The 108002-nt window shown below is 69.1% G+C and carries 127 protein-coding genes and 3 pseudogenes (1 of these 130 running past the window's edge); 48 read left to right on the plus strand and 82 right to left on the minus strand.

The annotated features are described in order from the left end of the window. A partial coding sequence (locus tag ACIBO2_RS56400; RefSeq protein WP_397305134.1) for an STAS domain-containing protein occupies positions 1–596 on the plus strand: 596 nt, incomplete at its 5' end. Positions 597–897: 301 nt separating this feature from the next. On the opposite strand, the gene ACIBO2_RS56405 is transcribed toward ACIBO2_RS56400, so the two are convergent. From ACIBO2_RS56405 to ACIBO2_RS56420, 4 genes are all read right to left on the minus strand, one after another. Then, positions 898–1068, minus strand: coding sequence for a Tn3 family transposase (locus ACIBO2_RS56405; RefSeq protein WP_397305135.1), 171 nt, complete (start codon positions 1066–1068; stop codon positions 898–900). A 541-nt stretch (positions 1069–1609) separates the two neighbouring features. Next, a complete protein-coding gene (locus ACIBO2_RS56410) occupies positions 1610–2902 on the minus strand; it encodes a DUF1996 domain-containing protein (RefSeq protein WP_397305136.1) in 1293 nt (430 codons plus the stop codon). Positions 2903–3260: 358 nt separating this feature from the next. Then, positions 3261–3566 (minus strand): class I SAM-dependent methyltransferase, encoded by a 306-nt coding sequence (locus ACIBO2_RS56415; RefSeq protein ID WP_397305137.1) that lies wholly within the window; start codon positions 3564–3566, stop codon positions 3261–3263. Further along, positions 3481–3831, minus strand: coding sequence for a class I SAM-dependent methyltransferase (locus tag ACIBO2_RS56420; protein ID WP_397305210.1), 351 nt, complete (start codon positions 3829–3831; stop codon positions 3481–3483). Before ACIBO2_RS56420 ends, ACIBO2_RS56415 begins: the two co-directional genes overlap by 86 nt. A 345-nt stretch (positions 3832–4176) precedes the next feature. Between ACIBO2_RS56420 and ACIBO2_RS56425 the strand changes: the two genes are divergently transcribed. Beyond that, on the plus strand, positions 4177–5340 hold the full coding sequence (locus ACIBO2_RS56425; protein ID WP_397305138.1) for an FAD-dependent oxidoreductase: 1164 nt from the start codon (positions 4177–4179) through the stop codon (positions 5338–5340). Between the two features lie 220 nt (positions 5341–5560). Here the strand turns inward: ACIBO2_RS56425 and ACIBO2_RS56430 are convergent, their stop codons facing one another. After that, on the minus strand, positions 5561–6601 hold the full coding sequence (locus ACIBO2_RS56430) for a PP2C family protein-serine/threonine phosphatase (RefSeq protein WP_397305139.1): 1041 nt from the start codon (positions 6599–6601) through the stop codon (positions 5561–5563). A gap of 303 nt (positions 6602–6904) precedes the next feature. Then, positions 6905–7393, minus strand: a complete 489-nt coding sequence (locus ACIBO2_RS56435; protein WP_397305140.1) for a MarR family winged helix-turn-helix transcriptional regulator — start codon at positions 7391–7393, stop codon at positions 6905–6907. A 231-nt stretch (positions 7394–7624) separates the two neighbouring features. Between ACIBO2_RS56435 and ACIBO2_RS56440 the strand changes: the two genes are divergently transcribed. Further along, entirely contained in the window at positions 7625–7993 is a 369-nt protein-coding gene (locus ACIBO2_RS56440) for a hypothetical protein (protein WP_397305142.1), read from the plus strand. 742 nt (positions 7994–8735) lie between these two features. Here the strand turns inward: ACIBO2_RS56440 and ACIBO2_RS56445 are convergent. From ACIBO2_RS56445 to ACIBO2_RS56500, 12 genes are all read right to left on the minus strand, one after another. Further along, positions 8736–9014, minus strand: a complete 279-nt coding sequence (locus tag ACIBO2_RS56445; protein WP_397305206.1) for a helix-turn-helix domain-containing protein — start codon at positions 9012–9014, stop codon at positions 8736–8738. 96 nt (positions 9015–9110) lie between these two features. Continuing rightward, on the minus strand, positions 9111–9554 hold the full coding sequence (locus tag ACIBO2_RS56450; protein WP_397305143.1) for an ATP-binding cassette domain-containing protein: 444 nt from the start codon (positions 9552–9554) through the stop codon (positions 9111–9113). A 151-nt stretch (positions 9555–9705) separates the two neighbouring features. Beyond that, on the minus strand, positions 9706–10047 hold the full coding sequence (locus ACIBO2_RS56455) for a nitroreductase family deazaflavin-dependent oxidoreductase (protein WP_397305144.1): 342 nt from the start codon (positions 10045–10047) through the stop codon (positions 9706–9708). 31 nt (positions 10048–10078) lie between these two features. Beyond that, positions 10079–11332, minus strand: a complete 1254-nt coding sequence (locus tag ACIBO2_RS56460; RefSeq protein WP_397305145.1) for an NAD(P)/FAD-dependent oxidoreductase — start codon at positions 11330–11332, stop codon at positions 10079–10081. Continuing rightward, positions 11329–11640, minus strand: a complete 312-nt coding sequence (locus tag ACIBO2_RS56465; protein WP_397305207.1) for a 2Fe-2S iron-sulfur cluster-binding protein — start codon at positions 11638–11640, stop codon at positions 11329–11331. Before ACIBO2_RS56465 ends, ACIBO2_RS56460 begins: the two co-directional genes overlap by 4 nt. Positions 11641–11666: 26 nt before the next feature. Next, a complete protein-coding gene (locus tag ACIBO2_RS56470) occupies positions 11667–12884 on the minus strand; it encodes a cytochrome P450 (protein WP_397305146.1) in 1218 nt (405 codons plus the stop codon). 14 nt (positions 12885–12898) lie between these two features. Beyond that, positions 12899–13804 carry an SDR family NAD(P)-dependent oxidoreductase gene (locus tag ACIBO2_RS56475; RefSeq protein ID WP_397305147.1) on the minus strand — a complete coding sequence of 302 codons (906 nt, stop codon included), beginning with the start codon at positions 13802–13804 and terminating at the stop codon, positions 12899–12901. A gap of 29 nt (positions 13805–13833) precedes the next feature. Continuing rightward, positions 13834–14745 carry an SMP-30/gluconolactonase/LRE family protein gene (locus tag ACIBO2_RS56480; protein ID WP_397305148.1) on the minus strand — a complete coding sequence of 304 codons (912 nt, stop codon included), beginning with the start codon at positions 14743–14745 and terminating at the stop codon, positions 13834–13836. Positions 14746–14760: 15 nt separating this feature from the next. After that, positions 14761–15708: an alpha/beta hydrolase gene (locus ACIBO2_RS56485; protein ID WP_397305149.1), complete on the minus strand. Its 948-nt coding sequence runs from the start codon at positions 15706–15708 to the stop codon at positions 14761–14763. A gap of 20 nt (positions 15709–15728) precedes the next feature. Beyond that, complete coding sequence (locus tag ACIBO2_RS56490) at positions 15729–16592, minus strand: SDR family NAD(P)-dependent oxidoreductase (protein WP_397305150.1); 864 nt, start codon at positions 16590–16592, stop codon at positions 15729–15731. After that, positions 16589–17746, minus strand: a complete 1158-nt coding sequence (locus ACIBO2_RS56495; RefSeq protein WP_397305151.1) for a serine hydrolase domain-containing protein — start codon at positions 17744–17746, stop codon at positions 16589–16591. The genes ACIBO2_RS56490 and ACIBO2_RS56495 overlap by 4 nt, the downstream gene beginning before the upstream one ends. Positions 17747–17879: 133 nt before the next feature. Continuing rightward, positions 17880–18281 (minus strand): nuclear transport factor 2 family protein, encoded by a 402-nt coding sequence (locus ACIBO2_RS56500; protein WP_397305152.1) that lies wholly within the window; start codon positions 18279–18281, stop codon positions 17880–17882. A 189-nt stretch (positions 18282–18470) separates the two neighbouring features. Between ACIBO2_RS56500 and ACIBO2_RS56505 the strand changes: the two genes are divergently transcribed. Continuing rightward, the gene (locus tag ACIBO2_RS56505; RefSeq protein ID WP_397305153.1) at positions 18471–19265 is read left to right on the plus strand and encodes an enoyl-CoA hydratase/isomerase family protein; all 795 of its coding nucleotides are present in this window, start codon (positions 18471–18473) and stop codon (positions 19263–19265) included. Positions 19266–19319: 54 nt separating this feature from the next. Here the strand turns inward: ACIBO2_RS56505 and ACIBO2_RS56510 are convergent, their stop codons facing one another. Both ACIBO2_RS56510 and ACIBO2_RS56515 read right to left on the minus strand, forming a co-directional pair. Continuing rightward, complete coding sequence (locus ACIBO2_RS56510; RefSeq protein WP_397305154.1) at positions 19320–21272, minus strand: flavin-containing monooxygenase; 1953 nt, start codon at positions 21270–21272, stop codon at positions 19320–19322. A 98-nt stretch (positions 21273–21370) separates the two neighbouring features. Continuing rightward, entirely contained in the window at positions 21371–22201 is an 831-nt protein-coding gene (locus ACIBO2_RS56515; protein ID WP_397305155.1) for an IclR family transcriptional regulator, read from the minus strand. Positions 22202–22382: 181 nt separating this feature from the next. Here ACIBO2_RS56515 and ACIBO2_RS56520 point away from each other — a divergent pair, with 181 nt between their 5' ends. After that, the gene (locus ACIBO2_RS56520; protein WP_397305156.1) at positions 22383–22988 is read left to right on the plus strand and encodes a TetR/AcrR family transcriptional regulator; all 606 of its coding nucleotides are present in this window, start codon (positions 22383–22385) and stop codon (positions 22986–22988) included. On the opposite strand, the gene ACIBO2_RS56525 is transcribed toward ACIBO2_RS56520, so the two are convergent. The 11 genes and pseudogenes from ACIBO2_RS56525 to ACIBO2_RS56575 all read right to left on the minus strand — a co-directional run bounded on the left by ACIBO2_RS56525 (position 22980) and on the right by ACIBO2_RS56575 (position 33961). After that, positions 22980–24179, minus strand: coding sequence for a CaiB/BaiF CoA transferase family protein (locus tag ACIBO2_RS56525; protein ID WP_397305157.1), 1200 nt, complete (start codon positions 24177–24179; stop codon positions 22980–22982). The two genes, ACIBO2_RS56520 and ACIBO2_RS56525, sit on opposite strands and share 9 nt — an antisense overlap. After that, positions 24176–24298 (minus strand): hypothetical protein, encoded by a 123-nt coding sequence (locus tag ACIBO2_RS56530; RefSeq protein ID WP_397305158.1) that lies wholly within the window; start codon positions 24296–24298, stop codon positions 24176–24178. Before ACIBO2_RS56530 ends, ACIBO2_RS56525 begins: the two co-directional genes overlap by 4 nt. After that, a complete protein-coding gene (locus ACIBO2_RS56535; protein ID WP_397305159.1) occupies positions 24295–24984 on the minus strand; it encodes an acyl-CoA dehydrogenase family protein in 690 nt (229 codons plus the stop codon). Before ACIBO2_RS56535 ends, ACIBO2_RS56530 begins: the two co-directional genes overlap by 4 nt. Further along, entirely contained in the window at positions 24981–26135 is a 1155-nt protein-coding gene (locus ACIBO2_RS56540) for an acyl-CoA dehydrogenase family protein (RefSeq protein WP_397305160.1), read from the minus strand. Before ACIBO2_RS56540 ends, ACIBO2_RS56535 begins: the two co-directional genes overlap by 4 nt. A gap of 91 nt (positions 26136–26226) precedes the next feature. Further along, positions 26227–26928, minus strand: coding sequence for a GntR family transcriptional regulator (locus ACIBO2_RS56545; RefSeq protein WP_397305161.1), 702 nt, complete (start codon positions 26926–26928; stop codon positions 26227–26229). 77 nt (positions 26929–27005) lie between these two features. Next, entirely contained in the window at positions 27006–27752 is a 747-nt protein-coding gene (locus ACIBO2_RS56550; protein WP_358554234.1) for an SDR family NAD(P)-dependent oxidoreductase, read from the minus strand. 47 nt (positions 27753–27799) lie between these two features. Beyond that, positions 27800–28186 (minus strand): VOC family protein, encoded by a 387-nt coding sequence (locus tag ACIBO2_RS56555; protein ID WP_358554237.1) that lies wholly within the window; start codon positions 28184–28186, stop codon positions 27800–27802. A 221-nt stretch (positions 28187–28407) separates the two neighbouring features. Then, a pseudogene (locus ACIBO2_RS56560) lies at positions 28408–28776 on the minus strand (fibronectin type III-like domain-contianing protein); the annotation flags it as partial. Positions 28777–28821: 45 nt separating this feature from the next. Beyond that, positions 28822–29724 carry a glycoside hydrolase family 3 C-terminal domain-containing protein gene (locus ACIBO2_RS56565; RefSeq protein ID WP_358554240.1) on the minus strand — a complete coding sequence of 301 codons (903 nt, stop codon included), beginning with the start codon at positions 29722–29724 and terminating at the stop codon, positions 28822–28824. A 655-nt stretch (positions 29725–30379) separates the two neighbouring features. Then, positions 30380–30574: a hypothetical protein gene (locus ACIBO2_RS56570; protein WP_397305162.1), complete on the minus strand. Its 195-nt coding sequence runs from the start codon at positions 30572–30574 to the stop codon at positions 30380–30382. A gap of 150 nt (positions 30575–30724) precedes the next feature. Next, entirely contained in the window at positions 30725–33961 is a 3237-nt protein-coding gene (locus tag ACIBO2_RS56575) for a BTAD domain-containing putative transcriptional regulator (protein WP_397305163.1), read from the minus strand. Between the two features lie 101 nt (positions 33962–34062). Here ACIBO2_RS56575 and ACIBO2_RS56580 point away from each other — a divergent pair, with 101 nt between their 5' ends. The 3 genes from ACIBO2_RS56580 (at position 34063) to ACIBO2_RS56590 (ending at position 36555) form a co-directional block, all read left to right on the plus strand. Then, positions 34063–34701 (plus strand): hemerythrin domain-containing protein, encoded by a 639-nt coding sequence (locus ACIBO2_RS56580; protein WP_358554248.1) that lies wholly within the window; start codon positions 34063–34065, stop codon positions 34699–34701. A gap of 50 nt (positions 34702–34751) precedes the next feature. Then, entirely contained in the window at positions 34752–35180 is a 429-nt protein-coding gene (locus ACIBO2_RS56585) for a DUF4267 domain-containing protein (RefSeq protein WP_358554251.1), read from the plus strand. A gap of 64 nt (positions 35181–35244) precedes the next feature. Continuing rightward, positions 35245–36555: an FAD-binding oxidoreductase gene (locus ACIBO2_RS56590; protein ID WP_397305164.1), complete on the plus strand. Its 1311-nt coding sequence runs from the start codon at positions 35245–35247 to the stop codon at positions 36553–36555. A 206-nt stretch (positions 36556–36761) separates the two neighbouring features. On the opposite strand, the gene ACIBO2_RS56595 is transcribed toward ACIBO2_RS56590, so the two are convergent. Then, on the minus strand, positions 36762–37022 hold the full coding sequence (locus ACIBO2_RS56595) for a hypothetical protein (RefSeq protein WP_397305165.1): 261 nt from the start codon (positions 37020–37022) through the stop codon (positions 36762–36764). Between the two features lie 136 nt (positions 37023–37158). Between ACIBO2_RS56595 and ACIBO2_RS56600 the strand changes: the two are divergent. Further along, positions 37159–37277 (plus strand): annotated as a pseudogene (locus ACIBO2_RS56600) (Tn3 family transposase); the annotation flags it as partial. Between the two features lie 315 nt (positions 37278–37592). On the opposite strand, the gene ACIBO2_RS56605 reads toward ACIBO2_RS56600, so the two are convergent. Then, positions 37593–38339, minus strand: a complete 747-nt coding sequence (locus tag ACIBO2_RS56605) for a TetR/AcrR family transcriptional regulator (RefSeq protein ID WP_358554260.1) — start codon at positions 38337–38339, stop codon at positions 37593–37595. 133 nt (positions 38340–38472) lie between these two features. Between ACIBO2_RS56605 and ACIBO2_RS56610 the strand changes: the two genes are divergently transcribed. Then, on the plus strand, positions 38473–39036 hold the full coding sequence (locus ACIBO2_RS56610) for a dihydrofolate reductase family protein (RefSeq protein ID WP_397305166.1): 564 nt from the start codon (positions 38473–38475) through the stop codon (positions 39034–39036). A gap of 415 nt (positions 39037–39451) precedes the next feature. On the opposite strand, the gene ACIBO2_RS56615 is transcribed toward ACIBO2_RS56610, so the two are convergent. Both ACIBO2_RS56615 and ACIBO2_RS56620 read right to left on the minus strand, forming a co-directional pair. After that, positions 39452–39667 (minus strand): helix-turn-helix domain-containing protein, encoded by a 216-nt coding sequence (locus tag ACIBO2_RS56615; RefSeq protein WP_397305167.1) that lies wholly within the window; start codon positions 39665–39667, stop codon positions 39452–39454. A gap of 748 nt (positions 39668–40415) precedes the next feature. Continuing rightward, the gene (locus ACIBO2_RS56620; protein ID WP_397305168.1) at positions 40416–40727 is read right to left on the minus strand and encodes a hypothetical protein; all 312 of its coding nucleotides are present in this window, start codon (positions 40725–40727) and stop codon (positions 40416–40418) included. 152 nt (positions 40728–40879) lie between these two features. Between ACIBO2_RS56620 and ACIBO2_RS56625 the strand changes: the two genes are divergently transcribed. Then, positions 40880–41647: an enoyl-CoA hydratase/isomerase family protein gene (locus ACIBO2_RS56625; protein WP_397305169.1), complete on the plus strand. Its 768-nt coding sequence runs from the start codon at positions 40880–40882 to the stop codon at positions 41645–41647. 97 nt (positions 41648–41744) lie between these two features. Here the strand turns inward: ACIBO2_RS56625 and ACIBO2_RS56630 are convergent, their stop codons facing one another. Then, complete coding sequence (locus ACIBO2_RS56630; RefSeq protein ID WP_358554272.1) at positions 41745–42347, minus strand: TetR/AcrR family transcriptional regulator; 603 nt, start codon at positions 42345–42347, stop codon at positions 41745–41747. 148 nt (positions 42348–42495) lie between these two features. Between ACIBO2_RS56630 and ACIBO2_RS56635 the strand changes: the two genes are divergently transcribed. From ACIBO2_RS56635 to ACIBO2_RS56665, 7 genes are all read left to right on the plus strand, one after another. Continuing rightward, positions 42496–43575: an alkene reductase gene (locus ACIBO2_RS56635; RefSeq protein WP_397305170.1), complete on the plus strand. Its 1080-nt coding sequence runs from the start codon at positions 42496–42498 to the stop codon at positions 43573–43575. A 154-nt stretch (positions 43576–43729) separates the two neighbouring features. Then, positions 43730–44344, plus strand: coding sequence for an SDR family oxidoreductase (locus tag ACIBO2_RS56640; RefSeq protein ID WP_397305171.1), 615 nt, complete (start codon positions 43730–43732; stop codon positions 44342–44344). A gap of 113 nt (positions 44345–44457) precedes the next feature. Next, entirely contained in the window at positions 44458–45273 is an 816-nt protein-coding gene (locus ACIBO2_RS56645; RefSeq protein WP_397305172.1) for an alpha/beta fold hydrolase, read from the plus strand. A 32-nt stretch (positions 45274–45305) separates the two neighbouring features. Beyond that, positions 45306–46307 carry an NADP-dependent oxidoreductase gene (locus tag ACIBO2_RS56650; RefSeq protein ID WP_358554283.1) on the plus strand — a complete coding sequence of 334 codons (1002 nt, stop codon included), beginning with the start codon at positions 45306–45308 and terminating at the stop codon, positions 46305–46307. A gap of 213 nt (positions 46308–46520) precedes the next feature. Beyond that, positions 46521–46781, plus strand: coding sequence for a hypothetical protein (locus ACIBO2_RS56655; RefSeq protein WP_397305173.1), 261 nt, complete (start codon positions 46521–46523; stop codon positions 46779–46781). After that, on the plus strand, positions 46754–46909 hold the full coding sequence (locus tag ACIBO2_RS56660) for a hypothetical protein (protein ID WP_397305174.1): 156 nt from the start codon (positions 46754–46756) through the stop codon (positions 46907–46909). The genes ACIBO2_RS56655 and ACIBO2_RS56660 overlap by 28 nt, the downstream gene beginning before the upstream one ends. Positions 46910–47254: 345 nt before the next feature. Continuing rightward, a complete protein-coding gene (locus tag ACIBO2_RS56665; RefSeq protein WP_397305175.1) occupies positions 47255–47734 on the plus strand; it encodes an RICIN domain-containing protein in 480 nt (159 codons plus the stop codon). Between the two features lie 402 nt (positions 47735–48136). Here the strand turns inward: ACIBO2_RS56665 and ACIBO2_RS56670 are convergent, their stop codons facing one another. Continuing rightward, on the minus strand, positions 48137–48349 hold the full coding sequence (locus ACIBO2_RS56670) for a hypothetical protein (RefSeq protein WP_358554295.1): 213 nt from the start codon (positions 48347–48349) through the stop codon (positions 48137–48139). 47 nt (positions 48350–48396) lie between these two features. Here ACIBO2_RS56670 and ACIBO2_RS56675 point away from each other — a divergent pair, with 47 nt between their 5' ends. The 5 genes from ACIBO2_RS56675 (at position 48397) to ACIBO2_RS56695 (ending at position 52244) form a co-directional block, all read left to right on the plus strand. Continuing rightward, positions 48397–49002: a PadR family transcriptional regulator gene (locus ACIBO2_RS56675; RefSeq protein WP_358554298.1), complete on the plus strand. Its 606-nt coding sequence runs from the start codon at positions 48397–48399 to the stop codon at positions 49000–49002. A gap of 3 nt (positions 49003–49005) precedes the next feature. Next, complete coding sequence (locus tag ACIBO2_RS56680) at positions 49006–50355, plus strand: FAD-dependent oxidoreductase (RefSeq protein WP_397305176.1); 1350 nt, start codon at positions 49006–49008, stop codon at positions 50353–50355. A 64-nt stretch (positions 50356–50419) separates the two neighbouring features. Further along, positions 50420–50683 (plus strand): hypothetical protein, encoded by a 264-nt coding sequence (locus tag ACIBO2_RS56685; protein ID WP_397305177.1) that lies wholly within the window; start codon positions 50420–50422, stop codon positions 50681–50683. Positions 50684–50904: 221 nt separating this feature from the next. Next, on the plus strand, positions 50905–51087 hold the full coding sequence (locus tag ACIBO2_RS56690; protein ID WP_397305178.1) for a hypothetical protein: 183 nt from the start codon (positions 50905–50907) through the stop codon (positions 51085–51087). 164 nt (positions 51088–51251) lie between these two features. Continuing rightward, a complete protein-coding gene (locus tag ACIBO2_RS56695) occupies positions 51252–52244 on the plus strand; it encodes a recombinase family protein (RefSeq protein ID WP_358554307.1) in 993 nt (330 codons plus the stop codon). 495 nt (positions 52245–52739) lie between these two features. On the opposite strand, the gene ACIBO2_RS56700 is transcribed toward ACIBO2_RS56695, so the two are convergent. From ACIBO2_RS56700 to ACIBO2_RS56710, 3 genes and pseudogenes are all read right to left on the minus strand, one after another. Further along, positions 52740–52931, minus strand: a complete 192-nt coding sequence (locus ACIBO2_RS56700; protein WP_358554313.1) for a TniQ family protein — start codon at positions 52929–52931, stop codon at positions 52740–52742. Beyond that, positions 52928–53845, minus strand: coding sequence for a TniB family NTP-binding protein (locus ACIBO2_RS56705; RefSeq protein ID WP_397305208.1), 918 nt, complete (start codon positions 53843–53845; stop codon positions 52928–52930). Before ACIBO2_RS56705 ends, ACIBO2_RS56700 begins: the two co-directional genes overlap by 4 nt. 123 nt (positions 53846–53968) lie before the next feature. Further along, positions 53969–54202, minus strand: a pseudogene (locus tag ACIBO2_RS56710) (Mu transposase C-terminal domain-containing protein); the annotation flags it as partial. 11 nt (positions 54203–54213) lie between these two features. Between ACIBO2_RS56710 and ACIBO2_RS56715 the strand changes: the two are divergent. Beyond that, positions 54214–54606 (plus strand): hypothetical protein, encoded by a 393-nt coding sequence (locus tag ACIBO2_RS56715; RefSeq protein WP_397305179.1) that lies wholly within the window; start codon positions 54214–54216, stop codon positions 54604–54606. A 47-nt stretch (positions 54607–54653) separates the two neighbouring features. On the opposite strand, the gene ACIBO2_RS56720 is transcribed toward ACIBO2_RS56715, so the two are convergent. Beyond that, positions 54654–54788 carry a hypothetical protein gene (locus tag ACIBO2_RS56720; RefSeq protein ID WP_358554319.1) on the minus strand — a complete coding sequence of 45 codons (135 nt, stop codon included), beginning with the start codon at positions 54786–54788 and terminating at the stop codon, positions 54654–54656. Between the two features lie 663 nt (positions 54789–55451). Between ACIBO2_RS56720 and ACIBO2_RS56725 the strand changes: the two genes are divergently transcribed. Both ACIBO2_RS56725 and ACIBO2_RS56730 read left to right on the plus strand, forming a co-directional pair. After that, positions 55452–55730, plus strand: coding sequence for a hypothetical protein (locus tag ACIBO2_RS56725; RefSeq protein ID WP_358554322.1), 279 nt, complete (start codon positions 55452–55454; stop codon positions 55728–55730). Between the two features lie 387 nt (positions 55731–56117). Continuing rightward, on the plus strand, positions 56118–56264 hold the full coding sequence (locus tag ACIBO2_RS56730) for a hypothetical protein (protein WP_358554325.1): 147 nt from the start codon (positions 56118–56120) through the stop codon (positions 56262–56264). Positions 56265–56334: 70 nt separating this feature from the next. On the opposite strand, the gene ACIBO2_RS56735 is transcribed toward ACIBO2_RS56730, so the two are convergent. The 3 genes from ACIBO2_RS56735 to ACIBO2_RS56745 form a co-directional block, all read right to left on the minus strand. Next, complete coding sequence (locus ACIBO2_RS56735; protein ID WP_397305209.1) at positions 56335–56832, minus strand: universal stress protein; 498 nt, start codon at positions 56830–56832, stop codon at positions 56335–56337. A 128-nt stretch (positions 56833–56960) separates the two neighbouring features. Then, positions 56961–59468: a cation-transporting P-type ATPase gene (locus ACIBO2_RS56740; protein WP_358554328.1), complete on the minus strand. Its 2508-nt coding sequence runs from the start codon at positions 59466–59468 to the stop codon at positions 56961–56963. Positions 59469–59877: 409 nt separating this feature from the next. Further along, the gene (locus ACIBO2_RS56745) at positions 59878–60222 is read right to left on the minus strand and encodes an Hsp20/alpha crystallin family protein (RefSeq protein ID WP_358554331.1); all 345 of its coding nucleotides are present in this window, start codon (positions 60220–60222) and stop codon (positions 59878–59880) included. Positions 60223–60632: 410 nt separating this feature from the next. Here ACIBO2_RS56745 and ACIBO2_RS56750 point away from each other — a divergent pair, with 410 nt between their 5' ends. The 4 genes from ACIBO2_RS56750 to ACIBO2_RS56765 all read left to right on the plus strand — a co-directional run bounded on the left by ACIBO2_RS56750 (position 60633) and on the right by ACIBO2_RS56765 (position 62710). Further along, positions 60633–61259 carry a DUF4158 domain-containing protein gene (locus ACIBO2_RS56750; protein ID WP_358554334.1) on the plus strand — a complete coding sequence of 209 codons (627 nt, stop codon included), beginning with the start codon at positions 60633–60635 and terminating at the stop codon, positions 61257–61259. Then, positions 61256–61627, plus strand: coding sequence for a hypothetical protein (locus ACIBO2_RS56755; protein ID WP_397305180.1), 372 nt, complete (start codon positions 61256–61258; stop codon positions 61625–61627). The genes ACIBO2_RS56750 and ACIBO2_RS56755 overlap by 4 nt, the downstream gene beginning before the upstream one ends. A 76-nt stretch (positions 61628–61703) precedes the next feature. Next, positions 61704–62042 (plus strand): Tn3 family transposase, encoded by a 339-nt coding sequence (locus ACIBO2_RS56760; RefSeq protein ID WP_358554340.1) that lies wholly within the window; start codon positions 61704–61706, stop codon positions 62040–62042. Beyond that, positions 61994–62710, plus strand: coding sequence for a Tn3 family transposase (locus ACIBO2_RS56765; protein WP_358554343.1), 717 nt, complete (start codon positions 61994–61996; stop codon positions 62708–62710). The genes ACIBO2_RS56760 and ACIBO2_RS56765 overlap by 49 nt, the downstream gene beginning before the upstream one ends. Before the next feature lie 34 nt (positions 62711–62744). On the opposite strand, the gene ACIBO2_RS56770 is transcribed toward ACIBO2_RS56765, so the two are convergent. Beyond that, positions 62745–65156 carry a UvrD-helicase domain-containing protein gene (locus ACIBO2_RS56770; RefSeq protein ID WP_358554346.1) on the minus strand — a complete coding sequence of 804 codons (2412 nt, stop codon included), beginning with the start codon at positions 65154–65156 and terminating at the stop codon, positions 62745–62747. A 239-nt stretch (positions 65157–65395) separates the two neighbouring features. Further along, positions 65396–65833: a hypothetical protein gene (locus ACIBO2_RS56775; RefSeq protein WP_397305181.1), complete on the minus strand. Its 438-nt coding sequence runs from the start codon at positions 65831–65833 to the stop codon at positions 65396–65398. 208 nt (positions 65834–66041) lie between these two features. Between ACIBO2_RS56775 and ACIBO2_RS56780 the strand changes: the two genes are divergently transcribed. After that, a complete protein-coding gene (locus tag ACIBO2_RS56780) occupies positions 66042–66674 on the plus strand; it encodes a hypothetical protein (RefSeq protein WP_358554352.1) in 633 nt (210 codons plus the stop codon). A 353-nt stretch (positions 66675–67027) separates the two neighbouring features. On the opposite strand, the gene ACIBO2_RS56785 is transcribed toward ACIBO2_RS56780, so the two are convergent. The 4 genes from ACIBO2_RS56785 to ACIBO2_RS56800 form a co-directional block, all read right to left on the minus strand. Then, the gene (locus tag ACIBO2_RS56785) at positions 67028–67714 is read right to left on the minus strand and encodes a TetR/AcrR family transcriptional regulator (RefSeq protein ID WP_358554355.1); all 687 of its coding nucleotides are present in this window, start codon (positions 67712–67714) and stop codon (positions 67028–67030) included. Positions 67715–67754: 40 nt separating this feature from the next. Further along, entirely contained in the window at positions 67755–68510 is a 756-nt protein-coding gene (locus ACIBO2_RS56790; protein ID WP_358554358.1) for an SDR family oxidoreductase, read from the minus strand. Positions 68511–68889: 379 nt separating this feature from the next. Next, on the minus strand, positions 68890–69258 hold the full coding sequence (locus ACIBO2_RS56795; protein WP_358554360.1) for an MmcQ/YjbR family DNA-binding protein: 369 nt from the start codon (positions 69256–69258) through the stop codon (positions 68890–68892). Further along, a complete protein-coding gene (locus ACIBO2_RS56800) occupies positions 69255–69650 on the minus strand; it encodes an MmcQ/YjbR family DNA-binding protein (RefSeq protein WP_358554363.1) in 396 nt (131 codons plus the stop codon). The genes ACIBO2_RS56795 and ACIBO2_RS56800 overlap by 4 nt, the downstream gene beginning before the upstream one ends. A 234-nt stretch (positions 69651–69884) precedes the next feature. Here ACIBO2_RS56800 and ACIBO2_RS56805 point away from each other — a divergent pair, with 234 nt between their 5' ends. Further along, positions 69885–70730, plus strand: coding sequence for an AraC family transcriptional regulator (locus ACIBO2_RS56805; RefSeq protein WP_358554366.1), 846 nt, complete (start codon positions 69885–69887; stop codon positions 70728–70730). A 113-nt stretch (positions 70731–70843) separates the two neighbouring features. On the opposite strand, the gene ACIBO2_RS56810 is transcribed toward ACIBO2_RS56805, so the two are convergent. From ACIBO2_RS56810 to ACIBO2_RS56825, 4 genes are all read right to left on the minus strand, one after another. Continuing rightward, positions 70844–70981 (minus strand): hypothetical protein, encoded by a 138-nt coding sequence (locus tag ACIBO2_RS56810; RefSeq protein WP_358554369.1) that lies wholly within the window; start codon positions 70979–70981, stop codon positions 70844–70846. A 132-nt stretch (positions 70982–71113) separates the two neighbouring features. Continuing rightward, on the minus strand, positions 71114–72139 hold the full coding sequence (locus ACIBO2_RS56815) for an alcohol dehydrogenase catalytic domain-containing protein (RefSeq protein WP_358554372.1): 1026 nt from the start codon (positions 72137–72139) through the stop codon (positions 71114–71116). A 288-nt stretch (positions 72140–72427) separates the two neighbouring features. Further along, positions 72428–72670, minus strand: coding sequence for a hypothetical protein (locus tag ACIBO2_RS56820; RefSeq protein ID WP_358554374.1), 243 nt, complete (start codon positions 72668–72670; stop codon positions 72428–72430). Between the two features lie 19 nt (positions 72671–72689). Continuing rightward, positions 72690–72848, minus strand: a complete 159-nt coding sequence (locus ACIBO2_RS56825) for a hypothetical protein (RefSeq protein WP_397305182.1) — start codon at positions 72846–72848, stop codon at positions 72690–72692. A 334-nt stretch (positions 72849–73182) separates the two neighbouring features. Between ACIBO2_RS56825 and ACIBO2_RS56830 the strand changes: the two genes are divergently transcribed. Next, a complete protein-coding gene (locus ACIBO2_RS56830) occupies positions 73183–73362 on the plus strand; it encodes a hypothetical protein (protein WP_358554380.1) in 180 nt (59 codons plus the stop codon). A gap of 388 nt (positions 73363–73750) precedes the next feature. Here ACIBO2_RS56830 and ACIBO2_RS56835 read toward each other — a convergent pair whose 3' ends face one another. The 10 genes from ACIBO2_RS56835 to ACIBO2_RS56880 form a co-directional block, all read right to left on the minus strand. Further along, positions 73751–73969 carry a PLD nuclease N-terminal domain-containing protein gene (locus ACIBO2_RS56835; protein WP_358554383.1) on the minus strand — a complete coding sequence of 73 codons (219 nt, stop codon included), beginning with the start codon at positions 73967–73969 and terminating at the stop codon, positions 73751–73753. 500 nt (positions 73970–74469) lie between these two features. Then, positions 74470–75402 (minus strand): RNA polymerase sigma factor RpoD/SigA, encoded by a 933-nt coding sequence (locus ACIBO2_RS56840; protein WP_397305183.1) that lies wholly within the window; start codon positions 75400–75402, stop codon positions 74470–74472. Between the two features lie 9 nt (positions 75403–75411). Then, entirely contained in the window at positions 75412–76068 is a 657-nt protein-coding gene (locus ACIBO2_RS56845; protein ID WP_358554389.1) for a CBS domain-containing protein, read from the minus strand. 147 nt (positions 76069–76215) lie between these two features. Then, positions 76216–77055, minus strand: a complete 840-nt coding sequence (locus tag ACIBO2_RS56850) for a universal stress protein (protein WP_358554392.1) — start codon at positions 77053–77055, stop codon at positions 76216–76218. Then, positions 77052–77366, minus strand: coding sequence for a hypothetical protein (locus ACIBO2_RS56855; RefSeq protein ID WP_397305184.1), 315 nt, complete (start codon positions 77364–77366; stop codon positions 77052–77054). Before ACIBO2_RS56855 ends, ACIBO2_RS56850 begins: the two co-directional genes overlap by 4 nt. A gap of 24 nt (positions 77367–77390) precedes the next feature. Continuing rightward, positions 77391–78407 carry a carbamate kinase gene (locus tag ACIBO2_RS56860; RefSeq protein WP_358554398.1) on the minus strand — a complete coding sequence of 339 codons (1017 nt, stop codon included), beginning with the start codon at positions 78405–78407 and terminating at the stop codon, positions 77391–77393. Then, positions 78404–79333, minus strand: a complete 930-nt coding sequence (gene argF, locus ACIBO2_RS56865) for an ornithine carbamoyltransferase (RefSeq protein ID WP_358554401.1) — start codon at positions 79331–79333, stop codon at positions 78404–78406. The genes ACIBO2_RS56860 and argF overlap by 4 nt, the downstream gene beginning before the upstream one ends. Continuing rightward, complete coding sequence (locus ACIBO2_RS56870; RefSeq protein ID WP_358554404.1) at positions 79330–80505, minus strand: arginine deiminase; 1176 nt, start codon at positions 80503–80505, stop codon at positions 79330–79332. Before ACIBO2_RS56870 ends, argF begins: the two co-directional genes overlap by 4 nt. Then, on the minus strand, positions 80502–81851 hold the full coding sequence (locus ACIBO2_RS56875) for an amino acid permease (RefSeq protein ID WP_358554407.1): 1350 nt from the start codon (positions 81849–81851) through the stop codon (positions 80502–80504). The genes ACIBO2_RS56870 and ACIBO2_RS56875 overlap by 4 nt, the downstream gene beginning before the upstream one ends. Positions 81852–81914: 63 nt before the next feature. Then, on the minus strand, positions 81915–83300 hold the full coding sequence (locus tag ACIBO2_RS56880) for a wax ester/triacylglycerol synthase domain-containing protein (RefSeq protein ID WP_358554410.1): 1386 nt from the start codon (positions 83298–83300) through the stop codon (positions 81915–81917). A gap of 348 nt (positions 83301–83648) precedes the next feature. Between ACIBO2_RS56880 and ACIBO2_RS56885 the strand changes: the two genes are divergently transcribed. Beyond that, a complete protein-coding gene (locus ACIBO2_RS56885) occupies positions 83649–84365 on the plus strand; it encodes a CBS domain-containing protein (protein ID WP_397305185.1) in 717 nt (238 codons plus the stop codon). Here the strand turns inward: ACIBO2_RS56885 and ACIBO2_RS56890 are convergent. Together ACIBO2_RS56890 and ACIBO2_RS56895 are read right to left on the minus strand one after the other, a co-directional pair. Then, positions 84346–84684 carry a pyridoxamine 5'-phosphate oxidase family protein gene (locus ACIBO2_RS56890; RefSeq protein WP_358554416.1) on the minus strand — a complete coding sequence of 113 codons (339 nt, stop codon included), beginning with the start codon at positions 84682–84684 and terminating at the stop codon, positions 84346–84348. The genes ACIBO2_RS56885 and ACIBO2_RS56890 overlap by 20 nt on opposite strands. Continuing rightward, a complete protein-coding gene (locus tag ACIBO2_RS56895; protein WP_397305186.1) occupies positions 84626–85540 on the minus strand; it encodes a universal stress protein in 915 nt (304 codons plus the stop codon). The genes ACIBO2_RS56890 and ACIBO2_RS56895 overlap by 59 nt, the downstream gene beginning before the upstream one ends. A gap of 627 nt (positions 85541–86167) precedes the next feature. Between ACIBO2_RS56895 and dacB the strand changes: the two genes are divergently transcribed. The 3 genes from dacB to ACIBO2_RS56910 all read left to right on the plus strand — a co-directional run bounded on the left by dacB (position 86168) and on the right by ACIBO2_RS56910 (position 90139). Beyond that, entirely contained in the window at positions 86168–87751 is a 1584-nt protein-coding gene (gene dacB / locus ACIBO2_RS56900) for a D-alanyl-D-alanine carboxypeptidase/D-alanyl-D-alanine-endopeptidase (RefSeq protein ID WP_397305187.1), read from the plus strand. Next, a complete protein-coding gene (locus ACIBO2_RS56905) occupies positions 87748–88935 on the plus strand; it encodes a serine hydrolase domain-containing protein (protein WP_397305188.1) in 1188 nt (395 codons plus the stop codon). Before dacB ends, ACIBO2_RS56905 begins: the two co-directional genes overlap by 4 nt. A 61-nt stretch (positions 88936–88996) precedes the next feature. Beyond that, on the plus strand, positions 88997–90139 hold the full coding sequence (locus ACIBO2_RS56910; RefSeq protein WP_358554426.1) for a serine hydrolase domain-containing protein: 1143 nt from the start codon (positions 88997–88999) through the stop codon (positions 90137–90139). Between the two features lie 24 nt (positions 90140–90163). Here ACIBO2_RS56910 and ACIBO2_RS56915 read toward each other — a convergent pair whose 3' ends face one another. Together ACIBO2_RS56915 and ACIBO2_RS56920 are read right to left on the minus strand one after the other, a co-directional pair. Beyond that, complete coding sequence (locus tag ACIBO2_RS56915; protein WP_397305189.1) at positions 90164–90850, minus strand: hypothetical protein; 687 nt, start codon at positions 90848–90850, stop codon at positions 90164–90166. A gap of 71 nt (positions 90851–90921) precedes the next feature. Beyond that, positions 90922–91191: a hypothetical protein gene (locus ACIBO2_RS56920; protein ID WP_397305190.1), complete on the minus strand. Its 270-nt coding sequence runs from the start codon at positions 91189–91191 to the stop codon at positions 90922–90924. Positions 91192–91434: 243 nt separating this feature from the next. Here ACIBO2_RS56920 and ACIBO2_RS56925 point away from each other — a divergent pair, with 243 nt between their 5' ends. Then, positions 91435–91773, plus strand: a complete 339-nt coding sequence (locus ACIBO2_RS56925) for a hypothetical protein (RefSeq protein WP_397305191.1) — start codon at positions 91435–91437, stop codon at positions 91771–91773. Then, positions 91728–93182, plus strand: coding sequence for a Tn3 family transposase (locus tag ACIBO2_RS56930; RefSeq protein WP_397305192.1), 1455 nt, complete (start codon positions 91728–91730; stop codon positions 93180–93182). The genes ACIBO2_RS56925 and ACIBO2_RS56930 overlap by 46 nt, the downstream gene beginning before the upstream one ends. A gap of 133 nt (positions 93183–93315) precedes the next feature. On the opposite strand, the gene ACIBO2_RS56935 is transcribed toward ACIBO2_RS56930, so the two are convergent. Continuing rightward, positions 93316–93666: a metalloregulator ArsR/SmtB family transcription factor gene (locus ACIBO2_RS56935; RefSeq protein ID WP_358554435.1), complete on the minus strand. Its 351-nt coding sequence runs from the start codon at positions 93664–93666 to the stop codon at positions 93316–93318. Positions 93667–93745: 79 nt separating this feature from the next. Between ACIBO2_RS56935 and ACIBO2_RS56940 the strand changes: the two genes are divergently transcribed. From ACIBO2_RS56940 to ACIBO2_RS56955, 4 genes are all read left to right on the plus strand, one after another. Further along, positions 93746–94831 (plus strand): flavin-containing monooxygenase, encoded by a 1086-nt coding sequence (locus ACIBO2_RS56940; protein ID WP_397305193.1) that lies wholly within the window; start codon positions 93746–93748, stop codon positions 94829–94831. 150 nt (positions 94832–94981) lie between these two features. Then, on the plus strand, positions 94982–96379 hold the full coding sequence (locus ACIBO2_RS56945) for an FAD-dependent oxidoreductase (protein WP_397305194.1): 1398 nt from the start codon (positions 94982–94984) through the stop codon (positions 96377–96379). A gap of 151 nt (positions 96380–96530) precedes the next feature. Then, on the plus strand, positions 96531–96719 hold the full coding sequence (locus tag ACIBO2_RS56950; protein ID WP_358554442.1) for a hypothetical protein: 189 nt from the start codon (positions 96531–96533) through the stop codon (positions 96717–96719). 109 nt (positions 96720–96828) lie between these two features. Continuing rightward, a complete protein-coding gene (locus ACIBO2_RS56955) occupies positions 96829–97209 on the plus strand; it encodes a metalloregulator ArsR/SmtB family transcription factor (protein ID WP_358554445.1) in 381 nt (126 codons plus the stop codon). Positions 97210–97415: 206 nt separating this feature from the next. Here the strand turns inward: ACIBO2_RS56955 and ACIBO2_RS56960 are convergent, their stop codons facing one another. From ACIBO2_RS56960 to ACIBO2_RS56990, 7 genes are all read right to left on the minus strand, one after another. Then, positions 97416–97805, minus strand: a complete 390-nt coding sequence (locus tag ACIBO2_RS56960) for a hypothetical protein (protein WP_397305195.1) — start codon at positions 97803–97805, stop codon at positions 97416–97418. A gap of 37 nt (positions 97806–97842) precedes the next feature. Beyond that, positions 97843–98433, minus strand: coding sequence for a hypothetical protein (locus ACIBO2_RS56965; RefSeq protein WP_397305196.1), 591 nt, complete (start codon positions 98431–98433; stop codon positions 97843–97845). Between the two features lie 60 nt (positions 98434–98493). Next, a complete protein-coding gene (locus tag ACIBO2_RS56970) occupies positions 98494–99303 on the minus strand; it encodes a hypothetical protein (RefSeq protein WP_397305197.1) in 810 nt (269 codons plus the stop codon). A 65-nt stretch (positions 99304–99368) separates the two neighbouring features. Beyond that, positions 99369–99773, minus strand: a complete 405-nt coding sequence (locus ACIBO2_RS56975; protein ID WP_358554454.1) for an arsenate reductase ArsC — start codon at positions 99771–99773, stop codon at positions 99369–99371. Between the two features lie 31 nt (positions 99774–99804). Continuing rightward, positions 99805–100191, minus strand: coding sequence for a phosphotyrosine protein phosphatase (locus tag ACIBO2_RS56980; RefSeq protein WP_358554457.1), 387 nt, complete (start codon positions 100189–100191; stop codon positions 99805–99807). A gap of 47 nt (positions 100192–100238) precedes the next feature. Continuing rightward, positions 100239–100961, minus strand: coding sequence for an MIP/aquaporin family protein (locus tag ACIBO2_RS56985; protein WP_358554460.1), 723 nt, complete (start codon positions 100959–100961; stop codon positions 100239–100241). Next, positions 100958–101305 (minus strand): metalloregulator ArsR/SmtB family transcription factor, encoded by a 348-nt coding sequence (locus ACIBO2_RS56990; protein ID WP_358554463.1) that lies wholly within the window; start codon positions 101303–101305, stop codon positions 100958–100960. Before ACIBO2_RS56990 ends, ACIBO2_RS56985 begins: the two co-directional genes overlap by 4 nt. Before the next feature lie 484 nt (positions 101306–101789). On the opposite strand from ACIBO2_RS56990, the gene ACIBO2_RS56995 reads away from it, so the two are divergent. After that, positions 101790–102347: a DUF305 domain-containing protein gene (locus ACIBO2_RS56995; RefSeq protein WP_397305198.1), complete on the plus strand. Its 558-nt coding sequence runs from the start codon at positions 101790–101792 to the stop codon at positions 102345–102347. 30 nt (positions 102348–102377) lie between these two features. Here ACIBO2_RS56995 and ACIBO2_RS57000 read toward each other — a convergent pair whose 3' ends face one another. Together ACIBO2_RS57000 and ACIBO2_RS57005 are read right to left on the minus strand one after the other, a co-directional pair. Then, the gene (locus ACIBO2_RS57000) at positions 102378–102959 is read right to left on the minus strand and encodes a permease prefix domain 1-containing protein (RefSeq protein WP_397305199.1); all 582 of its coding nucleotides are present in this window, start codon (positions 102957–102959) and stop codon (positions 102378–102380) included. Then, the gene (locus ACIBO2_RS57005) at positions 102941–103279 is read right to left on the minus strand and encodes a helix-turn-helix transcriptional regulator (RefSeq protein ID WP_358554472.1); all 339 of its coding nucleotides are present in this window, start codon (positions 103277–103279) and stop codon (positions 102941–102943) included. Before ACIBO2_RS57005 ends, ACIBO2_RS57000 begins: the two co-directional genes overlap by 19 nt. Before the next feature lie 88 nt (positions 103280–103367). On the opposite strand from ACIBO2_RS57005, the gene ACIBO2_RS57010 reads away from it, so the two are divergent. Genes ACIBO2_RS57010 through ACIBO2_RS57020 form a run of 3 tightly spaced genes read left to right on the plus strand, consistent with a single transcriptional unit; the run spans position 103368 to position 104581 of the window. Next, positions 103368–103856, plus strand: coding sequence for a hypothetical protein (locus ACIBO2_RS57010; RefSeq protein WP_358554475.1), 489 nt, complete (start codon positions 103368–103370; stop codon positions 103854–103856). Beyond that, positions 103853–104428: a PEP/pyruvate-binding domain-containing protein gene (locus ACIBO2_RS57015; RefSeq protein WP_358554478.1), complete on the plus strand. Its 576-nt coding sequence runs from the start codon at positions 103853–103855 to the stop codon at positions 104426–104428. Before ACIBO2_RS57010 ends, ACIBO2_RS57015 begins: the two co-directional genes overlap by 4 nt. 15 nt (positions 104429–104443) lie before the next feature. Next, positions 104444–104581, plus strand: a complete 138-nt coding sequence (locus ACIBO2_RS57020; RefSeq protein ID WP_358554481.1) for a PEP-utilizing enzyme — start codon at positions 104444–104446, stop codon at positions 104579–104581. Here the strand turns inward: ACIBO2_RS57020 and ACIBO2_RS57025 are convergent. From ACIBO2_RS57025 to ACIBO2_RS57040, 4 genes are all read right to left on the minus strand, one after another. Continuing rightward, the gene (locus tag ACIBO2_RS57025) at positions 104574–105818 is read right to left on the minus strand and encodes a GNAT family N-acetyltransferase (RefSeq protein WP_358554484.1); all 1245 of its coding nucleotides are present in this window, start codon (positions 105816–105818) and stop codon (positions 104574–104576) included. The genes ACIBO2_RS57020 and ACIBO2_RS57025 overlap by 8 nt on opposite strands. 13 nt (positions 105819–105831) lie before the next feature. Next, positions 105832–106167, minus strand: a complete 336-nt coding sequence (locus ACIBO2_RS57030) for a metalloregulator ArsR/SmtB family transcription factor (protein ID WP_358554487.1) — start codon at positions 106165–106167, stop codon at positions 105832–105834. Positions 106168–106479: 312 nt separating this feature from the next. After that, positions 106480–107421 carry a substrate-binding domain-containing protein gene (locus ACIBO2_RS57035; protein ID WP_358554490.1) on the minus strand — a complete coding sequence of 314 codons (942 nt, stop codon included), beginning with the start codon at positions 107419–107421 and terminating at the stop codon, positions 106480–106482. Continuing rightward, positions 107418–107804, minus strand: a complete 387-nt coding sequence (locus ACIBO2_RS57040; RefSeq protein WP_358554493.1) for a PadR family transcriptional regulator — start codon at positions 107802–107804, stop codon at positions 107418–107420. Before ACIBO2_RS57040 ends, ACIBO2_RS57035 begins: the two co-directional genes overlap by 4 nt. A 165-nt stretch (positions 107805–107969) precedes the next feature. Between ACIBO2_RS57040 and ACIBO2_RS57045 the strand changes: the two genes are divergently transcribed. Further along, positions 107970–108002, plus strand: partial view of a hypothetical protein gene (locus ACIBO2_RS57045; protein ID WP_397305200.1) — the beginning only. It continues 384 nt past the right edge of the window; the window shows 33 of its 417 coding nt (coding positions 1–33); it begins with the start codon at positions 107970–107972; its stop codon lies beyond the right edge, outside the window.

Raw genomic sequence — 108002 nt, forward strand, 5'->3', positions numbered from 1 at the left:
CCCGGCTGTCCACCTTCACCGCCGGCGTCCTGCTCATGGTCTTGTGCATCGTCTTCGGCCCCTGGGTGTCGCAGATCCCCATGGCCGCCCTGGTCGCCGTCATGATCCTGGTCTCCTTCGGCACCTTCGACTGGCACTCCATCGCCCCTGCCACGCTCAAGCGCATGCCCGCCGGCGAGATCACCGTCATGGTCGTCACCGTCGCCGTCGTGGTCGCCACCCACAACCTGGCCATCGGCGTCGTCGTCGGCTCGCTCACCGGCCTGGTCATCTTCGCCCGCCGAGTGGCGCATCTGGCCGAGGTCTCCGCCGTCATCGACCCGGACGGCGGCCAGGTCGTCTACGCCGTCACCGGCGAGTTGTTCTTCGCCTCCTCAAACGACCTCGTCTCCCAGTTCAACTACGCCGACGACCCCGACGACGTCGTCATCGACCTGACCGACGCCCACATCTGGGACGCCTCCTCCGTCGCCGCCCTGGACGCCGTCCAGGCCAAGTACGCCGCCCGCAGCAAAACCGTGCAGATCATCGGCCTGAACCAGGCCAGCGCCAAAATGCACGCCACCCTGTCCGGCGAACTGTCCGGCAGCCACTGACGCCGCCACCACACCCTTTGCGACCGGGCCCGCTTTCCTGCGCGAGGAGAGCGGCCCAGCCGCAACGCCCGCTTCTGGCGCGGCCTCTACCAGGACGCGGACAGAAAGGCGGCCATGCGTTCAGGGCGGCAGCCGTCTCGGCCCGGTGCGATGATCACGCCCCGCCAGGACCAGGGTCAGCGCCGCCGAGGGCCAGTCACTTGGCCACGTCCAACCGCACCTCCCCGTACGGCAGCACGTGCTGCCAAAACAGCGGTGTCAGAGCGCGCCGGTCGGCTGGCGTGAGCAGATCAGACCATTTCTAATCAGCGAAAACGTCTTGAATCATAAGGGTATTAATGTAGACCAACGCCGCCTGCAAGATCCGAAGACATAGCACGGTCATCTCCATCTCCTCGCGGCGATTGGTGGCGATGTCGCCGCCCTTGCCGTAAAAGATGATCGAATTTGCGCCATTGGAGGACTCCCCCACATTCAGGCCCCCTGAATCTCCCGCTGCAGATCACGCCGTGGGCCGGAAGCACCATGAACGTGCGGAACTGGGACAGCGTCACCTTGTCCTGCACGCCGACCGGGGAACGCGCCGCGATGGCAACCAGCAGGCGGGAGCCGGTGACGACGGCGGAGCTCACGGCGTCGAGTTCGTCACCGTCCAGCTGGGTCGGGGGCGCTGTTCCATCCCTCGGTGTACACGGCCCGCTGCGCGGCCCTGACCGCGGTGGCGTCCTCCGCGACCAGGCATCGCGAACACCTCCAGCGCTACCTTCATGGAGGGGGACAAGATCGGCTCTGGGGTGTCGGGCGCGGTCCCCCAACGGGTGACGACGATCATCCGTCCGCCTGCCTCGTCAGCGCGCCTGCACACGTCGGCGAGCATCTCGAACGCTTCGGGGGCGACCGCCCCGCGGCGCGAAGGTGAACGACGGGACGGAGCGGTGGGGGCGGCTGCCGGTCGTGACGCCGACCGGACATCACATTACGAGGGATGTCCGGCCGGTGCGTGGGCTGGGTCGTCAGCACCTCCTGCCGCTGTTGATGCATCGGACGACGTTGTTCATGAGCTGCTCGGACATCACGTTGATGGTGCCGGCGTGGTCGGTGTTGGGGTTGTGGCGTTCGGTGGCGAATCCGTCGACCGCGAAGGGGACGTTCGTTCCGTTGGGCCGGGTGTTGGGGACGTTGTTGTAGACCAGGGTCATGCGCAGTTGTGGTACGGCCTGGGTGCCGCTCGGGCAGGCTCCGCTGTCGTCGGGGAAGGTCAGGTGCGTGCGGTGGTTGGCGCTGTCGATGTTCTGGCCGTCCCAGCAGCTGGGCTGGTCGAAGATGCGGGTCAACCGGCTGCCGGAGGGGCAGATCGGGTACTTGTCGGTGATGCGGTCGGTGAAGCCGGTGCAGGTCCACGCCGGTCGGGCGTTGGCCCCGCCGTTGCTGGCCGCCTTGGCATCGCCGGAGAACAGCCTCAGGAAGCGCGGTGCCGCCGTGACCTGCGAGGTGGGATTGCCGCGGTACTCCAGTCGCACCACCGAGGGCAGTACGGGCGTGCCGACGTTGTTCTTGTTCACCTCGGGGGCGCCGGGCTTGTCGTTGGCGCTGCGTACGCGCAGCACCGGCCAGAAGTAGGTGGACTGGTCGGCCCGGTTGCGGCAGGTGGTGCCGGCGGCGGCGAGGCTCTCGTTGGTGGAGAAGGCGTCGGTGGACACGTTGCCGACGTAGTCGTGCAGGTGCTGGGCGCCGTTGGTCACGCCGGGGGCGATGATGAGGTTGTCGGTGTTGAAATGGCCCTCACGGTTCGTGCCGCACTGGGAGACGAACGTGCCCCTGGAGCCGTTCCCGGCCCCTCGCGGCTGCTGCTGGCGAGGGACCTGCCGGATGTCGATGAAGTCCGCGGCCGACGGCCCGATGGCCGCCGCGACGTCGTCCTCATCCTGGCCATCGCCTGGATCAGGGGCGGGCGAGCCGGTGCCGTCGCCCGGATCCGGGTTTCCGTTGCCGGGTGTCGGTGTGTCGGTGTTGCTGAGTTGGCAGGGTGCGAGTCTGTCCAGGCCGGTGGGGCGTTCGGCGACGCGTCCGATGGCGATGGCGATGCGGTCGAGGGTGGCGGCTCGTTTGGAGGAGAGGGGGCCGAGGATCGCGTTGCGGACGAAGTTGGGGCCGCCTTCGCCTGCTGAGCGGGCCAGTCGGTTGTTCGCTTCCTCGATCTGTTTGTCGAGCAGGGCGAGGTTACGGTCGACCTCGGCTTTGGCGGCGGCTGGAATCTGGGGCAGCCTGCCGGCCACACTCGGGCAGATGATCCTCTGCGCCGCCACTGTGGTTCCTGCCTGCGCGGAAAGCGGGGAACCCGCCAGAACAAGTGCGATGCTTCCGGCTAAGAAAATGGCTCCTCGCCACGGTCTGAATCGTCTTCCCCCAAGCGGATTCCGCATCCGTTACTCCTTCCGGTCTCCTGACCTTGGGCGGGAAAGTCCCGTCCCCGGAAGGTACGGAGCCACTTGGGCCGTAGTTCGCTTGCCTGCTGCAATATTTGCTTACCGATGTATTACAGGGCCGCCCCAACGCGTCGCTGAGGAGCTGGCCAGCCGCGAGAACATCGTGCTGATCGCGCGGGCGGTCCAGGCCCTGTCGATCAGCGGCCCAGGACAGAGCCGACGGCCGAGCCGGGCGAGCTCAACACTCTTCCTTGGCGGCCAGCACGGTCCCGTAGCGGCCGAATGGGGTGATCTTCCATTCGGCCGAGACGACGGCCAGACCGGCGCTCGTCAGGCAGGTGAAGGGCCTGACCTCGAACAGGAAGCGGCGCATCGGGCCGTCGCCGAGGAAGTCGGCGACCACAGTCCGTCCGCCGGGCCGCAGGACACGCACCATCTCGCGCAGCGCTGCCGCAGGGTCATCGAAGTGACGCAACGCAGACGTGCACAGCAGGCAGCTGAAGGATCCGGATGCGAAAGGCAGCCAGGCGGCGTCCGAGCACATGAACGCTCTCCTGTCCTGCCCCGAGGCGCGCCGCCTGGATGACCATGGGCATCGACAGGTCGACACCCACCGCCGAGACCGCGCCGCGTGCGGCCTGTCGTACGGCGCCTCCGGTGGCGCAGCCGACGTCAAGGAAACGATCCTTGTCGGTAACGCCGAGTCGGACGTAGCCGTCGGCACGCAACGCTGACAGCATCGGGGCCAGGCCGTCGCGCTCATACCCCATGGCCCAGCGCGCGAACCGGTTGATGTTCGACGCGGTCATGGCAGCTCCACAACACCAATGTGAACACTTGCATTATGCAATGGATCGCATTCTGATGGCAAATGGGACAAGGTCGGCCGACTTGGTGGGCGCGGTCGAACCGTGAACGCCCACGCCACTCGTGTCGCTAGCGCTGCGCACATTCGCTCTGGTCGTTGAGGCGAGCCTTTCGTACGCCTGTCAGGGCAGCCGCCTGGCGGCGGTTCGACCTTACCAATTACTATTGCACAAGGCAACGATCGGACCTACGCTTTGGGCAAACGTCCAAGGCGATCGCACGAAAGGGAAGGCGTAAGGGACATCGGAGACCTGCTATCGGGCGGAACCGTGAAGGGGAGTGGAGCCATGAGGGCTCTCATCTGTGGTGCCGGGATCGCGGGGCTGACGCTGGCCTGGCATCTGGAGCGCGCGGGCTGGCACGTCGAGATGGTCGAACGCGCCCCGGAGTTCCGCACCGGCGGCTACATGATCGACTTCTACGGTGCGGGCTATGAGGTGGCCGAGCGCATGGGCCTGGCCGCACGCCTGCACGAACGGCGCTACCCCTTCACGGAGCTCGACTACGTCAACCGTGACGGCCTACGGACCAGCGGTTTCGTCCTGCCGCCGAGCTTCCGTGAGGTGGTCAGCCTGCTGCGCGGCGATCTGGCTCGTACCGTCGCCGAGGAGGTCAGGGCACCCGTCCGCTATGCCTGCACCGTCGAGGCCGTTCACCAGGATGGCCAGGACGTCACGGTCACCCTGACCGGCGGCCTCCGCCGGACGGTGGATCTGCTGGTCGGCGCGGACGGTGCTCATTCGCGGGTACGCGAGCTGGTGTTCGGGCCCGAGGATGGCTATGTCCGCTATCTCGGCCACCACGTCGCCGCCTGCATCCTCACCGATCGCGAGCTGAACGCCCAGGTTGGCCAGCGCTACCAGATGCTGACCGTGCCGGGCCTGATGGCCGGCGCCTACGCGTTGCGGCAAGACCGGCTGGCGCTGCTGTTCCTACGCCGCGAGGCCGATCCCAGCCTGCCCGCCGACCCGGCCGCCACGCTCCGCGATCACTTTGGCGAGCTGGGCTGGATCCTGCCCGCGGCCCTGCCCCGGCTCCCCGCAGACCTGTACTACGACCAGGTCACCCAAGTGCGGATGGAGTCCTGGAGCCGAGGCCGGGTGGTGCTGCTGGGCGATGCCTGTCAGGCGGTGTCGCTGTTCGCCGCGCACGGCGCCTCCATGGCCATGGCCGCCGCCTGGATACTGGCCGACGAGCTCCGTGGCGGAGACCTTGCGGTCGCCCTGGCCCGCTACGAAGAACGCATGCGCCCCACCATCGCCGAGGTGCAGGAGCTCGGCCGCCGCTTCATCGAGTGGATGGCCCCGTCCAGCCGGCTGCGCATCACCGTCCGCGACTGGACATTCCGCCTGGCCACCCTCCCCGGAGCCGATCGCCTGTTCCTGAACTTCCTCACCCCTGGAGGCCACAACCTCATCAGACGCCGCGTCGACCAGCTCGCCGGTGGCTGAGGCGGGCAGAGGGCGTGGTTCCTAGGGACCCTCTGCCCTTGCTGCGGAGCTCAGGGACGAGTTATGCGTGGCTTGAATCGTATGAAAGGGGATGCTTCGGCCGGCCGGAGGATGACGTCGGGGGGCCATGACGTTGCTGCGGTACCAGTCGCGAACGTCTCGCGCATGATCAGCCGGTTGGTGATGCTCTGGATCGTCAGACCGGCATCTGGTTCGCCGGTCAGTTGCCGCTTCGGTGCAGGAGAAGCATCGCGGCGTCGTCGTCGAGCGGGCCGCCGACGTGTTCGACCAGGTCGGCTCTCAGCGTGTCGAGCGCGGCTTGCGGGTCTTCCTGTCTCAGCAGGTCGATGCGGTCGGTCAGTGGGTAGAACCGGCCGTCGGAGGTTCTGGCCTCGATGACCCCGTCGGTGAAGAACAGGATGCGGTCTCCTTCGCCGAACGGCACCCGGTGCGGTTTCCGTGGTAGGACATCGAGTGCGCCCAGGCCGAGTGGCAGCCCCTCCTCGGGTGGCTCCAACGCCAGGGTCTGCCCGCTCGCGCGGATCAGGATCGGGGCGGGATGGCCGAAGTTCACCAAGGAAATCTCCTTGTCGTGGACCTCGGCGACGATCGCGGTGACGAACTGTTCCGCGCTCAGATGCCTGGTGAGGCTGGCCTCGAGTCGGCCGCCGATCTCGCTCAGGTCGGCCTGGTCGTAGGCGGCTTCCCGGAAGGCGCCCAGCACCCAGGCCGCGGTCTCGACCGCGGCCAGTCCTTTGCCCTGAACATCCCCGATGAGCAGCCGTACGCCGTGCGGGGTGATGACGATCTCGTACAGGTCGCCGCCGATCTGGGCCTCGGCCGCCGCGGAGGTGTAGGACAGCGCCACCCGGAGATCGCCGGCTCGGCGTGGAACCGGCCGCAGCAGCACACGCTGGGCGGCCTCGGCGACCTGCCGTACGTTGGCCAGCTCACGCTCGCGCTCCAGACGTAGGTCGCCGGCCAGCATACTGGCGGCGGTGACCCCGAGAATGGTGACGATGGTGAGGTTGTTCTGCCACTTGAGCAGCAGGCCGTTGTAGTAGGCCAAGGGCAGGCAGATGGCCAGCGCGATCACGCCCACCACTGCGGTGCGGCGAACGCTGCCTGACACCGACGCGAAGGTCGGACCCAACGTGAGAAGAGGCAGAAACCCCAGCTCGGGACCGGCAAGCAGGTCGATCAAGGCCACGCTGAACATGGCGACGAAGGGCAGCCATCGAAGGGCCTGATGAGATCTCACGTGACTCCCCGTACCGCTGCCTGGCCGTACACGCTGTCCTCTCGGCTCGCCGATCGCGCATGACTGCTGACATACAAGGATTGCTCAACGCCAGTGCCTGCTCAAGCGCAGCTTTCATCCCTCATGACATCTTCACCCGCCTTGCACCGCGCACCCGAACGGTTGGGCGCGACGCCCTCATGACATTGCTCCCGGATCTCTGAGCCATAACAGGAGCGCTTCGGTCGGACATCTTAATCATTGCATAGTGCAATAGAACGCGGAAGCCGATCTTAGGGTGCACGATGCGAGGTCGTTGGACGGCTAGCCGAGTGGATAGGGCAGGCCGACCGGTGGTTCGCCGCCCGCTTGGTTGAAGGCGGTCATGGCGGAGATGAGGGCCTGGCACTGCACAGGTGTCATGCGGGAGACGATGGCGGCGATCTCCTCACGGCGGCGCGCGGTCACCTCGTCCACCAGGCGCTGTCCCTCGGGCCTGAGCCGCATGAGGCTCTCGCGGCGATTGTGCGGATTGACCTCGCGGACGATCAAACCCGCGGCGACCAGGCGGTCGGCCATGCGCATCGCTGTGGAGCTGTTGACGTTGAGCAGCTCGGCCATGGTGACGAGTTTGGTCTCGCCCTGCGCGGACAGCACGACCAGCATGCGAAACTGAGGGAGCGTCACCCGGTCCTGCGCGGCGGCCAGAGAGCGTGCCGCGATCGCCACGAGCAGCCGTGACCCAGTGAGAACCGCCGAGATGACCGCGTCGAGATCCTCGGCGTGCACCTGGCCTGAAGCGCGAACTTCCATGGTGACTGTTGTACACGCTCGCGGTTAGGGTGGCGCACGCGAGAAGCCTCGTGAGCCGTCTGCGGGGATCGTGCCGTCGTGCTGGGCATGCCAGGCATTGCGGCGGCCAACTCGCGGCGGGGCGGGAGGTAGTGATCTCGGTGGGGCCGCCCGTTCAGCGTGGAGGGCGGCCAAGATGACTGGGTGTCACATGAGGTAACGCAGCCAAGGTAGGGCACGCACAACACGATCGTGACCACGGTCACTATCAGGCCGTACTTGGTGAACTGCCAGAAGCTGATCGGCGTGCCGTCGCGGGCGGCCGGCCTCGCCGCCGAATACGGCCGCCCGGCGCCGCGCGTCACGATTGGCCTCAGCGTCGGTCTCGGCAACCTGCCCGCGTCAGTGATCGACGCTCAGGCCCGGTCGCTGATGGAGTACAGGATGACCGAGGAGGAGGCCCGTGGCGGCCCGTTCTCCGGCCCACCCGCCGCGGCCGCCGAACGGCTGGCCGCACTCGCCGAGGTCGGCGTGCACCGCGTCATCACGATGCCGTTCCCCGCCGACCGCCTCCGCCAGAGCGAGTTGCTGGCCGAGACGAACCGCCTCCTCAACCCCTAAGATCTGGGCCTGCCGCTCGGGTCCGTGCCGCCAGCCTCAAGGTTGAGCGTTTCCGCAGGCCACAGCGAGCGACGGCTGCGGTGCCCGATGTCCGCCTGGGCGTTCGGGGACAAGTCCGGCGCTCTCCGCCTCGACTACGACGGTGGGACGTCCTCGCAAGTCGCCCTGTTTGCGGACGGCTCATGTCGAGCCGTCCGCAAACTCCGGTTACCCACAGCTACGTTGCGTCTGTGACACAGACCCGAGCGGAGGGCCCTTATGAAGTCATCGTGACCGTTTGGCTTTGACCTGCAGGTGCTCACATGACTGCGCTGTGGAACGTCATCGAGACTGCAGCAGCACAAGACACGCACCGCAGATGACGGTGAAGAGCTGACCGGCCAGCGACGCAGCCCCCGCCGGGTGGAATGGCTGGAGCGAGCCCTGCGAACCGCTCCGCGGCACCCTGAGCGAGGAGTCGTTTCAGCGCCTGATCTCGGCCCTGAGCGTCGTGGTGGGCTGGGAGGCGCAGATCGCCCTGCGTGACGTCCGCGGCCTGGACTCCCAGGCCGAACAGGAGGCCATCATCTGGGGCCGCACGCAGCCTGGTCACAGCAGCGATCAAGGACCACGAAGCGACGCTGCTGTCAGGGTGAACCGCGGAGATCGAGCGGAAGAGCCGGGAGTTCTGGTTGGTGGGCATGGGGTTGATGAGGGCCGGGGTGGGAGGGGCGTTCCGAAGCGGGAGCTTTGCGCGTGTGGCTCATCGCAGGAAGGCGTGGCTTGCGCCGGCGGGCGATGAAGCCGGCCATGCGACGTCGTCGACCGCGAGCCACGGCGCGACCGCCAGGGCCGTGGGCGTGAGCCCGGCGAACATCGCGACCTCGCGGTGAAGGTGGGACTGGTCGACGTAGCCGTTCTCGGCGGCTACGCGGGAGGCGGCGTGACCCGCCGCGAGAAGGTGGGCGGTGTGGTCGAAGCGCACCAGCCGGGCGGCGCGTTTGGGGGCGATGCCGAGCTGGGACCGGAAGCGGGACCACAGGCGCGCCGTTGACCGGGTCCAGCGCCGAGGTCACCTCGTCCAGCAGCACGATGGGCGCGTTCTTCAGCAGCGCCCGCGATCGAGACACGCTGGCGCTCACCACCTGACAGCAGTGAGATAGACATCCTGGAAGACGATGGCGATCCGCGCCATCAACGCCTCGGTGCTGATCGCGCGCACGTCCACGCCTCCCACGCGCACCGCGCCGGCGTCCACGTCGTAGAAGCGCGCCAGCAGCTGCAGCAGAGTGCTCTTGCCCGCGCCGGACGGTCCGACGACCGCGGGCCGCTGTCCTTCAGGGACGGTGAGCGACACCTCGTCGAAGACCGTGAGCGCTCCGTGCCGGAAGGCGACGGCGTCGAACTCCAGGCCGTGGTGCGCCGGCTGGATCGGCTCGCGGGGTTCTCGCAGCGGCTCGGTGCGCAGCACCGTCTCTAGTCTGGCCAGCTCCGAACGCGCGCCGCGCAGTTTGCCGCCCATGTCCGACAGCGACAGCAGCGGGTCGGCGCAGCGGGCGGTCAGCACCAGGATCGCCCTCATTCTGTAGAGACCTCTGGTCATGCTGCACCGCGTCATGGGTGACCTGCGCCGCACCCACCCGGTCAGACCTCTTCCGGTCGTTTCCTCCTGGGCCTCGACCGGCGGATCGGCACGTTCCACCGCCAGGAGTCTTCAGTGGACCCGTCCGCCGTCAGGAGAGGGGCTCGAGAACGAGGACTGGGATGTCGCGGTCGGTCCGCTTTCGGTACTCCTCGTAGTCGGGCCATGTCTCCACCGCCATGGACCACCACTTCTCACGCTCCAGGCCTTCCACACGGCGCGCGATGTAGTCACGGACGACCGCGCCGTCCTGCAAGGAGATATGCGGGTCGGCCATGATGTTGTGGAACCAGAAGGGGTTCGTGGGCGCTCCGCCCTGGGAGGCGACGATGGCGTAGCGAGTGCCGTCGGTGATGCGCATCAGCGGTGTCTTGCGGATCTTCCCGGACTTCGCGCCTGTGGTCGTGAGGATGATGACGGGGCGGCCCTGCAAGGTTCCGCCTGCTCGAATGAGCAGATCGTTGTCACAAAGGCATCCGTACAGTGGTGAAATGCTCTTTCAGCGACAGGCCGGTGTCCGTGGCCGTCGTTCGTGGCAGAGAGATGCCCTGGCCGAGAGCCCGGCGTACCGCGAGGAAATCTGCCGAGGCGTTGAGACATTCGGCGGCGACCAGCCGTGGCCCCCGATAGCGAAGCGTCGTGTGCTGCCCGGGGCGTCGGCCGGTGCGGGGCACGACCTCGTCATCCGGGCGTGCCAGTCCGGCGATCTGCAGCTTCAGATCTCCTTGGTCGGACCAGAACCAGGGCACGCTGCGGTACGGGCGGTGCAGGCCGACGAGTGTGCCCGCGGCCGAGGTGGCCTGTTCGACGGCGTTGTCGACGCTTTCCAGCCGCAGCCGTGGAGCGTCGTCCGGCGCGGGGGAAGGATCGGGAAGGTTCGCGCAATCCCCTACCGCGATGGTGTGGCCGTCGGAGGCCAGGGACCGGGCGTCGACGACGATGCCGTTGTCGCAGTGCAGGCCGGCGGCGCGGGCGAGTTCGTCGCGGGGTTGGGCGCCCACGCCGACGACGACGAGGTCGGCGGGCAGTTCGTCGCCGTTGTTCAGTTCGACCGCGACGACCGCGCCGTCCACACCGCGGAGGCGGACAGGGCGCAGTCCGGTGTGGATCCGTACGCCGGCGGCGCGGTGCGCGGTGGCGACGAGCTCCGCCGTGGCCGTGCTCACGACGCGGTTCATCAGCGCCGGCGCGGCTTCGACCACGGTCGTCGGCACGCCGGCCGCCGCGGCGGTGGCGGCCACCTCCAAGCCGATGAAGCCGCCGCCGATGACGACCAGGGCGGTGGCAGTGGCCATGCGCCCGGCGAGGATGCGCGCGTCGTGGGCGTCGCGTAGCGTCAGCACGCCGTCGAGGTCGGCGCCCTCGATCGGGAGGCGGCGGGGGCGCGCGCCGGTGGCCAGCACGAGACGGTCGAACCGCCAACGGCGGCCGGTGGTAGAGGTGGCCGTGCCCGTGCCGTCGCCGCTGAGGTCGAACCGGTCGATGTGCTGCTCGGTCACCAGATCGATGCGGTGCTCCGAGTAGAAGGCAGCGCTGCGCAGCGCGAGTGACGAGAGTGAGGCCTCGCCCTTGAGGAACGCCTTCGACAGTGGAGGCCGGGCGTAGGGGGCGTGCGGTTCCTGCCCGATGAGGGTGATGGGGCCTTCCCAGCCCAGGTCCCGGGCGCTGCTCGCGATCTGCACACCGGCCTGACCCGCGCCCACGATGAGCAGGTTCACAGCTGGGCTTCCGGGACGGTCACGTGAACCTCCTGGTGCTCGCGCAGGATGAGCTGGCATGACAGGCGGGAGTTGTCCTGGCGTTCGGTGGCGGCGCAGTCGAGCATCTCGTCCTCGTCGTCGCCGACGGGGGCGAAGTCGCCCGCGTTCTCCTCGGCCAGGAACACGTGGCAGGTCGCGCACGACAGTGAGCCGCCGCACTGTCCGACGATGCCGGAGACGCCGTTGCGGACCGCGGTCTGCATGACGGAGTCTCCGGTGGCCGCTTCGATCACGTCCTGGCGGCCGTCGGGCTGGGTGTAGAACACTTTCGGCAATGCGCTGTTCCTTGCGTTCACCAGGTGACGGGCAGGTCGGTCATCGGCTGGGTCAGCACGTCGTGGCGGACCACGGGTTCGCCCGCCAGCCGTAGCTGTGGGAGCCGCTTGAAGATCTCGGCCATGCCGACCTGGAGTTCCATGCGGGCCAGCGGCGCGCCGAGGCAGTGGTGCACGCCGTAGCTGAGCATGAGGTGCGGGTTGTCGGTCCTGGTGATGTCGAAGCGGCCCGGGTCCGGTACGACGTCGGGGTCATGATTGGCGGCGCCCGGGTCCATACTGACGGCTTCGCCGGCGGCGATCAGCTGCCCGTCGATGACCACATCCTCCGTCGCGACGAACGGCACCAGGCCGCCCCCTCCCCCGACCGGGCCGCCCATCATGAAGTCGCCGTGGCGCAGCACCTCTTCGGCGGCCGTGGGGGCCAGGGCGTCGGGGTCGGTCAGAAACAGCTCCCGCTGCTCGTCGGAACGCAGCAGCGACAGCACGCCGGTGGTCAGGAAGTTGGCGGTGTTGTCGAAGCCGCCGACGATGAGCAGGAACGCGATGGGCAGGATCTCGGCGTCTGTGAGCGTCTCGTCGCGTTCGTGGGCGTGGGCCAGGGAGCTGAGCAGGTCGTCCCGGGGTTCGGCCCGTCGCTTGGCGATCAGGTCGGTCATGTACGCGGCCAGCTCGCCCATGTCGGCGGCGATCTCCTCCTCCGATTTCCCGGCCACCGACAGGGTGGAGGAGCTCCACCGCTCGAACTTCTCCCGGTCCGACGAGAGCACGCCGAGCAGCGAGCTGAGCATTTCGATGGGCAGCGGCACCGCGTACTCGGCGACGAGGTTGCGCACGCCGCCGCGGGCGATCATGCCGTCGATCAGCTGGTTGGCGAAGGCGGCCGCCGAGTCGCGCATGTCGCGTACGCGCCGTGGCGAGATCGCCTTCTGCACCAGCTTGCGCAGCCTGGTGTGCTGGGGCGGGTCCTCGAACTGCAGGGTCGTGCGCAGGAAATCCGGGAAGGGCACGAAGAACGGCACCTCCCGCTCTCCGGTGCGGAAGGGTTCGCGGACGAAGCGCCGGTCGCTGAGGATCTGCCGGGCGGCCTGGTTGCGGTGCACGATCCAGACGTCGCCGCCGTAGGGCATGGTGACCTTGGTCATGGGGCGGTCGGCCATGAGGCGCCGCAGGTGCTCCACGGCCTCGGCCGGGGGCTGGGGCGCGAAGGGGAACTCGATATCGGTGGTCATCATCTCTCCGTTGATATTCAGGCGGAATGGGGCTGTGGTGCGGTGATGGTTTCTGGCCGCGCCTCGGGGGTGAGGGCCACGATGTCGTCGAACCGTTCGGCCACCGTCTCGATGGTCAGGCCGGGCTCATGGATGCCCTGGGTGGTGACGACGGCGAGCCGGTTGACCGTGCCTCCGGCGGCGTTGAAGACCTCGCCGCTCACCCGGCAGGAGGGATGGGTGAGGTAGGCGGCCACTGGGGCCACGTGCTCGGGCAGCAGCTGGGTGCGCAGGTATTCCATCACGTCGGGGGACAGCGACTCGGCCGAGTTCTCGGCCATGCGCGTACCTGCTCCGGGCGCCAGGGCGTTGACGAGCACGCCGTGCTGGGCGCCTTCGATGGCGAGATTGCGGGTGAGGGCGAAGACCGCTCCCTTGGAGCTGCCGTAGTGCGTCATCAGCGGATTGCCGAGCATCGCGGCGGAGACCGTGTTGACCACCCGGCCGCTGCCGGAGGCGATCAGGTGCGGCCAGGCCGCGCGGCAGAGGTACAAGGAGCCGAAGAAGTGCACGTCGAGGTGGCGTCGGTACTCCTCGATCGGGATCTCGTCGAAGTGCCCGGTGCGGACGATGCCGGCGTTGTTCACCACCGCGTCCAGCCGGCCGAACTCGGCCACGGCGACCTCGACCACCTCGGCGGCGCCGCTTTCGGTGGCGACGTCGGCGCGGCAGGCGACGGCTCGCCCACCGGCGGCACGGATTTCGGCGGCGACGCCGGCGGCGGGGTCGTCGCCCTCGACGCCGGAGCCGTCCACACGGGCGCCGAGGTCGGCGACGACGACGCCGGCGCCGCGGGCGGCCAGCAGCAGGGCGTGTGCCCGGCCGATGCCGCGTCCGGCGCCGGTCACGATCACGACGCGGTCGTGGAAGGAAAGCAGGTCCACAGCGGATCCCCTCTGGTCGGGCCGGCGGGTCACGGACGGCACGCTCCACCGCTCACCTGGACCGGGACTTGCCAGACGGTCCCGCGGCGATTGCGGCGGGACTCCGCCCAGTCCATGACATCCAGCCCGGCGCAGATGTACAGGGTGCGCCGGTCGGCGCCGCCGAGTACGCAGGCGGGCGGCAGTGCCTCGGTGGCGTCGAAGGGCACCGCGTCGGTGATGGCGCCGCCTTCGACGAAGCGAGCTACGGCCAGGCCGGGCATTCCCACCCAGACACCGCCGTCGTCGTCCAAGCAGATGCCGTCCGGCAGGGAGGGAGTGACGGCGAAAACCCGCCGCCCATCGAGGCAGCCGTGTTCGTCGCGGTCCAGCACGGTGATGCGGTTGGCGAACGCCTCTGCGGTCAGCACGCGGCGTCCGTCTGCGGTGATCGCGATGCCGTTGGCGCCGGACATGCCGCCCAGGTCGGTCAGAGCATGTGCGGTGCCGTCGGGGTCCACCGCCAGCAGGGGCGAATCGCGTGGCTCCTCCCCCTGGAACAGCTCGAAGCCGAGTTGGGTGACGTAGGCGCGGCCGTCGGCGTCCACGACCATGTCGTTGATCGGTCCGCTCGCCAGGTGCCGCAGGTCGGCGTGCTCGGTGAGCCGCTCACCGTCGTAGGCCAGGACAAGCCGCTCGTGCATCGAGGTGACGATCAGCCTGCCGTCGGGCAGCCAGCCGAACCCGCCGGGGATGACCTCGGTGCCGTTGACGGACGTCCGCTGCGACAGGTCGACCATGGTGTGCGGGGTGCCGTCGTCGTCCAGGCGCACGAGGCGGTGGGCGTACATGTCGCTGAACCACAGCGCCCCGTCGTGCCAGCGGGGGCACTCGGCCCAGGTGTACCCGCTCGACAGTTGCTTGGCGGCCAGGACGCGGGCGTCGGCGAACGGATCGGCCACAGGTTCTCCTACAGGTCAGAAGGGCAGCGGGTGGGCGAATTTGGCGCGCAGCAGCGCGCCTATCTCGGCGACGGCCAGGCGGCCCCGCGCGAGGTGGTCGGACTGCGCGAGGAAGCCGTGGTAGGTGCCGGGGTAGCGGGTGTGGGTGGTCTGGACGCCGGCCTCGCGCAGCCGGTGGGCGTAGCGCTCGCCCCAGTCCCTGATCGGGTCGCATTCGGCCGTCACCACGATGGCCGGCGGCAGGCCGCGCAGGTCGGCGGCGTAGGCCGGGATGCGGTACGGGCTGTGCGGGTGACCTTGACCCGCGTCGGCGTTCTCGTTCAGGAACAGGACGTCGTCCCTGGTCAGGATCGGTGCGTGCGCGTACTGGGACATCGACCGGGCGGCCAGGTCCCGGTCGATGCCGGGATAGGCGAGCACCTGGCAACTGATCGCCGGCCCGCCCCGGTCGCGCGCGGCCAGGGCGACCGCCGCCGCCAGGGTGCCGCCCGCGCTGTCGCCGACGACGGCGAGCCGGTCCGGGTCGACGCCCAGCTCGTCGGCGTGTTCGGCGGTCCAGACGGTGGCGGTGTAGGCGTCGTCGAACTGGGCGGGCGGCGGCGATTCCGGAGCCAGGTGGTATCCGACCGACACCACCGTGGCGCCGCTGTGGTGGGCCAGATGCCGGGCCGGCGGCTCGAAGGAGTGGTTGGAGCCCAGGCACATGCCGCCGCCGTGGAAGTACACCAGCACCGGCGCGCGCTCGTCGAGGGTCGGACGGTGGACGCGCAGCGGAATCTCCCCCCAGCGCCCGTCGATCAGCCGATCCTCAGTGGACGCCATCACCGGCAGGTCCACGGGCAGCGGCATCGCTTCCAGGGCCTGGCGGATCGCGGCGAGGCCGCGCTCCCGCATCGGCGGCATCCCGGCCATCGCCGCGGCGATGGCCGAGGCGTCCGGGTCAAGGTTGAATGGCGGTGACATGAGCAGACTCCGGCGGATGGTCAGGAGGCGGGAACGGAGAACTCGCCCGACGGCAGTCGCGGAGCGCGGCGGTGGGTCAGGATGTCGGCCCGCCCGGCCATCGCGTCGGCGACGAAGGGCTGCGACAGCAGGTAGAACTCACCCTCGGCGGCCTGGTCGAAGAACCGGCGGGCGGCGTCGAGGGGATCCATCGCCTGGGCCTTGATCTGGAGCATGGCCGCGCGATGCTCCTCGGCGGCGGCGACGTCCCCGTCGTCGACAGCACCGGCGGACTCGAAGATGTTCGAGGCCACGGCGCCGGGCAGAACCGCCTGAACATGGACGTGCTGCCCGTGCCCGGCGAGCTCGACCTCCTGGCGCAGGCACTCGGTGAGCGCCAGTACGGCGTGCTTGCTCATGATGTACGGCGCCTGCAGGGGGCTGGCGCTGACCCCGCCGATGGACGACAGGTTCCATACCCACGACTGCCCCGGCTCGGCCATCATGCGTGGCAAGAATGCCTTGATGCCGTGGAAGACCCCGTTGATGTTGATCGCCACAAGACGCTCCCAGCCGGCGACCGGGGTGTCCCACAGGTATCCGAACTGTTCCACGCCGGCGTTGTTCACCAGCAGTCTGACCGGGCCGAGGCCCGCGACGGTGCTCTCCGCCAGCCGCTCAACAGCGGCGGCGTCCCGCACATCGCAGACGACGTCCAAGACGCGGACGCCGTGCTGCTCCAGTTCGGCCCGCAAGGCGGCGATCGCCGCAGCGTCGACGTCGGCGAGCGCCACGTTCATGCCGAGGTCACGGGCCGCGTACCGGGCCAGGCCGGCGCCAATGCCCGCACCGGCTCCAGTGATCACCGCGACGCCGCCACCGAACAGCTCCTGCGCCGAACTCATCGCATACTCCTCTCACGCTCGGCGACGATCTCGCGGACGGCCCGCACCACGGGCTCGAAGGTGCTGTCAGGTCCCGCGCTCACCGAGGCGTCCATGTTGTTGTGGCAGATCGCGACCGCGATCCGGTCGCGTAGATCGGCCCAGGCCACGGAGCCACCCGCGCCGGGGCTGTAGATGATGGAGCGGTGGTCGCCCACGAGCGGGTCGGACGCGCCCGGCTCGCCGCCGAGCCAGAACCCGTTGGCGCCGAACCACACCGGGATAGGCAGCACCTGGTCCGGGGCGTGCGCGTCTGTCCTGGGCTGGGTGAAGGTGGCGACCCTGTCGGGCGACAGCAGCCGGACGCCGTCGAGTCGCCCGCCCTCGGCCAGCATCGCGAAGATCCTGGCCACCGAGGCGGCGGTGGCGATCGCGCCCGCCCCGGGATCCACGGCCTGCCGCATGACCGGCTGGTTGTGCACGTCGGAGCCGGGGAAGACCGCCTGAGGGCTGATGTCGTGCTCGTCGACGATCGCGAACGCGTTGCCGCCGTACAACGTGGCCACCCGCCCGAGATCGGCGTCGGACACGCCGAGGTGGAAATCGGTGACGCCGAGGGGCGCGCAGATCTCCTCGGCCACGAAGACGTCGAAGGGACGATGTGCCGGGTCGGTGCGGCGCACGACCTCGCCGATGATCCAGCCCCAGACGAGAACGTGGTAGGCGCTGATCGTGCCCGGCTCGTACAGGGGCGTGAAGCCGGCGATGCGGCCGGTCATCCACTCCCAGTCGGCCAGGAGCTCCGGGGTGACGTCTGCGGGCATCTGCGGGATCCCGGCGCGGTGCGACAGCGCCTGCTCGACCGTGATGGCGTGCTTGCCGTGGGCGGCGAACTCCGGCCAGTATCGGGCGATCGGCGCCTGCAGGTCGACCAGCCCGCGCTCGACCTGCAAGTGGAGCGCGATCGCTGTGACGCCCTTGGTCACGGAGAACACCGGGAACAAGGTGCTCCCGTCGGCGGGTGTGCCCGTGGCGACATCGGTTACTCCGGCGACGGCGTCGACGACCAGTTCGCCTCGGTGGTAGGCGGCGACGGCGATACCGATCTCTCCCAGATCCAGCGCACGATCAAGGGCCTTACTGAGGCGAGGGTCGGTGTGGGCGGCGACTGTCATCTGCTCTCCCCTGCGCTAAGCGGCCCCGCGCTCCATCGGTTACGGGCTGGTGACCCGACGCTAGGGTCGAGGCGACGCCGTCGCGGGACGATGTTCCGGTGAGTGGACGACTTGTGCGTCCTGATGCGCGGTATCAGGACGCCACCTCGCGCCGGGCCAGACGCCAACGGCCGTCCTGTCCGCGGCTGAGCTCGTCGCGGTAAGCGCCTGCGGCGAGAATCGCCGCGGGCGAGCCGGACGATACGAGCAAGAAGTACGACGACGCCGTGGCGCGGTCGCCGGTGACGTGCACCTCCAGGTTGGTGATCACGTGCCGGTTGCCCGAGTCCGGCCCGGCGTGTCCGAGCTCGCGCATGTGGCTCAGCCCGGCGACGGTCTGCTCGCGTCCGCGCCAGTGCGCCCCGGCCATCGTCCACTCCACGTCGTCGGCGAGCAGGGCGCCGAGGTCGGGCGGTGTGCCCTCGTCGGCCAGACGGGCGAACGCGTGCAGGACGTTGGCGATACCGATCGCCTCCGCTGCCTCTTGGAAAACCATGGATGTCCTTCGCCTCGGCCCCTGCCGATGGTCGTCGGCGGGGGCGGCTGGTCTGCGAGAACGACTGTCCCCTCGGTCGCCCGTCGCGCGGTGGCGGACGTCCACTGAGCGGACATCTCGTCGGCGGGGGGCGGCTCACGTCGGGCAGGGTAAGAAGTGATCTCATCCCCGACGATGTGGAGGCCGCTCGTGACAGCAGACGCCGAGACCCATCCTGAGCCGGATCTTTCGGTCACGCTGGACCATGGGGTCGGGCTCCTGGAGATGCGCCGGCCGCCCGCCAACTTCTTCGACGAGCGCCTCATCGGCCGGATCGTGGATGCCGCCCGCGAGCTGGACGACACCCTCGACTGCCGGGTCCTCGTTCTGGCTTCCGAGGGCAAGCACTTCTGCGCCGGCGCCGACTTCGGTGCGGGCGGCGGTTTCGACAGTGATCGGGTGGCCGTGTCGGAGCGCCTGTACCGGCGGGCGGCGCAGCTGTTCGAGATCCGGATCCCGATCATCGCCGCCGTACAGGGCGCCGCCGTGGGCGGAGGGCTGGGCCTGGCCTGCGCGGCCGATTTCCGGGTCGCCGACGAGAACAGCAGGTTCGTCGCCAACTTCGCGATGCTGGGCTTTCACCAAGGGTTCGGGCTGAGCGTGACGCTGCCGGACATCGTCGGCCGGCAGGTCGCGGCCGACATGCTGCTGAGCGCACGGCCGGTGCGCGGCCAGGAGGCACATCGCATCGGGCTGGCCGACCGGCTGGCCGAGCCGGGCCGGCAGCGTGAGCACTCGCTCGCCTGGGCGCGCGAACTGGCGTCGGCGGCCCCGCTGGCGGTCAGGTCCATCCGCTCGACGCTGCGTGCCGATCTCGCGCGCCGCGTCGCCGAGGCTCTGCGGCACGAACTGGCGGAGCAGTCCCGTCTCTGGGCGACCAAGGACTGCGCCGAGGGCATCGCGGCCAACCTTGAGCGACGGTCCCCGATCTTCCGTGGGGAATGACCACGACACGTAAGCGGAGGGGTGCGGACTGCCCGCACCCCTCGCGTGCGACGATCAGCTTTCGGGTGCCGAGGTGAACACGTGGTCACGGGGCTCCGGCGCGCGCAGCATGGCCCAGTAGTCGACCAGCCGCCACGGGCAGGCCACCCACGCTCGTCCGGCCTTGTTGCGGTAGTAGCCGGTCGCCGTGCCGCCGTGTTTCCAGACCGTCTTGTCCAGTTCCTCATCGACCCGGCGGTTGTAGTCGTCGCTCGCCTCCCGCGTCGGCTCCATCGCGGTGCGGCCGTTCTCGATCAGGTACTGCAGGCTCTCCACGATGTAGTGAACGTGCTCCTCGCTGGTGACGTTGTGGCCACCGCCGTGGTTGGGAGCGGCGTTCGGACCTGCCGTGACGAAGAAGTTGGGAAAGCCCGGCACCGTGATGCCCAGATAAGCCCGCGGATTCTCATCGGCCCACTCCTCGGCCAGCCTGACGCCGCCACGGCCGACGACATCGAGGAATCCCAGGTATTCGAGCTTGAAGCCGGTGGCCCAGATGATGACGTCGGCGGCGATGAACCTGCCCTCCGTCGTCACCACGCCGTCCGGGCGGATCTGCCGCAAGGATCCGCGGTGCAGCGACACGTTGTCACGCTTGACGGCTTCGAAGAAGCCGGGGTCCTTGACGATCCGCTTGGCGAACGGCGGAAAGTCCGGCGTCAGCATCTCCTTCAGCTCGGGGCGGTCGGCGAACGACTGGTCGAGGTAATCCAGGCAGACCTGCATCACCGCGTCGTTGGCCGGGGACGCCGAGACGTGCGTGGCGTACCACTCCTCGTCGATGCGCGGGATGGAGTAGCCCTTGTCGGCGGCCCACCAATAGGTCTTGACGCGGAACCACTGGTGAAAGTACGGAATGTGCTCCAGCGCCCACCTCATGCCCTCGGGCACGTCGGCGGCGACCTTGCGCTCGGGGATGACCCAGTGCGGCTGGCGCATCACGACGTCCAAGGACTCGACCTGCTCGGCGACGGTGGCCACCACCTGGACGGACGTGCAGCCGGTGCCGAGCACGACCACGCGCTTGCCGGTCAGGTCCACGTCGTGGCGCCACTCGGCGGTGTGCATCGTCTCGCCTTCGAAGGTGTCCATTCCGTCGATGTCGGGGACGGCCGCGGCGTTGAGCACGCCGGTGGCGGTGACGACGGCGTTGGCCCGATGGGTGCGCAGGGAGCCGTCCTGGTGGCGGACGGTCAGTTCCCAGATCTGGTCGTCCTCCTGCCAGCGGCAGCCGAGCACCTTCGTGGAGAAGGCGATGTGCGGGTAGAGGTCGTATTTGGCGGCCGCGTGGCGCAGGTAGCTCAGGTACTCCGGACCCGTCGGGTAGTACTTCGACCAGCGGGGATTGAGCTCGAACGAGTACGAGTAGAAGTGGCTCGGCGTGTCGACGGCCGCACCTGGATAGGTGTTGCGCGACCACGTTCCGCCGAGGTCGTCACGCTGTTCGAACACCTGGTAGCGAAAGCCGGCCTGCCCGAGCTTGATCGCGGCGTTCAGGCCGATCATGCCGCCACCGATGATCGCGACAGTGAATTCCGGCGGCGGCTCGCGGGTGGTCGCGACGACCCGCCGGGCGGCCTCAAAACCACCCTGCTCCCGCAAATGGGGAACGTATTCGTCACCGACGACATCGCCCACGCACAGCTCCGCCATCCGGCGGAACAGCGTGTCGTCAGGTACGGCGATCCGGGGGATCAGCGGCCCGTCGAGCAGGTGCCGGGCGCGCTCGCGCACCTCGGCCGCGACCGCCGCGGGGTACTCGCCCATGATCGCCGGCGCGCGGAGCTGTTCTTGCTCGAGCCTGGCCTTGAACTCGTCGAGGAGACCGATGTCCCCTGTGTGGTGGATCAGCGCCATCAGCAGGGCTCCCGGCTCGGCGACGTCGATAGCCGCGTCAAGGGCCTTGCGATCGATGCCGGTAACGGGGGCCAGGACGTAAGTGGGCTGGTCCGGGGTTATCAAGGTCATGGGTCACCGGTTCCTTCGTCTGGGCCGGGGGTGAGATGCGGCGACGTCATGCGCGGCGCCAGGGCGTCAGCGCGCGACAGGCCGGCGATCTGGTGCCTTCAGTAAGCGGGGGTGATGTCGGTGCGCCGCACGGCGTGGGTGATCGTGGCGACACGCGCGGACCGTCCAGGGCGGCGGGCCATCCCGGACGTGGCGTACCAGATGTCCATGGCGGTGATGCGTACCGTATCGCCCGCCTCCTGGGCCGACATCGTTCCGGCAGGCCCGCACAGCGACAGCGCCGCGCGTAGATCGCTGCCTGATGGGCCGATGGCGGCGGCCACCGCGGTCATGCCGGCGCTGCAGCCTTGGATGTCAATGGCGACGCCGCCGCGGTCACGGACGCGCTCCAAGTCGCGTCGCAGCTGGGCGAGACTGTGCACTCCGTAGACGGTGGCCGGTGGCGGGAAGGCCAGTTCGGGCCACTCGGCTTCAGTGAGTTGCGCGAGAACGGCGCGGCCGGCGGCGGAGTGTACGGCGGCCTGACGGCCTCCCGGGCGCCAGCCCTCTCCCTTCTCCGGCCAGTCGCCGATGCGCTCCAAGTGCAGCACCTCGTCCGACACGAGCGCGCTCAGGTGCACCGTCAAGCCGGTGGAGCGGTGCAGGGCGTACATGAAGGGCAGGCATGCCTGGTGCAGGCGCTCGCGCTGGACGACTTTGCTGCCCAGTTCGAACATGCGCAGGCCCAGGCGGTATTGGTAGCCCTCGCGTGCCACCCAGCCGAGTTCCACCAGCCGTTGCAGAATCCGGTGCGCCGACGAACGCGGCAGGTCGGCCTGCCGCGCGATCTGCGCCAGGGTGAGCCTGGGGTGGCCGTCGAAGACCTGCAACAGGGACGCCACTCTGTCGATCATGGTGATGGGCGAGCCGTGGCTCTGCGCCGTGGTCATGCTTGCCTCCCGGCATTATCACCGGCTTGCATATTGTGCCTATGTGGCACAAACTGACACAGGTGAGCTTAAGACCCGATGGCGATGGTGTAAACGGATTGGATCCATTTTCCGCATACGAAAGTGCGGATCGGGTTGGTGTCGGTCCTCTGGGAGACTTGGAGGTTGTGAGGTGTTGCCCATGACGAAGCCCAGCCGTCCGACCCTGACGGAGCGGCGTACCGAGGAACTACGGATGACGATCGCTGACAAGGCGGCCGAGATCTTCGTCGCCGATGGCGACACCTCGGCGACGGTCGAGCGCATCGCCGAGGCGGCGGGCATCGCCACGCGCACGTTCTACCGCCACTTCCCGGTGAAGGAGGACGTCGTACGGCCGCTGTTCCGCCACAGCTCGCACCTGGTCATCAAGGCGCTGCGGGACGCGCCCACCGACGGCGACCTCGTAGAGGTGTTGGTCGCGGTGTGGATGTCGGCGCTCGAAGAGCAGGTGTTCGGCCCCTCCGAGCGCCGCTTCCTGGCGGTGGTGGCCGCCAGTCCGCAGTACCGGCTGCGCTGGATGGAGGTCGACGACGAGCTGTCCGAGGCGGTGGCGGAATTCCTCGCCCAGCGCATCGGGTGGAGCGAGCGTCCATTGGAACGCTCGCTCCCCGCCTACCTCGTAGTGCAGGCCACCCGGCACGTCTTCATGCAGTGGATCACCTCCGACTCCGGCCAGGACATCGCCGACCTGCTGCGGGAGGCCTTTCACATGGTGCTGGACGGCGTCCGGGCGCCCTCAGGGTGAGTGCGGCCCGAAGGCCCCCGCACTCCCGAGCGCCGAGATCCGCTCCCGGCTGTAGCCCAGCTCGGTCAGGACGCGGCAGGTGTCGGCCCCTGCCGCGGTGGGGGCACGCGGCGGCACCGCCGCCGACCGGTCCAGTTTGATCGGAACGCCGATGCCGAGGTATGCCCCGTCCTGGACGACCATGGCGCGATGCCGCGCGTGCGGCGCGGACAGCGCGCCGTCGATGTTGTGGACAGGACTCGCCGGCACGCCACGCGCCGCCAGCCTTTCCGCCAGATCGCCGGCGTCCTGATGCAGGAAGGCCGGCTCCAGCTCCGCCAGCAGCTGCGCCCGATGGCTCACCCGGTCCTTGTTACGTCGAAAGCGCGGATCATCGGCCAGGTGCGGGCAGCCGAGCACGTCGGTGAGCGCGGCGAACTGCGCGTCACTGGCCGCGGCGACGAACAGGCGGCCCTGCCCCGCGGTGCGGAACACCTGATAGGGCGCCACCGTCGGATGCGCGGCCCCGGTTCGCTCGGGCACCTCGCCCGACTGCAGGTAGGTGGCGGAGTGCGGGTGCAGGATCGACAGGACCGCGTCGAACAACGTCACGTCGACGAGTTGTCCCCGCCCGCTGCCGGCCCGCTCCAGCAGGGCCAGCAGCACCCCCGCGAACGCCTGGTGCGCCGCGGTGATGTCCACGATGGGGACCCCCACACGCAGCGGCTCGCCCTCGCGTTCGCCGTTGAGGCTCATCAACCCGCCGTAAGCCTGCAGCACGGCGTCGTAGCCGGGCATGCCCCCAAGAGGGCCGTCGACGCCGTAGCCGGTGACGCGGCAGTAGACCAGCCTGGGGAACTCCTGCACGAGCCGGGACTCATATCCCAGTCCCCAGTTCTGCATCGTTCCCGCCTTGAAGTTCTCCACGACCACGTCCGCCTGGGCGATGAGGTCGTACAGCACCTCGCGGGCCGGTGGCGTGCGCAGATCAAGGACGACGTTGGACTTGTTGCGGTTGAGGCCCTGGTAGTAGGCGCTCGTCGTCTCGGCCTCATCGACGAACGGCGGCCCCCACCGGCGGGTCTCATCACCCGCGGGCGCCTCGACCTTGATCACTTCTGCGCCGTGGTCGGCGAGCATCTGCGCGCACAACGGCCCGGCGAGAACCCGGCTCAGGTCGAGAACGCGCACGCCGCGGATGGCGCCGCTCATCTGACTCCTCCGGTCAGCAGCGGCCACCACGCCTGGCTGTTGACGGCGGCGGCCAGATGGTCGTGCCAGTGGCTCTCGTTGCCGAATTCATCGCGCCAGGCCCACAGCCGCGTGGTCATCGCCCCAAGGTGGTGTTCGCTGGAGTAGCCGAGCGCGCCGTGCAGTTGATGGCCGATCGCGGCGACCTGCCGCACGCCGGCCGAGGTGGTCGCCTTCGCCGCGGCGACGGCCACTTCGGCGTCGGCGTCCTCGGCCGCACTGCCGTCACCCCTTCCAGGACCAGCACGTCCCGTGGCTCGCCGGCGAGGTTGTCCGCCGTCACGAGGTCCTGGCCGGCCATCTGGCGGGCGCCGCCGGGGATGACGGCGACCGTGCTCTCATGCCCGCACCGGACCGTCGTGACGACGTGATCGGCGTGCCGGGCCCACGGCACGCGAAGGCGCCCCGACAGCCGCAGCGCACCGTCCCGCCGACGCCCGCGAGCCGCGTCGAGGGAGGCGACGACCAGGCCCTCGGGCATGGACAGCCTGGCGCCGGCCAGCAGCCAACCGGCGAGGAAGGCGGTCTCCACCACAGGCACCCGGGCGGCGTGAAAGGCCGCCAGATCAGCCACCACCGCCAGATCGCCCAGGGTTCCCCCGCTGCCGCCGGCCTCCTCCGGGACGCCGACGAGATGGAAGCCGCCCTCGCTCAGGTCCTTCCACACCGCCCGGTCGAAGCCGTCGGCGTGGGTACGGCCCTCGCCCGGTCGTTTGAGGATGGCGCTCACCGCCGCGCGGATCTCCGCACGCAGATCGTCGTTCATCGGACCCCCAGTCCTCGCGCCACGACCGAACGGAGGATCTCGTTGCTTCCGCCGCGCAGCGTGAACACCGGGGAGTGCAGGACCGCCTCGGCGAGCAATCCTTCCAGCCCCGGCCCGTTCTTTCGGGGCTCGATACCCGCCAGCCGCCGTACGGTCTCCACCACGTCTCCTTCGAAGCGGGATCCGAGATCCTTCACCAGCGCGGCGGCGATCTCGGGCGGCCGCCCCTCGGCCAGCGCCGCCGCCACGGACAACGACATCTGGCGCAGCGTCCAGGCGCGTGCCGTGAGCCTGCCCAGCTCCCGATCGGCGACCGTGTCACCGCTCTGCCCGCCCAGCTGCTCCGCCCACGCGCGCAGGAGCGGCACCGTGCTCATGTACCGCTCTGGCCCGGACCGCTCGTGCGCCAGTTCGGCGGTAACCTGCCGCCAGCCCGCGCCGCGCTCGCCCAGCAGACTGTCCTTCCCGACGACGGCCGCGTCGAAGATCACCTCGTTGAAGTGGTGCTCCCCGTCAACGGCGAGGATGGGGCGAATCTCCACACCTGGTGCCGGCAGGTCCACGATGAACTGCGACAGCCCCGTGTGCCGGTCCGCCGGCGAACCGTCCGTACGGGCCAGGACGACGATCGCATGAGCAAAGTGCGCCCCGGTCGTCCACACCTTCGTCCCGGTGATCTCCCATCCCCCTTCGACCTGCCGGGCGCGGGTACGTACGGAGGCCAGGTCGGAGCCCGCGTCGGGCTCGCTCATCCCGATGGCGAAGTAGCAGTCGCCACGCGCGATCACCGGCAGATAACGCTCTCGCTGCGCATGGCTGCCGTGGCGCAGGATCGACGGCCCCATCTGGCGGTCGGCGATCCAGTGCGCGGCGACGGGCGCGCCCGCGGCCAGCAGTTCCTCGGTGACGACGAACCGCTCCAGCGGTGATCGATCATGGCCGCCGTAGACGCTCGGCAGCGTCATGCCGATCCAGCCGCGCGAGCCCAAGCGCCGGCTGAAGGCTGGATCGGCCACCGACATCCACGCATCGCAGCGCGGAACGAAGGTACCTGCCTGCAGCTCGTCGTCAAGAAAGCCCCGGACCTCGTCGCGAAGCCGTTGTGCGGCCGCGCTGAGGCGGTGTGGGGGAAGATGGATGGTCGATGTCAACCGGACTCCTCCTTCGGTCCGGTTCACGCTATGAGACCAGAGTCCACCAGGGGGACGATGTTCCGTTCAGCGGACGGCCAGGGATGTCTTGTCAGCGCACTGGAGGGTGCGTGATCACACCTGCGGCCAACATCAAGCTCAACTGGGTCTCCGATCCCGCGCGATGGGCGTTCATAAGCTCCACCAGCCGCTCCACGTCACCGGCGCCGAGCGCGGCGACCATCTCGCGATGCTCGGCCAGGATCCGTGCCCGTCCCGCCTCGTCATAGAGGTAGACCGCGTGGTAAGGCAGCGCCCACGTCCAGATGCGCCTGATCTCGCCCACGACCAGGCCCAGCTCGCTCAAACCGAAGATCGCGAAGTGGAACCGGCTGTTGAGGGTACGCATGCGCGGCAGGTCCACCTCGGCAGCGGCCTGTTCGACCTCCGCGGCCAAGGCCGCGATCTGGGCGAGCTCGTCGGCGGTGGGCTGAGAGAGGCTGCGGATCACCTCCGTTTCCAAGAGTCGGCGCATGAGGTACACCTGGTCGAACTCCGACCGGCTCAACCGGGCCACAGCGAAGCCGACATGTTGCTCATGGACCACCAGACCGTCCGCGACGAGCTGGCGCAGCGCCTCACGCACCGGCAGCCGGCTCACCCCCAGGGCGGCCGCCATGTGCTCCTGCCGGATCTGCTGGCCGGGCAGCAGATCCCCCGACACGATCATCTGCTTGATCTCATCGACCACCCGCGACACCGCCTGGCTGGCGGCAGGCACGACAGCGGTGGCCGGAGTCCTCCTGGACGGCATGGCGCTCCTCACGATCCCCTCCACCGTAGGGGCTCGCCCACCACGCACGCACCCCCGTGATCCGCAGCCTCTGGTGCTCAGCCGGTGACGCTGCCGCCGTTGAGGTTGAGGGTCTGGCCCGTCATCCAGGATGCCTCCGGCGAGGCGAGATAGACGACGGCCGCCCCGACATCCTCCGGCGTACCCAGCCTGCGGGTCGGGATCTTCTGCGCGAACTCCTGCGTGCTGTCTCCGGCGGCGTTGCTCTGCAGACCGAGCGCGAGAGAGTTGGCGGTCACGCCGAACGGGGCGAGTTCCTGCGACAGATGCCGGATGAAGCCCTCCACCCCGCTTTTGGCCGCCCCGTACAACGAGATGCCCGCCGCCGAACCGGTGCGCGCGGCGCCGGAGGAGATCTGGACGATCCGTCCCCAGCCCGCCTCACACATGTCATCGGCCACGGCCGACACGCAGTTCATGGCGCCGAACAGATTGACCTCCACCGGCGCCCGCCACCGGCTCGGCGCGAGGGTGCGAAACGGCCCCTGCCCGAAGTCTGCGGGGATGCCCGCGTTGTGGACCAGGATGTCGAGATGCCGCCCGAACTCCGTACGGGCCCGGGCGGCCCCCTCTCGCACCGCTTCCAGGTCGGTGACGTCGAAGACGACCGGGACGGCTGCCCCACCGGCGGAGATGATTTCCTGGCTCACCGCCTCGGCACGATCCGGCACCAGATCGTTGACCGCCACTGCGGCCCCCTGCGCGGCCAGCGCCCGGGCGATCCCCGCGCCCGCGTTCTGACCGGCCCCGGTCACCAACGCGGTACGACCCGACAGATCAAACATCGTCTCCTCTTTTCTCCCCGCACCGACAGCCGTGCCGTTCCGCCCGCTCACCCATACTGGACGAGCTCCACCAGGTGACCTTCGGGGTCCTCAACCTGGGCGACACGCAAGCCGGCCTGGGGCATGTCCCTGGGGCCGGAGCGCACGACCCCGCCCGCGGCCTCCGCCGCCCGCACCACCTGGTCCACGTCGCCGACGGTGAAGCCGAGCACCGCCTCGCCTGGCTGCGGGGCCACCTCACGCCGGAGCAGGACAAGGGAAGGCTCCTCGCCTCCCGCCGAACCCAAGATGATCTCCTCGTACGGCCTTTGCCCCTCCCCGCCGGCGACGCGGTGTCTGACCGCCAGGCCCAGGACCGTGGAGTAGAACGCGGCCTCGGCCTCAAGATCGCCGACGAGGAGCTTGGTGAAAGAGAAGCGCGGACCATCGGCCATGGTGCCTCCTGGGGAACGATTGATTGCGACGGCGACTTTTCCCAGCCAGTACACCGATCGGCGGCGCGCATCGGAGGCGAGTGTTCCACTGGATGGGAAGCTTCGTTGTGACCATCGGCTCCCATCGCGAGCCGCCGCGCGACCGATCCGCCCTGGAGCGGCCGCGTGCCCTGATTGGTGGGCGCCGCCGTCGACGCGGATCTCCGTGTGTTCTCGCCGATCTGGACGGTGTAGTCACCTGGCGTGACCAGCCAGCGGTCTTCCTTGATGTCCCAGTAGGCGAAGGCGCGAGCGTCCAGGTCGAAGGTCACGGTCGTGGACCGGCCGGGTTCGAGGCCGACCTTGGTGAAGGCGCGCAATTCTCGAGCCGGGCGCCGGACCGGTCCGGCCTGCGTGGCGACGTAGAGCTGGACGACGTGCTTGCCGTATCGCTTGCCGGTGTTGGCGACGGTGACGCAAACGCGCGCGCTGTCGTCCCCGGTAGCCGTCACCGTGAGGTCGCTGACAGCGAAAGTCGTGTAGGTGAGCCCGTGGCCGAAGGGGTAGCGTACCGGCAGTTCGACCGTTTCGTGGTAGCGGTAGCCGACCATGACACCCTCGCCGTAGCGGACCACGTCTCCTGCTCCCCAGGGAATTCAGGTAGCTGGCGGTGTCCTGCAGCCGTTGCGGGATAACCGCCCGGAGGGCGCGGTGATGCCGAACAGCAGATCGGCGATCGCGCCCCCACCCGCCTGGCCGAGCAGCCAACACTCCAGGACGGCGTCGACCTCGTCGCGCCAGCCCTCCAGCGACACCAACCCGCCGTTGGACAGGACCACGACGGTACGGCGGGCCGCCGCAGCGGTGGCGCGGATGAGGTCCACCTGCTCGGCGGGGAGATCAATGGACGCCCGATCGTAGCCTTCGGACTCGTTGACGTCGGCCAGCCCGGCGAAGACGATCGCCAGGTCGGCGCCCTGCGGGCTGGTGATGACGGTGCGGTCTCCGGCGAGCTTCCTGATCTCCTCCAGCGGTATGTCGACGCGGGTGGGATTGATGTGGGAGCTGCCACCGCCCTGGAGGCGCGGCTCGGTGGCGAAGAATCCGAGGACCGCGATCGTGCGCACGTCGGCCCCGACGGGCAGTGTGTCACCGTCGTTCTGCAGCAGCACGGCGCATTCGGCGGCCAGCTCGCGGGCCAGGGTGTGGTGGGCATCGACGTCGAACGCGGCGGGCTCCGGCCGCCAGACGTCCACCATGGCGCGCACCCGCGTGAGGGAGCGGTCGACGACCGCCTCGTCGAGTTCACCCTCCCGTACGGCTCGTACGATCTTGGCGTCGTTGGCGGGGTTGCCCGGCATCTCCAGATCCAGCCCGGCCTTCAGCGCCTGGACCCGGTCGTTGACGGCGCCCCAGTCGGAGACCACGACACCCTCGAACCCCCACTCCTCGCGCAGCACCTGGGTGAGCAGCCAGGGATGCTGGCTGGCGTAGACGCCGTTGACCTTGTTGTAGGCGGCCATGACCGTCGCGGGCCTGGCTTCCGCTGCTGAGTTCACCTGTGAAGTTGCGCGGAAATGTCCCTGCCGGCTCGCTGGGGGTACTGCGGTGAGCGCCATGAGTGACGCGCCTCGTTCGATGTCGTGATTCTGGATCGATATTTGTCGGGGTGCCGGTAAGAATCGTGTCAGTGCGCCATGAAAAGCACTGTTTGTCCGAACGGAGGTGAAAGACCACCGTCGCTCTGCCGTCGTAGCGGTGGGGTGAAGCAGGAGGCAGCCTGATCCGGGGATCGCCGGGGAGGGTGGGAGCGGCCTCGACAAAGTCGGGTGGGCCCAGCTACCGGATGGGTCGGGCCCGGTGAGCGAGACGGGAAGGTATACGCGAGGAACCGGTGTCTTACCGCCTCTTGAATTCTTGCCAGCTCCAACTCGGTGGATATGGGCTGGTCGGCCCGGCGTCCGGGTCGCTGTCACCAGACGCAAAGTAGCTGTGAGTGATCGGGAGCTCCTGAACGGGTTGACATAAGCGCCGTTAGCAAGCACCGCGACCTGCCGAAACGCGCCCGCCGCCGTTATCGGGGCGGCGAGCGCCGGACTCATCCCCGGAACGCCCGGGCCGAAACTCGGAGTCGGGCGCCGCAGCCGTCACCCGCTGTGGCCTGCGGCAACGCCCTACTTTGCCCCTGGTGACAGCGACCCGAGCGCCGGGCCGTCAGGCAAGTAGACCCCAGCATGTCGAGCGTGGTTGGGGGCCGGCCAGCGCGGTAAGACGGGTGAGGTTGACGGCGTAGCCGGCGCGGGTGGTGGCGGCCCGCACCTGGTCGAGGAAGCGGCCGACCGCGGCCGCGACGCTCTGCCCGCCTGCCGGGGCGTCGGCGCTCGGCGCGGGTAAGGAGACGACCGCCACAGCAGCTTTTTCACGTCGATGTGACACATAATGTGGCCGAGTCGTGTCTCGCCCGGCTCGCCGCGAGCTGGGCTCGGTCCCGGCCGCGGAGGTCAGTGTGGCAGATAATGCAGATTCTGTGTCACAGATGTGCGGCGCCATGGGCAGCGGCTAGGTGGTCGTTCGCGACCGGGCCTCGGCGGCCCAATGAGGTGCGTTCCACCGGTCGGCGATGGTGGCGGCCTGAGCGAAGTGGGCGGCGGCCTCGTCGTCGTGACCGAGGAAGACGGCCAGCTCGCCGAGGGTGTGGGCGACCGGGCGCAGCTCCACCGACAGGCTCGTGGCGTCCGGCGGGGGGCCGTCGCGGCGCGCAAGCAGCGTCGCGTAGATCTCCTCGGCCACGGCGCGATCGTCCAGGGCGATGGCGGCCATCGCGCGGACGGTCGTGAGGAAGGTGAAGAAGTAGTCGGGGCGGATCGGGTCCGAGGTGCGTATCCGGCGGGCTTCGTCAATCAGGCCGTTGGCGTGCAGGGCGAGGACCAGCAGGTCGGAGGCGATCGGGCCGAACGCCTCGTGGAAGGCGCGCACCTCCTCCAGGTGCTCGCCGAGCGTGCCGTTGTTCACCCAGATCGCGGCCAGCGCGAGGCCGAGGAAGCCGACGGCGTGCAGGGATCCGGCACGCCGCATGCCGTCGGCGGCCTCGGTGTAGAGCCCTTCGGCGTCGGCGAACCGGCCCTCGATGAGGGCCAAGGTCGCCAGCACCACCTTGGCGACGCCGATCGCTTCGGGCAGTCGGTAGGCGCGCGCGAGGTCGAGGGCCTCGCCGGCCGCGCGGCGCATGGTGGCCGGGTCGTTGGCCGCGGCGGCGCAGGCGGCCTGGTTGAGCAACCCGGTGACGCGGTAGACGGGCAGGTCGTGCTCGGTGCCGATCGCCACCAGCTCGCGGCAGAGGTCGTGGCGTTCGGGCAAGCTGCCGTGGCCGCGGGTCAGGACCTGGAGGGCCGCCGCCCGCAGGCGGGGTGAGGTGGCGAGGTCGAGCGCCTCGCGGGCCGCCGCCAGGGCGGTGGGGTCGTCCTCGCCGACCAGTTCTTCGGCGTAGGCGGCGAGGAGGTGGCTGCGTACTTCCGGGGCCAGGTCGGTGCGCTTGAGCAGGCGGCTCAGCCTGTCGACGATGGGCCGGTCCACCGTGCCGTACTCGCGGGACTGCCATGGTGTCGGCTCGGTCCAGGCCGTGAACGCGGCGATCATCAAGTCGTCGCGTCCCAGGGACTCGGCGTACTCGACAGCCTGCAGGCGGGTCTGGCGCGCGGCAAGCAAGGCGCCGGCCCGGATCTGCGCCCGCAGCAGCCTGCCATGCAGGTCTATGCGTTCCTCCGGGTCGGTCGAGTTCGCGACCGCGTCGGTGAGGAGATCGGCCGCGACGTCGTGTGCGTAGCGTGCCTCGGCCAGCTCGGCGGCCCGGAGGCAGTAGCCGACGGCCTGGGGGGATCCGGCTCGCGTGTAGTGGTACGCGAGCGCCGTGATGTCACCGGTGGTCTCCAGCGCGGCGGCGAGGCGGGCGTGCATGCGGGTGGCCCGCAGGCGGCTGACGTCGGCGACGAGGGTGTCGCGGACGAGGGCGTGCACGAACCGCACCCGCCCGGGGCCCGGCTCGCTCAGCAATCCGGCGATCACGCCCGTGTCCAGCGCGTCGAGCACGCCGTCCTCGTCGGTGTAGGCGGCCTCCACCAGGACGTTCACCGAGCTCTCCCGGCCCGCGACCGCGGCCAGGCGCAACACGGCCACACCTGCCTCGGGCAGCCGTGCGAGGCGCCGCCGCAGCACGTCCCGTACGCCCTCGGGGACCTCGGAAAGGGCGACCAGCGCGCCCTCCCCGTTCATCAGCCGGGCGCTTTCGCGTACATAGAACGGGTTGCCGCCGGTGCGCTCGGCGATGGCGGCGGCGGTCTCGTCGTCGGCCTTGCACTCGGTCCGTACGAGCTGTGCGACGGCCTCCTCGTCCAGGCCGGGCAGGGGGAGCCGCAGCGGTGTGGCGCGCGCGAGGGAGGCCAGCGTTTCGGTGAGGTGTTCACTCTCATCCGCCCGGTACGCCGAGACGACCAGCAGGGGAGCCCTGATGCCCAGGCCGCCGCCGAGCAGCTCCAGCGTGGCGGTGTCCGCCCAGTGCAGGTCGTCCAGGACGATGGCGACCGGGCGTTGCGCGGCGACCGCCGCCAGCCATGTCCACACGGCTTGGCGTAGGCGAAACCGTCCCGCGGTCGCGTCACCGTTCACCGGCCCGGCGTCGGCGAGCAGCGGCGCGAGGTCGTCCGCGAACCCGCCCGGGGATGCGGTCGCGGCGATGCTCCTCAGCACCTCGGTCCACGCCCACGCGGGCGGCGCGCTGTCGATCTCGGGGCAGCGGCCGACGGCGACCAGCCATCCGTCACGTTCGAGCCGCCGAGCGAGGTGTCCCAGGAGCGTCGACTTGCCAAGCCCGGCCTCGCCGGTGACCAGGGCGATACGGGCTCCATCGGCAGCGGCTTCGGCGGCGGCCGTGACCAGTGCCGACAGCTCCGCCTCGCGTCCGACGAACGGCGCCTCGACGATCGTGGCCGTTCCCGGGCGAGGGGCCGCGGTCGGCTGTGGCGGGGGCGGCGGCACGGTCGCACGTAGGACGTCCAAGCGCTGGGTGAGGATCGCCTCCTCCAACCCGGCCAGGTCCGGGCCGGGGTCGAGCCCGAGCTCCTCGGCGAGGATGCCGCGGGCGCGGCGGAGCGTCGCCAGCGCGTCGGCTTGGCGGCCGCTGCTCCACAGGGCCAGGGCGTGCAGCCGCCAGCCCTCCTCTCGCAGCGGCTCGTCGCGGGTGAGCCGCTCGGCCTCGGGAACCACCGCGGCGGCGTCGCCGATGCGCAGACCCACCGCGACGTGCAACTCGGTGGCGACCAGGCGCAGCTCGTTCAGCCGGGCCGTCTCGGCGGCGGCCCACGGCTCGTCGGCGACCTCGGCGAACGCCGGTCCCTGCCACAGCCCCAGCGCCTCGGTGAGCCGAGTCCGGGCGACGCGCGGGTCGGTGACCGTACGGGCCTGGTCGAGCAGGTCCTCGAACCGCCACGCGTCCACCGACTCCGGCGGCAGCCGCAGCGCATAACCGGGCGAGGCGCTCACCAGCAGCCGGGCCGGCGTGCGTGGCGGACGTCCGGGCTCCAGCAGTCGGCGCAGGTTGGACACGTACGCCTGCAAGGACATCAGCGCCCGCGCGGGCGGCTCCCCGCGCCACAGATCCTCGATCATCCGGTCGACCGGCACGACCTGCCCACGCGCCGCCACCAGCAACGCCAGCACACCCCGCTGCCGCGGCCCGCCCAGGGGAACGGGCTCGCCGCCGACCTCGGCCCCGAAAGAGCCCAGCACCCGGATGAAGACCATGATCCGCACATTTTACGTGGACGTTCCAAACCGCTTCCAAATCCCCTCCAAACACCCGGGAGCAGCCTGAACACGTCGCCACCGATGAAGGGCAGGAACAGATGAGCGTCGACACCCAGGACATGGAGATCGTCCACCGCGTGCTCCGGCGTGAGTCACGGCTGCTGATGGAGCTCGTCGCGGCCGTCACCCCGGGTGACACCGCTCGCGCCAAGGTGATCGCCGACCACTTCCGCCTCTACCGGCTGGGCCTGCACCACCATCACGAGGGCGAGGACGAGCTGCTGTGGCCGCCGCTGCTTTCCCGGGTGGACCTGGAGGCCGACATCGTCCTGCGCATGCAGGCCCAGCACGAACGCGTCGCCGACACCCTGGCCAGGCTGGACGCCACGGTCCCCGCCTGGGAGGCCACCGCGGGCGCCGACGAACGCGACACCCTCGTGGCCGCCCTCTCCGAGCACCGCGCGGTCCTGCTGGAACACCTCGACGACGAGGAGGCCACCCTCCTCCCGCTCGCGGCCAAGCACATCACCGAGCAGGAGTGGGCCTCCCTGGGCGACCACCTGGTGAACAACACTCCCAAGCTCACCCTGCTCACGCTCTTCGGCGCCGTCCTGGAAGAGGCGAACCCGGCCGAGCGTGCCATCGTCCTCGGCGGCCTGCCCGCTCCGGTCCGCGTCATCTGGCACGTCATCGGCCGCCCCCGCTACGCCCGCCACATCCGTCGTGTCCGCGGCTGAACCCCGCCCCCTCTGAACATCACCCGTCTGAACATCAAAGGAGAACGACCATGTCGCTGAAGAAGCTCAACACTGTCCTGGCCACCGCCGTCGTCCTGTTCACCCTCTACCTCGGGTTGTCCTTCGTCCTGCCCCTCGAGACGTCCTTCCCGGGCTTGCCGCACTGGCCCTCTGGCGACAGCGGCTTTCCTGTCGTGAAAGGCAGCCGCGAAATCGCGATGGGCCTGGCCATGGGCATCCTGCTGGTGACGGGCCACCGCCGCGCATTGGGCTGGGTCCTGCTGATGGTGGCCGTCGCCCCGTTCGGCGACATGGTCAACGTCTTGGCCCACCACGGCCCCATGGCCGCCGCGTTCGGCATCCACGGCCTGACCTCGGCGCTGATCGCGGTCACGGGACTGCTGATCCTCCGCGAGACCAGCAAGGCGCGCAAGGCCCAGGAGACCGCCACCGCAGCGCCCGCCGCGCAGCCCGCCTGACCTGCCCGTAGTGCAGCACGGTATTCCTTCGCATTTTCTGACAACTCGAAAAAGGGAGACGACAATGGCGATCAACAATCTGCGCGGTGTCCTCAAGGGGCGCGTGCTCCTGCCCGATGACGACGGCTTTGAACAGGCGGCCACCGCGTGGAATCTGACCGTCAGGCAGCCGGTGGCGGCCGTGGTGGAGGCCGCGGATGCCGATGACGTGGCGGCACTCGTGCGCTACGCGCGGCGGGCGGGTATGACGGTGACCGCGCAGCCGAGCGGCCATGGCGCCTCCGGTGATGTGGAAGGCCTGATCCTTTTGCGTACCGGTCTGCTGAACGAGGTGGAGGTACGCGCGCAGGAGCGGCTGGTCCGGGTGGGCGCGGGCGCGAAGTGGGGGCAGGTGCTGGCGGCGGCCGGTCCGCTGGGCCTGACCGGCCTGGCCGGCAGCGCGCCGGGGGTCAGCGTGACCGGCTACACCCTGGGCGGCGGCGTCGGCTGGTTCAGCCGCAAGTACGGCTTCGCCTCCGACAGCGTGCGGGCTATCGACATCGTGGACGCCGATGGCCGGCCGGGCCGGGTGAGCGCCGAGTCCGATCCCGAGCTGTTCTGGGCGCTGCGCGGCGGTGGCGGGGACTTCGCGGTGGTGACCGCCCTCGAACTCGAGCTGTATCCCGTGCCAGTCCTGTACGGCGGGCGCGTGATCTGGCCGGAGCACCGGACCAGGGAGGTGTACGAGGCGTTCCTGGAGATCACCGCCGAGGCACCGCGTGAACTCAGCGTCTGGATCAACCGGCTCCAGCCACCCGGCGCGCCGCCGATGGTGACACTGGATCTGGCCTACCTGGGTGAGGCCGCTCAGGGGCAGGACCTGCTGGCGCGCATCGACAAGATCGAGGGCGCGATCTCCGACAGCCGGGGCGTCATCCCGGTTGCCGACCTGGGTGACATCACCGCCGAGCCCACCGACCCGGCCCCATCCATCGCTCGCGCGGAGCTGCTCACCGGCCTGGACGCGGACGCGGTGGAGCTCCTGCTCGCCAAGCCGGTCCAGCCGCTCATCAACGTGCAGATCAGGCACCTGAGCGGGGCACTCGCCGAGCCGGGCGGCGGGGCCGGTGCGAGCGGCACGGTGGCCGAGCCGTACCTGCTCGGCCTGCTGGGTCTCGGCCTGCCGCACGCGGCCGACGCGACGCGCGCCAAGCAGGCCGAGGTCGTGGCCGACCTGGCGGCCTACATCAGCGGCCGCAAGCCGTACACCGTGCTGTCCCCCGGCGACACGGCGGCCAAGTCCTTCTCCGGCAGCGCGCTCGCGCGACTGCGGGAGATCAAGCGGGCCCGCGACCCGCACAACGTGTTCCGCGCCAACTACCCGGTGCTCGGATAGATCGGTTCCAGCAGGTCACGGCCCCTCCGCCCACTGGTGCGGCGGGGCCGCACCGGACCCGCGTGACAAATGTCGCCGCGAGCACTGTGAAGGGCACACCCACGCAGGAAGGACTCGCACAATGAGGGATTCCGGTGCACCGTGCAGATCCGCCGGCACATCGGTGACCTCCCGCTCCCGCTCCACCAACAGCGCGGCCGGCAACGTCACCTAAGGCGATTCGCCGACCCGACCAGCCCGCCCCCGGCCAGGGCGGCCACCTCGTCCTGCTCACCGGCCACGACGACGGCCTGCTCCACCTGCACAACCCCTGCGGCCACACCGAGGACGCCCGCCGCGCCGTCTTGCCCATCGAGGTGTTCGTCACCTTCTTCGGCGGCCGCGGCATCGCCGTCGCCCTGCCGTAGCCCAGCGCCACGGCGATCCTGCGGCTGCGCCCGGCCATCCAGCTCCAGGTGCCGGCTCATGTCCAGCTTCCAGCCTGCCGTACAGATTCAGATGCGTCCAAAACAGCGCCGACAAGCCGCGCAGATCGACCGGGGTCAGCTTCTTGCGCCACTTCGCATCGCGCACCGCGGTCTGGATCAAGATCGTGTTCAGACCCGCGAGATCTGCCACGGCCGCCACGGCGCATCCACCAGGCCTATCGCGACGGTCAAGAAGACCAACTCGGCTCACTCGGGCTTGTCTTGAACGCCATAGCCCCGTGGAACACCCGCTACCAGATATCGACCAATAAGACCCCCAGGGCCCCGAGCCGGATGCCCAGCAGGCCCATGACGTGGCTTCGAGTCCATCCCCCGTCGTTCCACCGGCAGCTACTGGGCCCACCACTCGGCGGCGCGACCAGCCCCAAAGTAGCTCTGTGCAATCATCGCTACTCTTCGTGTTCTCGGAAATGAGGAGTTCTGATAGCGATCATCATCGGTTCCCGCGCGTCCCTGAGCGGAACGCAGTAGTTCAGGCCCCCCTCGTTGTCCGACAACAAGCTTAGCGACCGCACCACTCCATCCATCCCGGTCGGGCGCCGCTGCTCCTTACGGAGGAGCTGGACTCGAAGCCGCTGATTCGTCGCCGCCGTTTCGAGTGCGTTGGGTGATGGTGTGTTCGAGGCCGTCGAGGAGGGCGTGCAGGCCGAACTCCTGGGTCGTGGTGGCCGAGGGGATGGCCATCGTGGTGGCCAGCAGCGGGAAACGGTCGGCGTTGCGGAGTAGCAGGTCGCGCATGATGGGGGCGGCGCTGCCGTCCGTCCAGGTCTGAGTGCCTTGGGTGGCGGCTGGGTGGGTGGCGCGGATGTGATGGGAGACCAGCATGACCGCGTCCAGCCGTTCGCGTTCGGTCAGGGGCGTGTCGGCCAGAGCACTGAGGGCTCTTTCGGGCCATCCAGTTTCGCATGGACCCATGACGCGGTCGCCCACGGTGATCGACGGCAGCCAGGGGTGGCGTCGCCAGGCGGCGGACAGTTGGCGGGCGTACTCTTCCAGCTTGGCCCGCCAGCTGGTCACGCCGCTCAAGTCGGGGGGTGTGCCGACCGCCGCCTCGATCATGATTGCACTCAGCTCAGATTTGCCGTTGACATAGCGGTACAGGGCCATTTTGGTGAGGCCGAGCTCGGCGGCTACCCGATGCATCGAGACCGCCTCCAGTCCCTCGGTATCGGCGACCTTGACAGCGGCGTCGGCCACCTGGGCGAGGTCGAAGGCGGGCCTGGGGCCCCTCGTGCGAGGCTTCCGCAGGCCCCACAACAGTTCGGCCAGTGCCATCGGATCCTCGTTAACCGACATCGCAGCCTCCCACTTGCCCACCCCAAAAAACTGTATCTATGATACACAGTGTCATGGAGACACAGTTAGTCGTCGAACTCGGGAGCAGGCGGCGTGGCTGAGGAGTTGCACCGTCGCGGACAAGGAGCGGACTATGTCCAAATCAGTGCTCGACATGTCAATGTCGCTCGACGGGTACGTCGCCGATCCCAACGACTATCTCGGTGGCGACGATGGCGAGCGGCTGCACAAGTGGGCTGACGCGGGCCCGCAGACCGGTCCGATCCAGCAGTTCCAAGCCGAATGGAAGGCGGCCGGTGCGGTCCTCGCAGGGCGGCGGACCGCCGAACTCATGGATCACTGGGGAGGCGATCACGACGGTCTCCCGATCTTCGTCCCCAGCCACCGGCCGCCCAGCCCGGCCGCCCGTTGGGGTCATCCGCTGGTGACATATGTGAACGACGGGATCGAAAGCGCGATGGCGCAGGCGAAGGCCGCCGCCGGGGGCCGGGACGTCCAGGTGCGTGGCGGCGCCTACACGGTGCAACAGGCACTCGAGGCCGGGGTACTGGATGAGGTGCAGATCCATCACATCCCGGTGCTGCTGGGCGCCGGCCGCCGGCTGTTCGACGTCTTGCCGTCGGAGATCGAACTGGAGATCGTTCAGGTGATCGACACACCGGAGGCCACCCACATCCGCTACCGCATCCGCCGCTGAGCCGATCGGTCACCGACCCGGGCCGGCTGAGGCCAGCGGCGCTCCGCCTCTCCTTCCCGGAGATGGGCACCGAGTACGAACTGGTGCGGTTAGCTGTCAATCTCTTTGAGGTGACTTCGGCTAATCCTGTGTGGTGTTCGGTGGCTCTTCTCGGCCGACGGGCGTGTTGATCTGTAGGCGGCCCGGGCGACATAGCGGCTCCCTTGCAGCCAAGCCTCAACAGCCCCTCAACTCAAGATTAGACTCTTCTCGCGGCGCGGTTCTGGTTCGTCTTGTTTTCGGGGGACGGGTGACATGGGTTGGGCCGGAGCGTGATGCGACGTAGTGGGCGTGCTCGCGCAGCATGACGGCGATTTGCTCGGCGAGCTTGGCCTTGCCGCCGTAGTAGGTAATGGGGGGCAGCACCGTGCTCCTCCTACGCCGAGACCGGCTTGTCGGGGCCAAGGTAGCGGTAGATCGTGGCACGACTGACGCCGAGCCGGTCGGCGATCTGCTGGACGGTGTGGCGCCGCTTACCGTCCTCGCCTTTCACCTCCAACAGCGCGCGGGGCCATCTCCACGCCGTGCTCATCCAGGGCGGGGGGGCGTCCGCCGACGCGGCCGCGTGCCCGGGCCGAGGCCAGCCCTTCAAGGGTGCCCTCCACGATGAGCTCGCGGAGGAAGATCGCGGCCGCTGCTGCCGAACCTCTCTGGTTGTCGGCCCCCGCCAACGCCCTGGGCCACCAGTTCCTCCACCGCCGCGGCGTATTCGGCGCTCGATCGCCGCAGCTCGCGCCATTGCTGCGTCCGGCACGCGGGCCAGCAATACCGCCGCGACGACCGCGACTCCTCGGGCAACGAGAGGCCGCAGTTCGCGCACGTTCGAACCGCCGCGCGCTGGCCCACGCCACCGATTGTCGCAACCCGGCGAGCTGATCGCCCCACTGTTCGCGCCCTGCTGCTGACGATGCTCGCCGCCCTGCTGCCAGGCATCCGCGGCGGCACAGCCGTTTCCTGGAGGTCTGCCAGGGGGCCAGCCGGAATACGCCAGAAGGGGACCGCGGCCCTAAAGAAGGCCAGGTCAGGCGCATGGCAGGGTAGGGATGAGGTCGCGCCGTGAGGTCCGTCCGAGTTCGGCGATAATCCGGTGGGTCGATAGCCCGTATTCCCGTTACCCCTTGACGGACGGAGCCCCGTGCAGATCAACGATCAGCAGCTCGACGACAATCTGAACGACTTCTCCGCCCCGGCCTGGCCACGATCGTCCTTGTCGTTCGTCTTGGAGGGATGGCGAAGACGAGGATGCCGAAGTTGGCGGGGCCTTTCGGTCATGGGGTCTTTCTGGGGTCGGCCCACATAAGCTCAAACCCACATTGGGATGATCTTTAACCGTGTTACTTCTAGTGAGTGCGTTCGTTTCGGCGGGGCGAGGATGCCGGTGGCTCCATTACGCACTTCGTAAGCCGCATCGACTCCGATGCCTTACCCACCTCATTCAGGTAGTCGGCAACGGCGACCTGACCGGCGACGTCGGCGGCTGCCGTGATCGCCTGGGGGGACAGCGTGCCGTCTGGCTGGGTCAGCATGTCGTGCCAGTCAAACGAGAAATACAGCACACCATCGAGTTGGTCCCTCGGCCTCATGGCCAGTAGCTGGGTCCACAGGGGGACGTTCTTCTTGACGACCAGGTCATACAGATCGTTCAGCTCCATGCGCCCAATATGCGCATTGATCGACAGACGTGCCAGACGTTGGAGAGTAGCTGCCGCCCTCGCCGTATGCCGGTGGCACCCCTCCCGGGGGTGAAGCCGCTCGTTTGGGCCGTGAGACACGATTCTTACCGGCACCCCAAGGAGTGAGGTAGATGACTGAATCCGCAACCGGTATGTCGCGTCCGCCGGTTCACACACTGCGCAGCAGCCCCGCCTACTGGCGGGTGACGTTCGACAACCCACCGCTCAACTTGTACGACCCCGAGGTCGAGAGCGCACTGGCCGGGATCGTCGACAGGCTGATCGACGATCCCGAGGTCAAGGTCGTCGTCTTCGACAGCGCCGTTCCCGACTTCTTCATGGCACATCTCAACCTGGGCAGGATCGAGGAGTTCGGGGAGGGTATGCCGACCTGGTTCGCCTTGATCGACAAGCTGGTCAGGGCGCCGTTCATCACCGTCGGATCGATCCGGGGCCGTGCCCGGGGTATCGGGAACGAGCTCCTGGCCGCGCTGGACGTGCGGTTCGCCGCCAAGGAGACGGCGGTCCTGGGTCAGTTGGAGATCGGCACCGCGATCATCCCCGGCTGTGGAGGCATGCAGCGGCTGCCACGGCTCACCGGCCGGGCCCGCGCGCTGGAGATCATCGCCTCGGGTGAGGACTACGACGCCGACACCGCCGGGCTCTACGGGTGGGTCAACCGTTCGGTGCCCGACGCCGAACTCGACGCCCTCGTCGAGCGGTTCGCTCAGCGGATCGCCTCCTTCGACGCCGAGGCGCTCGCCGCGGTGAAGGAGATCCTCGACGAGCAGTACCCGCAGCCCTCAGCCGAGAGCCTCGCGGTCACGAACGCACGCTGCTCGCCCGCGAGACGGTTCAGGAACGGCTGCGCAGGTCCGCTTCGGCGCCGCCGGAGATGATCCTCGACGCAGAACGCAACATGGGCGAGTGGATCGGCCCCCGATAGCCGCCGTCCGCGTCCCCCGGCGAGCGCCCGAATCGGCGAACGCCCGGGCGTCAGTGGGGCAGGATCACCGACAGCTGTGTGCGGATGTCGGCCAGCACCTGTTCTGCGTCGTGGTCGGCGTTGAGGCTCGCCGCCATGGCGAGGAACATCACCGCGGAGGTGACACGGGCGAGGGTGGCGGCGTCGGCGCTGCTGCGCTTCCCGTAGCGCTGCAGCAGCTCGGCGACGGCCTGTTCGGTTTGGCCGGCGATCGTCAGTGCCTCGTGGTGTCGGGGCTCCGTGGGGTCGCCGAAGGCCATTTCCCGCAGGTAGGTGCGGCCATTGCCGGTGTGCACACGGTTGCACTCCACCACCGGCCGCAGCAGCGCGAGCACCGCTTCCACGGGGTCGTCGACGGTTTCGGCGGCGGCCCGGCCCCGGGCGAGAGCGTCGACGTACAGGGAGTTCTGGAGCAGCAGGAGGAGCTCGCCCTTGCTCTTGACGTAGAGGAACAGGGTGCCGGTGCCGATATCGGCCTTCTCGGCGATCTGCTGGGTGGTGACGTCCTCGACGCTGTGCTCGGCGAACAGCTCGCGGGCGGCGGCCGTGATGCGGTCCAGCTTCTGCTGCTTGTTCCGCTCCCGCCGACCCGACGGGGCAGGCGTGGACGGCATGGGACCTCCCGGGAATGAATTAATGACTGTACTCAGTTATGATTGTAGTCGTAAGCGATCGGACTCAGATCCATTCTTGCATGCAGCCGCCTGCAGGGGGGCCGGGGCCCGGCCGCCGCACATCGCACCACGCAAAGGAACTTCCGCCATGACCATGTCCTCCACTCTCTGGCAGCCGTTCGCGCTGGGCCGCGTCAAGCTCCCGCACCGCCTGGCGATGGCCCCGATGACCCGTAGCCGAGCGCTGCCGGACGGGACCCCGACCGAGCTGATGGCCGAGTACTACGGGCAGCGTACGGGCCTGGGCCTGATCATCACCGAGGGCACGCAGCCCTCGCCGGACGGCCAGGGCTACCCGAACACCCCCGGCATCTACACAGCCGAGCACGTCGAGGGCTGGCGGAGGGTCGCCGACGCGGTGCACGCCGGCGACGGAGCGCTGTTCGTGCAGCTGATGCACGTCGGGCGGATGTCCCACCCGGACAACACCCCGCACCACCGCCAGCCGGTGGCCCCGTCCGCGATCGGCGCCGAGCAGGAGATATTCACCGCGAACGGCCTGCAGAAGACCCCGGTACCGCGGGAGCTCGCCACCGAGGAGCTGGCCGGTGTGGTCGGGGAGTTCCGGCACGCCGCGGCGCAGGCCGTCGCCGCCGGCGCGGACGGGGTGGAGATCCATGCCGCCAACGGATACCTGCTGCACCAGTTCCTTTCCCCCAACGCCAACCACCGCACCGACGCCTACGGTGGATCGGTCGCCGCACGGTCCCGCCTCACCGTCGAGGTCGCCGCGGACGTCGCCGAGGAGATCGGCGCCGACCGGGTCGGCATCCGCATCTCGCCCGGATTCCCGCTGGGCGGGATCGACGAGGGCGACGCGCAGGCGGTACGCGCCCAGTACCGGCACCTGGTCGGCGAGCTGGCCCCGTTGAACCTGGCCTACCTGCATGTGCACCACCTCGGCGACGACGAGCTGCTGCGCTCCCTGCGCGAGGCATGGCCCACCGCGCTGCTGGTGCTGCGCTATGGCCACACCCGTGAGGCACTGGCCGGTTACGTGGACTCCGGCCTGGCCGATATCGCCCCGGTCGGCCGGTGGGCGCTGGCCAATCCCGACCTGGTCGTGCGGCTGCGTACCGGAGCGGAGCTCAACGAGGTCGACCCGGACACCCTCTACGGCGGCGGTGCCGCCGGTTACACCGACTACCCGGTCCTGGACCGGGTCTGAGCCCGCGCACACAGCTCGTCCCACCTCCCCTTATGCCCACTCTGAAAGGCAAGACAGTTATGACCTCGTTCAAGGAATCCGTCGTCCTAGTGACCGGTGCCAACGGCGGTATCGGCACGCAGCTGGTCCACCGCTGGAACGGGGCGCGGCGAAGGTGTACGCCACCGCCCGCACCCCCCGAACCTGGGACGACGACCGCATCGTCCCGCTGGCACTGGACGTCACCGACGCCGCTTCCATCGCCGCCGCGGTCCAGGCCGCGCCGGACGTCACCATCCTGATCAACAACGCGGGGGCGTCGGTGCCGAGCCCGGGGATCCTCAACCACACGGACGAGGACATCGCGCGCAACGTCGCGACCAACTTCCTCGGCCCGCTGAACCTGTCCCGCGCCTTCGCCCCGGTCCTGTCGCGCAACGCGCCGGCAGCACTGATCAACGTGCACTCCGCGCTGAGCTGGTACGCGGTGGCCGGGATCTACAGCGCCACGAAGGCCGCCCTGTGGTCGGTGACCAACTCCCTGCGCCTGGAGCTCGCCCCGGACGGCGTCCAGGTCGTCGGGGTGCACGTCTGCTGGGTCGACGCCCCCATGGCCGCCGGTGCCGAGGGCCCCAAAACGGACCCGGCAGACCTGGTGCGCACGGTGTTCGACGCCACGGAGGCCGGACGCCACGAGGTCCTCGCCGACGACGTCTCCGTCCAGCTGAGGGCAGCCCTGTCCCAGCCGCTGGAGGCGATCTACCCGCAACTGGGCGAACCCGCGGTCTGACCGCCGCTGACCACGACCACAAGGAAAGGAAGGGCACCATCATGGCCCCGAAGCACGCACACCCGACCCCTCCCCCGGCAAACCAGGCCTCTGCCGCAACCTACAAGGACGCCGTGACCCGGAGCGTCGAGGCCGCGGGGGTGCGCTACGCCTACCGCGACCTGGGCCCGCGCACCGGCACTCCCGTGGTGTTCCTGACCCACCTGGCCGCCGTCCTGGACAGCTGGGACCCGCGCGTCGTCGACGGCATCGCCGCCGAGCGCCGCGTCATCACCTTCGACAACCGCGGCGTCGGAGCCTCCACCGGCACCACCCCGGCCACCATCGCCGAGATGGCCCGCGACGCCGCCACCTTCATCAAGGCCCTCGGCCTTGACCGCGTCGACCTGCACGGCTTCTCCATGGGCGGCATGATCGCCCAGGAGATCGCGCTGAGAGAGCCGCAGCTGGTCCGCAGGATCATCCTGACCGGAACCGGCCCCGCCGGCGGCCAGGGCATCACGAACGTCACCCGCATCTCCCACCTGGACACCCTGCGGGCGCTGCTGACCCTCACCGACCCCAAGCAGTACCTGTTCTTCACCCGCACCGCCGCCGGCAAGCGCGCCGGCCAGGAGTTCCTGGCACGCCTGAAGGAACGCACCACCGACCGGGACAAGACGATCTCCCCGAGGGCCTACCTCACCCAGCTCAAGGCCATCCACCGCTGGGGCCTGCAGCCCCCGCAGGACCTGTCGGTGATCACCCAGCCGGTGCTGGTGGCCAACGGCGACGCCGACCGGATGGTCCCCTCCCACAACTCCACCGATCTGGCCCGGCGGCTGCCCGCCAGCGAGCTGGTGATCTACCCTGACGCCGGTCACGGCGGCATCTTCCAGTACCACCAGCAGTTCGTCACCCAGGCACTAGCCTTCCTGGCCCGGCCGTAGCACCTGTACCGACAAGAAGGGACCCGCGAACCATGAAGGCTTTCGTCGTCGAGCACTACGGCAAGGACGGCCTGCGCGCCGCAGACGTGCCCGAACCGCAGCCCGGCCCCCGGGATGTCCTGGTGAAGATCGCCGCGGCCAGCGTCAACCCGCTGGACAAGCTGGTCCGCGACGGAGAGTTCAAACAACTCCTCAAGTACAGGACGCCGTTCGTCCTGGGCCACGATCTCGCCGGCACCGTCACGAAGGTCGGGACACTGGTGCGCGGCTTCGCTGTCGGCGACGAGGTGTACTCCCGGCCACGTGACCTGCGCATCGGCGCCTTCGCCGAGTACATCGCGATCGACCAGGACGATGTCGCGCACAAACCGGCCACGCTGACCATGCCCGAGGCGGCCGCGGTGCCGCTCGTCTCCCTCGCGGCCTGGCAGATTCTTGTTGACACGGCCGGGATCGGGCCCGGGTCGAAGGTACTGGTCCACGGCGGCGCCGGCGGCCTCGGGTCCACCCTGATCCAGCTGGCCAAGTACCTGGGCGCCGAGGTCGCGACCACCGCCCGGGGCTCGTCCGAGGAGCTGCTGCGCTCCCTGGGCGCCGACATCGTCGTCGACTACACCAAGGAGGACTTCTCCTCGCTGCACTCCGGCTACGACCTCGTCGTCGACGGACTCGGCGGGGAGAATCTGATGAAGTCGCTGACCGTGCTGACCTCCGGCGGCCTGACCCTGGGAGTGGCCGGCCCCCCGGACGCCGGCCTCGCCCGGCAACTCGGCGCCCCCCGGGTCTTCGAGATGGTGCTGTCGCTGCTGAGCCGCAAGGTCCGCCGCGCGGCCAGGAAGGCCGGAGTGCGCTACTCCTTCTTCTTCATGCGAGCCGACGGCAAGCAGCTGGCCCACCTGGCCGGCCTGTACGACGCCGGCGCGCTGCGCCCGGTCGTCGACACGGTCTTCCCCTTCGACGAGACTCCGCAGGCGATGGCGTTCGTCGAGGCCGGCAAGACGAAAGCCGGCAAGGTCGTCGTATCCGCCGACTGAATCGGCGCCGACGACGTGCTCCGCCCCCCGGCGGATCCTGCTGACGCGCCCTGCCGGCTCGGCATCCGCTCCCCACCGATACAGCGCTTCCAGGCAGGAAACCGACCGCTCCGTGGGCCGGATGTCCACGGCCGGTAAGGGAACGTGCTGTGGGTTGATCGCGATCACATCGACGGGGTGCCTTCGAGCGGGGCGCGTCGGTACGGTGCGGACATGCCGCCTTCGCCTCCGCCAGCTCCGTCCGCATCGTCGATCTCGGCGGCGCTGGCCGCGCTCGGCGCCTCCGCGCAGACTCCCACCGACGCCGAACTGACCGCCCAGGCCGCGGCGGTCGGCGGGGAACGGGTGCTGGCGGCGGTGCTGGCCAACTCGTTGTACGGGGCGGCGATCGGGGTCGGCATGCTCACCGAGGGCCACATGCTCGCCCACGGCGCGGGGTGGAGGAGATGGCGCTGGCCCGCGGTCAGGTGCTGAAGGCTTCCGGCGCGGCCGGTCCCGGGGTGACCGGGATGCTGCACTGGCAGGCGTGCCAGATCGCCGAGCCGCTGAAGGCGTGGAACCGCAAGGCCGACCTGGGGGCCGACCGGGAACGCCGCCGCTGACATCGCCTGGGCCCTGGTGGTGCTGCTGGAGGCGACCACGGTCACCGACCCCGCCGACCCGCGGTTCGCGACGCTGCACGAGAACATCACCGAGTGAGTCCCTCTGCTCGGGTCCGTGTAATGAGCCCCAAAGTAGAGATCCGGGCAGGTCAGGGTTGTCTCAGAACCATCTATGCGGAAATACGCCGAGAGAAGCGGACAACGGAGGATAAACCGTTGTGGCCCGCAGCCACTCCGGGTCGGTGGCGGACGGTGTCGCAATGGCTTCAGTCACTTAGGGTAGTAGATCATAAGCAAAGAGTAAATATTCGGGTGGAACGCTCACTACCCCATGGAGGTCCCCCCATGCGCACCTCAGCCCTGGCCGTCCTGGCCCTGACCGCCGCCTTGCTGCCGGCCACCGCCGCCAGCACACAGACTCCCCGGGCCATCTCCGCCGAACCCACCTACCGGCTCATCAACCTGGCATCGAACGGCTCGGCAAAAGCCGCCCCTGTCGAGGACTTGCCGATCACCATCGACAACAACCCCGGAGGAAGCCAGGAGAAGTGGCAGATCTTCCCAGCCGAGTCCACTTACTACATCTGGAATGTGGGCACGGAACGCTTCGCCTCCGAGGACCACGAGCAGGTCGTGTGCAAGGGCCAGGCCCCGACGGCCTGGTCTCTCATCAGGTCCGAGGACGGCACATTCACCATCAAGCTCCCCAGCCAAGATCTGGTCTGGACCACCGCACCTTACGGGCCCGGTCTACCGCCAAAGGTGGCACTGAAGCCCGCCACCGGCGCCGCCACTCAAAAATGGAAGTTCAGCCCTGTCAACTGATCAGCAATAACGGCGCAGGCAACGCGCCGTAGGCACTTCAAGGCGGCCACCGGCCGGTCGGCGTAGACCCGGCTGGAAACCTGGGCTTCCACTCGCTCGTCGACGGTGGCCGTCATCGCGTCCCGCCGGGGCGGTCAGCGTCGCACGAGTTCGCGAGCCGTTCACCCAGGTCGCCGTTCGCAGAACTCCTCTCACAACGCGGGCGTCCTGCGAGATGGTTCTGAGACAACACTGACCTGTGCGGATGCTCTACTTTGGGGCTCATTACACGGGCCCGATGTCGATTTTCGAAGTCGCATGCATCGATTTCCGAAGTCGCGTGCACCTACCGGTGAGTCTGCTGGGTTGATGTTGGGCGCCGGGCCCCTGGTGAGGCGCGGGGGGCGAGGTGATTCATGACCCTTACATCGCCTGGCCGGAGGCGATGTGCGAGGCGTTGCGGTCCTCGGCGGCGCGGATCGCGGTGGCCGAACGGTTGAGCGCCGTGGCCGTGCCGCCCCGCGAGCAGATGAGGTCCACGGCCACGCCGCGCCCGCACCCGATCTCCAGAATCCGGTCGGCGGGCCTTACGTCCAGCGTGTCGACGGCCCAGGACAAGCGCGCAGGTATCGCCATGAGCTCCATCCTTGCATAGTGTTCTGGACACTAGTTAACCTTCTACTATGACAACGCGCCGATCACCGCTGGCGATGGCCGTCCTCGGCCTTCTCGCCTACCAGCCGCTACATCCGTACGGCATGCAGTCCCTGATCAAGCAGTGGGGCAAGGACGAGGTGATCAACGTTGGCCAGCGGACCACGCTGTACAAGACGATCAACCGGCTGCACGAAGCGAGCCTGATCACGGTCCACCAGACCGAGCGCGACCAGCAGTACCCCGAGCGCACCGTCTACGCGCTGACCGAACAGGGCCGCGAGGCGCTCCAGCGGTGGATGGGCGAGATGCTGACGACGCCGCGCAACGAGTTCCCCGAGTTCCCCGCCGCGCTGTCGTTCCTGCCGATACTGACCCCGGAGCAGACGCTGGGCTTCCTGCGCGAGCGCCACGAGCTCCTCCAGGTACGGCTGGCCCGGCTGGAGGCGGCGCTCGGGGAGGCAGGCGTGCCCCGCGTCTCGCTGCTGGAGACCGAGTACCTGCGTGCCGCCACGGAGAGCGAGCTGCGCTGGGTCACCGGAGTTCTCGACGACCTGCGCGCCGGCCGCCTGACCTGGAGCGAGGAGCGCCTGCGCGCCTTCGCCTCCGACCATCTCGAGATCCCGGAGGACTGAACCATGCCCACGATCAAGGTCATCGTCATCGGCGCCGGCACCGGCGGGCTGTGCCTGGCGCACGGGTTCAAGCGGGCGGGCATCGAGGTCGCGGTCTACGAGCGCGACCGCACCCGCGGCGACGGGCTGCAGGGCTACCGCGTCGGCATCAGCCCCGACGGCAGCCGCGCGCTGCACGACTGCCTGCCGCCCGAGCTGTACGAGACGTTCCTGGCGACCTGCGCGCGGCCGCCGCGCTACTCCAACATCCTCACCGAGAAGCTGACGGAAGTGCTGTCGATGGGCGACGGTAGCCCGCCCGGCGACGACCCCGTCGACAGCGAGAAGTCGGTGTCGCGGATGACGCTGCGCCAGGTGCTGCTCACCGGGCTGGAGGACGTCGTCCACTTCGACAAGGTCTTCCGCAGGTACGAGCGCAACGCCGACGGCACCGTCACCGCGTTCTTCGAGGACGGCACCCAGGCCACCGGCGATCTGCTGGTGGGCGCCGACGGGACGAACTCACGCGTGCGCCGGCAGTACCTGCCGCACGCCGTAGTGGAGGATTCAGGGCTGATCGGCATCACCGGCAAGATCGCGCTGACGGCGGAGACCCGCCAGCTGATCACGCCGAAGATGCTGCACGGCGTGTCGATGGTGTTCGCGCCCAAGGGCTATTTCTGCGTCTACCACGTCATGGAGTTCCCGTGGGACGAGCGGGGCCGGCCCAAGATGGGCATCGGCGCGACCGACGCCCGGCTCATCTCGGCCTGGCCCGGCCTCACCTTCGACAACACGCGCGACTACATCATGTGGGGCTGGGCCGCGGCCGCTCGCAGGCTGCCGTCGGACGTGCTCGACCTCAAGGGCCCCGACCTGCAGAGGCTCGTGCTGGAGCGGACCGCGGGATGGCATCCCAACCTGCGCAGGCTGTTCGAGCTGGCCGACCCCGGCAGCTGCTTCCCGATCAACATCCGTACCTCGGTCCCGCCCGGCCCGTGGCCGGCCGGCAACGTCACCATGCTCGGCGACGCCATCCACACCATGACCCCGGGCCGTGGCGTGGGCGCGAACACCGCACTACGCGACGCCCGCCTGCTGACGCGCAATCTGGCGGCCTTCCGCGACGGCAAGGCCATGCTCCTCGAGGCGGTCGGCGGTTACGAGAGCCGGATGCGCGAGTACGGCTTTGACGCCGTCCGCGAGTCGCGCAAGCAGATGACCGCCGACGGCCCCGTCCACTGGCCGGTCATCGGCCGCCTGGCACTGGCCGGCATGCGTACGGCAATGCGGACGATCAACCATCTGCCGCCGGTCAAGCGCAAGATGGAGCAGTCCCAAGCCGCCTACCGCGGCGAGGGCCGCGAAGACTGAAAGGCGCCAGGCGCCTGACCCGCCGCCCGCGATCATCACGACCGCCGGCCTCTAGGATCGGGGCGTGCTCGCTCCCCTGTACCTGCTGACCGGCGCGCCGGGCGCCGGCAAGCCCACCCTGCTGCCGCACCTGATCGAGGCCGCCGACGGCCTGATCGTCATGGAGATGGACGAACTGCTCGAGCAGGACGGCACGCTGCTCGGGGTCCGGATCGCCGAGCCGGCGGGCGGCGCCACTGCCTACGAAGAACTCCTCACTGACCAGCTAAGAGTGTTCGGTCCTGACCACCCCGACACCCAGGTGAGCCACAACAACCTCGCGGAGTAACGGGGTGAGGCGGGGGATCCGGCGGGCGCCGCCACCGCGTTCGGGGAACTCCTCAATGAATTCCGGGAGGGTTCGGCGTTGACCACCCGGACACTCTGTGTCTTCGCAATAACCTGGCGTACTGGCGGGGTGAGGCAGGGGATGCGGCAGGGGCCGCCGAAGCATTCGAAGAACTCCTCACCGACGAACTACGGGGGCTGGGTCCCCACCACCCCTCCATCGTGATTACCCGCAACAACCTGGCGCACTGGCGGGGCATGACGGGCGATCCGGCGGGCGCTGCCGCTGACCTCGAGGAACTCCTCATAGAGTTTCACCAGGTGCTGGGTTCCGACCATTCCTCCATCGTGATTACCCGCAAGAACCTCGTGTACTGGCGAAGCCAAGCGACAGCCCAGAAATAGGCATATTCTCTTCTCGGAAACGCTCGATTGCGAGAAGAAGCCAAGCGCGGTCTTCTCGATCTTGAAATCGAGGTCAGCCGGGACTGATTCCTTCTCAGAACTCGTTCTCACTCACTTTTGCCAGATCCAGTGTTCTGGGAAATGTTTGTGAGAGAATCCAGGGCATGGTCAAGATCCCGGAACCCCGCGAACGCGCCGGATCATCCGCTGTATCCGCCGATGACCCGAACATCACCCGTGACGCGGATGAGGTCGAACGCCACGCGTGTCCGCGATGTGGCGTGGAGGCGGGCTCGCCGTGCAGGTCGCGTTCGGGCGCGGTGGCCGGGACCTACCACACCGGCCGGTTCGTGAAGGTTGCCCGCCTGTCGAAGTTGCTGCGGGTGCCGACCCCCGCCGACCGAGGGCCGGGCCGGCCGTGGCGGCCGGGCACGGCGCCGCCGGCGCCGATCGACCCCGATCGGCCGACGGCCGACATTCGGATCGGCTACGCCCGCTGCTCCTCCCTCACCCAAGAGCTCCAGTCGCAGCTGGACGCGCTGGAGCGGCACGGCATCCCGCGCGAGAAGATCTTCGCCGAGAAGATCTCCACCAGGGTAAAGGTCCGGCCCCACTTCGAGGCCGCGCTCGCCGCCGCCCGCGAGGTGAAGGCCCACGCCCCGCACTGCCGGGTCATCTTCACCGTCTACGAGATGAAGCGACTGGGCCGGGACGCCGCCGAGCTCACCGCACTGGCCGACCACCTGACCGCCCACGGCCTGGTCCTGGAGATGCTCGCCGGGCCGCTAGCGGGGACCTACGACCCGTCCGGGCCGGGACGGATGCTGTTCGCCTTCTTCGCCGCGATGGCCGAGACCGAACGCGAAGCCGTCCGCGAAGCCACCCTCGAAGGTCTGGACGCCGCCGCTCGCAAAGGCAATCACGGCGGCCGCCGCCCGGTGATGACCGACGACATGCTGCACACCGTCCTACGTCGCAGGGCCGCTGGCGAACGGGTGGAGGACATCCGCAAAGACCTCATCATCCCCACCGGCAAGAACAAAGGCCAGAACCCGTCGCTGGCCAGCGTCTATCGGGCCTTGGCCGAATACGAGAAGGCCAGCGCCTACCCCGAGGCGATCGAGCAGGCCCGCGCGGACTTCGCCGCCCTGCGGTAGTGGCCAGCGCGTCAATGCGGGCAGGGCAGCAGATCGGCCCGTCCGCAGCCCGCGGCGTCGGGCAGGAACGCCTCGGGGACGCCGGCGTCGATGAGGAAGCGGCGTTCGGCCTCGAACTCCTCCAGGGTCCTCGACCGGAAGGTGAAGATCCTCAGGAGCTGGAGGGCGGTGGCGGGGTAGTCGCGGGCCAGGTCGAAGAACGCCTCGCACTCTTCGTGCAGCGTCCCCCCGGCCGCCAGATGTTCAGGCCCGCCCGGACCGGCCGCCCCGCTCTCTCCCAGATCAGCCGTAGCGTCTCGGCCGAGCCGGTGCGGACGACCGAGGGCGCTGTGCTGACCTCGTCCAGGAGGGTACGCAGCAGCCGGAACCAGACCCCCGCGTGCACCGGGCGGCGCGGCAGGGTGACCCGGCCCGTGGTCCAGCCCTCCCAGGTGAGCCGGTCCAGCGCGACGACCGCGTCGCTGACGGGCTGTGGTGCGACCGGCCTGCCGAGGGCTAACCCCAGCTGGACGTCGGCGCCGTGCTCGAGCCGGCAGCCGTGGGCTGGGCAGCTCGTCGGTTGTGGGTCAGGAGCTGTGCGACCGTCAGCTCATAGCGGGAGGCGAGCCGCTGTAGCCACGACGACAGAGCCTCGCCCGGGTGCGGTGGCGGGTGGAGCGGCCACCGGCGGGCGCCGCCACCGCTCACAGGAGTTCGCGTTCGAACAATCGGCGACGCTCGGTCGGCCCGTTGTAGGTGGCCAGCAGTAGGGTCCGCTGGTTGATCGCCTCCTCGCCCGACTCGATCGCCGCGATCGCGGCCTCGGTCAGTAGCGCCGACAGCTCACCGATCGTCCCTTCGCTGCGTGCCAGCAGGTACTCGGCCATCTGTGGTGTCGAGATCGCCGACGGGCGGCGAAGGGGGAAGGCGGCGGCGAAGCTCGCCAGCAGGGACCGTGCCTCCTGATCGGCCTGCCAGCGCGGCAGCGCGAACGGCGCGAACCGGTTCTCCAGCTGATCGTCCGAGCGGATCGCCAGATAAGCCTCCCGGGTACCGACCCCGACGAGGGGGATCTTCAGCTCGTTGCCCAGGAACCGCAGCAGGTTGAGGAATTCGCGGCGGGAGTTGCCATGGCCGGCCAGCGTGCTGTGTAGTTCGTCGATCACCAGCACCCGCACGCCGGCCTCGCGCAGCAACCGCAGCGCCAGCTGCTCCAGCACGGCCAGCTTCATCGCCGGCCGCAGCGGCGCCCCGAGACTGGCCAGCAGCGCGGTGTAGAAGCGGCCGACATGCGGATCGGAGGGCATCTGCACCACCAGGACCGGGATCTCCTCCCGATCGATGTGCGCGACCAGCGGGTGCGACCGCCGGAACTTCTCGATGATCATCGATTTACCGTTGTTCGTCGCCCCGACCAGCAGCAGGTTCGGCATCCGCTCCCGCTTCGGGGCCGCCAGCAGCTTCCCCAGCTCTGCCAGGGCCTGTCTGGCGCGGGTGTAGCCGATCCACCGGTCCGCCCGCGCATGCCGCAGCCGCTCAGACGACGGCAGCCGAGCGATCCACCGGGCACCCTCATGCAGATGCGACAGATCCTCCGGATCAGCCGCCTCCACCCCGTTCACCACTGTTCGATCACCTCGAACGGCTCGGCCGCCGGCGCGGTGGTCCCGTCCACCGCCGGGACAGGCGGCGGCATCACCCGGACCTGTGGGAGCTTAGGCGTCGCGGGCCTGCGTTCCAGCGAGCGGATCGAGCGCCCAGATCCGGGAGATGTCGCGAGGGTCTCGCCGCAGCACGATCTTCTCCAGCTGTCCGCGGCGGGCGATCCACGGCTTGAGTGCATCGCAGTAGTACTGGACGTGATCGAGCGTGAAGCCCGTGCGGGTCAGCGTCCGCCGCTCCACTGGCAGGAAGTCGACCAGGAACGCCGTCTCGCTCGACACCGTCGCGGGGCGGCCTCCCTCGGCGACGCCCTGCGCCACGTCCCCCTGTGGACCCAGCTACTGGACCTAAGGGTGGAGGTTTCTACACTAGCGCGCTGCTTATCAAGTTTCCCTGGTCCGACATCCTGGCCCTGCAACGCGAGACGCTGTCCACCGCGGCGATCACGGCAGCCGCCGACATCGCCGGTCAGGTCGCAGTTGCCTGCGCGCTGGATGAGCTCGGTCAGACGTGGGAGTCGATGCGGGTGTCAGAGTACGTAATGAAGAGCTACAGACCGATATCGAGAACGGATGGTGACTACCCCGATATCCTGATCTTCGCAACGGCGACGGGATGCACCAAAACAACCGCCCACTGTGAGATCACCATAGGGTCGTCGAACATGGATGTGGATGATTTCCCGGTCATAGCCACAGTGACCTACGCACTTCAGCCCTGACAACCGTCCCCGGCACTCACACCTCGGCACCGTTGGACCGGGCGCGGTTATGCCGGCCCGGCATCTAGGTGAGTGCCGCGCAGTACGGCGTCCGGGGACAGGTCGAGTCGCAGCCGCCGGTACCGCATCGGGTGCCGCCACCGGCCGCGCTCCTGGTCGACGTCGACCAGGAGCGCGATCACCAGTTCGGGCGCGACCTGACGGTAGGCGATCGGGCGTCCGCGAGGTCGCCGACCAGCTCTACCCGTAACCCTCCGCAAGCCCGGTGGGTCTAAATGAGGGTATTTATTCGATTATGTGTTTGGGTTTTTGTCCCGCCCGGACGCCTTTACAAAGTAGATTTTTTAGACCAGTATCACCGCCGGAACCGCCGCGGGCTGCCGCGACCCGTGTCCGCCAGACCTGTTCGCGCAGCACGGCCAGAGCGCCGTCGGCCAGATGCTCACCGTAAAGCGCGCGCGGCACCAGGTCGTCCAGGTGGGCGGCGGCGCGCTCCCAGCCCCAAGGCACCTGCGAAACATCGCTTCTACCCCCCCGGCCCCGGTGCAGGAGCATGCGCTCAGCTGATCATCGGTGTGGCGGCATGGGTGCGAGCAGCACTCTCGGGGGCAGTAGGCGGTGCGCGTTCGTCCGGACCGCCGATGAGAAGGCGGGCGGCAGGATCGGCTGGCGCTACCCGGCGCGCGCCCATGAGAACGCCTCCCCCATCATCCTCCTGTGCCTGGTCTCGCCGCTGACCTCGGCGTCTCCTCCCAATTCCTCTGGAGATAGGGACGAAGGTCCCTGTCTCCAGGATCGGTCCCAGCACAGGATGGAGGAAACCGAAAGCATCCGAGGTGATGGCGATGATGTGGTGGGGCTACAACGGCATGGGCGGCTGGGGATACGCGCTCATGGGTCTGAGCACGGTGGTCTTCTGGGGGCTGGTGATCACGGCGATTGTGCTGGCCGCCCGTCACGTGGGCCGAGCCACCGGCGCGGGGCCCGCTTCGCCGCCGCCGACGGCGGAGGAACTGCTGGCGCAGCGGTACGCGCGCGGCGAGATCGACACCGACGAGTACCACTCCCGGCTGGACACCCTGCGCGGCCGGCGCGACCACTCGGCCGACGAAGGGGTCAGGTAGCCGCTCTGGCCGCGGCCCTGAAGCGAAGGCGTCCACGGGGCCGATCCGGTGGCGATCAGGTGCTGCCGGGCCTCGGTCGTGATTGCGCCGCCGTCGTTCAGCGCCACCTGTAGCAGTGGTCCGGGCGCAAACCGGACTGTGCCAGGGGTGATCTGCCGGCTGTGTTCGCAGGCCAGATCGATGTACATGATCGATGTACATGCTGGCCACCATCGCGCCCTTGCCGTCGAGCCGACCGTCATGTTGCTGACCATGCCGTCCCCGCCATGCCTCGTACGCGGGCTCACAGCTCGATGATGCGCGCCGAACCGTCGACCACGATGGGTGTCCCGTCTGCGATGTCCTGTGTGGCGTCGAGTGCTCCGTTCACTAGCGCACGCTCTGCTGATGCCCGACACTTCCGGACAGGCCGCCTTGCGTGCCCGCATCGACGAGCTGGGGCTGAGCCAGTTCGTGATCGTGATAGCGCAGGGAATGGTCAAGGGCAACACGCGCAATCTCGGCACCAACCTCGTCGTTTGTCTCCAGCCGTAGATCGCGACGGCGTGCGATCAGCTGGTCAACCAGGTAGTAACCGGCTCACTCTCGATGATCGCTCGACCCCTCATTCCCGATGACCTTCGCCCATAGAGATCCCCACCACGGCGACCGGGCACGGAGCGTGCTGGAGGAGCGAGGTGATCATTCCGAAATGGTCGGTCCTCTTGCGGCCGGCCACGATGAGCGTCGGCCTCTCGTGCGCTTTCTGAACTCGGGAGGGGACGTTCGGATGGCTCTCCTGCCCGGTCTGAGGTTCGGCGGTGGTGACCAGGGCGAGTCGGCGCATGTCCGCCTCGTTGACGGCGAGCTCCAGGACTGAGGCGGTCGGTTCCTTGTCGGCGACCACGATCGGCCTTGGATGCGCGGGGGCGGGCAGCGGCCCTGGTCCGCGTACGACGATCATCGGGCATTCGGCGTGTACGGCAACGTATCGGGCCACCGAGCCCACGAGGGCCCTGGGCAACCCGTGCGGCCCTCGCGAGCCGACCACGACGAGGGCGGCGCCGCTGGACGGTTCGACGAGCCGCTGTGCCGCCGGGCCCTCGTGCAGGTCGGTTTCGATGCCGACGACGCTGGTCGCGCGGGCGCAGTCGGCGCCGTGTCACAGTACGTGGTCGGCTGCCTTGCGCAGGTGGTTGTTGGCCGCTTCGTCGGCTTCGCCGTATGGCCGCTGCCAGGGGTGGGCGACGGTCAGCGGGAGTTTTCTGAGTTCGGTCTCGTCTGATGCGGTGGCATCCGATGGGGAGCCGCGTCTTCACGCGCGTGCTTTGCCTGCCATGCCTTGTGCGCGGCGTCGGTCAGGATCATGACGGGAATCGCCATCGCGGCCAGTGCCCATCCCGCGGCGGGTGGGAAGGCGCCGCCGAGCAGGTTCGAGACGGGCGGCAGGCCGAGGAAGGCCAGCAGCAGCACGGCTTCGACGGCGATCGCGCCGAGCAGCAGGGGGTTGGTGCGCCAGCGAATGCGCCCGATCCAGCGGGATTCGCTGCGGCAGGCGAAGGCGTTCGCGAGTTGGCCGAGCACGACGGCGGCGAAGGCCGTACCCGAAGCCCCGGCGAGCAGGCTGAGACTCGGGGCGGTGCCGAGGTGCCAGCCGCCGAGCAACAGGACTCCGATGAACGCGCCCATTTCGGCCATGGCCTGAGCGGGCCCGAGCACGCCGAAGACGCGGATGAGCAGGCGGCGGTCGATGAGGTTTCCGGCGCGGGCCGGGCCGTGCATGGTGCGCGGGTTGGCCGGTTCGGCGCCCAGGGCAAGGGCGGGCAGCAGGTCGGTGCCGATGTCGAGGGCGAGAACCTGCAGCACGGTCAGGGCGAGGGGGATGGTGCCGCCGGACAACGCCCAGACGGCGAACGGGGTGAGTTCGGCGACGTTGTCGGTCAGGTGGTAAGTAAGGAAGCGGCGCACGTTGGCGTAGGTTGCCCGGCCCAGCTCGACCGCGGCGACGATGGTGGCGAAGTGGTCATCCAGCAGAACCAGGTCGGCGGCCTCGCGGGCGACGTCGGTGCCCGACTTTCCCATCGCGATACCGATGTCGGCCTCGCGCAGCGCCGGCGCGTCGTTGACGCCGTCACCGGTCATCGCCACCACGTGCCCACGCCCACGCAAGGCCCGAGCGATGCGCAGCTTGTCCTCTGGCGTCACGCGGGCGATCACCACCCCGTCGTGGTCGAGCAACTCGCCCAGTGCGGCGTCGTCGGCGGGCAACTCGGCGCCGGTGATCACCAGCTCGTCCGGGCCGAGCAGCCCGACCTCGGCGGCGATGGCGCGGGCGGTGCGCGGATGGTCACCGGTGAGCATGGCCAGCTTGATCCCGGCGAGGCGGCATTTCCAGATCGCCTCGGCCACATCCTCGCGCGGCGGGTCGTGCAACCCGACCAGGCCGAGAAGTTCCAGCTCTGACTCCTCAGCCGTGTCACCGCGCGCGACGGCGAGCACCCGCAGGCCGCGGTCGCTCATCCGGGCCAGCGCATCATCGGCCCCGGGTGCGGCCCGGCACAACGGCAGCACGGCATCCGGTGCGCCCTTCAGGTGCAATCCGCCATCCACCAGGACGGAGGCGCGACGCCGTGCCGGATCGAACGGAAAGCGCCGGGTGACCCGTCCTTCCACGTCAGCGCCGAGACGCAGCGCTTCGACGTGCAGAGCCACCTCCATCGGGTCCCCCACAGGCTTGCCGCCGCTGAGGCGGCCGGTGGAGCTCAGCACCGCCGAACGCATGACCTCGGCGGGCGAGCTCGACGGCGCCCACACCTCGGCCACGCTCATCTCGTTACGGGTCAGCGTGCCGGTCTTGTCGGTGCAGATGAACGTGGCCGAGCCGAGCGTCTCGACCGCTTCCAAGTGGCGCACCAGGGCGTTGCGGGTGGCCATCCGCTGGGCGGCGCGAGCCAGCGACAGCGTGACGGTGGGCAGCAGCCCTTCGGGCACCAGCGCGACCGTGACACCGATGGCGAACAGGAAGCCCTGTCCCGGCTCCATCCCGAGCAGCACCGCCAGCCCGAAGAACGCCGTGCCGACGGCCACCGCGACCCCGGCGACGACCTTGACGACCTTGCCGAGCTGGACGGCCAGCGGGCTGGGCGGCCTGATCGCCTCCCTGGTCAGCTTGGCGATCGCGGCCAGCCGGGTGCGCGCCCCGGTGGCCACCACGACGGCCTCGGCCTCCCCCTCGACCACGAACGTGCCCGCGTAGACCGGGCCACCCGCCCGCGGCCGGGCTGGACGACTCTCCCCGGTCAGCATGGACTCGTTGACGGCCAGCGCATGAACCTCGGCCAACTCCAGGTCGGCCGAGATCCGATCCCCCGCCTCCAGCAGTACGACGTCCCCGACCACCAGCTCAGCCGCGCCGATCAGCACGCGCCTGCCATCCCGCCTGACCACCACGTTGGCCGGGATCAGCTCCCGCAACCGCTGCGTGGCCCGATCAGCGCGATACTCCTGGGCGAAGGCGAAACCCCCATTGAGCACCACGACCACCGCAATCGCCACGGCCAGCTGCGGCATCCCGGCCAACACGGCCAGCGCGGCCGCCCCCCACAACAGCAGAGCAAAGAAATGCACCATCTCACGCAGCAGCAACACCACAGGAGAGACGCGGCGAGCCGCGGGCAGCGCGTTCGGGCCATCGGCGGCCAGCCGCTCCGCCACTTCGACGGCGCTGAGCCCGCATCGGGATTGCGACAGGATGGTCATGACCACCACTCTTGACGCGACCCCCTGCGTTGGGCAGGGACTTTCGACACCAACCCACGGGCCGTCCGGCACTGCCTGTGTCGCCCGGCCGTACCCGGAAACGGGCTGTTCTCGAGCCCGGCCGATGCCGCGCCACCCACACTGACCCATGGCCGGCCCGTCCGGGACTTCCTGCGGGACCGGCCCACACCCCCACCGAAGTGCGGCGCCCGCACCGGAGATCGCACGCGGCATACCAGACGCAGCCGCGCGTCGCATGCCCGTGCCCGCTGCAGGGCGGCCTCGTCAGCCCGATCCGTCGACGCCGGCCACGATCGACCTCTTCATCGTCGACCTCTTCATCGTCGGCCTCTTGGCGGTAGGGCGCGGGCGGGAGCCTATGCTTCATCCGCCCGCGCCTGGCCTGCCGTCAGTGCTCGACGGCGATCCGGCGACCTTCCGCCTTCTTACCTTCGGCCGGCCCGACGCTGACCTCCAGGACGCCGCCGGCGTAGGTGGCCTTGACGTCGTCCGTCTTGGCCGCGGCGGGCAACGTCACCGATCGCGACAGCGACCCGTAGGAGAATTCCGATCGGTGCGCCTCGGAGACCCTGCGGGTCCTCTCTGCCCGGATGTGGAGCACATCGTCACCCAAGGTGACCTCCACGTCCTTGTCGGGGTCGATCCCGGACAGCTCAGCGCGTAGCACGTACTGGCCGTCGGCGATGTAGTCCTCGACCCGGACGATCTGTCCGAACGGCCGGAACCCGAACATCGGGCTCTCCATTCACTCGAACAGCTCCGGGAACGGGAATCTGACGTCCCTACGCTCTGGCAGGTTCATCACAGCCTCCTTGTGCGGTTCCGATTCCCACACCTTCAGGACACACCCGTTAGCGCCTCGCCCCAGAGACCGAAATCCCTTCCCGCCAGGGGCGACCGGCCCTGTTTTGCAACTGCGGCGAGCCCTGCTTTCCCCCGGGCGTCCGCTCACCGGATCTGTGCGGCCAGTGTCTTTGGTCCTGCCAGCCGGGGACGTTCGCCGCTGTCGGGGTCCCGGTAGTAATGAAGAAATTTCCAACGAAGTAGCCTCTGACCTGCGACAACGTCCGCATTTGACGGGTTGGTGATCACTGCCGCTACGTTCGTTCCGATTTCGTCCGGTACGGCACGTGGAGTGGTGCGTTGTCAGAGAAGATGTTCTCCGAGGAGCAGCTGGAGCAGCTGCGCTCGTTCCCGGAGATCAGCGCAGATGAGTTGATCCGGTATTTCACGCCGACGTCGGCTGACGTGGCTTTCGTCGATCCGGGCAAGGGGCGGGGCCCGGTCGACCGGCTGGGCATGCTGGTCCAGCTGTGCACGTTGCCTTGGCTCGCGTTCGTGCCCGACGACGTGGCCGCGGCGCCACCCGCGGCGGTGGCACGGGTGGCCGAGCGGCTGGGGGTGACGCCGGTGGCGCTGCGGCTGTACGGCAAGCGCGATCAGACCCGCTCGGACCATCTGGGCCTGATCGCCAAGTATCTGGCGTGGCAGACAGCTCTGGCAGGTAGCCAGGCGATGAAGGAGCTCGAGCAGTTCCTGCTGGACCGGGCGATGGAGCACGACTCGCCGACGCTGCTGTTCAACCTGGCGCGCGAGTATCTGATGGCGGCCAAGGTGATCCGGCCCGGCGTACTCATCCTGGCCAAGATGGTCGGCACGGCCCGCAAGGGCGCCTCCGATCTGACCTCTCAGCTGGTGGGGCACCTGCTGACCGCTGAGGTCCGGGCCGACCCGGAGCGGATGCTACTGGTGGATGCGGGGCTGGGATGACCCGGCTGGAGTGGCTGGTCAGCCCGGCCCGGGACGCCTCGGCGACATCGGTGAAGACCACGATCGACAAGCTGACCTGGTTGCGCGCGATCGACGCCCACCAGATGGATGTGTCGGTGCTGCCGAACGAGCGCCGCCGGGTCCTGGCGCAGGTCGCACGCCGCTCGACCAACCAGGGGCTGGAGCGGCGCAAGGAGCGCAAGTTCCCGATCCTGCTGGCGTTCGTCGCCCAGGCCGCGGTCGACCAGCTGGATGAGGTGGTGGCCCTGTTCGACCAGGCCGTCAGCGCGCGGGAGTCGCGGGCGAAGTCCAAGACGGACGAGGCGCTGGTCGAGCGGGCCAAAAAGGCGAGGCCCGCCAGCTGCTGATGGACATGATCCTTCCCGTGCTGGCCGACCCGGCGATCCCCGATGATGAGGTGGGCGGGATGCTGCGCGTTACGGCTTGGAGCTGGCCAAGGTGTTCGGCGGCGGCACCATGAGCTCATCCGATGGCCAGCGGTTCCCCGTTCGCGGTAAAACTCTGAGCGGCCGGACCATGGTCATTCACGGCGGCCAGGTGCTGTCGACCTACACCCACGTCTCCGATCAGTGGTCGACATACGGGACGAAGATCATCGTGCCGACGGCGCGGGAGGCGCACTATGTCCTGGACGACTTTCTGGGCAACGCGACCGACCTTCCGATCGCCGAGCACGCAACAGATACGCACGGCGCCACGTTGATCAACTTGCCTTGTTCGACCTGGTCGGCAAGGCGCTCACCCCGCGGATGCGAGATCTGACCCGGGTTACTCTGGTCCGTGACGCCACCCCGACCGAGATCGCCAAGCGCTATCCGCACGCCGGGCCGCTGCTGGGCGCGCGCTGGAACGAGGACCTGGTCACCGACTGCTGGCCGGACCTGCTGCGTATGGCCGGGTCGCTGAAGTACGGCCAGGCCACCGCCTCACTGATCGTCGGCAAGTGGTCGGCCGCCTCTCGGCAGAACACCCTGGCCGCCGCCTTGAAGGAATGGGGCATGCTGCGAAGGACCGTCCACCTCGCCAAATACCTGTCGGACCCAGCCTTCAGAAGGAAGATCTCGCGGCAACTGAACAAGGGCGAGAGCCTGCACGCGCTGCGCCGCGACCTGCACTACGCCCAGCAGGGCACCGTCACCCGCCCGCATCTGGAGCAGCAGACCGAGCAAGCGTGGTGCCTGACCCTGCTGACCAACTCCGTGATCGCCTGGACGACCGAATATTATTCACGAGCGGTGCTGGAGCTGCGCTCCCAAGGGCGGGGAGTCAGCGACGAGATCCTGTCGCACATCTCACCTGGGCACAGCGACAACATCAACTTCTTCGGCGTCATCAACGTGGACGTTGAGGCGGAGCTGGCCAAGCTCGACACCAGCGGCTGGCGGCCGCTACGGCCCGCGCAGCTGCGCGAGCTGGGGCTGATGCCTTGACGGGCGCTGCGCTGCCCTCGACGGGGGACGACCGCTAGATGACAATAGCGCTGGTACGCGCCTGGCGTAGGCGCTTGTTCATCTGGGTGCGCAGGTAGGCGAGCGGCTGAGTCGCGCCCAGATGGTGGAGAAACTCCTGGACTTCCCAGGTGATGAGGCCGCCTTGGCGCGAGAGGTACAGGCCTACGCGGTCGATGTGGAAGCGGTCGTCGTAGTCCAGCAGGAGGTACCCGGCCAACTGGTAGACCTCTGCAGCGCCCAGTTTGTGGGGGTAGATGGTCGCTTTGCAGTCCAGCAGCAGCCCGTCGAGGACGAAGTCGGCGTCGGCGCCACCGATGTCCGCGCTGCCGGCGAAGACGGGCCCGCAGGTCTTGGCGTGCTTCGGCAGAGAGCGGAGGGGGGCGAAGGTGCTCGCGGCCAATCGCATCTGACGGTTGATGTCGGTGATGGCGTAGGCGGGGACGGCTGCGGTGAGGTCGCGCAGGGTGGTGGACGGGGTGGCGCCGGAGAGCAGGCTGAAGCGGTTGATCTCACCTGTGCGGCCGACGGCTTCGTAGAAGGCGGCCACGAAGCACAGCCGGACAAGGGCCTCTTCGTGCAGGTGGGGCCCTGTTCCGAGATGGACACTCACCGCGGCCAGGAGGTGTTTTCCTGCCGCGTGCAGGGCCGCCCGGATGTCGGGCGAGGGTGCGCCGACCAGGTGGGGGTCACTGGCGAGTGCCTCGACGCCGGTGGCGACGGTGCCGCCGAGCGGGCTGCCCAGCGCCAAGCGCAGCCGGAAGTCAATGGCGTGTCCTAGCGCTGCCCAGCTCGGGTAGCGCGTGTCGATGGGCTGCAGGGGGTGGGGGAGGTCCGCGATGCGCTGCAAGTAGTTCTTGACCACCCGGTAGCTGCGGGGCAGGTGCTGGGCCATGAACTGCGATACCGGTGAGGTGGGGTACTTAAGTTGGCCGGTCAGGCTCAGATCGATCATCGGCCGCCCGGCCACCAAACCCGTCCCGCTGTTGTCAGCCGTTGCTTTCTCGTAGGCGTCGATCCAGTTGATGCCCTCCACGTCCAGGAGATATCGGGCGCGGGTGACGGCGACGTAGATCAGGCGGGCCTCGGCGGCGGTCAGCGGCCGCGGGATCCCGTCCGCGTCGGTTGGCGGGGACAGGAAGCCCTCTCCGATGCGGACGCTGGCCCATTCCCTGCCCTTGGCCTTGTGGGTGGTGGAGACGCTGACCTTGGCCTGGTTCTCGGCGGTGAGATGGTCGATGGCCTGGATGATCTTGTCTGGGCCGTAGGTGTCGACCAGGTCCACGGTCGTCTTCAGATCTTGGCCGGAGGCGTCGTGTTCGACGTAGTCCTGGACTTCGCCCCACGTGGTGAACAAGAACAGTTCTGGGTGGCTGGTACGGCGGCCGGCCTGCAGTTCCTGGGCTGCGGTGGCGATGCGGCGCAGGTTCTTGCCGCCGCCGGTCAGGGAGACGGCGACGCCGCGTTCGAGGAAGTTGAGGACTTCCTTCATCGCCTCGGCGTTGCCCCGGCACAGCACCGCGTCGGCGTTCTCCACCGGCTGGACGCGTGAAGTCGCCGGACCACATCCACTGAGTCGCATCGGTGAGTCGGCGTGGTGGAGCCACCGGTTGGCGACCGCGGCGATCTGTGGGCCGAACCGGAAGGACTGGGTCAGGTGCAGGTGTTCGGCGGGGAAGCTGGTCATCACGTCCCGCGCATCGCGCCAGGCGTAGATCTGCTGGGCTGGGTCGCCCACACACACCCGCTGGGCGTCTTGGGCCAAGAACACCTCTTCCAGCACGGGGTTGGTGTCTTGGGCCTCATCCAGCAAGATGAAGTCCGCCGCCAGCACGGGTTTGGTCAGCGCCCACATCTTCAGGTAGTGGTCGGGCACGAACCGCAGGCGGCCGCGTGGGAAGCAGATGTCTTCCCAGGCTTTGACCGCATACGGCAGCAACAGGCCGGCCACATACGCCTGCCCCAACTGGTCCAGGCCGTTGAGGCGCTCCATATGCCGGGACGCCAACTCTCGGTCGGTGGTGAAGCAGAAGCGTCTGACCATATTCATGACCAGGCGCGCCTGGTGGGCGCGTGTGATGCGGCTGCCATTGATGTCCAGATCTTTGGGGATCTCCAGCAGCCGCGCCACCTGCTTGCCCGGCATATGCGCGGAGGCGTCCAGCCGCTCCTGGTAGCGGTGCCCGTGAGCGACGAAGGCAAGCGAGTGCGAAGTTCGGCACTCCACGTTCGAACCGAATTTGCTGCGGGCCTCGTGAACGATGGAGGAGTTGAACGCCACGTACAGGCCCCGTTTCCGGGTAGCGGCTCCCATCAAGATCAGTGTGGAGGTCTTACCCGTTCCCGCCCCCGCCACCAGAGCCAGATCCCTGCCTGCGGCGAATACATCCCGTGCGGCCTGCTGCTCTTCGGTCGGCTTGCCGGCCATAGCGTCCTTCCTGGGGCGCGAGATCAGGGCCGCGTTCCCGGCGGCGTGTCCGAAAGGCGGGCCGTGGCGCGGCCCTAGGCTTGCGCTGCCTGCCGTGCATGAACCTTCTGTAGCGGTTCGATCACGTGGCGGCTATAGCTCGCCGCTCATCTTGACCGAGAGGTCCGACAGAATCTGGGACGCCGGACACAGGCTGGTCGCCTCGCCGGTTCACGGGAGCGGGGTGTTCACCCTGATCGTCATGATGCGCTCAGGGAGTCGGGGTGGTTGGCGGGGGTGCCGGAATCAGTGGCCCGCCACTCGCGCGAGGCACGCCCAAGCGCTTCGGCGACGGCGGCGACCTGGGTGTGGTCGTAGCAGGTGCGTACGCCGGAGACCGACATGCCTGCGGCGGCCGCCAGGTCATTGAGGGTGTAGGGCCTGGGCCGGATGAATTCCCGGCCGTAGGCCACCAATTGGCGGATCTCCTCCTCGGCGCGTTCCTTCGAGGCCCGGGCCGATTCGATCGCCGCCAACAGCGGGTCGACGGCTTCGTTGTCGGAGAGCATCTCCAGATAGAGAGCACTCTCCTTCCGCTCTTCGTCGACTTTCCAGCAGGCGTCGCTGTACATCTCTTCCGGCTCCACCGTGCCCGGCGCGGGCATCGGATGCTGGATCGCGGCCACATCTTCGTACACAGTCATAAGTACAGTAGTCGCATGGAATTACGATGAACGCAAGAACTTATTCCTCATGCATATGACTAGGTGATCGGGGCTGTGAAACAGAACTTGCATTATCTGTCACACCGGCCCTTGGCGTACCATGTCCGCCCAGCTCGGCATCCGCCGCCACGACGGCGACTCGGCTACATTATGTGTCACATCGCCCTGGAGGAGGTCGCCCGTGTCCGTCGTCGCCTTCCCCGGCCCGCCGACCGGCCCCGCGACCGTCGTCACGCCCGAGCAGTACGCTGCGGTGATGGACCAGTGGAAGAGCGCGGCCGCCGCCACCTGGAACCGGCACCTGTCCGCGCTGGTCTCCTTCACCACCTGGGCCCAGCGCCAGGAATTCCTGGTCACCAACCCGGCCCGGCGGCTGGAGCGTCGCAAGCCCGCCCGCCGCGGTGATCGGGCCATCCCGGCCGCCCGGATCCTGCCCCGCCTGCTGACCGGCCGCACCGCCGGGCCGGTGTTCCTGGCTGACCGGCGTGCCCCCACCTCCGGCTGCCGGGCGCCCGCAACCGGCGATGTCTGCCCCGTCACCGGCCGGGGCCGGCCGTCCTACCCGCGCGCCGAATACCTGTTCAAGACCGCCACAGCCCAGCTCGACCCGCACCGCCAGGGATGGACTCTGCACCAGCTCCGTCACTCGGCACTGCAGCATCTCGCGCAAGCCGGCCGCACCGCGCCCGAACTACAGGCCAAGAGCCGCCACCTGCACCTGGCCAGCCTCGGCCGCTACGTACAACTCGGCGAGGAGACCTCCGCCCGCATCACCGCCGAAGCCGACCCCGTCCAGCGCCGTCGTCCCCGCTGAGCTCAACCCCCGAAGGCAGCTTGCGACACCAGGTGGCACGCCTCATGCCGTCAGGGTGGCCATGACTCGCAGGCTGCCAGGGAGCGTTGTCCGAAGACTTTGAGCGAACGCTTGCACCCACGGGTGAAGCACGACCACTCGCTGCCAAGAGGCGCCACCGAGCGCAACGCCGGGGCCGCACGCCAGCAGTACCGGGAGACCACGGTCCCAGCTCAGCCGTCGGCCGCTGTTGGTTACTGGAAGGACCGGTCGCGCTCGCGCGTATTCGTTGTCGGTCGAGTCATCCATACCTGCACCTGTCCCGGTAGGGCGACGTATCGAGGTCCTGGCCGCGTGAACTGGTAGTCCGGGGTTCAGGATCCGGTGCGATAGCGGGTGAGCATGAGGGCGACGGCTTCGTCCACGATCGTGGTATCGGCGGGGTCGGGCGGGACGAAGTCGGTCCGTACGAGTTGAGGCCACAGGAGCTGGCCGCAGATCATGCCGAGGAACTGCTCGGCCACCGCGGATGCCGGCTGCGTCTGTCCGTCGGCCGAACGGAAGTCGAGTGTGCCTGCCTGCGCTTCGGCGTCCAGGTAGTCGCGGAGCCGGTCGAAGAAGGGTCCGCGGTCGATGGCGAAGCCGGTGCCGACGATGTCGGCGAGTTCCGGCATCTGGGGAAGTTCGGTGATGATGAGGCGGCACAGCGCCGCCGTGCCGGGCCGCGAGACCAAGCAAGCGTAGTCACGGCCGATGTGGTCCAGACCGTACCGGGGATCACCGGGCGGGGGCGGTTCGGCGTACTGCACATCCAGCTGCCACTGCTCGGAGGTGACGGCCGCGAACAGCGCAGCCTTGGAGGGGTACCGCTTGAAGAGGGTGCCGGTGGAGACGCGGGCCTCCCTGGCGATCTGGGCCAGGGAGGTCTTGTCGTATCCCCGGGCGAGGAAGAGGTCGCGGGCGGCGCGAATGATGCGCGCGCGGTTCTCCGCTTTGATCTGCGCGTGATACCCGGCCTGGCACGTATCGCCACCGGTTTCCGCTCGGTCCGCCACCGACATACCCACGCCCCTCGCCCGTCTCCCAGCCGCATCCTCGCTGTCAGAGGACGGTCTGGCCGCCGTCCAGGATAAGGTCCTGGCCCACAGCGAAGGCGGAGACATCGGAGGCCAGGTACACGACGGCTTCCGCGACCTCCTCGGGCATACCCATGCGACCCAGCGGGATGCCGGAGCTGATCGCCTCCAGAACCGCCGTCTGCTGCGCGGGGTCCTCGATCCCGAGCTTGGAATACAGCGGGGTGTCCACCGGGCCGGGGCTGACCGCGTTGAACCGGATGCCGTGCGACCTGAGCAGGTCCGCGTTCCACGACCGCATCAGGGAGCCGACAGCCGCCTTCGTCGCGGCGTAGGCGTTCGACTGACCATAGCCGCCGTGCGCGCTGTTGGACGCGTTGAGGATGACCGAGGACGGGTTGGCCAGCACGGGTACCAGGGCCTGTGTGAGAAAGAAGACGCTCTTGACGTTGATGTCGAAGAGCCGGTCGTAGCTGCCCTCCGTGTGGTCCTCGAACGGCCGCCAGTCCGAGACGCCGGCGTTCAGGAACGCCACGTCCAGCTCCCCGAACTGCTCACGCACCCGCTCCGCCAGGCCGCGCTGCGCATCGAGATCGCGCGCATCGGCCTGCACCACCGGCACCTTGTCCCCAAGGATCTGCCGCGCCTTGTCGATGCTGGCCGGGGTTACGCCTGTGACCAGCACATCGGCCCCCTCCGCGACAAAACGCCGCGCGGTCTCCAGACCGATCCCACTCGTGCCGCCGGTGATAAGGGCGCGCTTGCCCGCAAGACGATTCACGTTGATTGTTCCTTGCCGAGTCGTAAGGTAAGTCGATGAACTCACCACCCTGAAGGTAACTCCCGCACCGTCCTTAAGGCAAGTCGATCAACTTACCATCGGCGGCCTGGAGCGGTTCGGCCACGCCGGAGAAGGTGGGCGACACCGGCTCGAAGGCCATGTCGCTGCCGTCGGCGAGGAGCCGGACGATGGAGGTCTTCCCGACGCCGGGCGGCCCCGCAGGATGGTGGAGCTGAGGCGCTGCGGGGCGACCACGCGGGCCCAGCAGCGGCGCCCGCGGCCAGGAGGGATCGCAGGCGGGCGCGTGCGGACGGGGCGAGCCCTTGCACGGGACGCTGACGAGCGAGCGCTCAGCCGTTCGCGGGGAAGCTCGCGGCGCTCATCGGGCACCGGGGCGGTCGCGTCGCGGCAGCCGCTCGGCGACCAGGTCGTAGGAATCCTCGACCGCGTCGGTGATCAGCCGCTCGGTGATGCCGGGTCCCGGCCCCAGTGAGATCCAGCGGCGTTTGTCGAGGTAGCGGCCCGGCGTGATCGAGGCGTAGCCGCGTTCTTGCGCGCGGGCGTGTTCGGGTTCGCACCTGACCGTGATGATCTGTTCGTCCGGGTCGTCGGTGACGATCAGGAACACCTTGCCCGCGACCTTGTACACGTCGAGTCCCAGGGTGAAGGGGTAGCCGTGGCTGACGTCGGGGAGGGCCAGGGCCGCCTGGCGGGCGGTGTCCTGGAACCGGTCACCGGCCGCGTTCACCGGGCCGCCCGTGCGCCGGTGCCGTAGGTGTGCGGGTCGACGGGCTGCTCGGCCTTGGGCAGGTGGGCGACGACGAGCCGGTAGGAGTCGGTGACGAGCTCCCTGACGAGCTCATTGTCGACGCCTTCTCCGCTCTCCAGGGTGATCCAGTGCTTCTTGTTCATGTGGTAGCCGGGGGTGATGTGGCTGTATTGCTCTCGCAAGGCGTGGGCCTCGCCGGGGTCCGCCTTGAGGATCACGACGGGACGCCCCGGGACTTCGGTCATCAGCATGAACACCTTGCCGCGTACCTTGTAGACCTCCCAGGCGGGGCCGAAGGGGTGCTCCAGCTGGGCTCCGGGGAGTTCCTCCGCGCAGTCGGCGGCGGTCTTGTGCAGGGCCGATCCGTTCATGGGTGGTGAGCCTTCTCAGGTGGTGACGGACTGTGGCATCGAAGGAGGCGCAGGGCGCGCCGCGCGGGCGCGGTGGCACATCCCATCCTTCCGTCGAAGCCGACTGGAAGGGCGGTAGGCTGCGGACACGTGATGGTCGACAAGCGACACTCCGGCCCGAGCAGGCAGGCCGGACCAGCTGCGGTTCCGCTGTACGGTTTCCAGCCCCCGGTCGGTACTCCCTACGGCCTTGAGGTGACTACCGTCGAGGACTTCTTCGCCCAGCATGACGACTGGCCGTGGAACCCGCCCCGTCCGGGCCGTGCCACCTTCCACTACCTCATCGCGATCATCGAGGGTGAGCTGCGGCACGACGTCGACTACGTCACGCGGACCGTCGCCCCCGGCCAGTGGCTGTGGGTGCGTCCCGGGCACGCGCAGCGCTGGCATCCGCCCGGCGCGGCCCGCGGCCCGTTCATCCTGTTCGAACCGGACGTGCTGCGGCCCGACCTCGCCCGTCTCCTGGCCCCGCTCACCGCGCACGAGGCCCCTGCCGTGCTCAGCCCGCACCCCGACGACACCGCCTGGCTCCAGCAGACGGCACTCCAGCTCCTGGACGAACACTGCGCACTGGGGCGCCGCCCCCTCGACATCCACCACGCCCTGCGGCGCAGCCTGCTCGAATCGCTGCTGCTGCGCCTGGCTAACTCCCCGGGCATCGCCCCCATCGGCACGGCTACGGCCGGCACCGGCCGCGCCGACAGGTACGGGCGCTTCCTGGACGTCTTGGAGCTGCACTTTCGCGAGCTGCACCAAGCCGCGGACTACGCCGAGTTGCTCGGCTGCTCGGTCCGCACTCTCAGCCGCGCCGCCCGGGACGTCACCGGCAAGGGAGTACGCGAGCTCATCGACGAGCGGCGCCTCCTGGAAGCCCGGCGCCTGCTGGGAGGTGCCCGGTGGGATGCCCGGGCTGTGGCCGTCCACCTCGGCTTCACCGATCCCGCGAACTTCGGCCGCTTCTTCCGCGACCGCACCGGTCTCACCCCGGCCGCCTTCGCGGCCGGCGAGGCCACGCCCGTCCCCCCTCCTCTCCTTGGTTGACGATCTCGGTGGTTTCCGGCCGGGTCTCAGTCGATGGCCTCGATGGTGACGTCGACCGTGCCGTCGTACTTCTTGAAGGCATCAGCCCCCGAGTTGGTTTCGCCGAGGATGACCTACGAGATCGGCAAGGCCAGGACCGCGAAGTCACCGCTGTCGGCGACGCTCGCCGCCGGGTTGAGGTACTCACTGCGCACGATGTGTGAGTTCGAGTAGATCGACTCGAGGTGTGCGATGACCTTGTCGCGTCCCACGATCAGTTCCTCTGCCAGTTCCTTTTACGGATGCTGTGGCCCGCCGTTGTCGACCGTCGCGCATCATGGGTGGTTGGTTGTCGTTTCTCAGTCGCCCAGGTCTCAGTCGCCCAGGTCTCAGTCGCCCAGGTCTCAGTCGTCCAGGACGACGACGTGCTTGCCCGGCGTGGTGCCGGACTCGACGTCGGCCTGGGCGTCACGGACCTGTTCCAGGCCGTGGTAGACATTCGCGACCGGGACTTTGAGACGCCCTGCGGCGATGGCCTGGAGCTGGCGGGCGAAGACGTCGGCCGGGAGGTCGGCGGCCTGACCGCCGTAGGACGTCAGCCGCACTCCGTTGGGGATCATGAACGGGGTGAAATCGGGGATCGTCCACTGGCCCGCCAGGGCTCCGGTGAAGCAGACCGTGCCGTGCCGGCGGACGGTGCGGAGGGTGTCGGCGAGGACCGAGCAGCCCACCAGCTCCAGTACGGCATCGACACCCTCCGGCATCAGCTCGCTCACCTGGTCGGCGATCGTGCCGCTGTCGACGAGGGGATGGTCGACGCCCGCGGCCCGCAGTCCCCCGGCCCTTTCCGGGCTGCGGGTGGTGGACAGCACGGTGGCTCCGAGGTCCTTCGCGATTGTGGCCGCGCTCAGCCCGACCGTGGAGGTGCCGCCGCGGATCAGCAGCGTCTGCCCGGCCTTGAGGTCCAGTCCGGTGGTCAGCGATCCGTAGGCGGTCTGGAACATCTCCGGAAGCGCACCGACGACCTCCCACGGCAGGCCGGTCTCAAACGGGATGACCTGCGCCGCGGGGACGGTCACGTACTGGGCGTACGCGCCGTCGTACGAGCGGCCCATGCCGCCCATCATCGTGGCCACCTGCTGTCCCGGCCTCAGCGAACTGTTCTCGTCGACGTCATCGACCACGCCGACGCCCTCGATGCCGGGCACACGCGGGTAGGTGACCACCGCGTCCGACTCGCCCTTGCGGGTGGTGACCTCGGACTCGTTGACGCCGAACGCCTTCACCCTGATCCGCACCCAGCCGGGATTGCGTACGGGCACCGGCACGTCCTGGATCTCGAGTGCGTCGAGGCCGCCGGGCCGGGTGACGACGACGGCCTCACACCTGTTGTGCCGGATATCGTCGACGACACCGGCGCTGAGCTGCACCGAGTCATCGAACTCCGCCTCACGTCACACCTCTTACTCCAGAGAACATGCGCCTGCCCGACGCCACCGCGCTCGACGGCGAGCTGGTGGTGGGGGAGAACGACCGGCTTGCCTTCGAGTGTCTTCGATCGCCCCCTGCACCTGGGCGGCGAACTCGGGCGGCCAGGACGTCAGACCGTGCGCACGGACGCGCCCGGAGCGGGAGTCAGCGAGGTAGACGTGGATGGGAAACCTCTCACGGGCAGGAAGTCCGGGCGGGTAGAGGTCCAGATCGTCCTGCCGGACGGCCTACGCGGCTGCAACCCCCAGCCGCCGGTGCCGAAGCGCCAGCATGTTCGGCCGCTCGATGACGGCGAACCGGGCCCGCACGGCCTGGCCGTGCGTGGCCGCCACCTCCTCGGCCGTCGGCTCGGGCACCGCGATGAGCAGCTCCACATCCTGGGGCGACAGCCGCCAGGACGCCGCCTCAGGCAATTGCCCGCGCATCGGATCGTAGAGCTGGCCGAGCGCGGGCCGGAAGGTCATCGTCATGGGCTCGCCTGCGGTCCGGTCACGCGCTCCCCGGCGCAGTGGACTCGCCGTCGTCATCGCGCACCGCATTTCGATCATCGGCCGACTCCGCCCGGCGATCGAACTCCTCTTGAGCTGTATCGCTGCCGGGGTTCTTCGCCGCGGCCGACTGGATCCGGGCGGCGGCTTCCTTGTCCATCGGTGTGTGCTTGCTCATGCCGGAGCCGTATCCAGCACTGAGCAGACCGCAGGAACGTCATGGTCAAAGTCTTCGGCAAGGGCAGCCCGGGGATCGCGATACGGCGGCGGTCACAGGACCGTACATCCGTACAGGTCAGGCACTTCGACCCAGATTTTCACCAGGCCTCCACCACCCGTAAGCGAATCGAGACATTAACGCACAGGGCTCAGCATAACTGCAGGTCAGAGGCTACTTCGTTGGAAATTTCTTCATTACTACCGGGACCCCCTGTCGCGCAACGGCTGCGGGCGCCCACCATGTGCTTGTACCGTCTTATGGAGGTGAGCCGATCATGATCGGCGGTCGAATGGTCATGGAATCGTCGGCGCTCGACGTCGAACTGCTGTCGTTGAAGAGGCGAGTCGAGAAGCTGGAGGAGCTGGTCCGGACGCTGACCGCGGCAAACCTTACGCTCGTCCGGATCGTGGAGAACCTGCACCCCGCGTCAGCCAGCGCGGCTCCGAGCGCCTGAGCGCACCGAGCCCGACCCGAAGGGCGCCATGCCGCCCGGCCGGTCGTCGTACGGCGAGTGCCGAGCGTTCGGCGCCCTGTGCACGGCACGCGTTCTCGCGTTTGCACGACGAGGAACTGTCCCCCGTCGTCCTACAGCTGTTGGCCACGGCGTGGTCACCGCCGCGAACGCGCCGAGCGCGAGGTTGCGCCACCACAGTCGGGAGCCGCGGCTGATCACCGTGAGCGTGTCCCCCTCCTGGCTGTACTGGACCGGCACGAACAACCTCGCGCCACTCCTGCGGGGCCGGTGACCTCCGCGAGCGCTACCCATCGCGACAGCAGGTTGTATAACGGGGTCCGCAGTACCCATGCGACGATCGGGTTGACCAGCCGGGTCCGCAGCCGGCCTAGCGCCCACACTGGAACCGCCGCCCGCACATCAGGTAGGCGATAGGTCCGATCGGCTGGACGAAGATGCCCAGCCACCACAACTCCTTACGTCCCCGTACCTCCTCCCGCGGCCGGAACCACAGGTCTACCGCCGCCGTCGCGGTCAACGCGAACTCTGCTGACACAGCCACCAACAGCAGGCCCCGCTGCCGCTCGGAGAGCTCGTTCCAGCGCATCGGCCCTGTCCCTTCTCTCGGCGTTACCTCCACCAGGAGCCTGTCAGGCTCCCTGCCGGTCGCCCCAGGCCGAAGGGCCCGGGATCAGAGGCCTTTGGCCACCGTCGCCGCAGGTTCCACTGCCGCTCTCACTGCGTGATCGGCCAGAGCAGGGCGCCCCCGGGCCGCCATCGATAACGCGATCAGTGTGCCAAGCGGATCGCGCGCAGACCGGGCTCGACCTCGTCGAGGCGCACTCTCTCGCGGCGGGCGTGTCGCAGCACCGCCCGACCCTGAACGGCGTGGAGGTCGCGCACCCAGTTTGCGTTCTGGCCCGGCATCGCAACCAGGTAACGCTCCCCCATCACCCGCGCAAGGCGGTTCGGCCGGCCGCCTCGATACAGCCACCGATGCCAGCGTCCAGGTCGATGTGCGTCGTGTGTCATGTCCCACCTACCTGGAAAACTCCTGCCGCTAAACTCCTGTCGCGAAACTCCTGCCGCAACCTGCCCCGAGGCGGGTCACGATGCCCATGCCTGCAATCCCTCGCTACCGTGGCGCCGCATCCAGGCCAGCGACTCCTTCTCCAGCTGACGCACCCAGTGCGGAGTCAGCCCCATCTGGCCGGCGATCTGCCGGGGCGTGTGCGGGGCGTACCCGGCCAGGCCGAACCGTAGCCGCATGACCAGTGCCTGCCGTGGAGCCAGCCCGTTGATGAGCGACGTGAGTACCTCCGTCAGCGCTTTGCGCTCGACAAGCTGCTCAGCGGGCAGGCTCTGAACGTCCTCCAGCAGCTCGCCCAGCGTTGAGCGGTGCGGCCCCTCCCCCACCACCGTGTCCAGGCTGACGCATTCTCGCGGCAGCCTTCGCAAGGTGACAAGCTTCGCCGGCTCCTGTCCCGTCTCCTCGGCCAGTTCGCGTTCCGTGGGCGTGCGGCCGAGCCGATGCGTGATCGCCATCTCCGCGCGGGCGATCTTGGCGAGCTGGTCCCTCGTCCCGATCGGCAACCGCACCGTAGGGGCCTGCTCCAGCCCTCGTTGGATGGCCTTGCGGATCCACCAGACGGCCACTGTGGAGAACCGGTTGCCGCGGGCGTGGTCGAAGCGCTGGACGGCCTCGATCAGCCCGAGGTTGCCGTCCTGGATCACATCTGCCAGCGGCAGCCCGCGGTGCGTGTACCGCTTGGCCACCGACACCACCAGCCGCAGATTGGCCTTGATCATGTGTTCCCTGGCCACCCTCCCGTCTGCGGCAAGAGCCTCCAGCTCAGGCCTCGTGGCTCCTTGACCGATCAGGTGGGCGGCGTAGACGCCGGCCTCCATCCGCTTGGCCAGCTCCACCTCCTGTTCGGCCGTCAGCAACGGCGTACGGCCGATCCGGGCCAGGTAGTTGCCCATCTGGTCAAGGTGGTACGACTCGGGTTGTTGATCGGTAACCATGGTCGTGGCTTCCATGCCGGCTCCCTACAGCAGCGGCGGGACGGCGACAAGGTTGGCCCTGTCGTAGGTCAGCTCCGAGACGACGTCGATCACGCCCTCCACCCGGCGGATCTCCTCCACCAACCGGATGGCCTCGGAGCCGCGAGTCACCCGGCCGCTGAGCCGCACCACACCACCGGAGACGCCTGCCGACACCGACCTCAGGTCACCGATCACGGCCCTGATCTCTCTCTCCAGCTCGCCCGTCGAACGGCTGAAGACGCGCAGCACGTCTGATCGGTGCAAGGTGCCGGTGATGCGCCCGGTGACCACGTCGATCACCGGCAACTGCTTGATCCGCTTGTCGTGCATCAGCCGCGCCGCCTCACGAACCGGGGTTCCCGGGGTCACCGTGATCGCGGGCGTGCTCATGAGCGCCGACGCGGTGATCGCGGCCGCCTTCTCCTGCTCCGCACGCCGCTTACGGCCGTCGAAGATCGAGGCACTGTGCCGTACCGGGCCCGTCTCCTTGAGCAACAGGTCGTCTTCGGAAACGACCCCCACAGGACGGCCATCGGCATCGATCACGCTGACCGCCCCCAGGGTGTACCGGCGCATCGTACGTACGATCTCGGCGAACGACGCGTCCTCCCGAACCGCGATGGCGACGTTCCTCATGATGTCCCTGACCTTGATGGACATGGTGGCCTCCTCATCTCTCTCCCGCAACGATGCGCTTTGGGCGGCCATGGGCGGCATGGGCGAACGTCCCTCGTCGCAGAGCCTTTGGTCCCTGCTAGGCGCGGATACCACGGGTTGAGGGTCGACCTCCCCGTCGGCGGAGGGCCTCTATGCGCGTACCACCGCCACCGGGCAGCGGGCGTGGTGCAGGACGCCGCGGCTGACCGAGCCGAGCAGCAGCGCGCCCGTCGCGCCGTGGCCGTGCGAGCCCACCACCAGCAGATCGGCTCGGGCGGACGCGTCGGTGAGGGCTTCCACCGGCGGCGCCGGCTGGACGTCCTCAATGACCGTCACCTGCGGGTAGTCCTTCTTGAAGGTTCCCAGCCGGTCACGGACGACCTGGTGCCGCACGGTGCGAACCTCATCCATCTCGTACGGCACCCCAGGCGCGAACGCATGCACCGGCTGCCAGACGTGCACCACCCTCAGCACGGCTCCGCGCAGCCCGGCCTGCCGGAAGGCGTAGGCCAGCGCGGGCTCGCACCCGGGCGAGTCGTCCACGCCGACCACGATCTCCCCGTGGACCGGCTGATGATCGCCGCGAACGACCACGACCGGGCCATGCACATGGCCGGCCACATGCGTGCTGACCGAACCCAGCAGCGCTCCGGCGAACCCGCCGAGCCTGCGGCTGCCGAGCACGATCTCGCTCGCCTCCTTGGCCTGCTCGCGCAGCACCTCAGCGGGCGCGCCCTCGATGTCCTCCGTCGTGACCTCGACCTCAGGCTGGCGCTCGTGAGCCAGAGCCAGCGCTTCGCGCAGGATCCGCTGTCCCTCGCGCAGCAGCGTGTCAGGCAGCGCGGCGTTGGGGAACCTGCCGATCTGGTACGGCGAGCGGTTCACGGCGTGCACGATCCGCAGCGGCTCTCTCATCCGGAAGGCGTCGTTGGCCGCCCACTCCACCGCGGCCCGCGCGGTCACTGAGCCGTCCACCCCTACTATGATCATGATTTTTCCTCCTTCGTCACCTTCCATCGGACTCGCTCACAGAGCGTCGTCGCAGGGCCGGAAGTCCGTCGGACAGAACCCGAAGGACCCTGTTTGTCGGCCAGGCGGACACCGATGAGGATCAGCGTGGTGCCGGCGAGCAGGAGAACTGTCGGCCCCGCCCCCGAGCGCAGGCAGCCGGCGCCGATGTCATGACCATCGGCACCGGTATCGGGCACGCGTCCGACGGCGTCCGCCTCCGGGCGGACCTTGAAGGGGGTCGGCGCGAGCACCACGGCCGCGCTAATGACGACCGCACCGACGGTCACCATTCCACGGCAGCACGCCACGCCTGGTTAGATCCCTCCTCGTGCCCTCCGCCTGATCGCCCCCCTTTCACCGTCTCCTGGACGGGCCATGCCGCTCGGCGGGTCTGTCGTCTCAGGGGATTTCGGGCCTCCGGTGTGGAATTGAGCAGGTCCTGGCTGGATCCGGGTGCCGCGAGCGCCGGTCACGACCGCCTCCAGTTCGTCGAGGTCGCCGATGACCGAGGGTCGTCCGGTGGCACTGCTGAACGCGCAGACAGCGTTGATCTTCGGCCGCATGGAGCCGGCCGCGAACGATCCGGCGTCCAGTTCGTCAGGCGCGGCGTGCACGATGGGATGCTCACGGGGCGTTCCGTACTCGGCGTACACGTAGGGCACGTCGGTGAGGACGGCCAGCAGATCGGCCCCGACCTGCTCGGCGAGGAGCGCGGCGACCAGGTCCTTGTCCACGACGCCTTCCACTCCCATCTGGTCGGCCGTGACGGGCGCCCCGCCTCCCCCGCCCGCGATCACCAGGCAACCGTCGTCCAGCAGGCGCCGGATGATCGGCAACTCGACGATCCCGACGGGCCGTGGCGAGGGGACGACGCGCCGCATGCCGTGCCGGTCCTGGGTAAAGGTCCAGCCGCGCTGTCCTGCCAACCGCTCGGCCTCGGCGGCCGGATAGTACGGGCCAATAGGCTTCTCGGGACGGTCGAAGGCCGGATCGGCGGCGTCCACGCGTACCTGGGTGATGAGCGCGGCCACATGAGTGTCGGGCAGGCGGCGGCCGACGCCGCGCGCCAGCCAGTAGCCGATCATGCCCTGCGTCTCTGCCACCAGGGTGTCCAGGGGGTAGCCGCGCTCCAGCGTGGGGTCGCGCTCGCTCTCCTCGGCCAGCAGCCCCACCTGGGGGCCGTTTCCGTGCACGATGAGGACCTGGTGGCGTGCGGCCACGCGGGCTATCTGCTCGGCGGCGGTCGCGACATTGCGGAGCTGCGTCGCGGCGTCGGCACGTTCGCCGCGGTGCAGCAGCGCGTTCCCACCGAGCGCGATGACGATCCTCATAGGGCTCCCGCCAGGGTACGGGTGAGCAGCGCCTCCAGTACGGCCTGCGCCGTGGGCAGCCGGTTGGCCGCCTGATGGAACACCTGGGACGTGGGGCCGTCGATCACCTCCGCCGTGACCTCCTCGCCGCGGTGGGCCGGCAGGCAGTGCAGGAAAATCGCGCCGGGGCGGGCGACGGCCATCAGGCCGGCGGTGACCTGGTATGGGGTAAGCGCGGTGACGCGCGCCGCCTTCTCCTCCGCCGCATCGCCCATGGACAGCCACACGTCGGTGTAGACGGCGTCCGCGCCCACGACCGCTTCACGGGGATCGTCGGTGAGCAGCAGTTCCCCACCGGTGGACAGCTTCCTGGCCACGGCTTCGACGGCCGGGTCGGGCGCGTACCCGGCAGGGGTTGCGACGGACATGGACAGCCCGGCCAGGGCGGCGGCCTCCATGAGGCTGTGCGTGACGTTGGTGGCGGCGCCCACGTAGGCGATCTTGCGTCCTCGCAGGTCGCCGACGTGGGCGCGGAGCGTCATGAGGTCGGCGAGCGCCTGCAGCGGGTGGTGACCGTCGGTGAGGGCGTTGATCACCGGGACGTGCGCCGAGCGGGCGAAGGCTCTCACGTCGTCATCGGCGAAGGTCCGGATGACGACGGCGGAGGCGTAGGAGCTGACGACATGGGCGGTGTCGCCGATGGTCTCGCCGCGGCCGAGCTGGAGCTCGGCCGGTCCGACGGTGAGCGGCGTCCCGCCGAGGCGGACCACGGCGGTCTCGGCGGAGATGCGTGTGCGGGTGGACGGCTTGGCGAAGTACAGCAGCACGGTCCGGCCGCTGAGCAGTTCGTGTCCGCCGAAGGGCTTGCGTGCGAAGTGTTCGGCGCGGTCGAGCAGGTGGGCGAGGTCGTCCGAGGCCAGGTCGGCGACACGCAGCAAGTCCTTCACAGCGGGCTCCTTTCGATGGGGCAGCTCATGCACCGGGGGCCGCCCCGGCCCCGGCCCAGCTCGGCGCCGGGAATGGTGATGACCTCGATGCCGTGCTTGCGGAGCATGGTGTTGGTGGTGACGTTGCGCTCGTAGGCGACGACCACGCCTGGGGCGATGGCCAGCACATTGGTGCCGTCGTCCCACTGCTCGCGCTCGGCAGCCCAGACGTCCTGCTCCGCGCGCAACACACTGACCGTGCCGAGTGCCTTGAACAGGTCGTCGTTCTCGCGTACCCGCAAGCCGGGGGTGAGAGTGAACGAGCGCAGCGGCGGCAGCTCCGGGTAAGCCACGAAGACGCCGCGATCGACCATGGTCATCACGGTGTCCAGGTGCATGAACGCCCGCTTCCTCGGCAGGGCGGCGACGATGACACGTTCGGCGGCCTCCGCCTCGAACAGCCGGCGGGCCAGCAGCTCGATCGCCTGCGGCGTGGTGCGCTCGCTCATCCCCACCAGGACCGCGCCATCACCGACAACGTGGATGTCGCCGCCCTCGATGGTGGCCGGCTGCTCTGCCTCGGCCGGATACCAGATCGGCGCCTTCCCGGCGAACAATGGATGGAAGGCGTACACGGCGGCCACATGCGTGGTCTCCCGGCGGCGAGCCGGCTTGGCCATCGGGTGCAGGGACACGCCGCCGTAGATCCAGGCGGAGGCGTCCCGGGTGAACAGGTGGTTGGGCAGCGGCGGCAGGACGAAGTCATCCTCGCTGAGCCCCGCCAGGCGCAGGCTGTCGATGCGCAGGCCGAGTTCGCGCCTGGTGAGCCCGCCGATGAGGTGCCGTACGAGAGCGTCGGATGGCATCTCCTCCAGCGCCTCGCGCAGCGATGGCGCCAGGGTGGGGCCAAAGGCGGCCTCGGTGACGACGCGGTCCAGCACCCACGCGCGGGCCTGATCCAGCTTGAGCGTCTCGGCCAGCAGTTCGTCGAACAGGTGGACGATGACACCGCGCTCGCGCAGGGTGTCGGCGAAGGCGTCGTGCTCCTGGCGGGCGCGCGTCACCCACAGCACGTCGTCGAAGAGCAGCTCATCGCAGTTGGTGGGGGTCAGCCGCTTCAGTTCCAACCCGGGCCGGTGCAGGACGACCTGCTGTAACCGGCCTACCTCGCTGTCGACATGGAACACCGTCATGCCGCCTTCCTAGTGATCTGGACCGTGGTGTCGTGGGCACGGTGCTTGAGCCACACGTAGACCGGGATACCGGCGAGCAGCAGCAGCGTCCCCTTGTAGACCACCTCGTAGCCCGATCCGGCGATCGTCCACAGCGCGTAGGCGAAGGCCAGACCCGCGATCGTGAGGTCGGCCGCCAGCCGCCTGCCGGAGAAGTGCTCGCGGTCGGTGAGTGCCAGCATGAGCTGCGCGGCCGCCGCGTACGCGTACGGGATCAAGGTCGTGAGGGTGGCCAGCAGGATCACGAAGTTGAACTGCTCGACCAGGCCGGCGTTGTAGTTGAGCACCATCAGGGCGGTGACCAGGACGCTGGAGACGATCAGCCCGACGGCCGGGGTGCCCCAGCGCGACAGCTTGGCGAACACCTGCGGGAACAACCCGTCGCGGGCGGCCGCCAGCGGCACCTGCCCCTGCAGCATGATCCAGCCGTTGAGCGCGCCGAACGCGCTGATGATCGCGCCGATCGCGACCGCCGTGCCGGCCCAGCCGCCGAACATCGCCTCGGCGGCGTCCGCGAACGGCGCCGTGGACTGGGCGAGCAGGGTGCGGGGCACGGCGGCGAACACCGCGACGGTGCCCAGGATGTAGACGGCGGCGGAGACGATCGTGCCGATCACGGTGGCCCGTGGGATCGTCCGCTCGGGGTTCTCGACGTCCTCGGCGGGCACGGTGGCCGACTCGATGCCGATGAACGCCCACAGAGTCAGCGCCGCGGCGGCCGTGACGGCTCCGAAGGTGCCCTGGTCGCTAGGGTTGAACGGAGTGAAATCGCCGCTTTCGATGAAGAAGGGCGCGGCCACGGCCAGGCCGATCAGTGGCAGGAGCTTGGCGACGGTGGTGACGAGCTGTACCCAGCCGCCCTGCCGCACGCCCCGGATGTTGACCGCGGTCAGCAACCAGACGGCCGCCAGTGCCAGCCCCGAGGCGGTCAGCGCGGTATCGGTCAGCGCGGGCCAGAAGTAGCCGAGGTAGCTGACGAACGCCACCGCGATGGCGGCGTTGCCCACCCAGACCGCGATCCAGTACCCCCAGGCCGTCTGGAACCCGATGAAGTCGCCAAAGGCACGGCGGGCGTAGGCGTAGGGGCCGCCGGTTTGGGGGTAGGCGCGGCCGAGCCTCGCGAAGACCAGGGCGAGCAGCAACGCGCCGGCGGCGGTGAGCGCCCAGGCCAGCAGGCTCGCGCTGCCGAAAGCGGCCAGGGAGGCGGGCAGAAGGAATACGCCCGAGCCGATCATGTTGCCGACGACCAGTGCGGTCGCCATCCACGGACCCAGCTTGCGGCGTCGCGGTAATGGTGTGACGGGCATGGTGATCTCCCTCTCATACGATCATCACCAGCACACCAGCACCAGCGGTTCAGGTACCGAGGCTTAAGCCACCGATACGCCAGGACCTTGGTCCCTATCCACTCCGGGAGCGGTGCGACGCATCACCGTCAGTTCCTCCCGCAGCGCGCCGGTGAGGACGGGCAGGTCAGGTGTCCGGCCGACGTCGGCCACAATCGTGATGACCAGCGTGCCCACGTAGGAGAGCACGCTGAAGGCCACGGGCACATTTCCCCGGGCGAGGGAGATCGGGATGATCGTGAGAACGCCCGCGCCGCCGAAGGACAGCGGCTCCTGCGGCCCCCGCAGGTTCGTCACCGCGGTGTGAATGAGGCGCTGATGCTCGAACAGCCGGCCCACCAGGTGCAGGCGGGCGAGCAGACGGCCTGCGTTGGCGAGCAGTTCGGCCGAGGCTCCCGGGGCTGTCGACTTTCTGGCCCGGGTGATCGTCGCGATCCGTTCGAGCCGTTGTCCGAGGTCGCCCTCGGTGGGCAGGCGGACGGGCATGACCCCGATCTGGTTGCCGAGCCGGGCCGTCGTGGCAGTTCCCCGTGCCGACACCGGCACGGAGACCACCAAGTCGGGGATGCTCTCCCCGCGGCCGTCCAGCAGCGTACGCACGGCACCGGTGATCACGGACAGCATGGCGTCGTTGACGGTGCCGCCGTGGGCGTGTGCGAACCGGCGGACGTCGTCGAGTCGCGCGGTGACCGTCGCGATGCGCTGTTCCGCACCGACGGGCTCGTTCAGCGAGGAACGCGCCACCCGCCGCGGAGCTCCGAGCTCGGTGGCGGCGCGCCTGATGGCGCGTCCGGCGTGAGGCAGACGGGCGAGCATGCGCAACCGGGCGGTCCACGCGTCGGCGGCGATCCGGCGGAGTGACGGTGCTGGGAGGGGGAACGCCCGCGGTACCGCCGTGGGGGCCCCGTCCACGAGACAGCCGAGCACGGCCAGACCACCGAGGCCGTCGGCGAGTACATGGTGGAAGCAGACGATCATCCCGAGCCGATGGCCGGCCAGTCCGGTCACCAGAGTCACCGACCACAAGGACTTGGCCGGCGCGAGCGGCAGGCCGATCACCGCGGCGGCAAGGTCGAGCAGAGCGTCATCGTCGCCGGGCGGCGGGCATGCGACGACGTGGAGATGGTGGTCGATGTCGAAAGCCGGATCGTCGATCCAAAGCGGCCGCCCGCACCCTGGCGGGGCCGGCACCAGCCGTTGCCGCAGCCGCGGCACCGCGCCGACACGCTCGGCGATGAGCCGCCGCGCCCGCTTCAGGTCGAAGCGGGGTCCGATATCGAGGATCAGGCACGCGCCGACCTGCATAGGAACGGGGCCGACATCGACCGCGAGGTTGAACAGGTCGCCGGCGCCGGCGCGGTCCACATCGGCTTGGGCCGGCATCACCTCCCGGCCTTTCGTCTCCCTCATCGATCCCTCCTTCACCTGTCCGCCCGCACCGCGTGAAACGGCCGTTGGCGGTGGCATCGCCTGCGGGTCGCAAGAGCCAGGCGAGGCTCCTCTCCGATGGTTTCCGGAGCCGCATCCGCGGCCTAGGGACCTTGGTCATGGTCTGATGGGTCCAACCTCACAGAGGGATCGCCGGCGCAGGCCGCGGTCCCTCCCCCGGCCTCGTGGGTTGACCGGCGGCAGCGGCGCCGGCCGTGCGCCGACTTGGGACTTTCGGCGTTTCCAAAGGAGGCGGGGCCGAGGGCTTTCGTCCCTACGATGGCGCAGCGGATGGCGATCTCATGGAAGGGAGGATCGGAAGGAGGGTCCATGATGCGGACCACAGTGAGGGATGTCATGACCGCCCAGGTCACCTCGGTCATGGCGGACACCTTGTTCAAGGACGTCGCCGAGGTCTTGGTGGCGAACGGCATAAGCGCCGTGCCCGTGGTGGACGGCGATGAGCAGGTCCTTGGCGTGGTGTCCGAGGGAGACCTGATGCGCAAGGAGGAGTTCCGGGAGCAGTACTGCGGCGAAAGCTACCAGCCGCCGCTGCGCGCCCGGTTGCGTCGGCGGATGACTGGTCAGGTCGAGGGTGGGAGAAGGAAGGCTGCCGGGGATACCGCGGCCGACCTGATGACCGCGCCCGCGGTGACCGTCGCCCCATCCGCCTCCACCTCAAGGGCCGCACGCATCATGGACGAGTGCGGCGTCAAGCGGCTGATCGTGGTCGATGCCGAGGGAAGGCTGCAAGGCATCGTCAGCAGACGGGACCTGCTCAGGATGTACCTGCGCGACGATGACGAGATCAGGCGCCGCGTCGTCGAGGGCATCCCCTCGCATGCCCGGTGGAACGACCGCGACGGGATCATCGTGGAGGTCCACAACGGCATCGTCACGCTGTCCGGCCACACGGGCAAGCGCAGCGAGGCGGCCGCCGCCGTCCGCACGGCCGAAGGGTTGGACGGGATCGTCGACGTGCGAAGAGCTCTCACCTGGCAGGAAGACGACGTCCTGGAACTGCCTGTCATCTGGGATCGTTCGTGAACCTCTCGTCCGAGACAGCGGCCGGGACCAGCTCGAAGCCGGTGATGATCTCTGGACGGATGCGGATTACCTGATCCATCTCACCGGCCACCCAGGGGTGAAAGATGTCCTTGTAGCGGGCCGCCTCCGCGGGATCCTTCACCAGCCGAGCGACGCCCGTGACGACGACGCTCCAGCCCAGGTGCTCCTCGACGTCCAGATGGTCCGCCTCGAACGCCACCACGGCCTCCGAGGCGGATCGCCTGGCAAACGCCCTCAGGTCATCCGGTCCGATCAGGCGATGCGGTATCGGGTCGCGGACAGGGCCGGTCGTCCCCATCTGGGCTCAGAAGCGAAGTCGTCCTTCGTGATGCGTGCACCACGGCGACCGGGCATGGCGCCTGATGCAGTACGGCCTGGCTCACGGAGCCGAGCAGCAGCCCTCTGACCTCTCCCAGGCCACGGGCGCCCACCACCAGCAGGCGCGCCTTCCGCGCCGCCTCCAACAGCGCGGGGCGCGCGGGCTCGTCGACGAATTCGACATCGGCCTGGAGCTCGGGATACCTGCGCTGCCAGGAGATGAGCTCATGCCAGGCGAGCCCCTGGGCTTCGATGCGGGGTTCCCCCATGCCCGCTTCCCTGCCCCGCTCGCGGTAGGCGATCAGTGTCTTGAGCGGCGCCGCCAGCCGGTGCGCTTCCATGGCGGCGAAGCCCAGGGCGGCCACGGACGGCGGTGAGCCGTCGAAGCCGACCAGTACCTCGCGTTCGTCCGGGACCTCGCGCATGACGATCACCGGGCAGGAAGCGTACGCTGCGACGTGGGCGCTCACCGAGCCCGCGACCAGTCCTGCGAGTGCTCCGTAGCCGCGGGTGCCCACCATGATCAGCTCCGCGTCCCTAGACAGAGCGGTCAAGATCACGCCCGGCAGGCCCCTGTCGGTGAGCGTGTTGAGCGGCACCTTTGGATAGTGGCGCCCGACCCATGCGGCGGCGTCCTTGAGCAGCCGCTGTGCCGGGCGGCGTTCCAGCTCGAGCGGCACCAGCTCGCCCGGCCATTCGTGGTAGGGCCACTCCCACGCGCGGCACACTGTCAGCGGCACCTTCCTGGCGGCCGCCTCCGCCGCGCCCCACCGCAGGGCCTCCTGCGCCGACGGCGAGTTCTCGTAGCCGACTACCACACCCAGCTGATTCCTCATGATTGCCTCCGCTCGGACGCTGTCCTCTCACCATCGTCCGAGCATGCGGTGCCGCTTAGAGTCGTCCCTCTCGACTTCCCCGGGACTTTCGTCCCTGATATGACCGAAGGCCGCGGGGTTGGGGACGGGGAGCCGGGACTCTACTCGCCAGTATTAGCGCTAAGCGTCTAACCAGCAGGCCAGCGCATCGACAGGTGGTCGTGAGTACGGATCATTGATCTCGATTCGGGAGTACGGGCTCACCCGCGCCGGACCGGTCCGGCCGGTCGAGCTTCGTCGGCAACGTGATCGCGCTGCTGATCGTCATCGCCGTCCTCGTCGTCGCCGCGCCGTTCGTGCTGGAGATCATCGCCCACGTCGGCTTCTGAGACTTCTAGGGATTGTGTTCGCCCCGCCGTCGCCGCGGGGTGGCTGCGGGCGACCTGCCAGGCCATGCTGCCCCGCATCGACCTGCCGGAGCTGCCTGGACCGGGTTCCTGGACGCCCAAGGTCGCGCCCGCCGGGGACCTCGTGCGCTCAGGGGGTAGCGCGGCGGCGGAAACGGTGAGGAAACACGCCGCTGTGTTGCATGTCCGCATGACTCGATACCGATCATCGTCATCGCCGCCGGCATGGTCCAGGCGAAGGATGCTTGGCCTGCTGGGGGCACTTCCGTTAGGAAGCGTGGGCGGCCCATCCGGCTTTGGCGTCTTCCATCCGATTCCCCTGGGCCAGAGCGGGACAGGCGGTCCCGCCGTCGCCGCCAGAATCCAGGACATCATCCGCAGGCCTGAGTTCCAGGGCTCTCGCTGGGGCATGAGGTTCTGTTCGCTGCATTCGGGTGAAGACCTCTATGCGATGAACACAGACCAGTTGTTCATCGCGGGGTCCTCGTTCAAAATCTTCCCCGCCGGCACCGCCTTCTCGACACTGGGCGACGGATACCGTTTCCGTACCCGGCTGCATCGCACGGGCCCGATCGTGCGGGGCGTCCTGAAGGGCGATCTGGTCCTGGTGGCGGGCGGGGACCTGCTGCTGGGCGGCCGCGTCCAGCGCGGCGGCAGGCTTTCCCTGCCGGATCCCGACCACACCTACAACGCGAAGCGGCTCGCCGGCGACCCGCTGGGCACTCTCCGGGACCTCGCTCGCCAGGTGAGAGCCCAGGGGATCCGCCGCGTCGAAGGCGGCGTCCTGGTCGACGCCTCGCTGTTCCGCCAAGGGCTGGAGGACATCTTCAGCGACGGCATGAAGGCGGCGGTGTCCCCCATGATGGTCAACGACAACGTCGTGGACGTGTCGGTACGGCCAGGGGCGCGGGTGGGCGCTCCGGGGCTCGTGCGGCTGTCTCCGGACCTCGGGTACGTACGGATCATCAACGAGGTGACCACCATCGCCGCGGGCACGGCCGACGCGCGACGGCTGACGCTCACCGGCGACGCCGCTAACCCGGACGGTACGCGTCAGGTGCGACTGGCCGGCGACGCCGTGCTCGGCGGCCAGGAGCAGTTCATCGCCTACCACGTGCCCGAGCCGACGCGTTTCGCCGAGATCGCCTTCACCCACGCACTCCAGGGCGCCGGGGTAGGCGTGGACGCCGACCGGCGGGCAGCAACGGACCGCGACCGACGGGTGGCGGACGACAAGACCCGCAGCCTCCTGGTGGAGCACGTCTCACCGCCGTTGTCGGAGGAGGTGAAGGTCATGCTCAAGGTGAGTTCGAACGTGCATACCGTCCACTTCCCCTATCTGGTCGGGGCGATCGCCGGACACGAGGCGCGCAACGCCAAGCAGCGGGGCGACGAACTCCAGAGCCGGCTCTTCCGGCAGGCCGGACTGGACCCGAACCCGCCGGGCGCCTCCGAAGTGAAATACACGCCCGACTTCTTCATCGGATTCCTCCGCCACATGGCGCGACAGCCGTACTTCCACGCCTTCCACCGGGCCATGCCCATCATGGGCAGAGACGGGACCTTGGCCGGCGTTCAGGTGGACTCGCCCGCCGCGGGGCATGTCTACGCCAAGACCGGCACAGCCGGCACGACCTCCCCCGCCACCGGCAAGCCGCTGCTCGCCAAGGCGCTGGCCGGATACATCGAGCTTCCCGACGGCTCCTGGGCGGCGTTCGCCGCGTTCATGGAGCAGGAAGCCGCCTCCGCCGATCTCCTCACGGTCGCGGGCCAGGCGCTGGGCGAGATCGCGACAGTCGTTTACAACGAGACGAGCCTTTCATGACCCACGAACCATCGACCTCGCGTACCTCCCGGCGCTCGGTACTGGGCCTGCTGAGCAGCGTTCCGGTCGCGGCCGGCCTGCTCGCGGCCGGCCGGCCCGCGCAGGCGGAGGCCTCGACCTCCCGCTCGATACCCGCGGATCTGCGGCCCGGCGGAAAGTTCGACCGTTTCGTCGCCGACCAGGCCGCCAAAGACCTGTTCTCCGGCGTCGTGCTGCTGGCCTACCGGGGCAGGCCGGTGCTGCGCCGCGCCTACGGCATGGCGAACAAGGCCGCGTCCCTTCCCAACCGGTTGGACACCCGTTTCGATCTCGCGTCGGTGACCAAGACCTTCACCGCTGTGGCGGTCGCCCAGCTCGCGCAGCAAGGAAAGATCGCTTTCCACGAGAAGATCGGCGCCTATCTCCAGGGGTTCCCGGCGGAGATCGGCCAGACCGTCACCGTCCACCAGTTGCTGACGCACACCTCCGGCATCGGCAGGCCGGCCGTCGGCACGGAACCGCCGACCAGACCGGAATGGGACACGGTCCAGAAGCTGTGGGACGGCACCGCCAAGGCCATTCGCGCGCTGCCGCCGCAGTTCACCCCCGGTACCCAGTACCGCTACAGCAACGACGGCTTCTTCCTGCTCGGCGAGATCGTGGCCACGGTGTCAGGACGGTCCTACCACGACTATGTCCGCGAGCACATCTTCACGCCGGCCGGGATGACCCGCTCCGACTTCTTCACCAAGCCCCAGGTGACGGCCGACCCGACCATCGCACGCCCCTATGCCACCCAGCGGTCCGGCCCGCGTGTCGACTTCACCACCAGCGACTTCTTCCCGTTCGTCGGCGGCCCGCATCGCGGCGCCTACTGCAGCGCCACCGACGTGCTCGGCTTCGTGCGCGCCCTGCGGAACGGGACGCTGCTCAGCCCGGCCTATGCCGAACTGTTCACCACGGCGAAGATGATCATGCCTCTGTCAGAACAGCAGGGCCTCACCCGCCAGCACCTGTTCTACGGCTACGGCTTCATCGACGCCATCGTCAACGGCCGGCACGTCGTCGGCCACTCCGGCGGCTCCGCCGGCGCCGCCAACAACCTGGACACCTTCCCAGGCCAGGACTGGGTGGCGATGATCCTCGGCAACTACGACACCCCCATAGCCCCCATCGTCGAGATGGCACGCCAGATCATCACCTGATACGCCCGGCCGAGTGCCGGCGCCATTTCCCGACATATTCGACTCTGAGGGAGTTGTTCCTTTGAATCACGCGACCGTTGTCCGCGCCATCACCGCCGCGACCGCGGCGACCCTGCTGCTGGCCGCCACCTCGCCGGCCATCGCAGGCTCAACTCGCAGCGCTGCGACAGGGGACGTTCAGCAGGCGATGGACGCCCTGGCCAAGACTCCCGGCGTGGTCGGCGCCATCGGCGGGGTGTACCTGGACGGCGAACCGGCCGGCCAGGGGTCCGCGGGCTCCCGGCTGCTCGACGGCAAGGGAGGCACGATTCCCGCGAACTCCCGGTTCCGCATCGGATCACAGTCCAAGCAGATGGTGGCCACCGTGCTGCTCCAACTGGTCGAGGAGGGCCGGCTCGGCCTGGACGACAAACTCGGCGACCTGCTGCCCGAGGTGGCCGCCGACGGGCTGGTGGAGCTGGCCGACGAGATCACCGTGCGGCAGTTGATCCAGCACACGTCCGGCATCCCCGACTGGTTCCACAAGGGCTCCTCAACGACGCCGGCGTTCGACGTCTTCGACTTCACTACCTACTACCGGCCGATCGACATGGTGAAGATGACCCGCGGGTGGCCACGCACCGGGGAACCCGGCGAGAAGTTCGCCTACTCCAACACCAACTACACCCTCATCGGCATGATCATCGAGAGGGTGAGCGGCCGCACTCTGGCGGACGAGCTCAAGCGGCGTCTGTTCCGCCCGCTGGGCATGACCCGGACCTACCAGCTCACCAAGCCTCCGCAGGGCATCAAGGGCCCGCACGGGCACGGGTACTACCCTGACGCCACCGGCAGGCTGCGCGACGTGCACCGGTTCAACGCCAGTTACGGCAACGGAGCCGGAGGTGTGGTCTCCACCACGCACGACGTCAGCGCCTTCCAGCGAGCCTTCACACAGGGCAAGCTGCTGCCGCCATCACTGCGGCAGATCCTCACCCCACCCCCTGCGGGCGGAGGCGGGCAGCAAGGATCGGGCCTGTGCGGAGGAAAAGTGAAAGGTGACATGCCCGGCGGGTCGGCACCCGGCCTGACCGCGTTGACCTTCGCCTCGGCCGACGGCCGGCGCCAGTTCGCCATATCCGTCACGGTGAGCACCGCCGACACCCGCAGCGTCATCCCCGCGATGATCAAGGCCGTCGAGGCGGTGCTCTGCCCGGTGAACTGAAGCCACGTTTCAGCAGCCCGTAGGTCACTGGGGTGTGGTGTCGGTCAGCAGGTCGAAGGCCAGACCGCTGGAGCGCCCGCCGCGGCCGGTGTCCCGCCGCACGGTGAGCCAGACGATCACCTGGCCGGTCCGGGTGCGGGTGCGGTTGTACGCGGCCGTTAGGCGGGTGCCCGTGAGAGGGGCGCGCTGCAGTTGCACGCTGCGGTTGTCGCCGGGGACGTGGACCGGGATGAACGGGATCCAGTGCTCCGGGACCAAGCTCATCACCCGGTACGCGAGCGCCGCCCGAGAGTCGTCGAGCCGGGTCGGCGGGCGCAGCCGGCGGCGGAAGGCGAGGGTCTCGGCGGCGGCCTCCGCGCCGGGGCGCGGGTCCCCGGTGGGCATGCGGACGGTCTGCTCGATGCCCCACACCATGTTGGCGTTCTCGTCCCGGGCCAGCTGGACCTCCTCCAGCGCCGGGCCGTCGGCCACCTTCGGCGTTCCCGGCGGCAGCAGGAGGCCGGGCGCGTCGCCGTGGACGTACATCGACCATTGCTGCCAGTCGTGTTCGGCGCCCGCGCCGGCGGGGGTGATCCAGCGGCGGGCGCCGAACACATCGGTCACCGCGAGCCTCTGTATCGCCGCGAACGTGCCGGTCGGCACGTCGCACGGCAGGATGTACCAGTCGTTGCTGTACCGAGCGGTAGTAGCTCCAAGCGGTCGTAACGTCACCGATTGTGTCTGCGGAGTATCTGTCGGCTGAGCAGGTCCGCCGGTACGGGGCCTTCGTGGCGGATGACCCATTACGAGCACGCGTGGGAGATCCGGGACCTGCTGGGGTTTCGCGACTTCGCCGATGCCGAGGCGCAGGTCCGACGAGGTCTCCAGCTCCCGCACGGTGGCCACCGGCGTCGCCACCCGCGCTCACCCTGCAACTGCTTGATCTTCGCGGCCTTGGCATGCAGCCCATAGGAGGCCAGCTCGGCCAGCTTCACCGTCGCCACCGCCGACAGATCCACCACCCCGGCGCCCAGCCCCAGCACGTAGGAGGTGCGATCCAGCGCGTCGCTCATCCCTGTCCCCGACGGCTTGGTCACCGGCGTGCGCGGCGGACGGTGCGCTGCTGCTGTTCGACCTGCTGATGTCGGCGAAGCTGCTGTCGGGCGCGGTCCGCAAGAGCGACAAGGAGAAGCTGAAAACCTTCCCGAAGCTGAAGACGGCGGCCGCGCGGATGGCGGCGGCCTTGGCGGTGGTGCTGCGGGAGCGCCCCCGGCGACAAGGCCGCGCCGGCGTCGATCCCGGAGATGATGGCGGCGGTGGAGCAGGTCGTCTCGCGTGGGGACCTGGCGGCCGCGGTGGAGACGGTGCGGGCGCTGGTGCCGCCGGCCGAGGACGACGGCGACGGTGAGGCGGAGTGGCTGGCCGCGCTGGTTGACCGGTACGCCACGGTGCGGCCGTTCATCGAGCTGCTGGCCGCGGTGATTCCCTTGGGAGGTACGGCGGCCGGCTCGCCGATCCTGGCGGCGCTGCGCGCACTGCCGAAGCTGATGACCGCGCGCAAGCCCGGCATCGAGCACATCAAGGGCTTCCAGGAGTTGGTGACGGGATCGTGGCGGCGGCTGGTCTTCACAGGCCGAAGCTGGAGGCGTCGCTGATCGACCGGCCCGCCTACGTGTTCTGCGTGCTGGAGGCGCTGCACGACGCGCTGCGCCGACGGGATGTGTACGCGGTCGGCGCGGGCAAGTGGGGCGATCTGCGGGTGCGCCTGATCGAGCCGCGGCTGTGGGCGGCCGAGCGGGACACGGTGCTGCGGGCGCTGGACCTGCCGGCCGATCCCCGCGAGCACCTGGCCGAGCTCGCCGAGCTGCTGAACGATGCCTTCCGGCAGGTCGGCGCGGGCCTGGAGGCCAACGACGCGGCTGAGATCAAGAATGGGAAGCTATCGCCGGCACGGCTGGAGGCCGCCCCGCCGCCGGAGGAGTTCGCCGCGGTGCATGACGCGTTCGCGGCGATGCTGCCCCGCATCGTCTATCTGGAGCTGCTGCTGGAGGTCAACGCCCGCACCGGGTTCCTGGACGCGATGCCGCACCTGTCCGGGTCGCAGGCCCGCCGTGAGGATCTGGACCTGTCGCTGGCGGCGCTGCTGGTCGCCCGGTCCCGCAACATCGGATTGACGCCGGTCGTCCAGCCCGGCACGGCCGCGCTGGGTGAGCACCGGCTGATCGGGGTGGAGAAGGGCTACTTCCACGGCGAGGGCATCGGCGCCGCCTCGGCGGTGCTGATGAAATCCCAGGCCGGCATCCCGATCACGGCGGACTGGGGCGGCGGGATGGTCGCCTCCACCGATGGGCTGCGGTTCGTAGTCCCGGTGCGCTCCTTGCACGCCCGCCCCTCACCCCTGTGTTTCGGGGTCGGCAAGCGGCCGCACGGGACCACGTGGCTGAACACCGTGTCGGCCAAGGTGACGGGGCTGGGCGGGCTGGTGGTGCCCGGCACGCTGCGCGATTCGCTGTACATCCTGGACGCCATCCACCGCCTGGACGCGGCCGAGCATCCCGAGGTCATCACGACCGATCAGGGTAGCTACAGCGACATCGTCTATGGCATGTTCGCCGCCTGCGGCTATCAGTTCGCGCCGCGTCACGCCGACATCACCGACACTCAGCTGTGGTGGATCGATGTGCGATGCTGCAGGGCGGCATCACCCGCGACCACAACGCCGTCAACGGCTGGGGCGCCTTCAACGCGTTGCCGCTGCGTCGGGTGTCACTGCCCGCGATCGTGCGCGAATGGGATGAAATGGTGCGGGTCGCCGGTTCGCTGGCCACCGGCCAGGTCCGTGCCTACGACTGATCAAGATGATGACCGCCGGCGGGAGGCGACCGGCCTGGGTGGCGCTTTCGCCGCCTACGGCCGCGTCTTTAAGATGTTGCACCTGCTCCAGGTGATCCACGTGGAGGCCTACCGGCGGATGCGCGCGGGCCCGACGCCGCCGCCCGCATCAACCGGCTACGCGCCCTGCTCGCCCCTCTGGCAGCCAAGCATGGCTGGGACTTGTCCCTGAAGCCGGTAGACAACGGGGAGGCTGAGGGCCAGGAGTGACACACGCTTGATCATGCTGAACGCTCTGTGCCCCTGCTGCGGTGTGTCAGCCTCTCGGACCAACGCGGACCAGCTGGCCCGCATCGGCCAACGGTTCAGCAGCAAAAGCGTAGATAGTCCTGCAGGTCGCCGAGGATGCGGGCGACGCCGTCGCGATCGCCCCGATACAGCACTTCCTTGCCGTCGCGGCGGGAGGTGGCGATGCCGCCGCGACGGAGCAGGGCGAGTTGCTGGGAGGCGGCGGACTGGCTGATGCCGGCGCGTTCGGCGACCTGGTTGACCGACAGCTCGGCGCCCTGGGCGAACAGCAGCATGATCTGCTGGCGTCCGGGGTTGGCCAAGGCCTTGAGGAAGTCCTGGGCGGCCTGCGGCAGCTGCGGCGCGCACGCGGTGCCCGCCGTGGCGGCTGGCGAGGTTGCGGCTGGTGATGTCGTGCTCTCGGCCATACGGGCTCCCTTCTGCCGCTGCACTCTACCCTCATACCAACTTATTGACATATTAGAAAATGACGGTACGTTCTGCGGCATGCCCAACGACAACGACCGCATCCTGATCGTCGGGGCCGGACAGTCCGGCCTGGCCGCCGCGCACGCCGCCCTTGAGCACGGACTACGCCCCCTGCTACTGGAAGCCTCCGGCCGGACGGCCGGGTCCTGGCCGCGCTACTACGACAGCCTCGCCCTGTTCTCGCCCGCTCGCTACAGCAGCCTGCCCGGCATGGGCTTCGACGGGGATCCCGAGCGCTACCCGCGCCGCGACGAAGTGGTCTCCTATCTGGAGCGCTATGCCGCCGCCCTGATCGAGCGCGGCGCCGAGCTGCGCACCGACGCCCGTGTGAGCACGGCCGAAGCCGGTGAGGAGGGGTTCGCCGTGCGGCTGGAGGGCGGCGAACGGCTGAGCGCCGGCATCCTGATCGCGGCCAGCGGTTCTTTCGGCCGCCCGCACCGGCCCGCCTTGCCCGGTCTGGGCACCTTCACCGGCCAGGTCTTGCATGTTGCCGACTACCGCTCTCCGGCCTCACTACCCGGTGAGCACGTCATCGTGGTCGGGGCGGGCAACTCGGCGGTCCAGGTCGCCTACGAGCTGGCCGGCCAGCGCCGGGTGACGCTCGCCAGCCGAACGCCGATCCGGTTCGTACAGCAGCGCCCGCTGGGGCGGGACCTGCATTTCTGGTTCCGCGTGACCGGGTTCGACCGGCTGCCGCTGGCCCGCGCGGAGCATCCGCCCGCCTCGCCCGTACTGGACGACGGTCGCTACCGCCAGGCGCTGCGCGAGGACCGCTATCGGCGCCGAGCGATGTTCACGCGCCTGGACGGTGATCAGGTGACCTGGCCCGACGGCGGGCGTGAACGCGTCGATGCGGTGCTGCTGGCCACCGGCTACCAGCCGGATCTACCCTATCTGGCCGGGCTGGGCGCACTGACAGCCGATGGCCGCCCACGCCAGCGCCGGGGCCTGTCCCTCACACATGGCGGCCTGGGATACCTGGGCTTGGAGTGGCAGCGCACCCCCTCCTCCAACACGCTGCGCGGTGTCGGCGCCGACGCCCGGCGCGTCGTGGCCGCTCTCGGCCGGCACCTGCGTGGCCACCGAAAGCATGTCCGCGCCTGAGCTGCCGCGCCTCCTTTGGTCGCTTGATTAGACATGTCTCTAATTTGACATGGATCTAAGTTGTCGGGCATCCTGCCGACGAGCTTACTTAGACAAACTTCGAAACAGCGCGGGTCTCCGGGCTCGCGAGAACCGATGAGGAGATGCGCCATGAGCGGATGCTGCGGGCCCACCGCCGTCGAACTGGAGCCCAGCCGTCAGGCCGCACGGCCCGATGACCTGCCCATCGCAGTCATCGGCGCGGGCCCAGTCGGGCTGGCGGCGGCAGCCCACCTGACCGAGCGGGGTCTCGACTTCGTGGTGCTGGAGGCGGGCACGCAGGCGGGCGCGTCGGTAGCCAAGTGGAGCCACGTCCGAGTGTTCAGCCCGTGGAGGTACAACATCGACTCCGCCGCCCGTCGCCTGCTGGAGGCCGATGGCTGGAGCGCACCCGACCCCGAATGGCTGCCGACAGGTGCCGAGCTGATCGATGACTACGTGGCGCCGCTGGCCAAGCTGTTCGGCGACAGGGTCCGCCTGGGCGCGCAGGTGACCGCGATCAGCAGGCTCGGCTACGACCGGGTCCGCACCACCGGCCGTGAGGCGGCGCCGTTCCTGATCCGCCTGACAGACGGAACCGAGCTGCACGCCCGCGCCGTCATCGACGCCTCCGGCACCTACGCCACCCCGAGTGTGCTGGGCGCGAGCGGCCTGCCCGCCTACGGCGAGACGGACGCGGCAGACCTGGTCGACCACGCGCTGCCCGACGTGCTCGGCGCCGACCGCGACCGGTACGCGGGCCGGCATGTCCTGGTCGTCGGCGCCGGCCACTCGGCCGCCACCACCCTGCTCGCCCTCGCCCAGCTCGACGACACTCCGATCACCTGGGCTATTCGCGCGGGCAACGCCAGCCGCACCTACGGTGGCGGCGAGGCCGACGCGTTGCCCGCCCGCGGAGCGCTCGGCACCCGTCTGCACGCCCACGTCGAAAGCGGCCGTATCCGCTTGGTGACCGGCTTCTTCACCCACGCCATCGAACGCGACGGCGAGCAGGTGCGGGTGATCAGCCGCGACCCGGCCGGCGCCGAGCAGACCATCACCGCTGAGCGCATCGTGGCTGCCACCGGCTACCGGCCCGACCACGCCATCGCCGGTGAGCTCCGTCTCGATCTGGATTCGATCCTCGGCTCCACCCGCACGCTGGCCCCGCTGATCGACCCCAACGCACATTCTTGTGGCACCGTCCCGCCGCACGGGGCGGACGAACTGGCCCACCCCGAACCCGGCTACTACGCGGTGGGGGTCAAGAGCTACGGCCGCGCCCCCACCTTCCTGCTGGCTACCGGCTACGAGCAGGCGCGCTCGGTCGTCGCAGCCCTGGCCGGCGACTGGGAGGCCGCCCGGGACGTGCAACTGGACCTGCCCGAGACCGGGGTGTGCTCCTCCAGCCTGGCCGAAGCCCAGGAGCAGCGGGTTGGCCTGGCCACCGGGATCAGCGGCGGTCTGTTGGGCACCCCACTGCCGCTGGCGACTGTCGGTGCGCCTCAGGGCGGCGGTTGCTGCGGCTGACCCGTCCCCAGCACGCGACAGCCGTACCCGTTTGACGGAGGTACGTCATGCCCGCCGCACCCCGGCAGGTGTCGGGTCTGGCCGGGGCTTTCCAGATGGCGAGGCCCGGCGACCGGCTGACCGCATACTTGCTGGAGTGTCTGGATGCCTCGTGAGCGTCACCGATGCCGATTCGGTCACCGCTGCGCCATCGAGCAACGGGCAAGGCGCCGTCGCCCGGCCCGTCCGCGTCCCTGGCGAGGGGTGGCGGCTGGTGGCGGCGCTGGCCATCCCCCAGACCACCAAGGCCAGCACCCCCGCCGCCCTGACCATGGCCCAGACCGCCGGGTACGGGTGGTGATGGCTGCCGCCACGCTCACCTGTCTGATCGCCGCCGCGTCACTGGCCGCCTCCCACCGCCTATCATTTAGCCAGATATCGAACCATCAGCCCGGACCGGAGGCTCTCGCATGACCCCCACCACCCTGCCCCTCGCCCCGAGCAAGGACGTGCAGGCCGGGCCATGCTGCGCGCCGATCGCCCGCGAGCCACTCACCGAAGACGACGCGGCCGAGCTGGCCGCGCTGCTTAAGGCCGTGGCCGATCCCGTCCGGCTGCGGCTGCTGTCGATGATCGGCTCCCATCCCGGTGGCGAGGCGTGCGTGTGCGACCTGACCGACGTCTTCGACCTGACCGCGCCCACCATCAGCCACCACCTGAAGGTGCTGCGCACCGCTGGACTGATTGGCGGCGAGCGGCGCGGCACCTGGGTCTACTACTGGATTGTCCCGGCGCAGGTGGCCCGGCTCGGTGCGCTGTTCACCCCGCTGAGCGAGCCCGCGCACGTTTGAGCCCCGGCCGACCGCCAGACATCCGTTCGGCGGCGTGACGTTCCGCGCGGCGAGGGCGGCGATGGCCTCGGCGGCCGATACCGCGGTGATGATGGCTCTGTTGGTGGAGCCTGGCAGCAGCCGGATGCTGTCACCGCCCTGGGCCGCTGCCGCTTCGGCGGGGTCGGCGATCCGCGCGGCGAGGTAGGTGACACACCGGTACATGCTCAAGGGGATCTGGCGTCCGCCCGGCTTCGCGTGCAGCTCGTGCATGACGGCGACCGGGAATTCGCCCTCGGCGGGCGGTGGGCCGGCGTCGGCGGGATCGGGAAATCCGCATACGTCCAGGTCGCCTCGATCTGAGGGCCCCGCAGCAGCCGGGCCAGATGCACAAGCTGCCTGAGCTCTTCATCGGAGGTGCGGCTCGGCTCCGGGATCACAATGCGCTGGTAGCTGTGGGCCTGAATCACCTGCAGCGCTTGGAGGATGCGGACCTGTCGGCGGACGCGCATCGCCGGCCCGGACTCCTTGGGCTGCCAGCGGGGCGCATACGCCGGACCGCCGCGCACGGCCAGCAGGACCGTGTTCTCCGGGACGAAATCCGTGAGCAGGCGCATCGCCGGCAGCACGTCGGTCGGTGTCTTGCCGGCCAGGTCATCCAGGGTCCACGTTCAGACGGAAGGTGTCGTGGTCGCCGGCGTTGACCAGGAAGTGCAGATGCAGCAGGCCGCTGGGGTCGTGGCCGGCCAGCCAGACGCCGGGGCCGTCCACGCCGCGCGAGGCGCGCACGCCGACCAGGTCCAGGGTGTGCAGCACGTCGTTGTCGGGGCCGATCAGGCGGACCTCCAGGTCAGGACGATCACCGGCCGCGCTGGCGGCGACGATGAAAGTCAATCTGCCAGGACCCGACTCGCTGGGCAGTCCAGGCGGTCCCGAGGTGTGGGTGATCGCGCCGCCGATGTCGGCGAAGGGGGCTCCGTACTGGAGGAACTCCTCCACCACCTGCTGCTCGGCCGAATCGACGGGGACCTGAAGGCTGAACGACCCGGTGATCGGGCGTAGCCGAAACGACTCCACCGCTCGCGCCACCAGGCGCATCACCAGGTAGCGCTGGTCGTTGAGCTGCCGGTAGCGCACGAAGGCGGTCAGCTCGTCGCGGTGCACGTCCGCGTCCCAGGGTTGCTCGGTCACCTGCCCTTCGCGCACCTCGAACTCGTACCGGTAGAACGGATCGACGTCGGTCAACGCCGCCGCCAGGCCCTCATACCGCTCGCTCGCGGCCGTCAGCAGGCACGGGAGCTCGGTTCAGCGGTAGGAGAGGCTGCGTGCCTGCAGCAGCTCGAACCCCTGTTGGACCATGAGCACGGCCGCGACGGTGCACCAATACAGGCCGCTGATCGAACCGGTGACGCGCACGAGCGCCATGTCCTGGTTGCGCGCCACGATGTCCTTGTCCAGCATCGCCAACGTGCCGTAGGCGTCGCCGTGGGCCAGCGCGCTGCAGCCGCTCCACACCAGCTGCGTCAGGTCGGCTCCCAGCGTGGTCTGCTCGCCCGCGCCGCGCACGATCTCGGTGTAGCTGGGCGTCGTCTTTACCGTGGCCTTGACCTGCTCCTCGGTCAGGCCCGCCGCGACGAGCAGATCGGTCAGACGCTGCAGTCGCTCCTGCTGAGTCTGCGATGCGGGTTGCTGGGTCAGGGCCCGCATGCGAAAGGAGTCCTTGGTCTCCTTGGCTTGTAACCCCAGGCGGCGGCTCACCCGAGTCAGCCGGTCCTTCGGACCCAGCAGCCAGACCGCACGGGCCGCGTTCTCGATCGCCCCGCGCAGCAGCGAGGACTGGGCGTGTGTGTGAATACGCACCTCGCGGTACTCACCATGCAGATCACCCAGCAAAGACGAGCGCAGACAACCCAGATGATCCACCGACACGGTCAACGCGTGCCAGACGGCATGGGACACCTGAAAGGGGTCGGTCTTGGCACCGTCACCGGCCAGAGAGCTCCGAGGGTCGGCCTGCCAGGCACGCGAGTCCTCACCGGTGAGCTGCTGCCACGGCTCGATGCGCTCCAGCCAGCTGATCAGCCGGCGCAGATCCCGCTGTTCGTTGGTATCCACCTCTGGGACGGTACGCAGCCCCCGGCCGTGGTGCGAGACGGTTTCCCCGGTCCTGCGGCCGATTGTCAGGCGGGCAGCAGATCGACCATCAGCTTGCCGACGCGTTCCTTGATCTGGTCCCGGATCGCCCGGACGGCCTCGATGCCCTGCCCGGCCGGGTCGTCGAGCTTCCAGTCCTCATACCGCTTGCCGGGGAAGATCGGGCAGGCGTCGCCGCAGCCCATGGTGATGACCGCGTCCGAGGCTTCGACCGCGTCGACGCTGAGGATCTTGGGCTGCTGGTCGGTGATGTCGATGCCGACTTCGCGCATGGCCTCGACCGCAACCGGGTTGATGTGATCGGCGGGCGCCGAGCCCGCCGATCGGACCTCGATGCGATCGGCGGCGAGATGGCGTAGCCAGCCGGCGGCCATCTGGGAGCGGCCGGCATTGTGGACGCAGACGAACAGGACGGTGGGGGTGTCGCTCACGGGTGGATACCTTCCTTGGGGTGGTCTGGCTTCAGGTCGCGGGGACTTCAAGGTCGTCGAGGAGGTGGCGGACGCGGCGTTCGATCTCGTCACGGATGGGCCGCACGTCCTGCACGCTTTTGCCCGCCGGGTCGTCCAGTTCCCAGTCGAGGTAGCGCTTGCCGGGGTAGACGGGGCAGGCGTCGCCACAGCCCATCGTGACGACGACGTTGGCGGCGCGGATGACCTCCTCGGTCCAGGGCTTGGGGAATTCGCGGGAGATGTCGATGTCCCGTTCGGCCATGGATGCCACTGCGGCGGGGTTGATCTCGCTGGCGAACTCCGAGCCGCCGGACCAGGCCACCGCGCGCTCGCCGGCCAGGTGCTGGAAGAAGCCCATCGCGAGCACCCTCGGTGAAGCCGGCCCGAAGTTCGTCACGCTCAGCTACATGTCGGTGGGTTCGCCGTTCGTCAACGGCACCCCACTCACCGAGATTGCGGGTGCGGGAAGACCGGCTCGGGGGTGCCCGCCCGCGGCCGGCCGAACAAGCCGTGCACCAGCAGCAGCCCGACGGCGCCGCCCATGAGCTGGGCGGCGATGAAGCCGGGCACCGAGGTGGGGGCGATGCCGGCGAAGGTGTCGGAGAAGGCCCGGCCGATCGTGACGGCGGGGTTGGCGAAGCTGGTGGAGGAGGTGAACCAGTACGCCGCTCCGATGTAGCCGGCCACCGCCGCCGGCGCGACCGCCGTACGCCCGGTTCGAGCCAGGCAGAAGATGACCAGGAGCAGCCCCGCGGTGGCGACCAGTTCGCCCAGCCACAGGTGGGCGCTGGCGCGCTCGTGGGTGGACCAGGTGATCGCGGGTTTGTCGAACATGGCGTTGGCCAGGATGGATCCGGCGATGGCGCCGAGGACCTGGACGGTGATGTAGCCGCCGAGCTCGCCCCCTGACAGGCCCGCGCCGCCCTGTCGGCCCTGCCACCAGTCGGCCAGGGAGACGACGGGGTTGAAGTGGGCGCCGGAGACGGGGCCGAGCGTGACGATGAGCACGGCCAGGCCGAAGACGGTGGCGGTGGAGTTCTCCAGCAACTGCAGGCCGACGTCATGCGGGGACAAGGTCTGGGCCATGATTCCGGAGCCCACCACCACGGTCACCAGCAGCGCGGTGCCGAGGAACTCCGCCAGCAGCCTGCGCGGCAGGGGGATCACTGGGCCACCTCCGCGGGGAGGTGGAGCAGCGCGGACAGCTGGGCCAGCCGGTCGGGCACGACGCGGTAGTACACCCACGAGGCGCGCCGCTCGGAGGTCAGCAGCCCCGCATCCTTCAACACCTTGAGGTGGTGGCTGATCGTCGGCTGGCCCACCTCGAAACTCGCGGTCAGGTCGCACACGCACGCCTCGCCACCCCCGTGGCTGGCCACGATCGAAATGATGCGCAGCCGCACCGGATCCCCGAGCGCCTTGAAGGCCCGCGCGAGAGCGGCTGCCTCCGGCTCGCCGAGGGGCTCACGCGCCATTGGTGAGCAGCACTCCAGCAGGTTCAATTCCTCCATGACCAGTCCCTATCGGTAACGATCGATATCGATGGGAACCGATATTGGCAGCTATCGATGTCCGTCCAGTGGCGGAGGGATGAACAACAAGTGGACGCGCTCGCAGCGGGGGCGCCTTCTTCCCTGATCAGATGGCCTGGCTGCGCCGTTTTATGAAGACGACATCACGCCAGACGCCGTGGTGGCGGCCGATACGCTGCTCTGTCGCTCGCCGCCGTTGCGGGTCGCGCCGAACTCTTCCGCGCCTCCGACGCCTGCCGTACCACCTCCAGCCGGTCCGACGTCCGCATCATCCATGTCCCCACGCTCTGAGCCGGAGGCGGTCGGCGGCGCAGGGCTGCCCAGACCTGCGGCACCCAAAAGGGCCATCTGTGGTGGCGGCGTTGGTCCTGGTCATCACGGGTCCTACGATCCTGTACCGGTGCAGCGAGCTCCCCTCAGCCTGGGTAGAAGGATGCCCTCGGCAAAAGGGGTTGGGGCCGAGATGAAACGTTCGATACTGGCCGGGATCGCGGCAGGCACGGTCCTGGCAGCCACCGCGGCGACCGGCATCGCAACGGCGGCCGCTGGCGCGGCTGCCAGGGGGGCCACCCTGCAGCAAGCGGCCGGGCACCCCATCGTCTGCCCGACCGCCGGGGGCATGATGGGGCCGGGCGGCTCGATGCACGGCGTGGCCGTGAGTGACGAGGCCGACTATCTGCGCCGTATGGTGGCCCACCATCAGGAGGCGGTGGCTGCCGCCCGCCAGCTTCAGCGCTCGGGCCGTGCACAGATCCGCACCCTGGGCGCCTCGATCGTCACCACGCAAAGTGCCGAGATCGCCACGATGAACACGTGGCTGGCCACCTGGTATCGCCGGCATTCGCCAGTAACCGGCTATCGGCCGATGATGCGCGATCTGTCCAAGCTGTCCGGCGATGCCCTGGATGAGAATGTTTCTCTGCGACATGATCCCGCATCACATGATGGCGGTCATGATGTCCCAGCACCTGCTCATGCACGGCGGCGTCCCGCACCCCCAGGTTGCCGCCTTTGCTGCTGAACGTCTGCCCCGTCTCCTGTAGCAGTGCGGTCAGCCGGAGGAGAGCATGGTTGGCAGGGTTCGGACGGTGAGCAGGATCCGGATCAGGCTCGCGGGTACGGCCAAGGCCATCGGCCAAACCGGGACGGGCACAAGGAGGGCGAGCGTGGCCAGCATCAGACCGTCCAGAATCAGCAGCCCGACCGCCGCCCCGACGGCCCGCACCCGTCCACGCCGATAGGCCCGCCGTTCACGGATCACCACGGCCAGCAAACCGACGACCACCACGAGCGTCATGCCGTACACGGCCTTGGCCGCAGCCGGCAGCGGCCATGTCCATGCCTGGCCGATTGCCAGCGTGGCCGCCCACACGGCGGCCATGACCGGGCCGGTGGCCAGCAGGGTCAGCGCGGTCCGTCGCCACGGTGCTTGGCCGCAGAAGGCAGCCGAGATCGTGTCGGCGTCGCCGAACTCGGCTATGGCCGCCCGCGCGGCCGCCTCGGGATCGCCGTGCTCGTGCAATTGATGTTCGTAGGCTTCGGCCAGTCCGTCGGCGAGTTCTTCTACGGCCTGGGGCGGCAGCCGCTGCGCGAGCGCGTCCAGTTCGGCGGTGATCAGTGGGTGGCCGGCCATGGCCGTGCTCCCAGGGCCGCGTTGATCGCGGTGGCGAACTCCTGCCAGGTGGCCCGCTCGCCGCCGAGCGCGGAGCGGCCGGCGGGGGTCAACTCGTAGCTTCGTCGGCGGCGTCCGCTGACGACTGACCAGCTACCGGTGATCAGTCCAGCGCGCTCCAGGCGGTGCAGCGCCGGATAGACGGTGCCGGTGGGCAGGTCGATGCGGCCTTCGGTGGCCTCGCGCAGAGCCTCCTTGGCTGCGTACCCATGCCGGGGACCGTCTTCCAGGGCGGCCAGTAGCAGTCCGTCGAGGTGTCCTTTGAGCGCTTCGGCTCTCATAGGTAGTAACGCTATATCGGGCCTTCCCGTACAGCAACGGCCGGAGTAGCGTCGCTATAGGTAGCAACGCAACCTATAGGGGGCTGCGATGGACGTCCTCGGCATCCCGATCCCTGACGCCGGGCCGGTCTTCCTAATGGTGCTGGGTGTCCATGTCACGGCCGGTCTGACGTGCGTGAGCTGCGGGGCTGTGGCGATGCTGGCCCGCAAGGGCGGCGTCGCGCACCGGCGTTACGGCCGGGCCTACGTCTGGGCGCTGGCGGTCGTGTTCATCACGATGAGCGTGATGTCGGCGATCCGGTGGCGGGAGAACACCCACTTGTTCGTCCTGGGCGTGCTGGCTTTCGCGGCCGGCGGCGCCGGATACCTGGATCGGCACAGGCGATCCTGCGACAGGGTGCACATCACCGCCATGGGGCTGTCGTACGTGGTGCTGCTGACCGCCTTCTACGTCGACAACGGCCCGCACCTGCCCCTCTGGGAGCACTTGCCGGCCTGGTCGTTCTGGGTGATTCCCGCGCTGGCCGGCTTCCCGCTCATCGTTCGCGCGATCATGACGAGGGAGCGCACATCATGATCATTAGGCTGGCGGACGCGGCAGGTCTGGGCCGGGAACGGATCGGGGGTAAGGCCGCCGCCCTTGCCGTGCTGGCCGCCGAGGGCTTTCCCGTGCCGGACGGATTCGTCATCCCTACCGATGCCGCCCCGTCTGCGGACGAGTTGGACCGCGTGGTCGAGGCCCTTGGTGCCGGGCCATTCGCCGTACGTTCCTCGGCCGTCGCCGAGGACTTGCCGGACGCCTCCTACGCCGGACTGTACGAGACCTACCTGAACGTGCCCGCAGGTCAGGTGGCCGACGCCGTCACCCGCTGCCGCGCCGCAGCAGTTACACAGCGAGTGCTCGCGTACCACGCCCCTGGTCGCGGTGAAGGCGTGGCGGTGCTGGTGCAACCGATGATCGCCGCGCGATCCGCGGGCGTGGCCTTCACCGCCAACCCGCTCAGCGGCGAGCGCGACGAGGTGGTGATCACGGCCGTACGTGGGCTGGGCGAGTCGCTGGTGTCCGGGGCAGCGGTGGGCGAAGAGTGTGACCGCGCTGCCGGAGCCGGTGTCCTGGAAGGCGCCGGGGCCGGGACTGTGGCTGCGTAACTTCCGGCTCGGCGAGTGGTTGCCCGATCCGGTATCGCCCGCAAGTACGGCATCCCCGCCGTCGTCGCCACAGGCGATGCCACGCTACGCCTGCACGACGGCCAGCACGTCATCGTCGACGGCACCCGCGGAGTCGTGGAAACCCCTATGTAGACCGGCCACCACTGCCGACCACCAGGCTGCGACGCTCCACCATCACGACGTCCCGCCAGATGCCGTGGTGGCAGCCGATGCGCTCACGCGTGCCCAGCACCCGGAAGCCGACCGCCTGATGCAGGGCCAGGCTCGCGGTGTTCTCACCGAAGATGCCGGACTGGATCGTCCACACCCCGGCATCCTCGCTCGCGGCGATGAACGCCTCCATCAACGCCCTGCCGACGCCCTGCGCCTGGCAACCAGGGTGAACGTACACGCTGTGCTCCACCACACCCACGTAGACCGGCCTGGCCGACACCTGCGAAGCGGCCACCCAGCCGAGCACCTCACCGGTCTCGGTGTCCGCGGCCACGTACCGAAGGTGCGGCAGCTTGGCGGCGGTGAAGCCTTCCCAACTCGGTGCGGTGGTCTCGAAGCTGGCCTGGCCGGTGTCCAACCCGGCCTGGTAGATCGCCAGCAACTGCGCGGCGTCGGCTTCCCGCATCGGACGGATCTCCACGTCCTGCCCTGCGGCGGGCTTGACGGCCTGCACGATCGCCGAGTGCACCCCGTCGCCATGATCAGCTGTCAACGTGATCCGGATATCGACGAACCCAGCCGCCGCCAGCAGCGAACGGTACTCAGCCATCGGCAGTGCCCCGGCCACGCACCCGATGCGCTGCTCGGCCGCCTGCCGCCGTTGCGGGTCGAGGTCGCCGTCGACCACGACGTCACTGGCGCCGAACCGGCCGTCCGGCCGCAGCACCCGGAACGCCTGGGTCAACACCGCGGCCTTGTCGTCGGACAGGTTGATCACGCAGTTGGAGATGACCACGTCCACCGACCGGTCCGGCAGCGGCACGTGCTCGATCGTGCCGTGCAGGAACTCCACGTTGCGCGCGCCCGCCCGCTCGGCGTTGCGCCGGGCCAGCGCCAGCATGTCCACGCTGGCATCCAGCCCGTAGACCTTGCCGTGCGGGCCAACGCGGCGTGCCGACAGCAGCACGTCGATGCCGCCGCCCGAGCCGAGATCGAGCACGGTCTCACCGGGCTGGAGCTCGGCGACGGCCACCGGGTTGCCGCGCCCAAGGCCGGCCCGCACCGCCCCCGCAGGCAGCACGCCGAGTTCGTCATAGTCGGCCGCGCCGAAGCAGCCCTGCTCGAACGCGTCTTGCCCGCAGTCGGCGGCCGTCCGGTCGGCGGCCGCGGCGCGGGCCAGCGCGGAGTAGTGGTCGATGATCTCGTCGTGCGCCATGGCGAAACTCCCTTCATTCGCAGGTGGGCGCGGCCGGCACGGGATTGCCCATGACCACGTCGGCGGCGGTCGGGAAACAGCTCACGCAGGTCTCATTGATCCGGTACAGGCTGGAGGTGCCCTGCTTCTCGACCAGCACGAACCGCACCTCGGCCAGGATCTTCAGGTGGTGCGAGACGGTGGACTGGCCCACTCCGGACGCGGTCACGATCTCGCCGACGCTCATCGGCGCGCGCCGACGGGCCAGCAGCGACACGATCTGGATCCGCGTGGCGTCGGCCAAAGCCTTGAACCAGCTCGCGTACTCCTCGGCCTCCGCACGCGGCAGCGGGCGCTTCTCCTCATCCATCGTCCATCGACGATATTCGATGAATCCGGAAAGCGGAAGTCGCTGCTTCCTGATCCGCGGAGAGCTTCATGTACGTGATAATGATCTGTTATCACGTACATGAGCGATCACGGCGGCGCGGCGAAGGCGCCAGTTCCCCACCTCGATCGGCCGCGAACTGCGCCGCCGGATCCTGATCGCCCTCGACCTCCTGGCTGGATCATCAGCAGGGAACTGCCGAGCCCCGCCAAGACGACCTCGACCGCTGGCTGACGAACAGACCCGAACGCGGCGACGTCCTCGCCGCGGCCGCCGTCACGCCCTAGAACTGGGTCAACCGGACGGTGAGGGCAGCAGGATTTCCGTGGCGTTGTTGCGGCCCGCGGGCCAGAACAGCGGCTGGTCCACACCGGGATATCGATGGCCGCGGATCAGCACCTGAATCGCCGGGGTGAGCAGGAATTCCTGCAGCGCCAGCGCGCCGGCCACGTTCGCGCCGGGGAAGGCGACCGGGTTGACCACGACCGTCGCCATGATCCGGTGGAACAGCTGGTCGCTGTAGAGCACGGGCCGCAGTGGAAGGTGGTTGTCCTGCTGGAAGACCAGGAACGGGGTGGCGCCCCACAGGCTGTAGCCGCGCTGCTGGGCGGCCTCCCGCATGGCCGCCTCCTGCTGCAGGCCCGTGTCGCGATACCAGCCCGTCTTGTCCGGACGCCCGGCGGCCTGCCACAGGTTGTCGGTCAGATAGACCAATTCCGGGATGCCGTTGACGATGAACGGCGCGCGGGCGTGCGCGATCCGGCGAAACGCCTTCACCGGATCCGCCAGCTGCGCGACATGGGCCGGGTCGCCGGCGGGCACGATGAGGGCGATGGAGTTGAACAGCACCATCCGCGGCCACTGCCCGAGCCCGTCGGTGATGAAAGCTTGCGCGTCCTTGTGCCCGAAATGCGATAAGACCACATCCGCCTGCCCGGCCCGGGCCTTGGCGTACACGTCCTCACCGGTGTGCACCTGCACCTGCTGACCGCTCTGGCCCTCGAACGCGTCGAGCAACCGCGGCAGCAGACCGCCATCCTGAACGGTCCGGACGCTGGCCAGCCGGATCACGCCGGTGCGCGTCGTGGTGCTGGTCGAGACCGCCATGGCAGGCCTGGACCCCACCGTTGCCACGGCTCCCAGCGCGAGCAGCCCGGCTGCCTGCACCGCGTGCCGCCGCGTCAGCCGCGGACCCTCCGCCTCGCGTGTCGTGTCGTCGCCTTGATTGGAGCTCATCCGCTTGCCTTTCTGCCGTCGGGTGTACGTGGTTCGCGGGTGCGGCGAGAGGTGCTGTCGGCGGCTGTTTCATGGGGGAACAACTGGCGGTAACGGTCGAGGAACACCTCGATACGCCGGGCCTGTCGTCGCAGGTCCGCAGCGCGTTCGTGCAGGTACGCCTCGCCCGAGGGGGTCAGGCGGTAGGTGCGCCGGGGTGGCGCGTCGTCGCCGAGCACCCACTCGTCCGTCACCATGTCGTCGGCGGCGAGCTGGCGCAACACCCGGTACACCACGGACGGGTCCTCGGCGGCTCGGCGAAAGCTGAGGTCGGCCATGCGAGCGGCCAGCACATAGCCGTGCATGGGAGCCTCGGCCAACGCCAGCAGGACGAACGGAAGCATCCCCTGCCCCGTCCCGCTGCGATCCCTGTCGCCTCCACGTCCGGCCATCGTCAGTGCAGACCATCCTTGATGAAGAATGTCCCCTATTGGCAAAATCACCTTAGCTCGGACATGCGGTTCCTCACCAGTCGCTCCCACGGCCTGAGCGGATCCAATTCGCCGATCATGCTCTCGATCCGCCCTCTCATCGCCACCGCG

This window comes from Nonomuraea sp. NPDC050022, assembly GCF_044460705.1.
Classification (GTDB): Bacteria; Actinomycetota; Actinomycetes; order Streptosporangiales; family Streptosporangiaceae; genus Nonomuraea.

What these genes read in the sequence shown, in the direction of transcription:
- ACIBO2_RS56415 (WP_397305137.1), bottom strand. Translation starts at nt 3,566, where the DNA reads ATGTGCTCGGACGCCGCCTGGCTGCCTTTCGCATCCGGATCCTTCAGC.
- ACIBO2_RS56420 (WP_397305210.1), bottom strand. Translation starts at nt 3,831, where the DNA reads ATGACCGCGTCGAACATCAACCGGTTCGCGCGCTGGGCCATGGGGTAT.
- ACIBO2_RS56425 (WP_397305138.1), top strand. Translation starts at nt 4,177, where the DNA reads ATGAGGGCTCTCATCTGTGGTGCCGGGATCGCGGGGCTGACGCTGGCC.
- ACIBO2_RS56435 (WP_397305140.1), bottom strand. Translation starts at nt 7,393, where the DNA reads ATGGAAGTTCGCGCTTCAGGCCAGGTGCACGCCGAGGATCTCGACGCG.
- ACIBO2_RS56450 (WP_397305143.1), bottom strand. Translation starts at nt 9,554, where the DNA reads ATGAGGGCGATCCTGGTGCTGACCGCCCGCTGCGCCGACCCGCTGCTG.
- ACIBO2_RS56470 (WP_397305146.1), bottom strand. Translation starts at nt 12,884, where the DNA reads ATGATGACCACCGATATCGAGTTCCCCTTCGCGCCCCAGCCCCCGGCC.
- ACIBO2_RS56485 (WP_397305149.1), bottom strand. Translation starts at nt 15,708, where the DNA reads ATGTCACCGCCATTCAACCTTGACCCGGACGCCTCGGCCATCGCCGCG.
- ACIBO2_RS56490 (WP_397305150.1), bottom strand. Translation starts at nt 16,592, where the DNA reads ATGAGTTCGGCGCAGGAGCTGTTCGGTGGCGGCGTCGCGGTGATCACT.
- ACIBO2_RS56495 (WP_397305151.1), bottom strand. Translation starts at nt 17,746, where the DNA reads ATGACAGTCGCCGCCCACACCGACCCTCGCCTCAGTAAGGCCCTTGAT.
- ACIBO2_RS56500 (WP_397305152.1), bottom strand. Translation starts at nt 18,281, where the DNA reads ATGGTTTTCCAAGAGGCAGCGGAGGCGATCGGTATCGCCAACGTCCTG.
- ACIBO2_RS56510 (WP_397305154.1), bottom strand. Translation starts at nt 21,272, where the DNA reads ATGACCTTGATAACCCCGGACCAGCCCACTTACGTCCTGGCCCCCGTT.
- ACIBO2_RS56515 (WP_397305155.1), bottom strand. Translation starts at nt 22,201, where the DNA reads ATGACCACGGCGCAGAGCCACGGCTCGCCCATCACCATGATCGACAGA.
- ACIBO2_RS56520 (WP_397305156.1), top strand. Translation starts at nt 22,383, where the DNA reads ATGACGAAGCCCAGCCGTCCGACCCTGACGGAGCGGCGTACCGAGGAA.
- ACIBO2_RS56525 (WP_397305157.1), bottom strand. Translation starts at nt 24,179, where the DNA reads ATGAGCGGCGCCATCCGCGGCGTGCGCGTTCTCGACCTGAGCCGGGTT.
- ACIBO2_RS56530 (WP_397305158.1), bottom strand. Translation starts at nt 24,298, where the DNA reads ATGACCACGCGGCTGTGGGCCTGGCGCGATGAATTCGGCAACGAGAGC.
- ACIBO2_RS56535 (WP_397305159.1), bottom strand. Translation starts at nt 24,984, where the DNA reads ATGAACGACGATCTGCGTGCGGAGATCCGCGCGGCGGTGAGCGCCATC.
- ACIBO2_RS56545 (WP_397305161.1), bottom strand. Translation starts at nt 26,928, where the DNA reads ATGCCGTCCAGGAGGACTCCGGCCACCGCTGTCGTGCCTGCCGCCAGC.
- ACIBO2_RS56550 (WP_358554234.1), bottom strand. Translation starts at nt 27,752, where the DNA reads ATGTTTGATCTGTCGGGTCGTACCGCGTTGGTGACCGGGGCCGGTCAG.
- ACIBO2_RS56555 (WP_358554237.1), bottom strand. Translation starts at nt 28,186, where the DNA reads ATGGCCGATGGTCCGCGCTTCTCTTTCACCAAGCTCCTCGTCGGCGAT.
- ACIBO2_RS56575 (WP_397305163.1), bottom strand. Translation starts at nt 33,961, where the DNA reads ATGGTCTTCATCCGGGTGCTGGGCTCTTTCGGGGCCGAGGTCGGCGGC.
- ACIBO2_RS56580 (WP_358554248.1), top strand. Translation starts at nt 34,063, where the DNA reads ATGAGCGTCGACACCCAGGACATGGAGATCGTCCACCGCGTGCTCCGG.
- ACIBO2_RS56585 (WP_358554251.1), top strand. Translation starts at nt 34,752, where the DNA reads ATGTCGCTGAAGAAGCTCAACACTGTCCTGGCCACCGCCGTCGTCCTG.
- ACIBO2_RS56590 (WP_397305164.1), top strand. Translation starts at nt 35,245, where the DNA reads ATGGCGATCAACAATCTGCGCGGTGTCCTCAAGGGGCGCGTGCTCCTG.
- ACIBO2_RS56595 (WP_397305165.1), bottom strand. Translation starts at nt 37,022, where the DNA reads ATGAGCCGGCACCTGGAGCTGGATGGCCGGGCGCAGCCGCAGGATCGC.
- ACIBO2_RS56605 (WP_358554260.1), bottom strand. Translation starts at nt 38,339, where the DNA reads ATGTCGGTTAACGAGGATCCGATGGCACTGGCCGAACTGTTGTGGGGC.
- ACIBO2_RS56610 (WP_397305166.1), top strand. Translation starts at nt 38,473, where the DNA reads ATGTCCAAATCAGTGCTCGACATGTCAATGTCGCTCGACGGGTACGTC.
- ACIBO2_RS56620 (WP_397305168.1), bottom strand. Translation starts at nt 40,727, where the DNA reads ATGGAGCTGAACGATCTGTATGACCTGGTCGTCAAGAAGAACGTCCCC.
- ACIBO2_RS56625 (WP_397305169.1), top strand. Translation starts at nt 40,880, where the DNA reads ATGACTGAATCCGCAACCGGTATGTCGCGTCCGCCGGTTCACACACTG.
- ACIBO2_RS56630 (WP_358554272.1), bottom strand. Translation starts at nt 42,347, where the DNA reads ATGCCGTCCACGCCTGCCCCGTCGGGTCGGCGGGAGCGGAACAAGCAG.
- ACIBO2_RS56635 (WP_397305170.1), top strand. Translation starts at nt 42,496, where the DNA reads ATGACCATGTCCTCCACTCTCTGGCAGCCGTTCGCGCTGGGCCGCGTC.
- ACIBO2_RS56650 (WP_358554283.1), top strand. Translation starts at nt 45,306, where the DNA reads ATGAAGGCTTTCGTCGTCGAGCACTACGGCAAGGACGGCCTGCGCGCC.
- ACIBO2_RS56655 (WP_397305173.1), top strand. Translation starts at nt 46,521, where the DNA reads ATGCCGCCTTCGCCTCCGCCAGCTCCGTCCGCATCGTCGATCTCGGCG.
- ACIBO2_RS56660 (WP_397305174.1), top strand. Translation starts at nt 46,754, where the DNA reads ATGGCGCTGGCCCGCGGTCAGGTGCTGAAGGCTTCCGGCGCGGCCGGT.
- ACIBO2_RS56665 (WP_397305175.1), top strand. Translation starts at nt 47,255, where the DNA reads ATGCGCACCTCAGCCCTGGCCGTCCTGGCCCTGACCGCCGCCTTGCTG.
- ACIBO2_RS56670 (WP_358554295.1), bottom strand. Translation starts at nt 48,349, where the DNA reads ATGGCGATACCTGCGCGCTTGTCCTGGGCCGTCGACACGCTGGACGTA.
- ACIBO2_RS56675 (WP_358554298.1), top strand. Translation starts at nt 48,397, where the DNA reads ATGACAACGCGCCGATCACCGCTGGCGATGGCCGTCCTCGGCCTTCTC.
- ACIBO2_RS56680 (WP_397305176.1), top strand. Translation starts at nt 49,006, where the DNA reads ATGCCCACGATCAAGGTCATCGTCATCGGCGCCGGCACCGGCGGGCTG.
- ACIBO2_RS56695 (WP_358554307.1), top strand. Translation starts at nt 51,252, where the DNA reads ATGGTCAAGATCCCGGAACCCCGCGAACGCGCCGGATCATCCGCTGTA.
- ACIBO2_RS56725 (WP_358554322.1), top strand. Translation starts at nt 55,452, where the DNA reads ATGATGTGGTGGGGCTACAACGGCATGGGCGGCTGGGGATACGCGCTC.
- ACIBO2_RS56730 (WP_358554325.1), top strand. Translation starts at nt 56,118, where the DNA reads ATGCCCGACACTTCCGGACAGGCCGCCTTGCGTGCCCGCATCGACGAG.
- ACIBO2_RS56740 (WP_358554328.1), bottom strand. Translation starts at nt 59,468, where the DNA reads ATGACCATCCTGTCGCAATCCCGATGCGGGCTCAGCGCCGTCGAAGTG.
- ACIBO2_RS56745 (WP_358554331.1), bottom strand. Translation starts at nt 60,222, where the DNA reads ATGTTCGGGTTCCGGCCGTTCGGACAGATCGTCCGGGTCGAGGACTAC.
- ACIBO2_RS56755 (WP_397305180.1), top strand. Translation starts at nt 61,256, where the DNA reads ATGACCCGGCTGGAGTGGCTGGTCAGCCCGGCCCGGGACGCCTCGGCG.
- ACIBO2_RS56770 (WP_358554346.1), bottom strand. Translation starts at nt 65,156, where the DNA reads ATGGCCGGCAAGCCGACCGAAGAGCAGCAGGCCGCACGGGATGTATTC.
- ACIBO2_RS56785 (WP_358554355.1), bottom strand. Translation starts at nt 67,714, where the DNA reads ATGTCGGTGGCGGACCGAGCGGAAACCGGTGGCGATACGTGCCAGGCC.
- ACIBO2_RS56800 (WP_358554363.1), bottom strand. Translation starts at nt 69,650, where the DNA reads ATGAACGGATCGGCCCTGCACAAGACCGCCGCCGACTGCGCGGAGGAA.
- ACIBO2_RS56820 (WP_358554374.1), bottom strand. Translation starts at nt 72,670, where the DNA reads ATGACGATGACCTTCCGGCCCGCGCTCGGCCAGCTCTACGATCCGATG.
- ACIBO2_RS56825 (WP_397305182.1), bottom strand. Translation starts at nt 72,848, where the DNA reads ATGGACAAGGAAGCCGCCGCCCGGATCCAGTCGGCCGCGGCGAAGAAC.
- ACIBO2_RS56830 (WP_358554380.1), top strand. Translation starts at nt 73,183, where the DNA reads ATGATCGGCGGTCGAATGGTCATGGAATCGTCGGCGCTCGACGTCGAA.
- ACIBO2_RS56835 (WP_358554383.1), bottom strand. Translation starts at nt 73,969, where the DNA reads ATGCGCTGGAACGAGCTCTCCGAGCGGCAGCGGGGCCTGCTGTTGGTG.
- ACIBO2_RS56840 (WP_397305183.1), bottom strand. Translation starts at nt 75,402, where the DNA reads ATGGAAGCCACGACCATGGTTACCGATCAACAACCCGAGTCGTACCAC.
- ACIBO2_RS56845 (WP_358554389.1), bottom strand. Translation starts at nt 76,068, where the DNA reads ATGTCCATCAAGGTCAGGGACATCATGAGGAACGTCGCCATCGCGGTT.
- ACIBO2_RS56850 (WP_358554392.1), bottom strand. Translation starts at nt 77,055, where the DNA reads ATGATCATAGTAGGGGTGGACGGCTCAGTGACCGCGCGGGCCGCGGTG.
- ACIBO2_RS56855 (WP_397305184.1), bottom strand. Translation starts at nt 77,366, where the DNA reads ATGGTGACCGTCGGTGCGGTCGTCATTAGCGCGGCCGTGGTGCTCGCG.
- ACIBO2_RS56860 (WP_358554398.1), bottom strand. Translation starts at nt 78,407, where the DNA reads ATGAGGATCGTCATCGCGCTCGGTGGGAACGCGCTGCTGCACCGCGGC.
- ACIBO2_RS56870 (WP_358554404.1), bottom strand. Translation starts at nt 80,505, where the DNA reads ATGACGGTGTTCCATGTCGACAGCGAGGTAGGCCGGTTACAGCAGGTC.
- ACIBO2_RS56875 (WP_358554407.1), bottom strand. Translation starts at nt 81,851, where the DNA reads ATGCCCGTCACACCATTACCGCGACGCCGCAAGCTGGGTCCGTGGATG.
- ACIBO2_RS56880 (WP_358554410.1), bottom strand. Translation starts at nt 83,300, where the DNA reads ATGAGGGAGACGAAAGGCCGGGAGGTGATGCCGGCCCAAGCCGATGTG.
- ACIBO2_RS56885 (WP_397305185.1), top strand. Translation starts at nt 83,649, where the DNA reads ATGATGCGGACCACAGTGAGGGATGTCATGACCGCCCAGGTCACCTCG.
- ACIBO2_RS56890 (WP_358554416.1), bottom strand. Translation starts at nt 84,684, where the DNA reads ATGGGGACGACCGGCCCTGTCCGCGACCCGATACCGCATCGCCTGATC.
- ACIBO2_RS56895 (WP_397305186.1), bottom strand. Translation starts at nt 85,540, where the DNA reads ATGAGGAATCAGCTGGGTGTGGTAGTCGGCTACGAGAACTCGCCGTCG.
- dacB (WP_397305187.1), top strand. Translation starts at nt 86,168, where the DNA reads ATGCTTGGCCTGCTGGGGGCACTTCCGTTAGGAAGCGTGGGCGGCCCA.
- ACIBO2_RS56905 (WP_397305188.1), top strand. Translation starts at nt 87,748, where the DNA reads ATGACCCACGAACCATCGACCTCGCGTACCTCCCGGCGCTCGGTACTG.
- ACIBO2_RS56920 (WP_397305190.1), bottom strand. Translation starts at nt 91,191, where the DNA reads ATGAGCGACGCGCTGGATCGCACCTCCTACGTGCTGGGGCTGGGCGCC.
- ACIBO2_RS56935 (WP_358554435.1), bottom strand. Translation starts at nt 93,666, where the DNA reads ATGGCCGAGAGCACGACATCACCAGCCGCAACCTCGCCAGCCGCCACG.
- ACIBO2_RS56940 (WP_397305193.1), top strand. Translation starts at nt 93,746, where the DNA reads ATGCCCAACGACAACGACCGCATCCTGATCGTCGGGGCCGGACAGTCC.
- ACIBO2_RS56945 (WP_397305194.1), top strand. Translation starts at nt 94,982, where the DNA reads ATGAGCGGATGCTGCGGGCCCACCGCCGTCGAACTGGAGCCCAGCCGT.
- ACIBO2_RS56955 (WP_358554445.1), top strand. Translation starts at nt 96,829, where the DNA reads ATGACCCCCACCACCCTGCCCCTCGCCCCGAGCAAGGACGTGCAGGCC.
- ACIBO2_RS56960 (WP_397305195.1), bottom strand. Translation starts at nt 97,805, where the DNA reads ATGCGCCTGCTCACGGATTTCGTCCCGGAGAACACGGTCCTGCTGGCC.
- ACIBO2_RS56990 (WP_358554463.1), bottom strand. Translation starts at nt 101,305, where the DNA reads ATGGAGGAATTGAACCTGCTGGAGTGCTGCTCACCAATGGCGCGTGAG.
- ACIBO2_RS56995 (WP_397305198.1), top strand. Translation starts at nt 101,790, where the DNA reads ATGAAACGTTCGATACTGGCCGGGATCGCGGCAGGCACGGTCCTGGCA.
- ACIBO2_RS57000 (WP_397305199.1), bottom strand. Translation starts at nt 102,959, where the DNA reads ATGGCCGGCCACCCACTGATCACCGCCGAACTGGACGCGCTCGCGCAG.
- ACIBO2_RS57005 (WP_358554472.1), bottom strand. Translation starts at nt 103,279, where the DNA reads ATGAGAGCCGAAGCGCTCAAAGGACACCTCGACGGACTGCTACTGGCC.
- ACIBO2_RS57010 (WP_358554475.1), top strand. Translation starts at nt 103,368, where the DNA reads ATGGACGTCCTCGGCATCCCGATCCCTGACGCCGGGCCGGTCTTCCTA.
- ACIBO2_RS57015 (WP_358554478.1), top strand. Translation starts at nt 103,853, where the DNA reads ATGATCATTAGGCTGGCGGACGCGGCAGGTCTGGGCCGGGAACGGATC.
- ACIBO2_RS57025 (WP_358554484.1), bottom strand. Translation starts at nt 105,818, where the DNA reads ATGGCGCACGACGAGATCATCGACCACTACTCCGCGCTGGCCCGCGCC.
- ACIBO2_RS57030 (WP_358554487.1), bottom strand. Translation starts at nt 106,167, where the DNA reads ATGGATGAGGAGAAGCGCCCGCTGCCGCGTGCGGAGGCCGAGGAGTAC.
- ACIBO2_RS57035 (WP_358554490.1), bottom strand. Translation starts at nt 107,421, where the DNA reads ATGAGCTCCAATCAAGGCGACGACACGACACGCGAGGCGGAGGGTCCG.
- ACIBO2_RS57040 (WP_358554493.1), bottom strand. Translation starts at nt 107,804, where the DNA reads ATGCTTCCGTTCGTCCTGCTGGCGTTGGCCGAGGCTCCCATGCACGGC.